Here is a 113,713-nt window from a genome sequence, read left to right on the forward strand (position 1 = left end):
CGGCCCGGACCCCGACCAGGTACTGCCCGCGGACCCCTTCCCGGACTGGCACCTCTTCACGGCCGCACACGGATTCCCCGCCGCTGAACCGGAAGATCCGGTATATCCGGAGGACCTTTACTGGCCAGAGCCCCTCGACGACGCCCACCCCGAATCCGCCCTGCGACACTGCGCCTGAACGCCTCGTTGCACGCCGTCAGCGCGGCGATCCCGCCAAGTCAGTGGCACACTGGGATTAGCTGCCGAAGGCGTTGATTCCCGTCAGCTCGGCGGACAGCGCCCAGAGCCTGGCGGCATCGGCCGGGTCCACGGCGTGGGCGTCCACACCTCGAATCCGGGCCTCCGGAGATCCCACCTCGGTGGGTTCCGCGATGTCGCAGTCCTCACAGTAGACGCCACCCATACCGTCCAGGGCCGGCGAGGTTGCCGCCCACACGGACGTCGCGGCCCCCTGGGCGGGGGTCTTAAACCGCGCGTCGACCTTGCCCGTCTCGTCCATCCAGCCGGCGGCGATCATTTCTTCCCGCGGTAGGTGGCGTTGCAGTTCCGTCATGATCCCGCCCGGGTGCACCGCGAAGGCACGCACTCCGAAGTCCCGGCCGAGCCGGTCAAGCTGTACGGCGAACAAGGAGTTGGCCGTCTTGGCCTGTCCGTAGGCCCGCCACTTGTCGTAGCCAGTGTCGAAGTTGATGTCATCGAAGCGGATCGGCGAGAGCTTGTGCCCGGTGGAGGACAGCGACACCACCCGGGCCCCGGATCCGGCAGCCAGGGCGGGCCACAGCAGGTTGGTGAGGCCAAAATGTCCCAGGTGGTTTGTGGCGAACTGCGACTCCCAGCCGGGCCCCACGCGGCGTTCGGGGCTGGCCATGATCGCGGCGTTGTTGACCAGGATGTCCAGGCTGCGGACGCCGCCGTCAGCGCCGCCGGAATCCGCGGAGCCCAGGAAGTCTTCTGCGAACTCCCTCACGCTGGACTGGTCGGCCAGATCAAGCGCCGCGACGCTCACCTGGCCGGCCGCCGCCCCTGAGGGGACGCCGGCCTCCGCCAGGACTTCGCGGGCATGTTCCGGCCGCCGGGCCGGCACCACCACAACGGCGCCGGCTGATGCGAGCGCCTGAACGGTTTCCAGTCCCAGACCGGAATACCCGCCGGTGACTATGGCGGTCTTCCCGTGCAGGTCAATCCCGGCTATCACCTCGGCGGCTGTTGAGTCCCGTCCGAAGCCCGAATCGATCTTGTGCTGCGGGGTCATGCTCATGTCATCGCTCATGCCGTTGGCCTTTTCGTAGCGGGTTCACTTCAGGCTTACGCGGTCAGTAGACGGGCTTTCCGGGCTCGACGTCACGCACCCAGGCGAGGATTCCGCCGTCGAGGTGGCTGACCCGCTCATAGCCGGCGGCACGGGCGGCGGCAAGGACGGCCGCGGACCGGGTCCCGGCTTTGCAGTGGAACACGATGTCTATGTCCTGCGGCAGCTCCTGCCACGCCTCACCGGCCAGGATCCTGCCCTGCGGGATCAGCACCGCCCCGTCGATCCGGACGATCTCGAACTCCCCGGTTTCCCGCACATCGATGAGGTGGAAGTCCTTGAGCCCGGCCTTGCGGGAGGCAAGCATCGTGGCCAGTTGGGTTGGTGTCACGGTATGTTCGGTGCCCGCCTCCGCGGGGGGCGTGATGCCGCAAAAGGCCTCGTAGTCGGTCAGTGCCGTGATCCGCTCCGCCTCGGGATCACGGGAGACCCGGATTTCGCGCCAGGTCCCGCCAAGGGCGTCGAAGAGCGCCACGCGCCCCAGCAGGGAACGTCCGACGCCGGTGATCAGTTTGACGGCCTCCGTCACCATGAGCGAGCCCACGGCAGCACAGAGCATCCCGAACACTCCGCCTTCCCCGCAGGACGGAACAGAGCCTGCGGGAGGCGCTTCCGGGTAGAGATCCCGGTAGGTGGGGCCGTACTGCTCCCAGAAGACGCTGACCTGGCCATCGAAGCGGAAGATCGAACCCCAGATGTAGGGCTTGCCCAGGATCGCTGCGGCGTCGTTCACGAGATACCGGGTGGCGAAGTTGTCGGCCCCATCGAGGATCAGGTCGTAGCCGGAGAACAGTTCCAGGGCGTTGGAGGCGTCCAGCCGGACGTTGTGCAGCCGGACGTCCACCAGGGGGTTCAGTGCGGCGATGGCGTCCCGGGCGGACTCGATCTTGGGCCGTCCCACATCCGCCACGCCATGGATCACCTGCCGTTGGAGATTGCTCAGGTCCACGGTGTCGTCGTCGATGATTCCGAGGGTGCCGACGCCCGCGGCGGCCAGGTAGAGCAGCGCGGGAGAACCGAGGCCGCCGGCGCCGATCACGAGGACCCTGGCGTTCTTCAGGCGGCGCTGCCCGATTGCCCCGATCTCCGGAATGATCAGGTGCCGGGAGTAACGTTCCACTTCCTCCGGGCTCAAGCCGCCGGCTGGCTCCACCAGCGGCCCGGGCGCCGCGGACGCCTTTTCAGGGGTTGCGGGGGCTGCGTTTTGGGTGAACTTGGAAGCCATACCTCAATCTATGCCCGAAGATGCCGCCAGGTCATATTACCGGCACGTAAAGTGGTCGTAACAGCAAGCGAAAGAAGGCCGACAGTGGTTCATCAGGCACCGGTTGAGCGGGGAAACGCCGGAAAGTCGACGGAGGTACGGGCACGAAGCGGACAGCGATCGGCACGGCTGCCCCGCGATGAACGCCGGGCGCAGCTGCTCGCGGCTGCCCAGGAAGTCTTCGTGGCCAACGGTTACCACGGTGCCGCGATGGACGAAATCGCCGAAACCGCCCATGTCAGCAAGCCCGTGCTGTACCAGCATTTCCCGTCCAAACGCGAGCTGTACATGGCCCTGCTGGACAGCCAGCTCAGCAAACTGATCGCGTTGCTGCTGGGTGCCCTCAACTCCACCACGGACAACGATGAGCGGGTCCAGGCTGTCATGCGTGCCTATTTCCGCTTCATCGCCAGCGACGACCAGGCCCACCGCCTCGTTTTCGAGTCCGACCTCGTCAATGACGCCGATGTCAGTGCCCGGCTGGAAGCCTTCAACAAGACCTTCGCCGACGCCGTCGCCCAGGTCATTGCGGAGGACACGAAACTGCCCGAGCTGGAGTCCCAGCTGCTGGGCCGCGGACTCGCCGGAATGGCCCAGGTCAGCGCCCGGTACTGGCTGGAAACCGACGGCAATCTTGACCTCGATGTCGCCAGTGATCTGATCTACCGTTTAGCTTGGCGCGGAATCTCACGCTTCCCCAAGGAAACCTAGACTACAAATAGACATGACACCCAAGAGAACTTTGATTGGCTGGGAGGCCTTGCAGTGGAAGTAAAGATCGGCATTCAGAACATCGGCCGCGAAATCGTCCTGGAATCAACCCAGGATGCCGACGCCGTGGCGAAGGTCGTCGGCGAGGCCATCGCTAAGGGCACCGAACTGCGCCTGACGGACGAAAAGGGCCGCCAGATCATCATTCCCGCAAACGTCCTGGGCTATGTTGAAATCGGTGCCGAGGAAGTACGCCGCGTCGGTTTCGGCGCCCTCTAGCCACCACCCGGTGCTGCCCCTCCGGGCAGCACCGCAGCTGACCCGGTCCACCGATCCGCGAGGAGTCCGAACATGCTTTCCCTGATTGTGGTTGCCCTGGTGACCGTGGCCGCGGGCTTCGTGGTCTGGGCCAATGACAAGCGGCACGCCAAATACGGCATTGCGGTGCCTGCTGGGGTATCGCTTGCCGTGGGGATGCTGAGCTGGATCATCTTCATGGCCGCCGGCCTCGGCTACCAGCCCGGGCTGACCTGGATTCCGTGGGTGCTGCCCATGGTACTCGGTGCCGCTGCCTCCGTGGCCGTTGTGCTGTACCTGGGCAAGACCCGTACCAGCCGCGACACCGCCCGGCTTACCGCCATCCTTCGCTACTAGGCGGGCCGCGCCGCGGCCGGGCTGCCGGGCTGCGGCCGGACTGTCGGGGCTCAGGTTTCCGGCCCGTGGCCTGTTTCCGTGCAGAGGCACAACCGGTTTCCCTGCGCATCCGTGACCACCACCCAGTTGGGTGCGTGGTCATGGTTCATTAACGCCCCGGTGGCTGCCGTCTTCTCGAGTACGGAACCGGATTCGGCCTGGCTGCGGTGGATGTCGAGGTGGAGCCGGTTGGGGTTCGGGGCGGAGGTCGCCTGGAACCAGAGCGTCGGGCCCCGCCCGAAGGGGTCCACCAGGTCATCAGAGCTGCCCCGGCGGTAGCCGAGTGCCACCCGCCAGACCTCCGAGATGGCGGCCGGGTCCTCGGAGTCGATGGCCACCTCGATGGTCCGGTAAAGTCCTGGCTCCGCGGTGGCGCCGATCCCTGCTGCCGCGTCGCCGGCGGCCGTCGCGGCCGCGACGTCCCGCCGTGTGACTTCGTCCCCGGCGTCGTGGGAGCTGTACCGGAGGAAGACCCGGTTGTACCGCCAGTCAAGATCCGGGTGGTGATTCTCTTCTTCTGCGAGGCGTCCGACGGCGGCGATCAGTTCCAGCGCCGCAGCCGCCGAAGGCGCCTTGTAGACGGTGACGAGACCGCCCAGCCGGTACCTCCAGTCCGGCAGCTCCGTCAGGGCCGCGTCGACCTGTTCCTGGGTGAGGACGTCCTCTGTGGCTGCCATGACAGGCTCCTTCGCTGCGTCGTCCCGGGCCTTCCTCCCCGAGGTCCCCGACCCCCGGGAGGACGGGCTGGAGGCGTTCGGCCTACAGGAATTCGGCCCGGCCATCCATCGCCGAGGATGCCAGCGCGTGTTCCCGGCGCGGGATCCTGCCGGCCCTTTTTGCCAGCCTACCGGCGATCACCGCGTGCTTGAAGGCCTCCCCCATTAGCACCGGATTCTGCGCCCGGGTCACCGCCGTGGCCAGCAGCACGGCGTCGCAGCCAAGCTCCATGGCCAGCGCGGCGTCGGAGGCGGTGCCAATCCCGGCGTCCAGGACCACGGGCACGGAGGCCCGCGAGACGATCAGTTCGATGTTGTGCGGGTTCAGGATGCCCAGGCCGGTGCCGATCGGCGCACCCAGGGGCATCACCGCGGCGGCCCCGAGGTTCTCCAGCCGCAGGGCCAGCACCGGGTCGTCGTTGGTGTAGGCGAAGACCTTGAATCCACGGCCCACGAGTTCCTCGGTGGCCTCGACGAGTTCCACGGCGTCCGGCAGCAGGGTCTGCTCGTCGGCGATGACTTCCAGTTTCACCCAGTCCGTTTCGAGGGCTTCGCGGGCCAGCTCGGCCGTCAGCACGGCGTCCTTGGCAGTGAAGCACCCCGCGGTGTTGGGCAGCACGCGGATGTTGTGGTCCAACAGCAGCTGGAACAGCGAGCCGGCCTCCGCCGGCGAATAGCGGCGCATCGCCACGGTGGTCAGTTCGGTGCCGGACGCCAGAAGCGCGGCACCCAGACCGTCCAGGCTCGGCGCCCCGCCGGTGCCCATGATCAGGCGCGACCCGAGCTCCACGCCGTCGACCGTGAACGGATCTGCCATATCCGGCTTCACTCCCGGCGCTGCTGTTGTGGTGTCCTCCATGCTGCTCATCCTCCCTGTACCGCCGTGACCAGCTCGATGTCGTCGCCGTCGGCGAGCGCGGTGCCGTGCCACTGGCTGCGGGGAACCACCTCGGCGTTGCGGGCCACGGCGACGCCCAGTTTCGTGCCGTCCGCGGACTGGCCGTTCGGCGCCAGCGGCCGCCCGGTGACCTGGCTGACCAGCGTGCTGACCGAGGCGCCGTCGGCGAGGATGTGCTCGCTTCCGTTGAGTTTGATGTTCATACAGTTTCCTTGCTGTGCTCAGGGTTGGGATTGGCGTTACGGGCGGCTGTTTCCTGCGTGCCGGCGGCGGGCAGGGCGGCAACCGACGTCGGGGCTGCGGATTTGGCGTCGGCCGGCGTGGCGGCAGCGAACCGGTCCGGCCGGAAATGGGCCCAGCGGGGGTCCGCGACGCCGTCCAGCAGCTGGCGGCAGATCTCCGCGGCCGCGGGCGTCAGCAGGATTCCGTGCCGGAAAAACCCGGTGGCGATGATCAGACCCGCAACGTCCCCCGGACGGCCCTGCTCCGCCACCCGGCCCAGCAGCGGCGCGTTATCCGGGGTCCCGGGACGGGCTCTCGCGGTGGCCTCAAGCAGTTCCAGTTCGGCGACTGCGGGGACCAGCTGCTGGGCGTCGCGCAGCAGCTGGTAGACACCGCCGGCGGACACGGCGGTGCCGGCCGGGGCCTCGCCCGCAAAGGTGCCACCGGCCGGGGCCGCGCCCGTTGAGGTGCCACCGGCCGGCGCGCTGTTTCCACCGAGATCGTCCTCCCGCTGGGTGGCTCCGATCACGACCGTGCCGTCCTGCCGGGGGACGATGTACACCGGCACGCCGCGGACCAGTCCCCGCACCGTGGAGGTCAGCAGCGGCTGCAGTCTCGCGGGCACCCGGAGCCGGAGGATGTCCCCGTGGACCGGCCGCAGCGGCAACCGGAGTCCGGCGGGCAATCCTTCCAGCGAGGCGGCACCCAGGCCGTTGGCCACAATGGTCTCGCCCGCCCGGATGAAGCCGCCGCCTTCGAGGCTGGCACCGACCACCCGCCCGTCTTCCCAGAGCAGCCCTGCGGCGCGCCGGCTGACGGTGTGGCAGTGGCTGTCCGCGGCCAGGAGCTCCCCCATCCGGGCGAGCAGACGGCGTGGGTCCACCTGATGGTCGGCGGGAATGTCGAAGGCGCAGGAGATCCCCGGGCTCAGCAGCGGCTCGCGCATCCGCGCCGCACGGACGGTCAGCGGCTCCACGGCCAGGCCGTACGCCCGCTGGACGGTGCGGAGGTCCGCGAGCGCCCGGCGGTCAGCGGCGTCGGCACCCACGACGAGGGTCGGCGTCGTGAGGTAGCCCGTGGCAGGGCCGGTCCCGGCGCCGGTGTCGCTGGCGCCCGTTCCGGGGCCGCCGTCTCCGCGCTCGAGTCCGGCAGCGAAAGCCGGCCAGAGGCGGGAGGACTCAAGCATGAGTTCCAGGAGCGCCTCCTCCTGGTAGTGAAGTTCGCTCACCGGGGCAAGCATTCCGGCGGCAGCCCAGCTGGCGCCGCTCCCGGGGGCGCCGTCGATCAGGGCCACGGACCGGCCCGAGCATCTCGCCGCCCAGGCGATCCCGTGGCCGACGACGCCGCCGCCGATTACGGCAACGTCGTAATAATTCCGGGCTCCAGCGTCATCATCGGAGGCTGCAGCTGCCGCTGCTTCAGTAAACGCGGCCGCGCCGCGGGCGGATATGTCGCCCATGAGGATTCCTTCCCTACGCCGGTACTAGCCGGATCAGGTCAAGCGGTCGGCTCTGACGCCCTCTCAGCCTGCCGGCGCCGGACGCCAACGGCGTGGACGGCTGCGGCGGGCTCCCGCGGTATTGGCCCAGTTTAGAGGAACTAGGCTGGACCCATGAGCCAGGATGCCGTCCACACCACCGCCCGCCTTTACCTCTGCACCGATGCCCGCCGGGACCGCGGCGACTTTGCCGCCTTCGTGGACGCGGCATTTGCCGGCGGAGTCGACATCATCCAGCTGCGCGACAAGTCCCTGGAAGCGGCCGAGGAGCTGGAACTCCTGGAAGTCCTGCACCAGGCAGCCCAGCGCCACGGCCGGCTCTGGGCCGTCAACGACCGGGCGGATCTCGCCTCGCTCTCCGGGGCTCCGGTGTTCCACATCGGGCAAAAGGACATCCCTCTCGGCGCAGCACGGGACTTCCTCGGCAAAGGCGCCGTGATCGGGCTGTCCACGCACACCCCGGAGCAGGTCGATGCCGCCATCGCCGCCGCCCCCGGCCGCAACGGCCTGGACTACTTCTGTGTCGGGCCGGTCTGGGCCACCCCGACGAAGCCGGGGCGCGCCGCCGTCGGGCTCGGACTGGTGCGCTACGCGGCCGACGCCATCCGCCGGGCCGAGGCAACAGGCGGGGGCAAAGCAGCGGGCAAAGTCGCGGGTGTCGTGCCGTGGTTCGCGATCGGCGGCATTGACCTCGGAAATGTGGAGCAGGTTGTGGAGGCCGGCGCCAGCAGGATCGTGGTGGTCCGCGCCGTCACGGAGGCCGACGATCCCGCGGCCGCCGCCAAGTCACTGCTCGCCGCACTCGACGCCGCGGAACGCTGAGGCCGGGCTTGTCCGGTAGGCCGCCAGACGGTCCGGTCAGCCGGCCAGGCCGAGTTGCGCCATCCGGCGCGAGTGGTTGGCAGCCAGTTCAGCCATCAGCCCGCGGACGAGTTCCCTGGTCCGGTCCTCGTCGGCGCCGATCAGGGCGCCGAGGAACGCGTGCTCGAAACTCACCCGTTGGGCCTGGGTCAGTGCCTCCCCGAGCAGGCGTCGTGCCCACAGTGCCAGCCGCGACGCCAGCCTCGGGTCATCGGCGAGGGCGGCCTTGAGCCGCTCCCGCAAGACCGCCGTGGCCTCCTCATCGGCCTGGATCTGCTCCACCAGGGCCCGGGTGCCGGCGTCGACATAGCGGGAGATGGCGCGGTAGAAATCGGCGGAAACGGTGTCGATCACATACGCCTTCATCAGGGACTCGTACCAGTCCGCGGGGCGGGTGCGTTCGTGGAAGTGGTCCACGGACGGCTGGAACGGCAGCATGGCGGCCTCGGTATCGATGCCCATGGCCTCGAGCTTGGCGCTGACGAATTCGTAGTGCTGGAACTCGATCACGGCGATCCGCCCCAGCACCGCGCGGTCGTGCAGCGTGGGTGAATAGCGGGCATCGGAGGAGAGCCGTTCGAAGGCGGAAAGCTCGCCGTAGGCCATCACGCCGAGCAGATCCATCAGAAATGTGTTGTAAGGGGCAGGATCGGCCGGGGATGTGCTCATGATTCAAGACTAATGGGGCAAATGAAGCTAATCTGATTTTCGTGTCCCATCATCGCCTGACCCCGAATATCCACCAGCAGAAGAACCAACTTGCCGAGGCGCTCAACGCGCTGCGCACCACGCTGGAACTGCCGGGCCCCTTCCCCGAAGACGCGCTCCGGGAGGCGAAGGAAGCCGTGGCCGGGCACGAGCTTCCGGAGCTGGATTTCACGCATATCGACTTCGTGACCATCGATCCGGCGTCCTCCACCGACCTGGACCAGGCCCTCTTCATCGACCGTTCCGGTGCCGGCTACAAGGTGTTCTACGCGATTGCCGACGTCCCCTCCTTTGTGGCCCCCGGCGGGGCGCTCGACGCCGAGACCCGCCGCCGGGGCCAGACCTTCTACACCCCGGACGGCCGGATTCCGCTGCATCCGGAAGTCATCAGCGAGGAAGCGGGAAGCCTGCTCGCCGGGCAGCTGTGTGCCGCCTTCGTCTGGGAATTCATGCTGGACGACGCCGCCGAGGTCTCCGCAGTGCAGGTCCGCCGCGCGAGGGTGCGCAGCCGCGCCAAGCTGAGCTACCACGGAGTGCAGGCCGAGCTCGACGCCGGCACCGCCGCGCCCGTCCTGCAGCTGCTCAAGGAAGTCGGGATGAAGCGCGTGGAGCTGGAACGGCTCCGCGGAGGCGCCAGCCTGAACATGCCGGAGCAGGAAATCGAACAGCTGCCCGACGGCGGCTACCGGATCGTGGCTGCGCCGCCGCTGCCCGTGGAGGACTGGAACGCCCAGATTTCCCTGATGACGGGTATGGCTGCCGCGGGGATCATGCTGGCGGGCAAGGTCGGCATCCTGCGCACGATGCCGCCGCCGGATGAAGCCTCGCTGGCGCATTTCCACCGCCAGACCCGCGCCCTGGGCAAACCCTGGGACGGCCAGATGAGCTACGGCGAGTACCTGCGCACCCTCGACCCCACCGACCCACGGCAGCTGGCGATCGTGCACTCGGCTGGCATGCTGTTCCGCGGCGCCGGTTACACACCGTTCGACGGTACGGTTCCCGAGGCCGCGATCCAGGCCGCCATCGGCGCCGCCTACGCCCACTCCACGGCCCCGCTGCGCCGCCTGATCGACCGTTTTGTCCTGGTGATCTGCGAGGCCCTCAGCAACGGCACCGCTGTTCCGGACTGGGCCCGCCAGGCCCTGCCGTCCCTTCCCGCCATCATGGCGGCGTCGGACCAGCTGGCTGCAAGGCTGGAACGTCTCTCGCTCGACACTGTCGAGGCGGCGCTGCTGGTCAACCACGTCGGCCAGGAGTTCGACGCCGTCGTCATTTCCGGCTCCAAAGCGTCCCGAAACGGGAAAACAGCGAACGGCAAGAACGGCAACGGCGGCGCCAGCACCAGGGCGGGCAACGGAAGCGGACCCTCCGGGATCGTGCAGATCGCCGAGCCCGCCGTCACCGCCCGATGCCCCGGCGAACTGGAGCCCGGCACCCAGGTCCGGGTCCGGATTGTATCCTCCGACATCGCCACCCGCGAGGTCAGGCTGGAGCTGGTGGGCTAAGCGCCCGGCAGGGTTCCCGGGCGCCGTCGGCAGTCTGCGTCGAGGTTCCGGGCCGCATACAGCTAGACTGGAAGGGTAGATATGGATGCCCGGTCGTTGATTTCCTTGATTTTCGAATTCAACAAGCCCGCCCCTACGCGATCTTGAGATAGACCCGCTGGTCCCCAGTGCCAGCATTTAGATAGCCCGCGATCGGCTTCCACTGGAATTGCCTGCGCGCCTGAGCGTGCTCCGGAACGGCCACCCGGCCGGCCCCGTTGAGCAAGCAGCGCAGCCCAAAATGAATAAGGAAACTCCCCTAGTGAGTGAATTGCACACGCACCAGCTTCTGACCGACGAATCCGGAACGGAAACGATCGAGCCGGAAGAGACCATCATCTCGGACGAGAAGCCGCATGAGATCGCCGAGAAGACGTTCGCGGACTTCAACGTCCGCGCCGACATCGTGGAGTCGCTGGCCGACGCCGGCATCACGCACCCCTTCCCGATCCAGGCCATGACCCTGCCGGTCGCCCTCAGCGGCCACGACATCATCGGCCAGGCCAAGACCGGCACCGGCAAGACCCTAGGCTTCGGCATCCCGGCGCTGCAGCGCGTCGTCGGACCGGACGACGCCGGCTACGACACCCTCCCCGCCCCCGGCGCCCCGCAGGCCCTCGTGATTGTGCCGACCCGCGAACTGGCCGTCCAGGTCGCCGGCGACCTGCAGAACGCCGCCCGCAAGCGCAACGCCCGCATCACAACCATCTACGGCGGCCGCGCCTACGAGCCGCAGGTTGAGTCGCTGCAGAAGGGCGTCGAGATTGTCGTCGGTACCCCCGGGCGCCTCATCGACCTCTACAAGCAGAAGCACCTCGTCCTGAAGAACGTCAAGATGGTCATCCTGGACGAGGCCGACGAAATGCTGGACCTCGGTTTCCTCCCCGATGTCGAGACCCTCATCGCAGGCACCCCCGCCGTCCGCCAGACGCTCCTGTTCTCGGCCACCATGCCCGGCCCGGTCGTCGCCATGGCCCGCCGCTACATGACCAAGCCGACGCACATCCGCGCCGCCGACCCGGACGACGAAGGCCTGACCAAGCGCGACATACGCCAGCTGATCTACCGTGCCCACAGCATGGACAAGATCGAGGTTGTTGCCCGCATCCTGCAGGCCCGCGGCCGCGGCCGGACCATCATCTTCACCAAGACCAAGCGGACCGCCGCCAAGGTAGCCGAGGAGCTCGTGGACCGCGGCTTCGCGGCCGCCGCCATCCACGGCGACCTGGGCCAGGGCGCCCGCGAGCAGGCGCTCCGCGCCTTCCGCAACAACAAGGTGGACGTCCTTGTGGCCACCGACGTCGCCGCCCGCGGCATTGACGTCGACGACGTCACGCACGTCATCAACTACCAGTGCGTTGAGGACGAAAAGATCTACCTGCACCGCGTCGGACGCACCGGCCGCGCCGGCAACAAGGGCACGGCCGTGACCTTCGTTGACTGGGACGACATGCCCCGCTGGGGCCTGATCAACAAGGCCCTGGGCCTGAGCGTCCCGGAGCCGGTGGAAACCTACTCCTCCTCCCCGCACCTCTTCGAGGAACTCGACATCCCCGCAGGCACCAAGGGCCGCCTGCCCCGCGACAAGCGTGTGCTGGCCGGTGTTGACGCCGAGGTCCTGGAGGACCTGGGCGAGACCGGCAAGAAGAACGCCCCCCGCACCGGCCATGCCGGCGGCGGCCGCGACGCCAGCACCCGCACCGGCGGACGTGACAGCGCCCGCAGCGGCGGACGCGACGCCAGCGCCACAGGCGCCACCGCCGGCGGCCGTGACGGCGGCCGCACCACCGGCGGCAGCCGCGACACCCGCCGCAGTGGCGGCGCCACCGCCGCTAAGGACAGCGGACGCTCCGGCGACCGCCGTCGTCGTCCGGCCGAGGCTGAAGCCAGCACCGGTCCCGCCGCCGAGGCACCGACCCGGTCCGGTGCGGCCGCGCCGACCGAAGTCGACCGCGCCACCCGCGCACGCCGCCGCACCCGCACCCGCCGCCACAACGGCGAAGTGGTTGCCGGCGAGGCACAGGTCGGGGCTCCGGCAGGCAGCACCGAGGCCTAAACCCCCTCATGACTGACACCGTCTGGGCGCCGGACGGCAGCAATCTGGTGGTACACGCAGACAACGCGGAGTACCTCCCGACGCTGCCGGACGGCGCCTTCACACTCATTTACGTGGACCCGCCCTTCAACACCGGCCGGGTCCAGAAGCGCCAGGAAACCAAGATGGTGCTCAATGCCGGCGGCGACGGCGACCGGGTCGGGTTCAAGGGCCGCTCCTATGACACGATCAAGGGAGCGCTACACAAGTACGACGACGCGTTCAGCGACTACTGGTCCTTCCTGGAGCCGCGGCTCGTCGAGGCCTGGCGGCTGCTCGCCGACGACGGCACCCTGTACCTGCACCTGGACTACCGCGAGGTGCACTACGCCAAGGTCATGCTGGACGCCATCTTCGGCCGCGAATGCTTTCTCAACGAGATCATCTGGGCCTACGACTACGGCGCCCGCGCCAAGTTCCGCTGGCCCACCAAGCACGACAACATCCTCGTGTACGTCAAGAACCCCGCGAAATACCACTTCGACAGCGCCGAAGTGGACCGGGAACCCTACATGGCCCCCGGACTCGTGACTCCGGCCAAACGCGAGCTCGGCAAGCTGCCCACAGACGTCTGGTGGCACACGATCGTCTCCCCCACCGGCAAGGAGAAGACCGGCTACCCCACGCAGAAGCCCGAAGGGCTGATCCGCCGCGTGGTGGCGGCCTCCAGCCGCCCCGGCGACTGGTGCCTGGACTTCTTCGCCGGCTCCGGCACCCTCGGCGCCGTCGCCGCGAAGCTCGACCGGAAGTTCGTCTGCGTGGACCAGAACCAGCCGGCCATCGATGTCATGGCCAAGCGGCTTGCCCCGCACGCCGCCTTCACGGAGTTCCCGGGCACCTGACGCCCGCCCGCCCCCTGTTGCGATATCACTTTTGGTGGCCATTCCGGCCCCATGGGGACCAAAACTGATAGCGCAACGGGGGGCCGGGGCGGGGACCTGACCCTTCCCTGGTCTGTCAGCGCACCACGGGGGTTCCGGTTCCCAGTTCCTCGATCCGGGCGAATACCTCGGACGAGGTCAGGTTCTCGCCCAGACGGTTCGGCTTCCCTGTCCCGTGGTAGTCGGAGGACCCCGTGACCAGCAGGCCGTGCCGGGCCGCGAGTTTGCGCAAGAACGTCCTGCCCTCCTCGGGGTTGTCCCGGTGGTAGATCTCCAGCCCTGCCAGCCCGGCGTCGATCATTTCCTGGTAGACGCGCTCCCCCACGATCCGGCCGCGGGCGGACGCCACCGGATGGGCGAACACCGGCACGCCGCCGGCCTCACGGACCAGCTCGACGGCGAAGGCCGGGTCGGGCGCGTAGTGCTGCACGAAATAGCGTGAATGCGAGGTCAGGATGGATTCGAAGGCCTCAGTGCGGTCCGCGACCACGCCCGCGGCGACCAGGGCGTCGGCGATGTGCGGCCGGCCCAGAGTGGCGCCCGGCGCCACGTGGTGGATGACATCGTCCCAGGTCAGCGGGTAGTCCTCCGCGAGCAGGCTGACCATCCGCTCGGCCCGGGTGAAACGGGCATCCTTGGCTTTGGTGATTTCCTCCAGCAGCCCCGGGTGCGCCGGGTCGTGCAGGTAGCAGAGGAGATGGACGCTAATGCCCTCCATCGTCCGGCACGAAATCTCCATGCCGGGAACCAGAGCCACGCCGTGCCCCCGGGCGGCAGTGGCAGCCTCGGCCCACCCGGCGGTGGAGTCATGGTCGGTCAGGGCGATGACGTCGAGCCCCGCCTCCGCGGCAGAGGCCATCACCGCCGCGGGCGCTTGGGTGCCGTCGGAAACATTCGAGTGGGCATGCAGGTCAATCCTCACCTCCCCAGCCTAGTAGATCGGCGCCGCGGCGCCCCGGGATCAGCTCCGCCGTCCTGTTGGCCTAAGCCGCTCCGCTGGTGAGACGATGGGACGGTGAACGATGCAGATAACACCCAAGTCTCCGCTTCCCAGCCCCTCGACGAGCGCGTCAACAACCGCTCACAGCGGCCCAGCTCCGATGCCTTCAAGGCGTTTATGGCCAGCAACTGGGCCCCGTCCCCCGTGCAGCGTCCGGAACGCGACGCCGTCGCCGGGCACGCCGCCGCCCGGCGACGCGCCATCTCAGAGCAGTTCAAAGGCGAACGCCTGGTCGTCCCCGCCGGTCCGCTGAAGGTCCGCTCGAACGACTGCGACTACCGCTTCCGCCCGCACTCCGGGTTCGCGCACCTCACCGGCCTGGGCCTGGACCACGAGCCCGACGCCGTGCTCATCCTGGAACCCGCGGGCGAAGGCAAGGGCGACGACGGCGGCCACCACCGCGCGACGCTCTACTTCCGTCCGCTGGCCGGCCGGGACACCGAGCAGTTCTACGCCGACTCCCGCTCCGGCGAATTCTGGATCGGCGCCCGCCCCACCCTGGCCGAGTTCAAGGCCCGCCTCGGCCTGGACACCGCCGACATCAGCGAACTCGAACTGGGGATCACCAAAAACGTTGGCGCCCCGGAAATCGGCGGGATCTCCATCCGGCTGGTGCGGAAGGTGGACGAGAACATCGACGCCCTCGTGGACACCGCCCGCTACAACACCGCCAAGGACCCGGAGAACCTGGACCTAGGCATCCTGGACGCCCTGGACGAGAAGCTCACCGAGGCCCTTTCCGAGCTGCGCCTGCTCAAGGACGAGTGGGAAATCGAGCAGATGAAAACCGCCGTCGCCGCGACGGTGCAGGGCTTCACCGAGGTCGTCAGGGTCCTGCCGCGGGCGCTCACCCACCAGCGCGGCGAGCGTGTCGTCGAAGGCGCGTTCTTCGCCCGGGCCCGGGAGGAAGGCAACGAGCTCGGCTACGACACCATCGCGGCCGCCGGCAACAACGCCACGGTGCTGCACTGGACCCGGAACACCGGCAAGGTCAACGCCGGGGAGCTGCTGCTGCTCGACGCCGGCGTCGAGGCCGATTCGCTCTACACCGCGGACATCACCCGCACCCTGCCGGCCAACGGCACGTTCTCCGCAGTCCAGCGCAAAGTCTACGAGGCCGTGTTGGACGCCGCCGACGCCGGTTTCGCCGCCGCGCAGCCCGGCACCAGGTTCCGCGACATCCACACGGCCGCGACCACCGTGCTGGCGGAGCGGCTGGCCGAATGGGGCCTGCTGCCCGTCTCCGTCCAGGAAGCCATCAGCGCCGAGGGCCAGCAGCACCGCCGCTGGATGCCGCACGGCACCAGCCACCACCTCGGCCTCGACGTGCACGACTGCGCCCAGGCCAAGCGCGAGCTGTACCTCGACGGCGTGCTGACCCCGGGCATGGTGTTCACGATCGAACCCGGACTGTACTTCAAGGACGAGGACCTCGCCATTCCGGCGGAATTCCGCGGAATCGGTGTCCGGATCGAGGATGACATCCTGATGACCGCCGACGGTCCGGTCAACCTCAGCGCGGCCCTGCCCCGCAGGGCCGACGACGTCGAGTCCTGGATGGCGGGCATCTATCTGGAAGCGGACGGCCAGAGCGCATAGGGCACTTCGTCCCGGCCCGCACTGCCGCAGTCACGCAGAACCTGACACGCCGCAGGTGAGACGCAGAAGGCCTCCGACCGGATCATCCGGTCGGAGGCCTTCTGCGCGGCCGCTTAGTGGCGCGGGCTGCCCTGGTCGGGATCCTGCTTCGGCGCGTCGGTGACGCGGACCCCGTACTGCGGGCGGCCGTCCGGCAGGTCCGGGTAGGCGAACCCGGCCGGCTTGGGGACCTCTTCAGTCTCTGCTGCGGTGTGGGCCTGCCCTGCGGGCCGGGCCGGCTCCGCGTGCTGGCCAGGCCCGGCGTGCTGGGCTGCGGCCGGCTGGTTGCCGGGCTGCCCTGCACCGGGCTGCTGTCCGCCGGCATCGGGGGTCCGCTGGCCGTACGGGTCGGTCCAGGCCGCGGGGCGCTGCGGGGCGTTGCCCTGCTGGCCCGGCTGCTGGGCTCCCTGCTCCGGACCCGGCTGGTATGGCTGGTGCTGGTAGTCGCGCTGGGAGTAGCCGGCCGACCCGGCGGACGCCGAGGCGTCATGCTGGGTCATCGGAAGCTGGTGCAGCAGCCGCCGCGCCTCGTTCGCCGCTTCGAAGGAAACAACGACGTCGTAGTTGGTCGCCACCACCTGGCTTGTGGACGTGAAGTCGCGCTTACCCCGCTGCATGGCGTACGTGACAATGCCGAAGAGCATAAAGAACGCCGCACCCATGAGCACCGACGTCATGATCGAGAAGGCGCCGTCGGTCGTGGAGAAGAAGGAGAGCATGATGCCGACGAACAAGCCGAACCACATGCCGCTTAGCGCGCCCGAGAGCGCCACCCGGGGGTAGGTCAGCCTGCCGGTCACCCGCTCGACCATCTTCAGGTCGTTACCGACGATCGAAACCATCTGCACCGGAAATTGCTGGTCGGCGAGGTAGTCCACCGCCTTCTGGGCGTCCAGGTAGGAGGTGTAGGAACCAACGGTGTCGCCCTTGGGGACACTGCGGGCCTCGTCCGGGCCGTTGGGGGCGCCAGCCCTGGGAGCACCAAAAATGTTTGACATACGACCATTCTTACCTATCCGGCTGGGCACCGGCTGTAAATTCAGCTAAAAGAGAGCGGACTCGGTAGCCTGTACTGGTGAGCACAAATCTATCGCGGGTGTTTGTTGCGCGCCTCCTCGGCCTGGACGTCTTCGACCCCCTGGGCGACCGCCTGGGCCGGCTGCGCGACGTCGTCGTGCTCTCCCGCGGGACCCGGAGCGCCCCGCACGTGGTGGGCATCGTCGTGGAGGTCCCCGGGAAGAAGCGGGTCTTTGTCCCGATGACCCGGATCACGTCGATCGACCAGACCCAGATCATCTGCACCGGGCTGGTAAACCTGCGCCGCTTCGAGCAGCGCGGCGCCGAAACCCTCGTGGTGGCCGAAATGTTCGACCGCCGCGTGACGCTCGCCGACGGCAGCGGGGACGCCACCATCGAGGACATCGCGATGGACAAGCACCGCTCCGGCGACTGGTTTGTCAGCAAGCTTTTTGTCCGCCGCGGGCATTCCCTCTCGCCGCTGAGCAGGCTGCGCCGCAACGAGACCATGATCATCGACTGGGCCGACGCCCAGCAGGGCGCCCGCACCGAACCCCAGGCCGCCACCCAGTTCGTCGCGACCCACGAGGACCTCAAACCTGCCGACTTCGCCGAGGCCCTGCAGGAGATGAGCGACAAGCGCCGCTTCGAGGTCGCCAGCGAGCTCCAGGACGAACGCCTGGCCGATGTCCTGCAGGAGATGCCCGAAGGCGACCAGGTGGAGATCCTCTCCGCCCTGGACGTGAACCGTGCAGCGGACGTGCTGGAGGAAATGGACCCGGACGACGCCGCCGACCTCCTTGCCGAACTGCCCACCGCCCAGGCCGAAGAACTGCTCCAGCTGATGGAACCCGAAGGCGCCGACGACGTCCGCCGGCTGCTCGAATACGACGAGGACACCGCCGGCGGCCTAATGACCCCGGTCCCGGTCATCCTGCCGCCGGAAGCCACCGTCGCCGAAGCCCTGGCCCATGTCCGCCGCGAAGAGCTCTCCCCCGCCCTGGCGTCGTCGATCTTCATTGCCCGGCCTCCGCTGGAGACGCCCACGGGCCGTTTCCTCGGCGTCGTGCACATCCAGCAGCTGCTGCGCTACCCGCCGCCCGAACCGCTGGGCAACCTCGTGGACAAGACCCTGGAGCCGGTGTCGGACCAGGCCCACATCAGCGAGGTGGCCCGCACGCTGGCCACGTACAACCTCAACTCGCTCCCCGTCGTCAACAGCGACGGTCGGCTTGTGGGGGCGGTGACTGTTGACGATGTGCTGGATCATCTGCTGCCCGATGACTGGCGCGCCCACGAGGACGATGTCCCGATAAGGAAGCTTGGAGGCCGCATTGGCTGATAACAGCGCACCACGGAACCCCCATGTCCGGCCGGGCAGCAAATCGGACAAAGGCAGCCTCGACACACCCCTGAGCGGCCGCCAGCGCATCCTGCCGAAGTTCTCGCCCAACCCGGACGCCTTCGGCCAGACCACGGAAGGCTTCGCCCGCTTTATGGGCACGCCGCAGTTCCTGGTCTACATGACGGTCTTCGTGGTCATCTGGCTGGGCTGGAACACCTTCGCCCCGGTGGAGTGGCAGTTCGACTCGCGGGCCCTCGGTTACACCCTGCTGACCCTGATGCTCTCGCTGCAGGCGTCCTACGCCGCGCCGCTGCTGCTCCTTGCCCAGAACCGGCAGGACGACCGTGACCGCGTCTCCCTCCAGCAGGACCGCCAGCGCGCGGAACGCAACCTCTCCGACACCGAATACCTGACCAGGGAGCTCGCCTCTCTGCGGATCGCCCTGCGGGAAGTCGCCACCCGCGACTACGTCCGGGCTGAACTGCGCAGCCTGCTCGAGGACATGCTGGAAGCGCAGGATGAACTGCGCACCCATGACCCCTCCGCCGGCGTCCACGAGTCCCCGCGGGAGAAGATCAAGGAAAAGTTCAAGGACCGCCGCGACAAGCAGCGCAGCCCCCGGACCCAGCAGATCGCCCGGGTCAAGTCCGACAGCAAGAACGACCCCAGGCCGAACAAGAAGGCCGACTCCACACCGCCGGACACGCTGCAAGGCGCCGGACCGGACAGCGCCGGCACACCGGCGCTTCCGGCATCCCCCGAGAACTGAGCAGCCACCGCATGAACCCTCCCCACGACAGCACCACAGAGGACAGCACCACTGAGGGCACCTCCGCCGTGGAGCGTGCAGTGCGCGCCGCACTCGCCACCGTGATCGATCCCGAACTCCGCCGTCCCATCACCGAACTCGGCATGGTGGACACGGTGGAGGTTTCCGACGGCGGCCGCGTCCGGGTTGCGGTGCTCCTGACCATTGCCGGCTGCCCGCTGCGCGGCACCATCACCGCCGACTGCGACGCGGCGCTGACCGCGGTCCCCGGGGTCACCGGCGTCGAGGTCGAACTGAAGGTCATGACACAGGAGCAGCGCGACGCCCTCAAGGTCCAGCTCCGCGGCGCGGGCGGCCAGCGCGGGATCCCGTTCAACGAACCCGGCTCGCTGACCAGGGTGTACGCCGTCGCGAGCGGCAAGGGCGGTGTGGGAAAGTCCTCCGTGACGGTGAACCTCGCCTGTGCCCTGGCCGCCCAGGGGCTGCGTGTGGGGATTGTGGACGCGGACGTCTACGGCTTCTCCGTCCCGGCACTGATGGGCATCAGCCAGGCCCCCACCCGGGTGGATGACATGATCCTGCCGCCGGTGGCCTACGGGGTCAAAGTCATTTCCATCGGGATGTTCGTCACCGGCAACCAGCCGGTCGCCTGGCGCGGCCCCATGCTGCACCGGGCCCTGGAGCAGTTCCTCACCGACGTCTACTTCGGCGATCTGGATGCCCTGTTCCTGGACCTGCCGCCCGGTACCGGCGACATCGCCATCTCCGTGGCCCAACTGCTGCCGCAGGCCCGGATCCTCGTGGTGACCACGCCCCAGGCTGCGGCCGCCGACGTCGCCGAGCGCGCCGGGGCGATTGCGACCCAGACCGGCCAGAGCGTCGCCGGCGTCGTGGAGAACATGTCCTACCTGGAAATGCCCGACGGCGGCCGGATGGAACTGTTTGGAAGCGGCGGCGGCGCGGTGCTCGCCGAACGGCTGTCCGCCACAGTGGGCACCGATGTTCCGCTGCTCGGAAAGATCCCGCTGGACATCCTGCTGCGGGAAGGCGGCGACGCCGGGGTCCCCCTGGTGCTGGGCCGTCCCGAAACCCCGGCGGCTGTGGCACTGCTGGAGATCGCAGGGAAGCTCGCCGCCGTGCCGCGCGGGCTGCGGGGAAAGCCCCTGGGCCTGCAGCCCCGCTAGCTAGGTCGCCTCGGAGTCGAAGGGTGCCCGCTCGCCGTCCGGGAGCCGCTCCACTGCCCGGGCCGGCCGGCGTTCCGCAGCCGCGGTGGCGGCCGCAACGGTGGCGACCGCGGCCGGGGCACCCGCGCTGACGGGCTTGGTGTCATCGTCCAGCAGGGCTTCCTTGATGATCCTGCGCGGATCGTACTGCCGGGGATCGTACTTCTTCCAGTCGACGTCATCGATGTCGATGCCGACTTCTTCCTTGATCTGCTCCCGGGCCCCGGACGCCATCCGGCGTACTTCCTTGACGATGTTGGCAAGTTTCTGGGTGTATTCAGGCAGCCTGCTGGGACCAATCACCAGAAGGCCGATGATCAGCAGAAGTACGAATTCCGGTCCATTGATTCCAAGCACTGTAGGAAGATTACCCTCTCAATCAGGGCCGGGACGATTCGGCCGCGACACATGCGCCGCGCCCTCGACGGTTCCGCCGGTCACGGGGCCAGCATCTCCACGATCCTGCCCAGTCCGCGCTCCATCCGCACGGTGACGTTGGGCCCGGCGTCGGACACCGCCCCGCCGGCCGTTCCCGGGCCGCCGGCTGTTCCCGGCATCGCAGCCTCCCCGCCACCGGCTGCCCCCGCTCCCGCGGGCCGGGTCCGGACCAGGGCTGCCACAGCGTCGGCCGCGTGTTCCGCGGACCGATCCGAGACATAGGTAAAGGTGGCATCGCCCGCCTGGTAAATGGCGGTGAAGGGGGTCGAGTGGTTGATCCAGAGGCTCCCGCGGCCGGCCCCCGCTGCCCCGCCCGCCGCGGGGCCGCGCTCCGCCGCCGTCGCCGCGGTGAAGCCGTCCGACGTCGCGGGGTGGCCAGTGAGCACGTTGACCGGGACTGCCTGGGCGGCCTGGGCGGCCTGGGGCCAGGCTCCTGCGGTGCCGGACTGCCGGGGGACGTCAGCGTGCTGTTCGAGGATGGTGGCGGAATCCCGGCCGTCGGTGAGACGCAGCTCGAGAACGTCGCCGCCGGCCAGCACCCCGGCCCTGGCCCAGACCAGGTGGTATCCAAGCTCACGGAGTTCCGGGCAGGTCCAGCCCTGGGCGCGCAGCGTGGCGAGCTGCGCCGCGGTGAGGGCCCCGTCCGGTGTGAAGTCAGGTTTGCCGGTCAGGCTCCAGGCCGAGGGCGTCCCGGCCCCCTCCTCGGCGGCAGCCGCCGCGGACATGGAGAGGTCCCGCTGCAGGAAGACCGGGGCGGGCGCTCCGGCCGCCTGCGGGGCGGCGTCCCCGCCGATCAGGTAGGCCGATCCGCCCAGCAGCACCGCAGCTGCTGCCGCGCAGCCGGTCACGAGCGCGGCTGCCCGGAACGCCGGAGGGAGGCGGCGGGCCGCTGGCCGCGGCGGGGCCGGCGCGTCCCGGCGGGCGAGTTCCTCGGTGCGTGCCAGCAGGCGCGCGGTCAGGTCACTGCTGGCCGTCGGGATTTCAGCGCCGCGCAGCCGTTCCAGGTACTGGCGTTCGCGGCGCTGATGAAGCCGGCATTCCGCGCACGATTGCAGGTGCCGGCCCCGCCGTTCGTGGGGACCGCGCAGCAGGCGTTGCAGCAGACGCATCGCCTGGTTCAGAGCAGGCCGGCGATGCGCGGCAGCTTCAGCCGCGGCTTCAGCGAGGATTTGGCCGGCTGCTGCGGCCGCGGATCGCGGTGCGCCAGCTTCTCCCGGAGCATGGTCCTGCCGCGGTGGATCCGGGAACGGACCGTTCCAAGTTTGATGCCCAGGGCGACGGCCACCTCGTCGTAGGACAGACCTTCGAGGTCGCAGAGGACGACGGCGGCGCGGAAATCCGGGGGGAGCTCTTCGAGGGCGGCCTGCACATCGACGTCAAGGTTGTTGAACTCGAAGCTCTGTTCCGGTCCCGGCTCGCGTCCGGGCAGGCGGGATTCGGCGTCGTCGGCCAGTGCGTCGAAGCGGATCCGGCTCTTGCGCCGCGCCTGGTCCAGGAAGAGGTTGGTGGTGATCCGGTGCAGCCAGCCGTCCAGGGTGCCCGGCTTGAAGTTCTCGAGCGAGCGGAAGACGCGGACGAACACCTCCTGGGTGAGGTCCTCGGCGTCGTACTTGTTCCCGGTGAGCCGGTACGCGAGGCGGTACACCTTCGCGGAGTGGTTGGTCACCACTTCCTCCCAGGTGGGCCGCACCCATTCGGCTTCCGCCGCGGTCTGGGACTCTTCAGTTGCAGGGACAGCTGCCAAAACCGACATTGTCCGCTCCCCTCGTGGATGGTGCTTACGCCGTGGACGGTGCTTGCGGCTGCAAGCTCCTGCATCCTTGATTCGGCGCCGATCACCACGCGGATGAGCGGATATCCATCATTTCAAAATAAGCTGGGAATTTCCTGACGCCGGGGGCCCTTCAGCCCACGGCGCAACCTGCTGCCGGCGCCGTGGCGTCGGGCCCGGGGCAGGGAAGAGCCGGTGCCGTTCCGGCGGGGACCCGGGTGGACGCCATCACGGCCGGAGCGGGGGCGCCTCCCGGCCGCGTACCACCGGACACAGTAGGCTGGAGTGAACAATCCCCTGCCGCCCAGAAAGCGAATTCCATGAGCGCCGATAAGTCCACGAGCTGGTCCTACGCAGAAGATCTGCCTGCCGAGGACGAGGTCCTGTTGCACGCGCGCGAACGGTCGTTCGAACTGGGCGTCACCCCGGTGGGCCCGGGCGTCGGAGCCGTCCTGACGGTCCTGGCCGCCGCGTCCAAGGCCCAGACCGCGGTCGAAATCGGCACCGGTGCGGGCGTCTCCGGCGTCTGCATCCTGCGGGGCCTGGGTCCGCACGCGGTCCTGACCACCATTGACGTTGACGTCGAGCACCTGAAAGCCGCCCGGGAAGCGTTTCAGGAAGCCGGCAGCCCGGCCAACCGCACGCGGACCATTTCCGGCCGGGCCCGCGACGTCCTCCCCCGGCTGACGGACGGCGCTTACGACCTCGTCTTCATTGACGCCGACAAGCCGAACTACCCCGGCTACGTAGAACAGGCCATCCGCCTGCTCAAGACCGGCGGCCTGCTGATCGTCAACGATGCGCTCGATAAGGACAAAGTCGCCAACCCGGCCGCGCGCGAGGCCACCACGGTGATCCTGCGCCAGGTGGGCAAGTCCATCCGCGACGACGAGCGCCTCGCGTCGGCCATGCTGCCCACCGGCGACGGCCTGCTGGTCGCCGTCAAGAAGTAAGCTTCCGCAGGCCGCGGGCACCCCGGCCGACGAAGCACGGGCCGGCGGAGAGCGAAAAGCCGGACGGCAAAAGAGAGCGGGGTCTGCAGCCTTCCGGCTGCGGAGCCCGCCCTCTGTCGAAGAGTTAAGTATTGCTATTCGGTAACGCCGACGAGGCATTCCCTCAAGTTGGTAGCTTCGGCAGAATTGAGTTCGACCACGAGCCGTCCGCCGCCTTCAAGCGGGACGCGCATGATCAAGCTTCGTCCTTCTTTGGTAACTTCCATCGGGCCGTCGCCGGTGCGTGGTTTCATAGCCGCCATAAGGAATATCCCCTTCATTAGTCCAATGACATACCAGCCCGGCCGGGCTGCGTCCGCTTAGTCAATCAAGCTGCCGGCGGCCATTGATGGTAGAGCCATCAGGGCCATATAGTCAGTTTGCTTCTTGTCCTTGCTTACCATCTATTATCGCGTAACAACGCGGCTGTAGCTAATCGTTGGACATTCCGCCGCGCCGTGTCATGCCGGGCCGGGAGCCGCGAAAGGTGAAGCGCGTCACGGCGGATAGTCGCCTCCGCCGGGCAACGGCGCCCAGGCCCACAACCAGACGATCCAGACAATCTGCAGCAGCAGAAACATGAGGACCACCGCGCCCCGGTACGCGCGGGACCGTGAGATCAGGGCCGCGCTGAGAGCAAGCGGGAACAGCGGAAGCAGCATCCGGAAGGTGCTCGTCTGGGGGTGCAGGAACAGCAGGAGGTAGCCCAGATAGCAGGCGCACCACAGCCGCAGTTCGGTGCCCAGCGCCCGCACCGGGCGGGACATCATGTACCAGGCGAACAGCGCAACGAAGACGAAGGGCGCCAGCAGGCCCAGGACCGGGCCGAAGAGCAGTACGCCGGTGTCGAACCAGGGTTTGAACGGCACCAGGTCGTGGCCGCGCCAGACGGTTTCCGTCTTGGTATAGGCCTGGATGTCCCCCGTGACGGCCCAGGCGATGGCCGGCCACATCAGCGCGCAGGCCCCGCTGACCACTGCCAGCGCGGCGAGCGACCAGAGCTGGCTGCCGCCGTGCGACGCGGCGCCGGACTGCCCGGCGGGACCCACCGCCGCGACACCCCGTGACGCCGTGCCGTAGCCCGGGCCGCGGTCGGCGCCGGGAGCCGTGCTGCGGGCCGCCGTGAAGTACTGCCACGCCCGGCGGAGGAACAGCAGCCCGATCATCGCCGCGAACGGCACACCGGTCGGCCGGGACAAACACATCAGCGCGACGACGGGCATGGCCCACAGGTACCGGCGTTCCAGCACCAGCAGCAGGGCAGCTGCCAGCAGGAGCAGGTTCAGGGACTCGGCGTACGGCACCTGGAGCACCGGCGAGACCGGAAAGGTGGAGACGAACACCGTTCCCCACAGCGCGGTGCGGTGCGGGGCCCGGTGCCTGAAGAGTTTGTAGATGACCAGCGCCGCACCCAGACCGCACACCATCGCGATGAGCGTCAGGGTGAACGCCGGGTCCATGCCGGTCAGGCCGGCGACCACGCGGCCCAGGACGGGAAAGAGGGCATAGAACGCCCAGGCATTTTCCTGGACGTTTCCGGCCCCGTCGGTGGGGAGGACCGCCGGGTAGCCATTCCGGAAGACCTCGCCGTACCAGCGTGCATCCCAGATATTGACGAAGGACCAGTAGTCCGGTTTGGCGGGAAACCAGGGGTTGACGCCCTGATGCAGGGCGGCTGCCATGAAGATGCAGGCACTGATCAGCCGCGCGGCCGCGTAGAGTCCGCCTACCTGGACCCACCAGGGCCAGCGGGCCACCCGGGCTCCGGCTGTTGCGACGGCACTACGGGCCGCTCCGGCGCCCCGCGGAATGGGGCCACCGGGGCCGCCCGGGCCGCCTTCCGCGCCCGGCCGGTTCTGCCGCTGCACCGTCTCCGGCGCCCGGGCAGAGGGGTGCTCACTGTTCACGGAGCCTGCTCCGGAACATCGCGCAGCCGTCCCAGTTCCGTCCCAAGGTCCGCGATTTTCCGGTCCTTGGCTGAGAGCTGTTCCCGCAAGTCGTCCAGCACCTGGTCCACCTGGTCCATCCGGTATCCCCGCAGTCCCACAGCAAACCGGAGACGGTCGACGTCGGACGGTTCCGCCTCGGCGGGCAGCAGCACGGGCGGGAGGTTGGCAACCGGCTGGTCGAAGCCGTCATCGAGGGCCTGGGCCACGCCGTCGTCACTTCCGCGTCTGCCGCGGAAGACTTTCGACACCCTGCCGGTGCCGAGGAGGAAAGCGGCGCCGGCCAGCGCAATCGCAAGGAAGACCAGGAAGAAGCTCACTCCCCCATCGTGCCAGACCACGGCGTGCCCGGTTGGCGACGCGGGGCCCCTCAGCCCCGCGCGCCGCCGGCGTCGCCGGTTCCGGACCCGTTGCCGTTCACTGATCCGTTGCCGGTGGTGCTGCCGTTGGGGTTCCGGTGCCGGGCGGCGCCTTCCACCACGAGTTCCACGGCGAGCGCGGGGTCGTCCACGACCTGCAGCAGGTCCAGGTCCTCCTCGGACATCATGCCTTCGGCGACCAGCGTCGTCTGGATCCATTCCACCATCGGGCTCCAGAACGCCGTTCCGACCAGCACAATCGGAAAGGACGTCACCTTCCGGGTCTGGACCAGGACCATCGCTTCGAAGAGCTCGTCCAGCGTCCCGAGGCCGCCGGGCAGCACGATGAACCCTTGGGCGTACTTCACGAACATGGTCTTGCGGGCGAAGAAATAACGGAAGTTAACTCCCAGGTCCACCCATTGGTTCATGCCCTGCTCGAAGGGCAGTTCGATGCCGAGTCCCACCGACACCCCGTTACCCTGCACTGCGCCCTTGTTGGCAGCCTCCATCGAGCCGGGACCGCCGCCGGTGATCACGGCCAGCCCGGCTTCGGCCAGCTGGCGGCCCACCTCGACAGCGAGTTCGTAATTCAAGCTGCCGGGCACGGTCCGGGCCGAGCCGAAAACGCTTACCGCCGGGCCCAGGTCGGCCAGCGCGCCAAACCCTTCCACGAACTCGCTCTGGATCCTCAGGACACGCCACGGGTCGGTGTGGACAAACTGGCCCGGCCCCTTCGTGTCCAGCAGGGTCCGGTCAGACATCGTGACCTTGGCGGCCTTGCGCCGAAGCTCCAAGGGACCCTTGTGCCGGATCCCGCCCGGGGGTGGCGTGTCGCGGGGATCAACTGCTGTCTGCGCGGCGGCCTTTCCGGCGGTTGTGGCGGCGGTCTTTCCGGCGGCTGCGCCGGCTTGGGCCGGGTCTCCGTTGTGCTGCGGATCGGTACTCATGCCCACAGGTTAGCGCGGATATCCGCCTGCGCCGGTCCGGCACGGCACGGGCTTGGGGCCGCCGGGCCCGGATCGGCCGTCCGGTCCCGCAGGGTACCGGAAGCCGCCTCAAGCAGGCTGACCTGCAGGTATCTCTTGAATCACGATCTGCCGGAAGTGTGAGTGATTGGCGTCATATCCCGGCAATGTTCGCTAGATTCTTCTTATGACTACTCAAGTGCCCGGCGACGCGCTCGTCTCCCTGAACGCCGTCAATAAGCATTACGGCCAGTTGCACGTCCTGAAGGACATCAACCTCAATGTCCGCAAGGGCGAGGTCGTTGTTGTCATCGGGCCGTCGGGTTCCGGCAAGTCAACGCTTTGCCGGGCCATCAACCGCCTCGAGACCATCGACGACGGGGTGATCAAGATCGACGGAAAGGTGCTGCCCGAGGAGGGCAAGGAACTCGCCAAGCTGCGCGCCGACGTCGGCATGGTCTTCCAGTCGTTCAACCTCTTTGCCCACAAGACGATCCTTGAGAACGTCACTCTTGGCCCCATCAAGGTCAAGGGACTTTCGAAGACCGAGGCCGACAAGGACGCCATGGCCCTGCTGGAGCGCGTCGGCGTCGGCCACCAGGCGCCCAAGCTTCCGGCCCAGCTGTCCGGTGGACAGCAGCAGCGTGTGGCGATTGCCCGCGCCCTGGCCATGAAGCCGAAGGTCATGCTCTTCGATGAGCCCACCTCCGCCCTGGACCCCGAAATGATCAACGAGGTCCTCGACGTGATGATCCAGCTGGCCAAGGAAGGCATGACCATGATCGTGGTGACACACGAGATGGGCTTCGCCCGCAAGGCCGCGGACCGCGTGGTCTTTATGGCCGACGGCCAGATCGTCGAGGACGCCACACCTGAAGAGTTCTTCACCAACCCCAAGAGCAGCCGCGCCAAAGACTTCCTCTCCAAGCTGCTGACCCACTGAGTTCCCTCCGAGTTCGCACCCTGGCCGCCGCGAGGCGGCCGTCCAATGAAAGGAATGTCATGACGGCATTTATGACCCGAAGGAAATCCCTTCTGGTTGCCGCATCCGCAGCTCTGGCCCTCAGCCTGAGCGCCTGCGGCGGCAGCAGCACCTCCACTTCAAACCCGCCTGTCGCCGAGAAGCCGAGCTTTGCTGCCGACACCACCATGGCCAAGCTTTCATCCGCCGGCAAGATCGTCATCGGCACCAAGTTCGACCAGCCGCTGTTCGGCCAGAAGGGCCTCGACGGCAAGCCTGTCGGGTTCGACGTGGAAATGGGCAAGCTGATTGCCGGCAAGCTGGGCATCCCGGCCGACAAGATCGAATGGAAAGAAACGGTTTCCGCAAACCGTGAGCAGTTCATCAAGAACGGCGACGTCGACATCATCGTGGCGACGTACACGATCAATGACAAGCGCAAGGCCGAAGTTTCCTTCGCCGGCCCGTACTACGAGGCCGGTCAGGCCCTCATGGTGAACAAGGACAACACCTCCATCACCAAGCCCGAAGACGTCAAGGGCAAGAATGTCTGCTCCGTGACCGGGTCCACCCCCGCCGCGACGATCGTGGAGAAGTACGGAGCAGTCCTGGTTCCGGCCGCGACCTACTCGGCCTGCCTCGAGCCGCTTCGCAACAAGCAGGTTGAAGCGATCACCACCGACAACGTGATCCTCGCCGGATTCGTGGCCAAGGAACCGGACGCGTTCAAGCTGGCATCGGACCAGACCTTCACCAAGGAGCCCTACGGCATTGGCCTGAAGAAGGACGACACCGTCTTCCGCAACTGGATCAACGACCAGCTGGAAGCCTTCGACAAGGACGGTTCCTACAAGAAGGCCTGGGAAGCCACCGCCGGAACGGTCATCAAGACCGCTCCCACGCTTCCCGCGATCAACCGCCACTCCCGTCTTTCCGCCCCACTTCCCTTAAGGCAGCCGAAGGAACCTATGGACGTCATCATTGAAAACCTCCCCCAGTATTGGGACGGCTTTCTCAGAACCCTCTTCCTGTCCGTGGTTTCGGGGATCATTGCGCTGATCTTCGGCACCATCCTCGCGGCAGCCCGCGTCTCGCCCATCGCAGCCCTGCGCGGCTTCAGCATGACGTACGTGGAGATTGTCCGGAACACGCCGCTGACCATCGCCTTCTTCTTTGCCGCCGTGGTCCTGCCCCGCCTCGGGGTGACATTCCAGCAGTTCGAAGTCGCCGCCATCATCGCCCTGAGCGCCTACACCTCGGCCTTCATCGCCGAAGCGGTGCGCTCGGGCGTCAACAGCGTCCCCGTCGGCCAGGCCGAGGCCGCCCGCAGCATCGGCATGAAGTTCAGCCAGGTCCTCAGCCTGATCATCCTGCCGCAGGCGCTGCGCACGGTGATCCCGCCCATGATCAACATCCTCATCGCGCTCGTGAAGAACTCCTCAGTGGCCGGCGCGTTCTATGTGCTGGAACTCTTCGGCTACGGCCGGCAGCTCGCCAACGCCAACGGCGACGCCGTGCTGTGGGTCCTCGTCGGCGTCGCCTTCTTCTACCTGCTCATAACCGTCCCGCTTGGCTATGTGGCCACCGTGGTTGAACGAAAGGTGGCGATCGCCCGATGACCTCGGTCCTTTACGACGTCCCCGGGCCCAAGGCCCGCCGCATTTCCCTGATCGGCTCCATCATCGGTGTCATCGTGATCGGCGGCCTCCTGGTCCTGGCCGTCATGACACTTGCCCAGCAGGGAATCTTCGACCCCACACGGTGGGCGGTCTTCCAGATTCCCGATGTCTGGGCGCTCATCGGCAACGGCATCCTCGCCACGCTCAGCGCGGCTGCGGTGGCTGCCGTGATCGCGTTCCCGCTTGGGCTGCTGCTGAGCCTCATGCGGATCTCCGACATCGCCTGGATCCGGATCCCGACACGGATCGTGCTGGAGTTCCTGCGCGGGATGCCCGTGGTCCTGATGATGTTCTTCGTGCTGCTGGTGTTCGCGACGGGCTCGTTCGTCGCCGTTGTGGCCGGCCTGGTGCTCTACAACTCGGCGATCTTCGCCGAGATCATCCGCGCCGGCATCCAGTCCCTCCCGAAGGGCCAGCGCGAAGCCGGCCTCGCGATCGGCCTCACCAGTTTCGCCTCCCGGCGCAGCATCGAGCTGCCGCAGGCGATCCGGCGCATGCTGCCGTCCCTCGTGGCGCAGCTCGTGGTGCTGCTGAAGGACACCTCGCTGGGCTACATCGTGTCCTACGAAGAACTGCTGCGCAAAGTGCAGATCATGGCCGACTTCCTCGGCCCGGCCTACCTGTTCCCGGTGTTCTTCGTGGCCGCGGTCATCTACATCGCCATCAACTTCTCCGTCTCCCGCCTGGCGATCTGGATCGAGAAGCGCGGTTCCAAGAAGGCCGCCGGCGGCGTCATGCACGTGCCGGTCGCAGGGATCCCCACCAAGTAGGCTCCCCGACGCGGCCCGCTCCTGCGCCGCGCAGCCCCACACGCAAAAGGTCCGGAATCCCCCTCGGGGGTTCCGGACCTTTTGCGTTGGTCTCGTGTGCGTGGCCGGGCGCGGTCTACCTTGTGCCCCCCGACTTGTGCCGCCTAACTTGTGCCCCGGCGGGGTTAGGCCGTGAGCCAGCTCCGCAGCGCCCGCAGGCATTCGCGGATCGCGTCGGCCTCGACGTGTTCGTTGTCCTTGTGCGCCAGCAGTGCGTCGCCCGGCCCGAAGTTCACCGCCGGGATGCCCAGCTCGCTGAAGCGGGCGACGTCGGTCCAGCCGTATTTCGGTTTCGGCGCGGCACCGACGGCGGCAACAAAGGACGCTGCCGCCGGGTGGTGGAGTCCCGGCCGCGCGCCGGCGGCGCTGTCGGTCCGGACGACGTCGAACCCGTCCAGCAGGTCCCGGACGTGCTGTTCGGCCTCGTCCGGGGTCTTGTCGGGGGCAAAGCGGTAGTTGATTTCCACGACGCACCGGTCCGGAATGACATTGCCGGCGGTCCCGCCGTTGATCTTCACGGCGTTGAGGCTTTCCCGGTAGTCCAGGCCGTCCACCGTGATGGTGCGCGGCTGGTACGCCGCGAGCCGGGCGAGGATCGGGGCTGCTGCGTGGATCGCGTTGCGTCCCATCCAGGCCCGGGCGGAATGCGCCGCCTCACCCACGGTGGTCGCGTCGAAGCGGATCGTGCCGTTGCAGCCGCCTTCCACCGTCCCGTCCGTGGGTTCCAGCAGGATCGCGAAGTCCCCGCCCAGCAGGCTGCCGTGGTTCCGGACGAGCCGGCCCAGCCCGCTCTTGACGGCCTCGACTTCCTCATGGTCGTAGAACACGAAGGTGATGTCCTTGTCCGGTTCCGCGCCGCCGTCGAACAGCCCTGCGGCCAGCGCCAGCTGCACGGCGACGCCGCCCTTCATGTCGGTGGCCCCGCGGCCGTAGAGGATGCCCTCGCCGGGCGCCCCTGAAGGCCAGTAGGACGGGACGGTCCCGAGGGAGCCCTCCGTGGTCGGCAGGGGCACGGTGTCCAGGTGCCCGGCCAGGATGACCCGTTCGGCGCGGCCGAGGTTGGTGCGGGCGATGATGGAATCCCCGTCCCGGACCAGCTCGAGCTGCGGGATGGCGCGGAGGGCATGCTCCACGGCGTCGGCCAGTTCCCCCTCCGCACCGGAGACGCTGTAGATGTCGATAAGCGCCGCCGTCAGCAGCGCCACGTCCTGGCGCAGGTCCAGGCGGGCGGCGGCGTGCGGGCGGGAGGTCGGGTGCGCGTTCAAGTCCGGGGCAGTCACTGTCCTACTTTATCCGCTGAACTTCCCCGCCGCCCCGGCTGTAACGGGTTTCGGGGAGGGCATGCGCCGTCTATAGACTTGGGGTATGACTGAAACCGCTACTTCCGCTGTGCCCGCAGACGCCCGCTCCGCCTATGGTTACGGCGTCGCCACGATCGCCACCGGCACCGGTGAAGGCACGGTCCTGGACGTCTGGTTCCCGGCTCCGGCCCTCGGAACGGCGACGGAGCGCCTCCGTGACGTCGCCAACGCGGACCAGTCGCTGCTCGACATCGCCGAGACCGGCGCCGACGCCGACCGCGGCACCGAGCAGAAGGTCGTGTTCGTCCAGATCCACCTCGACGAGGCCCCGGCAGACACTGCCGACGCCTACCTGCGCCTGCACCTGCTCTCACACCGGCTGGTGCAGCCGAACACCATCAATCTGGACGGCATCTTCGGCAATCTCCCCAACGTGGTGTGGACCAACTTCGGGCCCGCCGCCGTCGAGGGCTTCGAGCTGACCCGGGCCCGGCTGCGCAAGCGCGGCGCCGTCACCGTCTTCGGCGTGGACAAGTTCCCCCGCATGGTCGACTACGTCATTCCCTCCGGCGTGCGCATCGCCGACGCCGACCGGGTCCGCCTCGGCGCGCACCTGGCCGAGGGCACCACGGTCATGCACGAGGGCTTTGTGAACTTCAACGCCGGCACGCTTGGCACGTCCATGGTGGAAGGGCGCATCTCGGCCGGTGTGGTCGCCGGTGACGGCTCCGACGTCGGCGGCGGCGCGTCGATCATGGGGACTCTCTCCGGTGGCGGTAAGGAAAAGATCTCCCTGGGCAAGCGGGTGCTGCTGGGCGCCAACTCGGGCGTGGGCATCAGCATCGGCGACGATTCCGTCGTCGAGGCCGGGCTTTACGTCACAGCGGGAACCCGTGTGCGCGTGGTCGGCGCCAAGGACGCCGACGGCGAGGACACCAGCCAGGTCGTGAAGGCTGTGGAGCTCTCCGGCGTCCCCAACCTGCTCTTCCGGCGCAACTCCTCCACCGGTGAAGTGGAGGTCCTCCCGCGCCAGGGGCAGACCGTCGAACTCAATGAGGCCCTGCACGCCAACTAAGGTTGGGTGCGGAACGCCAGGCGTTTGCAGAATGTACCGGCCCGGAAAGGGCCCGAGGGAGTAGTTTCGTGGCACGCAGAGGCAGTTTGCGCCGTCGATTTGTGCTGCTGCTGACACTGGCCATGGTCGCGGGCGGAACCTTCACCGCGATGGCCTTCGTGCAGCGGTCCGAAGTCCTCATCACCGAACACTGCACGGCTGCGGGCGCCGGCAGCTCCGACCTCGCCACGGACCAGGCCGCCAACGCCGGCCTGATCACCGCCGTCGCCGTCCGCCGGGGGCTCCCGGCCCGGGCGGCAAGCATCGCACTGGCCACGGCCATGCAGGAATCCAAACTCCGGAATATCGGCCACGGCGACCAGGCCGGGCCGGACTCCCGCGGGCTCTTCCAGCAGCGCCCCTCCCAGGGCTGGGGAACGCTGGAGCAGGTGATGGATCCGTACCACGCGACCAATGCCTTCTACGATGCCCTCGCGAAGGTCCCCGGCTACGAGACGCTGGACATCACTGTGGCCGCGCAGCGGGTCCAGCGGTCCGCATATCCTGACGCTTACGCCCCGCACGAGGTGATGGCCCGCGCCTTCGCCTCGTCGCTGACCGGCCAGACACCCGCGGGACTCGACTGCTCGCTGCGGGACCCGGACGCCGCCGGCGATACAGCTGCCGTGCAGGAGCGTCTGGCCGCGGCCTTCGGCGGCCTTCCGGCCTCCACCGAGGGCCGCACCCTCCTGCTGGACGCCGAGGGAACCCAGGCCTGGGCCGTGGCGCAATGGGCGGTTGCCAACGCCAAAGCCCTCTCCATCACGGAAGTCCAGGCGGAGGGCCGCAGCTGGTCGCGCCAGGCCCGCAACGGCTGGCAGTCCGCCGAGGTACCGGCGGGACAGGTCAGGGTCACGGTCGCCGAGGCACCGAAGCCAAAGCCGTAGCCGTAGCCGTAGCGCTCAGACCAGCAGGTCCACCACGGGCTGCACGTAGCTGCGGAACAGTTCCGGCTGGGACAGCAGCTCGGTGCTCATGATGATCTTGTCGGGTTCCAGGTACCAGGCCCGCGGCTCGGCAAGGGGCAGTTCAACGATGGTCAGGGTGAAATCGTTGGCGGCGCGGCCCACCTCGAGCAGCCGGTCGTCAACCATGTCCTGCAGCAACTGCACCCCGCCGGCGGCTTCGCGCTCAGCCTCAAGGGCAACGTACTCGCCGCGGCGCTCCCGGGCCCAGGACAGCGCCGCACCGAAGTGCGCCTGCAGCACACGCCGGAGGGCCGGGGAATTACTGAAGGCGCGGAAGCCGGGCGGGCCCAGTTCCGGGGACATCTCGGGATGGGCCTTCAGGAGCTGTTCCCACCAGGCTTCCCATTCCGTCTTGAGCGCGCTCAGCCCGCCGACCTCCGCAATGAGATGGGTGTGGTCCGCTGGGCGGATCTTCGGTGCCGCCTGGCAGAGCGCCGGGTGCCCCGCGCTGTCCAGGCCGGCGGCGTCTCGAACATAAAGTGCAATGAGCATGGGACCCGAAGTGTCCATGGTGATTCGCCAGCCCGGCCCGCCTGTGTGGTGCATCCGATTGCCTCCTTGGCAAGACGTACGTTTCCAGTGTATTCCTCAAGTTAACGCACGTTAATGCCCGCCGGCGTGGCCGCCCAGTCCGGTGAGATGGGACTCCAGCACGTCGGTGCACATCTGCGCGGTCATCCATTCGGGCTGCAGCAGGGCGTGCATGGTGAGCCCGTCCAGGGTGGCCAGCAGCCGCTCCGCCTCCGTGACCAGCCGCTGCTGGTCCATGGCCGCGTCTGTGTTTGCCGCTGAGGCCACTTCCATCACGAGCCGCCCGACGATCGCGGCCACGGCGCGGTGGCTCCGGTCGGCTTCCGGGGCCAGGAACGGTTTGGTCCTGGCGGCGTTCTTGAACGCCATCCAGACGCAGGCGTCCACGGCGCGTTCCTCATCCAGCGGAAGAAACTCGCCCAGCAGGGTTAACACGCCCTGGTGGTGTTCCGGGGTGCCGGGCCGCGCCTCCGCGAGGCGCTCATCGGCCGCTGTCAGCCGGCTGACGATCCGGTCCACGACGACGCCGAAGGAATGCGTCAGGAGTTCGTCGCTGCTGGCGAAGTAGTGCCGGACCGATCCGACCGCCAGTTCCGCCTCGTCCGCGACTTCGCGGAGCGAAGCCCGTTCCAGCCCGTCTGCTGCGACGATCCGGAAGACCGCTTCGACCACTTCCTGGCGCCGCAGTGCGGCGTCGACAAATTTGGGCATTAGTCTTTTTTAGCACGGATGTGCCCGGACGGCGGCGGGCCACACCGTCCGGGCTCGTCCCGCCGGGGCCAGCGGCGGCCACAGCCCCGCCCGGGCCCCGCCCTGCCCCTGTCCCGGAACGCAAACGACGCCGGCCGCGCACCCCGAGGGGTGAGCGGCCGGCGTCGCACTTCTGGGTCATACCTGGGCATTACACGGAAGGGTAGTTGCGCTCCGGCTCACCGATGTACAGCTGCCGAGGGCGGCCGATCTTGGTGTTGGGGTCGTTGATCATTTCACGCCACTGGGCGATCCAGCCCGGCAGCCGGCCAATCGCGAAGAGCACGGTGAACATCTTCTCCGGGAAGCCCATGGCCTTGTAGATCAGGCCGGTGTAGAAGTCCACGTTCGGGTAGAGCTTGCGCTGGATGAAGTAGTCATCATTCAGGGCCTTCTCTTCGAGGCGCAGGGCGATCTCCAGGAGTTCGTCGTTTCCGCCGAGCTTCGTGAGGATCTCGTGGGCCGTGGCCTTCACGATCTTGGCGCGCGGGTCGTAGTTCTTGTAGACACGGTGTCCGAAGCCCATGAGGCGGACGCCGTCTTCCTTGTTCTTGACCTTCTCCATGTAGTCCTCGGGCTTGGTGCCGTCGGCCTGGATCTGGCGGAGCATCTTCAGCACGGCCTCATTGGCGCCGCCGTGGGCGGGGCCGAAGAGGGCGTTGATGCCGGCGGAGACGGAGGCGAAGAGGTTGGCGTTGGAGGAGCCGACCAGCCGGACCGTGGAGGTCGAGCAGTTCTGCTCGTGGTCGGCGTGCAGGATCAGGAGCAGGTCCAGCGCCTTGGCGACGACCGGGTCCACTTCGTACTGCTCGGCGGGCAGGCCGAAGCTCAGACGCAGGAAGTTCTCCACGAGGTTGTGGGAGTTGTCCGGGTAGAGCATGGGCTGGCCGATGCTCTTCTTCAGGGCGTAGGCGGCGATGACCGGCATCTTGGCCAGCAGCCGGTAGGTTGAGACCTCGACCTGTTCGGCGTTGAAGGGGTCCAGCGAGTCCTGGTAGAACGTGGAGAGCGCGGACACGGCCGAGGACAGCACCGGCATCGGGTGGGCATCGCGCGGGAAGCCGCTGAAGAAGCCCTTCAGCTCTTCGTGCAGCAGGGTGTGGTGGCGGATCCGCTGGTCAAAAGCTTCCAGTTCGGTGGCGGTCGGCAGGTTGCCGTAGATCAGCAGGTAGGAAACTTCCAGGAAGCTTGAGTGCTTGGCGAGCTGCTCGATCGGGTAGCCGCGGTACCGGAGGACACCGGCGTCGCCGTCGATGTAGGTGATGGCGGAAGTGGTTGCTGCGGTGTTCATGAAGCCGGGGTCGAAAGCAACGGCACCGGTCTGCTTCAGCAGCTTGGAAACGTCATAGCCTTCGTTTCCTTCTACAACCTTGATGCGCGGGAGTTCGAGCTCGCCGCCGGCATGGCGCAGGGTTGCGCTGGTGGTCTCAGTCATGGAGTCTCCTCTGAGGCCTCGGGGGCCTCTGTAGAAAGCTGGTCCAACATCTGGTGAAGCCGCCCACGGAACCTGCTTTAGACACGGATTCCAACGGCTGCGCTGCCTTCTTGTGGAAAGCCACCATTGATAGTCAGTTAAAAACTACCGGCAGTTTCCGGGTGGCACTAATCCAAGGCCATCCGGAAGCCGCCAAAACGCGCCTCTTGTGGCACGTGTCACAGCATTGTTACAGGCTTGCGGCCAGACGCGAGGCGGCGGAGTCGATCCGCTCATCGCTTGCCGTCAGCGCGACGCGGATGAATCCGTTGCCGGCGTCGCCGTAGAAAACGCCCGGGCCGACGACGATTCCGCGGTCCGCGAGCCGTCCGACCGTGTCCCAGGTGGCTTCGCCCGCGGTGGCCCAGAGGTAGAGGCCGGCCCGGGATTCGTGGATGGTCAGTCCAAAGCGCTCCAGCGCCGGCACAATCCGTTCCCGGCGCCCCCGGTAGAGATCCTTCTGCGCCTGGACGTGGGCATCGTCACCGAGGGCGACGCGCATGGCTTCCTGGACCGGGTAGGGAACGATCATGCCCGCGTGCTTGCGGCTGTTGACCAGGTTCGCCATGATGGCGGGGTCACCGGCCACAAAGGCGGCACGGTAGCCGGCCAGGTTCGACTGCTTGCTCAGGGAGTACACGGCCAGCAGGCCTTCATGGGAGCCTTCCGCGACCTGCGGGTCCAGGATGCTGGGCACCGGGGCTCCCCCGCGCTGGACGTCCCATTCGCCCCACCCCAGTTCGGCGTAGCACTCATCCGAAGCCACCACAGCGCCGAGCGCGCGGGCCTGCCGGACGATCCCGCGGAGCGATTCGGCGTCGCGGACGCTGCCGGTGGGGTTGGCCGGGGAGTTGACCCAGACCAGGCGAACCCTGGCGCGGGTGGCGGCGTCGAGCTCATCGAGATTGTCCGCGGCCACATGCTCAGCGCCGGCGAACGTGGCGCCGATGTCATAGGTGGGGTAGGCAACGGTGGGGCGGACGACGACGTCGCCGGCCTTGAGGCCTAGCAGGAACGGGAGCCAGGCCACGAGCTCCTTGGACCCCACGGTGGGCATGATGTCCTGCGGGTCCAGTCCTGGAACGCCGCGGCGGCGTTCAAACCACGCGGCGATTGCTTCCCGGAGCCCGGCCGTGCCGTGGACCGTAGGGTAGCCGGGCGCGTTCGCTGCCGCGCGGAGCGCCTCCTGCACAACTTCGGGAGTGGCGTCCACCGGAGTCCCGATCGACAGGTTGGCCACTCCCCCGGGGTGTTCGGCCGCCCTGGCAATGTAAGGCGCCAGGGCCTCCCACGGGTAGTCGGGCAGGCTGAGGCCGAAGCTGCGCAGCGCAGATGTCACCGATGCCCGCCTTAGCTCTCTTGGTTCTGCGGCGGCAGGGCGGCGATCATCGGGTGGTCCGTGTGGGTGTTGCCGACCTTGGCCGCCCCTCCCGGGGACCCCAGGTCATCGAAGAACTCAACGTTGGCCTTGTAGTAGTCGGCCCATTCCTCGGGAGTGTCATCCTCGTAGTAGATGGCTTCGACGGGGCAGACCGGCTCGCAGGCACCGCAGTCCACGCACTCGTCGGGGTGGATGTACAGGGAACGCTCACCCTCATAGATGCAATCGACGGGGCACTCTTCAATACATGCCTTGTCCTTGACATCTACACACGGCTGCGCGATTACGTACGTCACGTCCCTGGCCTCTCCACGTTGGTTCCGGCGACCGCCGGAAAACTGCTCCCGGCCTGAGCGCCGGACTGCTGACTTCTGAGCCTATTATCTCCCGGGCCGTTCCCGCGAACCTAGCCGGGCGTCACACGGGTCCGCACTATTGAATCTACCGGACCTAGTATGAACGTGTGAGTTCCCCGACGAGTTTGGCCCAGGAGTTCCTCGCCGCTGCTGATCTGGGAACCCGGGTGGTTGTCAGGTACCGGGTGGAGGGCGGCCTGACGGACGCCCTGGGTGAGCTGGTGGCCCGCACCGACGGCGGCTGCACCATCCGCACCCGCCGCTCCGACGTCGTGGTCCCGCTGGCGCTGGTGGTGGCCGCCAAGCAGGTCCCGCCGGCCCCGCCCCGCCGCGCGCACCGCGGCCCCGCGCGGCCCGGGGGACATGCCCTCCCCTGAGGTGCACCACCCGCCCGCCCAGTGGACATGCCCTCCCCTGGCCTGCACCGATGGACATAGAGCCACTATGTCCATCGGCGGCCAGATGCGTGGGGCATGTCCCTGACGTCCAGGCGGCGGACGGTAGGCATGTCCAGCGGGGGCTGTGAACGACGGACATTCCCCGCGGCCGGCAGGCAGTCTCTGGGGGAATGCCCAGTGCTAGGCGGCAGCAGAGAGCTCGTTCAGCGCCTCGCGGACCATGGCGATGAACTCCTCGGGCCGGTTCAGGAGCATGGAATAGCTCACGACAAGGGTCGGGATGCCGCGCCGGGTTGTCACGTTCCACCGCCGCCGGTCCTCCTCAAAGCTCGCCCGGTCCATATGGAAGCCTGCACCGTCCGCCTCAATGCCGAGCCTGCCGTCGACCATGAGATCAAGGTGGCCCATTCCGGGGATGTTGACCTGGGACTCCACATGGAAACCGGCCCTCCGCAGCCAGTACCGCGCCATGCACTCGATGATGGACTGCGATTGCGGCACGATCCTGGCCGCCATCCGGCGCGCCCTCAGATCGTTGCGGCCGGACAGCCGCTGCCGCAGGGCCGAGAGTGACAGGCTCTTGAGGACGACGGCGGATTCGGCAATCACCAGGCCGTCGAGTTCCGGCAGGCATCGCAGACTTTGTACAACGGTGTCCAGCAGGGTGGGCGGGGCCGCGGACCGGTGGCAAATGAAGCCTGGATAGCTGCGGCTGTGAGGGACGGCAATATGAGGTTGCCCGGGCGGTTCCAGTACCCAGAGGCCTTGGAACTGCGCCGCCGTGGCACATGCTGGCTCCGCCGGCAGCGACCGGATGGCAATGAGCCGACCATCGGCGCCGGGGACAGCGTAGACGCCGCGGGCCACCCGGGAAACCGCCCCCGAGGCCAGGGCGGACTTAAGTTGAAAGTCCGAGACGCCCGCGGCAGCGAGGTGTTTGGCGCGGGCGACGCCGTCGTAGTTGGAAAGTACTTCGGTGAGATTGACCATGCGGACATGGTGGCGCCGGAGGCTCAGTCTGGAAAAGGGCCCCGCCCCGCTATGTGCACAAGGACATGCCCGGCGGAACGGCCGATGGGGGGACACGGTCCGTGTCCGGGATTTCTCGGGCCCACTGTCGGCAATGCGCATGTCCCCGGGCGGAGTGCGAAGGATGGACATGTCCCCGGCTGCGGGCGGAACGCGAAGGGGCATGTCCCCCGCATGGTGCAACGGATGGACATAGTGCTGTTATGCCCACCCGCGGCCTCCAAGAATGGGCATGTCCCCCGGGGTGGGAGGCGCGGAGTGGTGTGGGCGGTGCCGGGTCTCCATCGGGCGTACCTGCGGGGGTGGCAACGGGCGTGCCGGGGGCTCAGGTGCGGGCTGGCCGGTAGCGCGGGCACCAGGCCAGCATGCCCACTGTGACCACCGCGATGCCGTAGATCCAGAGGTTTCCGGCCAGGTCGCCCATGATGAGCCGCTTGCCGTTCTCCAGGGTGGACCACCAGCCCGCCAGCGCATAGCAGAGGGCTCCGCAGGCCGCGGTCGGAAGGGCCGAGCGGAACGCGGCGCCGAGCCACAGCTCCACGGCCCCCAGCAGCACCAGCGCGGCGGCGGCACCCCATGGCACGTCGACGCCTGCGACCAGGATGTCCTGCCCGTGCAGCATCGTGCCCGCGAGGGCAGCAAAAAGAGCTGCCGGCACGGCGGCGGCAATACCGCCTGCCGTGCCGGCAGCTCTCTTATTCACAAACGATCCGTTGCTTCAGCGCAGAACGCGGAAACTAGACCTTCGCGCGGGCGCGGTTGGACTTGGCGCGCTGGTTGACGTCCAGGATGAGCTTCCGGATCCGGATGGATTCCGGGGTGACCTCGACACACTCGTCCTCGCGGGCGAATTCGAGCGACTCTTCGAGGGTCAGGTCGCGCGGGGGCGTCAGGTTCTCGAAGGTGTCCGAGGAAGCGGCACGCATGTTGGTGAGCTTCTTTTCCTTGGTGATGTTGACGTCCATGTCATCGGCGCGGGAGTTCTCGCCGACGATCTGGCCCTCGTAGACCTCGGAGGTGGGGCGGACGAAGAAGGATCCGCGTTCCTGCAGGTTGATCATGGCGAACGGCGTCACAACACCGGCGCGGTCGGCGATCATCGAACCGTTGGTGCGGTATTCGATCGGGCCGGCCCAGGGCTCGTAGCCCTCGGAGATGGACGCTGCGATGCCGGCGCCGCGGGTGTCCGTGAGGAACTTGGTGCGGAAACCGATCAGGCCACGGGCCGGAACGATGAACTCCATGCGGCACCAGCCGGTGCCGTGGTTCGCCATGTTGGTCATGCGGCCCTTGCGGGCAGCCATGAGCTGCGTGACGGCGCCGAGGTACTCTTCCGGCACGTCGATGGTCATGTGCTCCATCGGCTCGTGGACCTTGCCGTCGACGAGCTTGGTGACAACCTGCGGCTTGCCGACGGTCAGCTCGAAGCCTTCGCGTCGCATCTGCTCGACCAGGATGGCCAGCGCGAGCTCGCCACGTCCCTGGACTTCCCAGGCATCCGGGCGCTCGGTCGGGAGCACCTTGATGGAGACGTTACCGATCAGTTCCTTGTCCAGGCGGTCCTTGACCTGGCGGGCCGTGACCTTGGCACCCTTGACCCGGCCGGCGAGCGGCGAGGTGTTGATACCGATGGTCATGGAGATGGCCGGATCATCGACAGTGATCAGCGGCAGCGGCTGCGGGTTGTCGACGTCGGTCAGGGTCTCACCGATGGTGATGTCCTCGATGCCGGCGACGGCGACGATCTCGCCGGGGCCGGCGGACTCGGTCGGAACGCGGTCCAGCGCCTTGGTGGCCAGCAGCTCGGTGATCTTGACGTTCTTGAGTTCACCGTTGGCACGGGCCCAGGCAACGGTCTGGCCCTTGCGCAGGGTGCCGTTGTAGATACGCAGCAGCGCCAGGCGGCCGAGGAACGGGGAGGCGTCCAGGTTGGTGACGTGGGCCTGGAGGACACCGTTCGGGTTGTAGGTCGGAGCCGGGATGTGCTCGATGATGGCCTGGAACAGCGGCTCGAGGTCCTCGTTCTCGGGAGCCGAACCGTCGGCGGGCTGCTCGAGGGACGCACGGCCGACCTTGGCGGCGGCGTAGACAACCGGGACGTTGAGGATCTTGTCCAGGTCCAGGTCCGGAACTTCGTCGGCCAGGTCGGAGGCCAGGCCCAGGAGCAGGTCCATGGACTCGTGGACGACTTCGTCGATCCGCGCGTCGGGACGGTCGGTCTTGTTGACCAGGAGGATCACCGGCAGGTGGGCGGCGAGGGCCTTGCGAAGGACGAAGCGGGTCTGGGGCAGCGGGCCCTCAGAGGCGTCAACGAGGAGGACGACGCCGTCGACCATCGAAAGGCCGCGCTCGACCTCGCCACCGAAGTCGGCGTGGCCGGGGGTGTCGATGACGTTAATGGTGATGGTCTCGCCCTTGGAGGACGGTCCGTTGTAGGCCACGGTGGTGTTCTTGGCCAGGATGGTGATGCCCTTTTCGCGCTCGAGGTCGCCGGAGTCCATGACCCGGTCTTCGAGGTGGTTGTGCGCGGCAAAGGAGTTGGTCTGCTTGAGCATGGCGTCGACCAGGGTGGTCTTGCCGTGGTCAACGTGGGCCACGATCGCGACGTTGCGCAGGTCACTGCGCGATGCAGTGGCTACCGCGGTGTTGGTGGTGGTTTCAGACATGCGTTATTGCTCGATTCAGTGGTGAAGTCAGCTGTTGTATCGCGACATTTCCAACCGGAACGCACGACGGTTACGCCCCTTTGGCACAGGGCACCTTCATCCATTCTAAACGCAAGGGCATTTATTGGCCTAAAATCCCTCAATCCCGGCATACCGGCCCGGGCAGTCAGCGCGGGAGATCGAGCCCTGGGCGTGAGTAAAATCACTGGATTTTCCGGCCTTCATGCCCCATCATTGCTGGGACAGCAGCAGCCAACCCGGAGACGTCCATGCGAAACGCCCCGGCTCTGTCCCGTTTGGCCGCACCGATGATCGCCGTAGGCATCCTGGTTGGCGGCTGCGGGCAGGCCCCCTCCACCCCCGCCGGCGGCGCCGGGGAATCCCCCCTGTACGGTCTCTCCGGCCCGGGCGTTCCTGCGCCGGCCGGGGCTTCCGGCGAGCCTCTGGCCGCAGGCTCGAACGGCACCGGGAAACCGGCCCAGGGGACCGCAACGGAAGGCATGCCCGCGGGCACCGTCTACCGGAATCCTGCCAACGGCCGCAACGAGGTGGTCGTGGCGGATATCGCGGGGACGGCTGTGCTGATCGGCGATTCCCAGTCCGAGCCCGCCGGTTCCTGGCCCCGCACAGCACTGGCCAGCCTGGGCTACAAGGTCCACTTCTGCGGCCGGGGCGGCACCGGCTTCGTCGCTTCCAACGGCACCACCGGCAATTATCCCGACGCCCTGCAGCGCGGCGACTGGCTGCTCCCCTACGGTTCGCCGCCCCTGGTTGTGATCGAGGGCGGCGGCAACGACGCCTCCCGCGGCGCAACCGACCAGCAGATCTCAGAGAACGCCGAGCGGCTGATCGCCAGCGTCCGGCAGCGCTATCCCGCGGGGCGGCTGGCCATAGTCGGGACCCTCGCCCGCGGCGCGGCCAATGGCGGCGGGCGCCGCTCCGAGGTCGACGCGCTGCTGGGCACGGTGGCGGCCAGGAATGCCATTGCCTTTGTCAGCGTTGGCGACTGGCTCACGCGCTACGACCTGTCGAAATCCATGGCCGACGGCGTCCACATGAGTCCCGGGGGCCACGCCGCCCTGGCCGGCCTATTGGCCCGGAAGCTGGACGATCTCGGCCTCCGGACTCCGGGTCCCGTGCCGGCGGAGTCCGCTGCAACTCCCTGAGCGCCGCCCGCGTTCCCTGGCCGCCCAGGTTCGCCAAAACGCTAGCCGCCCGTGTTCCTTAAATGACCGGAGCCGGCGCCCGCCCCGAGGGGCGGACACCGGCTCCGGTGTCTTTGTAGTTCAGTCCAGACGGCTCAGGCAACTTCCGGGGGCAGCATCAGGCGCGCACCCGGGATCGCGTTGAGCAGCGCCTTGGTGTACTCCTGCTGCGGCGCGTCGAAGACGTCGTCGGTGGAACCCGTTTCCACCAGTTTGCCCTTCTCCATGACGCACACGTGGTCGGCGATTTGCCGGACCACCGCGAGGTCGTGGGTGATGAACAGGTAGGTCAGGCCCAGCCGGGACTGCAGTTCCGCGAGCAGGTTCAGCACCTGCGCCTGCACCAGGACGTCCAGGGCGGACACGGCCTCATCGCAGATGATCACCTCGGGATCCAGGGCCAGGGCCCGCGCGATCGCGACGCGCTGGCGCTGGCCGCCGGAGAGCTCGTTCGGGTACCGCTGCATGGTGGACTGCGGCAGCGACACCTGGTCCAGCAGTTCGCGGACCTTCTTCTCGCGGCTGGCTTTGTCCCCGATCTTATGGGTCCGCAGCGGCTCCTCGATGGTCCGAAAGATGTTGTACATCGGATCCAGGGAACCGTAGGGGTCCTGGAAGATCGGCTGCACCCGGCGGCGGAAAGCGAAGATTTCCTTGCTGTTCAGCGTGGAGGTGTCAACGCCGTCGAAGACGATCTTGCCGGAGGTGGGCGTCAGGAGGTTGAGGACCATCTGTGCCACCGTGGACTTGCCGGACCCCGACTCCCCCACGATCGCCGTCGTCGTCCCCCGCTTGACGCTGAAGGAGACGTCGTCGACGGCGCTGAAGTCCGTCGACTTGCCGAACCCGGAGCGCAGCTTGAAGACCTTGCTCAGGTTCTGGATCTGCAGCACGTCTTCAGCCACCGCCGGTCCGGCGGCTGTGGCATCACCGGGGGCCAGCAGCTCATCCGATTCGACGCCCAGTTCCTTGGCGACCTGGATGCGTCGGGATGCCAGCGACGGCGCCGAGGCCACCAGGCGCTGGGTGTAGGGGTGCTGCGGGTTCTGCAGCAGCTCCAGGGACGGCCCCGATTCCACCACCTGCCCGCGGTACATGACGACGACCTTGTCCGCGCGCTCGGCGGCCAGGCCGAGGTCGTGGGTGATGAGCAGCACGGCTGTGCCGAGCTCGGTGGTCATCTTGTCCAGGTGGTCGAGGATCTGCCGCTGAACGGTGACGTCCAGGGCCGACGTCGGCTCATCGGCGATCAGCAGGCGCGGCTGGCAGGACAGCCCGATGGCGATCAGCGCACGCTGGCGCATGCCGCCGGAGAACTCATGCGGGTACTGTTTGGCCCGCCGCGCGGCGTCGGGCAGCCCTGCCTGGGACAGGACCGTGGCGACGTCGTCCTGGCCGCTGGGAAGCCCGTTGGCCTTCAGTGTCTCGCGGACCTGCTCGCCAATCTTCCACACCGGGTTCAGGTTGGACATCGGGTCCTGCGGGACCATGCCGATGCTGTTGCCGCGGAGTTCGATCATCCGCTTCTCCCCGGCGTTGGCGATGTCTTCGCCGTCAAACAGGATCTGGCCGGCCGAGACGCGGCCGTTGCCCGGAAGCAGCCCGATGGCGGCCAGCGCCGTCGTCGACTTGCCCGAACCGGACTCGCCCACGATGGCCACCGTCTCGCCCGGCATGATGGTCAGGTGCGCGTTCCGCACGGCCTGGACGTCGCCGTTGCTGGTGGCGAAGGTGATCGCCAGGTCCTTGATTTCAAGCAGCGGGCGCACAGCGGCAAAGCCCGCTTCCTGGACGTCAGCTTCCTGGATTTCAACAGAGGCGTTCAAGGTGTCCCCTTTCATCGCTTGCGCGCTTTGGGATCGAGGGCATCACGCAGGGCGTCGCCCAGCATGATGAAACTCAGGACGGTGATGGACAGCGCGATGGCCGGGTAGAGCAGCGGCATCGGGTTGGACCGGAGCGAGGCCTGCGCTGCCTGGATGTCGTTGCCCCACGACATCACGCTGGGCGGCAGCCCGATGCCGAGGAAGGACAGCGTGGACTCGGCCACGATGAACGTGCCAAGCGAAATCGTGGCGACGACGATGATCGGAGCCAGCGAGTTCGGCATGACGTGGCGCATGAGGGCGCCGAACTTGGAGACACCCAGGGACCGGGCGGCGGTGACGAAGTCGGCATTGCGGACCTCGATCACGGCCCCGCGTGTAATGCGGGCGATCTGCGGCCAGCCGAAGGTCACCAGGATCACCACCAGGGTCCAGACCGTCCGGTTGGCGCGGAACATCGGCAGCTGCATGAGCACAATGGCGCCCAGAATCAGCGGCAGCGCAAAGAAAATGTCGTTGATGCGGGCCAGAACGGCGTCCACCCAGCCGCCGTAATAGCCGGCCACGGCACCCATGACGCCGCCGATGAGCAGTACGCCGAGGGTGGTGAACAGCCCCACCGTCACCGAGGAACGTGTCCCGAAGATAACGCGCGCATAGACGTCGCAGCCCTGCTGGGTGAATCCGAGCGGATGGCCGTCGGCGGGTCCCGCGTCCGAGTTCGCCAGCTGGCAAGCCTCGGAAGTGGGATCGATCCCGGAGAACAGCCCCGGGAACAGCGACACTGCCGCCACTGCGAGGATCAGGACAGCCGATATCAGGAACAGCGGCTGTTTGCGCAGGTTCCGCCAGGCCTCGCCCCAAAGGCTCAGGGGCGCTTTGTCCTCCTTGACGCGGTCGGTCGCCTGGAGGGGCGTCTCGGCGAGGTCTGCAACAAAATGCTCATGGTGGCGCTCCACGAGAGCGGCGGCGCCGTGCTTTGAAGTGTTCTCATCAGGAGTCATAGCGGATCCTCGGGTCGAGCCAGGCGTACAGCAGGTCAACGAGCAGGTTGGAAAGGCAGTAGATCAGCACCAGGACGGTGACGATCGAGACCACCGTCGGACCCTCCCCTGACAGGACGGCCCGGTAGAGCCGGTTGCCGACCCCAGGAATGTTGAAGATGCCTTCGGTGACGATCGCGCCGCCCATCAGGGCACCCAGGTCCGCGCCGAGGAACGTGATGACGGGGATCAGGGAGTTACGCAGAATGTGCACGCGGACGACCTTGAAACGGGACAGGCCCTTGGCCGAGGCGGTGCGCACGTAGTCGGCGCTCATGTTCTCAAGCACGCTGGTCCGGGTCAGCCGGAGGACATAGGCGAAGGAGCCCAGGCCCAGGACGATTGCCGGCAGGATGAGGTCCTGGACGGTCGCGGCCGAGCTGACGGTGGGTTTGGCCCAGCCGAGCTGGACGCCGATGAAGTACTGCAGCAGGAACCCGAGCACGAAGATCGGGATGCCGATGACGATCAGCGATGCCACGAGGACCGTCGCGTCGAACAGCTTGCCCTTGCGCAGACCGGCGATGAGGCCGAAGAGGATGCCGAAGAAGGCTTCAAAGATCAGGGCCATGATCGCGAGCCGGGCCGTGACGGGGAAGACCTCGCCGAGCACGGCGGCGATCGGGCGGCCCGAGAAGTCCTGGCCGAGGTCAAAGGTGAAGATGCTCTTCAGGTAGAGCAGGTACTGGACCCAGAACGGCTGGTCGAGGTGGTACTGGGCCCGGAGCTGGGACGCCACGGCTTCGTTGACGGGCTTGTCGCCGAAGAGCGCCACGATGGGGTCGCCGGGGAGGCTGAAGACCAGAAAGTAGACGAGCAGGGTTGCGCCCAGGAATACGGGAATCAGCTGGAGGAATCGCTTGAGGATATAGGTCGTCATGAGCGGACGACACCCCCGGAAGCGGCCATCCTGTCCAGGGATGCGGTGGAGTTGTTCATCAAAGAACCTTTTCACTATGGATGCAGGCCGGCGCCGGTTCACTCACGGCGGGCGGCCGACGAAAAGTTCGCCCGAAGAGCCGGGCCGTCAAAAAATGCAGGGAAAACACAACGACGGCGGAGGCCCCAGTCTGGGCAGCCCCCGCCGTCGTTATGTGATTACTTGCCGGTGATGTTGTAGTACAGCGGGACGCCGTCCCAGCCGTAGTCAACGTTGGTGACCTTGTCGCTCCAGCCGCCCTGGGCGACCTGGTACCACAGGGGGATGGCCGGCAGGTCCTGGAGCAGGATCTCCTGGGCCTTGTTCATGGCCTTGTTGCCATCAGCCACGGTCGAGGCGTTCAGACCGTCGGAGACGGCCTTGTCGAACTCCGGGTTCGCGTACTTGGCATCGTTGGAGCCGGCACCGGTCTTGTAGATCGGGCCGAGGAAGTTGTACAGCGACGGGTAGTCTGCCTGCCAGCCGGCGCGGATGGAACCGGTCAGCGTCTTGGCGGTGGCGTCGTTGCGGGCTTCCTTGAAGGTTGCGTAGGGCTTGCCTTCAACCTTGATGCCAAGGGTGTTCTTGAGCTGGTTGACGACAGCTTCGACCCATGCCTTGTGTCCGCCCTTGTCGGCGTTGTAGGCAATGGTGAACGTCTCGTTGGAGTCCCACTTCTGGATGGCGTCGGCCTTGGCCCAGGCCTCCTTTGCCTTGGTGGCGTCGAACTTCAGGTTCTCGGATCCGGGGATCGAGTCGCTGTAGCCGTCAAGCACGGGGGCCGTGAAATCCTTGGCCGGCTGGCGGGCGCCGCTGAAAATCACCTTGGTGATCTCGTCGCGGTTGATGGCCATGGAGAGGGCCTGGCGGCGCAGCTTGCCGGCCTCACCGGACCATTCCGGCAGGTATTCCGGGATGGCGATCGTCTGGTTGCCGGCATACGGCTTGTTGATGGTGCGGTCGCCGAGGTCGGACTTGAAGTTCTTCAGGGCGCTGGTGGGGATCGTCTGGAGCACGTCCAGGTTGTTGGACAGCAGATCCTGGTACGCTGCGTCGTCGTTCTGGAAGATCTTGAAGGTCACGCCGGCGTTCTTGGCCTTGCGGGCGCCGTTGTACTCCGGGTTCGGAACGAGCTGGATCTGCACGTTGTGCTGCCAGCCGCCGTCCGCCATCTTGTACGGTCCGTTGCCAACCGGCTTCTCGCCGAAGCCCTTGGGGTCCGCCAGTGCACCGGAGGGAACCGGGACAAATGCGGTGTAGCCGAGGCGCAGCGGCCAGTCGGACTCGGGCTGCTTCAGTTCCACGGTGAACGTCTGGTCGTCAACGACCTTCAGGCCGGACATGGTGTCGACGGTCGAGCCTTCTGCGCTGGCTTCGTCGTAGCCCTTGATGCTTTCGAAGAAGCTGCCGCTGAGCTGGGCATTCTTCGCCGCTGCACCGAAGTTCCAGGAGTCGACGAACGTCTTGGCCGTGATGACCTCGCCGTTGGTGAACTTCTGGTCCTTCTTGATTTTGATCGTGAAGTTCTGGCCGTCCTTGCCTTCAATGGACTCGGCGAGTTCATTGACGGGCTTGCCGTTCGGGTCGTAGCTGACGAGGCCCGAGAACATCATCTGCATGATTTTGCCGCCACCAACTTCGTTGGTGTCTGCCGGCATCAGCGGACGCTGGGGTTCAGAGCCGTCGACCAGGATGACTTTGCTGGTGTCGCCACCGGTGGTGCCGCTTCCGGCGGCAGTGCCACCGGCGCCGCATCCGGACAGGGCGAGAGCGGCGATAGCCGCCAGGCCCAGTGCTTTGGAAGTGCGCGAAAAACGCATTCCGCCTCCTATGAGTTGTGGGAGTTCGTGAGGGAAAGACTTATGCTTCCCCGCAGGCAGGCACAGAGATATCCCCTGTGACGTGGCCTACATATACGAGTAGCCTAACCCGAGAATGTCCAAATGCTGGAACCCTGTTGCCAAACCGTGACCCGACAAAAGCGTGACCGATGGAGTCAAGTGCGATGTATTTCACGTCACACGATACCGGCTGGTAATATTCGCTGCCGTGGCAACCTGGTTAGGGGCGGTTAACTCGTTCCGGCCTCCAGCAATTGGGCGCGCAACTCGCGGCGCTCCCGCTGTTTTTCCGGATCGGGCAGCGGCACAGCGGCCAGGAGGCGCTGGGTATAGGGTTCCTGCGGGTTGCGCAGGATCTGGTCCCGGGTGCCCTGCTCGACGATGCGGCCGCGCTGCATCACGCAGATCCGGTCCGCCAGCACGTCCACGACGGCGAGGTCGTGGGTGACAAACAGGCAGGCAAACCCGAGTTCCTTCTGCAGGTTCTGGAAGAGGTCGAGCACCTTGGCCTGCACGGAGACATCCAGGGCCGAGGTGGGCTCGTCGGCGACCATCAGTTTCGGCTTGAGCGAGAGCGCCCGCGCGATGCCGACGCGCTGCTTCTGCCCGCCGGAGAGTTCGTGCGGGTAGCGGTTGCGGTAATTCCGCGGGAGCTCCACCTGGTCCAGCAGCTCCTCGATCCGCTTCTGCAGCTCCACACCTTTCGCCACCCCGGCGAGGAACATCGGCTCCCCGATGCTCTCGCCGATCGGGAGCCTCGGGTTCAGCGACGACGAGGGGTCCTGGAACACCATGCCCACGTGCCGGCGCATCTCGTGAAGCTGCCGGCCGTTGCGCTTGGCGGCCGAGATGTCCTGGCCGACGACCTTCATGCTGCCGGCCGCGACCGGCAGCAGACCGACGGCGGCACGGCCGATCGTGGTCTTGCCCGAACCTGACTCCCCCACCAGCCCGACGACCTCTCCCGGATAGATGACCAGGTTGGCGCCCTCCACGGCGCGGAACGCGGGAACGCGGCCCTGTTTGGGGTACTCGATCGCCACGTCCGTCAGTTCCAGCACAGGCTCGCCCTGCGGCTTCGCGGCCTCGGCTGCGGCCAGGGCCTCGGCGTTCTCCCGTTCGCGCCGGAGGAGCTGATCTTCCGGGATCGAGGAGAGCTCGGCCTTGGTCGCGGCGGCAAGGGCGGCGGTCACGTCCACTTCCCCGGACGAGTCCGCGCCGCCTTGGCCAAGGTGCGGAACGGCAGCGAGCAGGGCCTTGGTGTACTCATGCTGCGGGTTGTGGAAGATCTCGGCCGCCGTGCCGGTTTCCACGATCACGCCACGGCGCATCACGGCGATCCGGTCAGCCAGGTCAGCCACGACGCCCATGTCGTGGGTGATCAGGACGATGGCGCTGTCCAGCTTGTTCCGCAGGTTGCGCATGAGGTCCAGGATTTCCGCCTGGACCGTCACATCCAGGGCTGTGGTGGGTTCGTCGGCGATCAGCAGCTTGGGGTCGCAAGACAGGGACTGGGCGATCATCGCGCGCTGCCGCTGGCCGCCGGAGAGCTGGTGGGGGTAGGACCGGAAGGCCTTCTCCGGATCCGGCAGCTCCACGAGCTCGAGCATCCGCAGGGCGCGCAGCCGTGCCTCGTCCGGAGAAACCTCGCTGTGCAGCCGGACGGTCTCCACGATCTGGGCGCCCACGGTGTAGACCGGGTTCAGGGCCGTCATAGGCTCCTGGAAGATCACGGCCACTTCCTTGCCACGGACCGCCCGGATGTTGGCCTCGTTCGTTCCGAGCAGCTCCTGGCCGGCGAGTTTGACGCTTCCCGTCACGCGGCTGTTACTGGGCAGCAGTCCGAGCAGGGCCATCGAGCTGGCGCTTTTGCCCGAGCCGGACTCCCCCACGATCGCGAGCACTTCACCGGCGCGCACCTCGTAGTTCAGGCCGATCGCTGCGGGGACCCATTTCTTGTCCACACCGAAGTCAACGCTCAGGTTGCGGACTTCGAGTACGGGTTCCTCCCGCTCAGGCGCCGGGGTAACGGCCGGGTCGAGGGCGATGAAGTCAGTCATGATGGGGTCTTCCTTCCGTCCGGGCCGCAGGTGCACCGGGGATTAGTGCTGTGGCTCGGAATACTGAATTATTGGGGGCATGAGCTCCGCGCCGCACGCCGGTAAAGTTGAAATCTTCCAAGCCAGAACGAACAAATGGTTCGCGTGGCTGTCCTGGGCGGTGGCCGGTGTCGGCATCGTGGCCATGGCGGCCTCCGCCGGCCCCGGTGCCCTGGCCGGCATCGCTCCGCTGGTGCTGATCGCGTTCCTCGGCTGGCAGCTGTTCTGGCTCCCCGCCGTCGTGGTCTCTGACGCCGGGATCAGCCTGGAGAACCCGTTGCGCTCCATCACGGTTCCATGGGCGGCTCTGGTGCACGTCGACACGCGTTTCGCCCTGACCCTGGTCACGGCGGGGAAGAGCTACACGTCGTGGGCCGCCCCGGCGCCCGGGATCTGGGGCGGCCGCAACGCCCGGCCGGAGGACCTCCAGGGGCTTCCGGCCACAACCTACGGCCCGGCCCGGTCCGTGCGGCCTGGGGATCTCAAATCCACGGACTCCGGCCAGGCGGCCCGGCTGGTGCGGGAGCGCTGGGATGAGCTGGCCGAAAGCGGCCAGCTGGCGGCCGGCGACGCCGCCGTCACCCCTGCGAGGGTGACTTACCGCTGGAAGGCAATGATCGCCGACGTGCTGCTTCTGGCGGCCAGCTACTGGGCCGTTGCCGGCCAGTAGCCGGCCGCCCGGCTGCCCGGCTCGAAACCGGACCGTCATCTACTTGCCCTTGAGTTCGTCGAACGCCGTGACCGGAGCCGGATCCACTTCGATTTCCGCGGCCTTCTTGGCGTTGAACTTCTTCTGGCGCGGGTCGAACGCGTCCCGCAGGCCATCGCCGATGAAGTTGATGCTCAGGCAGATCAGCACAATGAACAGACCCGGGAACCAGAAGAGCCACGGCCGGGTCGCAAAGGCCGCCTGGTTCTGCGAGATGAGCAGCCCCAGCGAGGTGTCCGGCGCCTTGACGCCGACGCCGAGGTAACTCAGGGCCGTCTCGGTCAGAATGGCGGCCGACATGGTCAGGGTGACGTTGACGATGAGCACGCCGACGGCATTGGGCAGGATGTGCTTGAAGATGATGCGTGCGTTGCTGGCCCCGGAGATCCTTGCCGCGTCGACGAACTCACGTTCACGCAGCGACAGGAATTCACCGCGCATCAGGCGTGCCAGTCCCACCCAGCTGATCAGGCCCAGGAAGATCCCGATGGCGAGGACGCCGTTGTTACTGGCGAAGGAGGCGAACCAGCTGCCCGAGTCCCGCCGTCCGGCCAGCTGTGCCATCACGGCTGCCAGCAGCAGGGCGGGGATGATGATGATGACGTCGGTGAGGCGCATCAGGACGGCCTCGGTCCAGCCGCGGAAATAGCCGGACAGGGCACCGACGATGACCCCGATCAGGCCGGCAATGAGGCCGATCACGATCATGATGGTGATCGACTGCTGGGCCCCGCGCATGGTCATGGCGAAGAGGTCGCGGCCGATCCGGTCCTGGCCGAACGGGTGTTCCCCCCAGGCCGGCGGGAAGATCGAGGCGGTCGGGGCGCCGTCGTTGATCAGCGGGGAGACGTCCTCATGGCTGTACTTCCACCAGCCGGGGATGCCCGCGTAGCCGACGGAAGTGAAGGCCATGATGAAGATGATGGCGAAAACCACGAGTCCGATGATCGCGCCGGAGTGGCCGAGGAACCGCTTGCGTACGATCTGGCCCTGACTGAGGCCTTTGGCCTCAAGAACGGGTTCGATGCCGACCACGTCCGGGCCGTCCACCCCCGCGCTTTCGGCCATGATTTCGTCCTGCTGGCTTGGCTGGCTCATGCTTTTACCCTTACCCGTGGATCAAGTGCGGAGTACGCGAGGTCCGCGATGAGGTTGAAGACCATGGCCGTAATGGCCACGCAGATGAAAACACCCATGACGGGGTTGGGGTCGATGTGCTGGATGCCGTCCAGGAACAGGAAGCCCATCCCCCGGACGGAGAACACCGATTCGGTGATGACGGCGCCGCCGATCAGGCCGCCGATGTCGAACGCCACAATGGTGGCGATGGGAATCAGCGCATTCCGGAAGGCATGGCGCATGACGACGGTGCGTTCCGAGAGGCCCTTGGCCCGGGCCGTCCGGATGTAGTCCATGTTCATGATTTCCAGCATCGATGCGCGGGTGAACCGCGTGTAGCCGGCGAGTGAAATGAGGATTAGTGCCAGGGTCGGGAGGATCAGGTGCGTAAAGGAGTCCAGGCTCAGGATCCAGAAATCACCTTCGATGTTCGGGGTGCTGGCGCCGATGGTGGCGATGGGGCGTCCGCGGACCCGGCTGTTGTTGAAGTAGCTCGGCCACGCCTGCATGTAGCGGTCCAGCATGATGAGGAATCCCACCAGGAAGGAAGTCAGGGCCGCCGCACGCATGGACTGGCCGCGGTCGTAGCCTCCCATCAGGAATCCGATGGCCAGGCCTACCAGTACGGCCGCCACGGCGAGCAGCACCATCATCAGGAACGTGGCCTCGTCGAGCAGCGGCTGGATCACGAAGTAGACCACCAGTCCGACGCCGACGGCGATCAGCGAGGACTGCAGCGCCTTGCGGTTTTTCAGGCCGGCCGAGAGCAGCGTGACGGCGAACGCGATGCCGACGCCCGCAATGGCGATGACGACGGGGCCGAGACCGGGGTTCTTGAACCATTCAGTGGCGGAGAAGTAGATCAGCACGGCGCTCACGAACAGGAAGGCCACGCCGCCGGTGAGCAGCCTGCGCTTCATGGCGCCGCCGGCGGCCACCGCCGTGATGACGCCGGACAGGGCGCCGATGGCCAGCGCGGTGGCCATCGGCACCTCGGGATTCCTGAGGAAGTCATTGAAGCCGATCGCGCCGAATTCCTTGAGCAGGACGGCGACCCAGAAGATCGGCAGCGAAAAGAACAGGAACGCCATGAACGTCACGCCGTAGTCCAGCGTGCTGTACTGGCGCAGGGCGGTGACGATGCCCAGGGTGATGCCGATCAGGATGGCCAGGATGGTGGCGCCGGTGACCAGTGTCAGGGTCTGGATCAGCGCGTGCCCCAGGGCGTCGGTGATGGGCTGGCCGGCGATATTCTTGCCGAGATCGCAGGAGTTGGCGAAGGGGATGAGGCATTGCGCCGCACCGCCGAGCCATTTGAAATACCGCAGCGGGGCGGGAATGTCCAGCTGCAGGAGTTCGGTCCGCGCGTCGATCAGCTGCTGTTTGTTGGGCGCACTGCTGGCGCGGTACTCCTCGAGCGGATCCCCCGAGGCCGCTGTCAGGAGATACACCAGGAAGGAAGCGCCGAGAAGAATGAGGGCGGCCGTAATCAGCCGCCGGACTATGTAGGTCACCATTGGAATCGAACCTCGGTATTCGGGCCCAGGGATTGCCCGGACCGGTCGCAGACTCTGGCCTTTTCCCGCAGATAGTACGGCGCGGGCCAAGGCATCGGGGGTGTCGCCAAAAAGGCGTCGGGACCCTTCGTGCCCTGGTCCCGACGCCTTTCCGGCAAATGCTACGTGCGGTGGTCGGCTACTTCTGAGCCCACTCCCAGAAGTTCCACCAGACACCGGTCTGGTTCGGCATGTACTTCACGCCGGTGATGCGGTCGCTGTACGCGTCCACACCAACTGCCTGGAACAGCGGAAGGCCGTAGGCGGAGGCCCAGATCTTCTTGTCGATCTGGGTGATGAGTTCATTCTGCTTGGTCTTGTCCGTGGTGACAATCAGTTCGTCCATCAGCTTGTCCGCGTCGGGATCGCTGAACATGTTGAAGTTGGAATCGTTGCCCGTCTTGAAGATCTGCGGGACGCCGGAGACACCGACACCCGAGTTGATCCAGCCGAAGATGGTGGCATCGTAGGAGCCGTCACCGAGGGCCTTGCCCCAGTCGGACTTTCCGAGGCCGCCGTCGACGATCTTGAAACCGGCCTTGGTGGCGGATTCGCGGATCAGCGAGTAGGCGTCAACACGGTTGGGGTTGTCCTTATTGTACATGATGCGGACTTCGGGGGTGGCACCGTTGAGGAGCTTCTTGGCGCCTTCGATGTCAACGTCCTGGTACGCCGAGGATCCGTTGTTCTTGACAGAGTCGGCGTACGAGGCCTGGTCCGGCACGAACAGCTGGGAGTCCAGCGGCGCAGCCTTGGGGTCAAGCTTCTTGACGATCTTGTCGACGATGTCCTTGCGCGGAACGGACTTCATGAACGCCTCACGGACGTTCTTCTCGGCGAAGGGTCCGCTGTAGTTCAGGTCGATGTGGTCGTAGGAGAGCTGGTTGCCCACGTCGACCGTGACGCCCTGGCTTTCCAGGGTCTTGAGCTGCTCCACTGTGTCAGCGGACGCCTGCGGAGCGATGATGTCTGCCTCGCCGTTCTTGAGCGCCTGGACCTGGGCAGCGGAATCGCCGATGTAGCGGACGGTGATTTCGTCGAGCTTTGCTTCCGGACCCCACTTGTAGTCCTTGTTCTTGACCATGGTCAGGGACTGGTCCTGGTTGACACCCTTGACGATGTAGGGACCGTTGGAGAGGTACAGGCTCGGGTCCGCCGGCAGGGTCTTGGTGTCGAAGCCGGTGTTCCACAGCGCGGACATGGCCTGGAGCTGCGCGTTGGCCGGCTTGGGAGCCGCCTTGTCGCCGCGCGGTATGCCCTTGAGGAGGTCAACGAATGCCTTGGCGTCCGTCAGGCCAGCCTTCTTGGCGAGCACGTGGGCCGGGATGTCGATGCCGGGTCCGCCAAGCGCGATTTCCCAGTCGGCAAAAGGCTTGGAGTACTTGATCGTCATGGACTTGCCGTCGTCGCTGAGCTGCGGGAAATCCGTCAGGGCGAGACCGGTGGGGTCCCCGGCGTACGAGAAGTAGGACGTTCCGGTCTTTGCCTTGGCGTCGGCGTCGTTGTAGTAGCCGGAGAAGGCGGCCCACTGCAGCAGGAGGTCGGCGGTGGTGACCGGCGTACCGTCTGACCACTTCACACCGTCATTGATGGTGTACTTGACGGTCAGCGGATCGTCCGAGGACTTCTCCATCTTGCCGAACTTCTCGTTGCGAACGACGTTCAGCTTGTTGTCGATGTAGAAGAAGCCAGAGTGCGTGGCGTAGCTGATCTTCGAGTTGATGTCCGTGTTGCCGTCGGCCGTGTTGGGGTTGAACGTGTTGAAGGCGTTCACCTCGACTACGGTTGCCGATCCGCCTGTTTTGCCAGCTGCCGCAGCAGTCGTCGGGGTTGTCCCGCCGCTGTTGCCGGCGCAAGCGCTGAGGGCGAGAGCAGCTGCTGCTGCCACGCCCACTGCTTTGGAAATACGACCGAATCGCATTCCGCCTCCTTGTTTCTGTGGTGTGGTTGAGACCGGGTCCCGTAGGCACCGGCAGACGTCCACACTCCCCCAGCGGCAGTGTGGCCCGTCTCACATGGGATGTAGCGTAAACCCCAAAATGATCGATGGGCCCGGAAAGTTGACCAGCTGTAAAGTTCGTTACCGAGCTGCAACATTCGACGGATTTTCACCGGCCGAATTCCGCAATGAGTATTGACGCGCCGGTCGCTCCGCGCTAATGTCTCGGGGCACAGAAAAGCCCCGATTCTGGAATCGGGGCTTCTCGAGTTAATCCTTAATTACTTGATGAAATCATCATGCCGTCACACGTTGAAGCGGAACTCCACCACGTCGCCGTCGGCCATGACGTATTCCTTGCCTTCGATGCGGACCTTGCCGCGGGACTTCGCCTCGGCCATGGACCCGGCCTCGATGAGGTCGTCGAAGGAGACGACCTCGGCCTTGATGAAACCGCGCTGGAAATCCGAGTGGATCACGCCGGCGGCCTGCGGGGCCGTGTCGCCCTGGTGGATGGTCCAGGCCCGGGTTTCCTTGGGTCCTGCCGTCAGGTAGGTCTGCAGCCCGAGGGTGTGGAAGCCGACGCGGGCCAGCTGGTCGAGTCCGGATTCGTCCTGCCCGTTCATTTCGAGCATTTCGCGGGCCTCTTCCTCGTCCAGCTCAACGAGGTCTGATTCGAGCTTGGCGTCGAGGAAGATGGCGTCCGCGGGGGCAACGAGGCTCCGAAGTTCTTCCTGCTTCTCGGGGCTGCCCAGGATGCCCTCGTCCGCGTTGAACACGTAGATGAAGGGTTTGGCGGTCAGGAGGCTGAGCTCCCTGAGGTGCTCCATCTCCAGTTTGTCGCTCTTGACCGAGGCGAAGATGGTGTCGCCGCGTTCCAGCACCGTCTGGGCCGCCTTGATGGCGGCCAGTTCGCCGGCTTCCCGCTTCTTGATCTTGACTTCTTTTTCGATCCGGGGAATGGCGTTTTCGATGGTCTGGAGGTCAGCCAGGATCAGCTCGGTGTTGATGGTCTCCATGTCCGACCGGGGGTCCACCTTGCCGTCGACGTGGATGACGTCGGGGTCATCGAACACCCGGACCACCTGGACGATGGCCTCGGCCTCACGGATGTTGGCGAGGAACTTGTTTCCCAGGCCTTCGCCCTCCGACGCGCCCTTGACGATCCCGGCGATGTCCACGAAGGACACCGGTGCGGGCAGGAGCCGCTGGGATCCGAAGACGGCGGCCAGCTTGGCAAGCCGCGGGTCCGGAAGGCTGACGACGCCGACGTTCGGCTCGATCGTAGCGAACGGGTAGTTCGCCGCGAGCACCTGGTTGCGGGTCAGTGCGTTGAAAAGAGTTGATTTGCCGACGTTGGGCAGTCCGACGATGCCAATAGTAAGAGCCACGAGTACTAATTCTACCTGCTGTGGCCAGGGGTCCTCCACGACGGCCCGTCCGGCGCATGGTTCACCGCCAGCAGGGAGTCGGCCGGAAACTGTCACAGGGGCGTGCCAAAGTGAAGGCATGGACGCTTTTGCACTGATTCTTTCCCTTCTGATGCTTCTGGTCGGCGCGGTGGCCGGCGCCGCCGTGGTCTACCTGCTGGTCCGCCGCCGCACCCAGGCGGTGGAGCAGGACTTCGACGCCGTGTCGGGCCGGCTCTCGGAGGTCAGCGCGCAGTTCGCCGCGGCCGACGCCGAGAGGCGGCTGCTGGCTGCCCAGAACCGGGAACTCGGCGAGTCCCGGAACCAGGACGGCAGCGTGCTGCGTGCCCTGGCGCCGGTGGCCGAAAAGCTCACCGCGGTCCAGCAGCAGGTGTCGCTGCTGGAGCGCGACCGCCTGGAGCAGTATGGCCAGCTGGCCCAGCAGCTGCAGGAAGCCCGGCTGTCCGACGAACAGCTGCTGCGTTCAACGCATGCGCTGGAGTCCGCGCTCCGGTCCAACAGCGCCCGCGGCCAGTGGGGCGAGGTCCAGCTGCGGCGCGTGGTCGAGGCGGCCGGGATGCTGCGCCACGTTGATTTCCACGAGCAGGTGCACAGCGGGCAGACGCAGGGCGCCGCGACGGACACCAGTGTCCGGCCCGACCTCGTCGTGCAGCTTCCGGGCCAGAAGCAGCTCGTCGTCGATGCCAAGGTGCCGCTCTCCTCGTACCTGGCGGCGCAGGAGCTGGGCGCATCAGCCAGCGGGCAGCTGCACGCGCAGTCACCGGGCGGCCAGCAGGCCCACCTGCTGGCCCATGCCAAGGCCCTGAAGGCCCACGTGGACGCACTGAGCGGCAAGAAGTACTGGGACATTCCGGGCAACTCCCCGGAACTTGTGGTCTGCTTCCTGCCGGCCGAGTCGATTCTGGCGGCCGCACTGTCCGCGGACCCGGCGCTGCTGGACTACGCCCTGTCCAGGAACGTGGTGCTGGCCAGCCCGTCGACCCTGCTGGCGGTCCTGAAGTCCGTCGCCTTCACCTGGCGCCAGGACGTGCTGACGGACAGCGCACGGGAGCTTTTCGAGCTCGCCCACCAGCTCTATGAGCGGATGGGAACCCTCGGCGAGAACGTCACCAAGCTCGGCGCCTCGCTCAAAACGTCCGTTGACCGCTACAACTCCATGGTGGGAACGCTGGAGGCCCGGGTGCTGCCGACCGCGCGGAAGCTCAACGCCCTGGATGCGGCAGGGCTGACCACACCCGCAGCTGTAGAGGTGACACCGCGGTCCGTGGCTGCCCCGGAACTCCAGCCCGGGAACGGTACGGCGATCGGGTCCGGCAGCCGGCTGGCAGACGGGCCCGCGGGCGACGCCGCCGACGAGGACCGCGAGTCCGCGGCCTAGGAGGTCTGTGCGGGGCGTGAGCCGCGGCCGCCGAGGGCGCGGGTCACGTCGCCGGCCTGCTTCAGCGTGGCGCGGAGTTCCTTCGGCAGCGAGAAGAGCAGGTCCTCCTCCGCCGTGACGACTTCCTCGACCGAGCCGTAGCCGTAGTCGGCGAGCAGGCGCAGGACGTCCTTGACCAGGACCTCCGGGACTGAGGCGCCCGAGGTCACGCCGACGGTGGCCACGCCCTCAAACCAGGATTCGTCCACCTCATTGGCGAAGTCCACGCGGTAGGAGGCCTTGGCGCCGTACTCCAGGGCCACCTCCACGAGCCGGACCGAGTTCGACGAGTTGGCCGATCCGACCACAATCACCAGGTCAGCCTGCGGGGAGATCTTCTTGATGGCGACCTGCCGGTTGGTGGTCGCGTAGCAGATGTCGTCGCTGGGCGGATCCTGCAGGGTCGGAAAGCGTTCCTTGAGGAGCCGGACCGTTTCCATGGTTTCGTCGACGCTGAGGGTGGTCTGGGAAAGCCAGATGACCTTCTCCGGGTCCCGGACCGTGACCTTGTCGACCTCATGCGGGCCGTTGATGATCTGGATGTGTTCGGGGGCTTCGCCGGCGGTTCCCTCGACTTCCTCGTGGCCGTCGTGGCCGATCAGCAGGATGTCGAAGTCGTCCTTCGCGAAGCGCACAGCCTCTTTGTGCACCTTGGTCACGAGGGGGCAGGTGGCATCGATGGTCCGCAGCCCCCGGTCCTCGGCAGACTGCACCACGGCGGGTGAGACACCGTGGGCGGAGAAGATCACCAGGGCGCCCTCGGGGACCTCGTCGGTCTCGTCAACGAAGATCGCGCCCTTTTCCTCGAGCGAGCTGACGACATGCACGTTGTGGACGATCTGCTTGCGAACGTAGACCGGCGGGCCGTAATGCTCCAAGGCTTTTTCCACCGCGATGACCGCACGGTCGACGCCGGCGCAGTAGCCGCGCGGGGCGGCGAGCAGGACCTTCTTCGGGCCGGAGACGGCGGCAGCCGCCAGCACATCCTCCGGCGAACGCCGCCGGCGGGGAACGGTTGGCATCGGAATGGATACAGCGGTGGAGGTCATCCCCCAATGCTACCGGTGTTGGGCCGCCCGCCGACGAAGCGCAGGACGAGCCCGGCGGCAAGCAGGACGCCGCCGGCTACGGCGGTCACCATTGTCCACTGGGCGAAACTTGAGCTGGCGGCCGAGACGAACTCGCTCTTGAAGATCTCCGCGACTTCGTTCCCGCTGCTGGTTCGCGCCACCGCACCGCCGACGGTGCCGGCGGCCAGTGTCCAGGCGCCGGCCAGCACGAGGGCCCCGATCCCGATGCCGGCCAGGACAGTCCAGCGGCGCCGGGCGGCGACGAAGGCGAGGGCGAAGGCGATGAGCGCCCCGACGGCCGCGGCGTAGCCCATCGGTGCGTAGGCGGACATCCGCTCAAGGATCTGCCGGTGCTCGGGCTGACCGATGGTGATCAGCAGCTGGTCGGGGGCCTCCAGCGGCAGGGTGGTCGCGTCCGCCACCTGCTTCGCCACCAGGCCGACGAGGGGCGCAAGGTCCAGGGTCAGCGAGGTGGCAGCGCCGGCCCCGGCGGGGAGTGTCGCGGGGTCGGCGAAATTCAGCCGGTGGCTCCGGCGCAGGGTTTCGGTCCAGGCGTCGGGGTAGCCGGGCATGCTCGTCAGGGACTGGGCCGCACTCTTCAGGATGGGCGTGACCAGCCCGCTCAGCGCTTCGGGGATCCGCTCCGCGCCGAGACTGCCGACGGCGGCCGAAGCAAGCCGCTGCTGAAAAACAGGGTCTTTGCCCAGCGGGGCGGTGAACGCCACGAAGCCGTCCTCCTGGACGATGTTCCGGTCCACCCACATGGCCGGAACGGCGACCGCCGCCAGGACAAGCCCAATGAGTACTGCTACGGCCGAGACAAAAGTGCGCACAAGTATTCCTAGTTGGTTGGTGGGTAGTGCCATCCTACGGGGGCGGCGTGCGGAACGATAAAGTCGGTCCCCGGTGATAGAGCTATGGATAGAGTTGAAACCGACAAGTTCGAGTTGTCTGCCGGTGGCCCCTTCTGACGCGCAATCGCCGGGGGTTTGCCTGCGGACAGCACCGCCCCGGCAAAGGACACCCACCCGTATGTACAAGGCCATCTCCGTCCAGGGGTACCGGCATGTCTGAAGACGTCGCGGCAGCCACGACGGTTCCGGGCACGGCTGCGGAAACCAGCCCCGAAAACCCCTGGCCGCTGCAGCTGCTGTCCCAGAAACTCAAGATGCACATCGACCGTGCCCCGTCCGCGTGGGTCGAGGGACAGGTCATCGAACTGAACCGGCGCGGGACCAACGCCTACCTGACGCTGCGGGACATCGACGCTGAGATTTCCCTCCCCGCCTCCGTCTGGACCAAGGTGCTGGACCGGCAGGACGTCCCGCTGGAGCGCGGCTCCCGGGTCGTGGCCCTGCTCAAGGCGGAGTTTTGGCTCAAGACGGGCCGGCTGAGCATGTCCGTGAAGGACATCCGGCCGGTGGGGCTAGGGGATCTGCTCGCCAGGATCGAACGGCTGCGCCACGCCCTGGCCGCGGAAGGGCTGTTCTCCGACGCCCGCAAAAAACCCCTGCCCCTGCTCCCCCACCGGATCGGCCTGATCACCGGCCGCGACTCGGACGCCAAGAAGGACGTGCTGCGCAACGCCGCCCTGCGCTGGCCCGCCGTCGAATTCGAAGTCCGTGAGGTGGCCGTCCAGGGCAACACGGCCGTCGCGCAGATCATCGCCGCGCTGCGCGAACTCGACGCTCACCCCGAGGTGGACGTGATCGTCATCGCCCGCGGCGGGGGCGCCCTGGAGGATCTGCTGCCCTTCAGCAATGAAGAACTCATTCGGGCGGTGTCCGGGGCGTCCACCCCGGTGGTGAGTGCGATCGGCCACGAGGCGGACCGGCCGATCCTGGACGATGTCGCGGACCTGCGCGCCTCCACGCCCACCGACGCCGCCAAGCGGATCGTCCCTGACGTTGTGGAGGAGCTCGCCCGCGTGCGTCAGGCCCGGGACCAGCTCCGGCGCGGTGCCACCCGGCTGGTGGAACGTGAAACGGACCGGCTGGCCTCGCTGCGCTCCCGCCCGGTGCTGGCCTCCCCCGAGGTTATGGTCAACATCCGGCACGACGATATTGAACGGCTTAAAGGCCGCTCGCAGTCGGCCGTCACCACCGCCGTCGTCCGGGCCGCGGACCAGCTGGTGCACCTCAAGGCCCAGGTCCGCGCCCTCTCGCCGCAGAAGACCCTCGACCGGGGGTACGCCGTGGTGCAGCTCGCCGACGGCGGCCAGGAACCCGGCACCCGCCACGACGTGGTGCGGCACCCTGACCAGGCACCCTCGGGGACGCCGCTGACGGTCCGCGTCGCCGGGGGCCGGTTCACCGCGGAGTCGACCGGCGGCCAGGAACCCGCCGAAGACTGATGGACCAACCCACCCGATCGACCCGTCCTGCGGGACACAGCAAGGAGCAGCACGCCATGGCAGCAGAAACAAAGCCCAACGCCGACATCGAGTCTCTGAGCTACGAGGAGGCCCGCGAGCAGCTCGTCGGCGTCGTCAGCCGGCTCGAAGCCGGCGGGGCAAGCCTCGAGGAGTCCCTCGCGCTCTGGGAACGCGGCGAGGCGCTGGCCAAGCGCTGCGAACAGTGGCTGGAGGGCGCCCGCAAGCGGCTGGCCGCGGCCCGCGACCAGCCCTCACAGGACAGCTAGCCGCAGCCCGCCGGTCAGGAGCGCTCGACCAGTTCCCGTTCCAAGGCGACGTCCAGGTCCGGAACCGGCCACTGCAGCTTCAGCCCTTCCAGTGCGTCGAGCAGCAGCTGCTGGACGGCGATCCGGGCATACCACTTCTTGTTGGCGGGCACGACGTGCCACGGGGCAAGCTCGGTGCCGGTCTTCTCGAACGCCTTCTGGTAGGCGTCCATGTAGTCGCTCCAGAACGCGCGTTCCTTCAGGTCGTTGCTGCTGTATTTCCAGAGCTTTGCCGGCTCATCCAGCCGCGCGAGGAGCCGCTGCTTCTGTTCGTCCCGGCTGATGTGCAGCATGACCTTGACGATCTTGGTGCCGGCGGCCGTCTGCCTGGCCTCGAATTCGTTGATCGCGTTGTAGCGGCGTTCGAGTTCCTTCGGATTCGCCCAGCGGTGGACGCGGTGGATCAGGACGTCCTCGTAGTGGGACCGGTCAAAGACGCCCACCATTCCGGCAGCCGGAACTTCCTTCTCGATCCGCCACAGGAAGTCATAGGACTTCTCCTCCGGGGTGGGGGCCTTGAACGACTTCATCTGGACGCCGTGCGGGTTCATGGCGCCCATAACGTGGGTGACGATCCCGCCTTTGCCGGCCGTGTCCATGGCCTGCAGGATCAGCAGGATGCGTTTGGTGCCGCCGAAGCGGGATTCGGCGAAGAGCTGCTCCTGGAGCATGGCGAGGTTGTCATCCAGGTCGGTGAGCAGCACCTCGCCGTCGTTCTTGTCCCCCGTATAACCAGGGGTGGAGTCCGGGTCCGCGGCTTTCAGGCTGAAGCCCTTGCCCACCTTCAGGGTGTCAGAAGGGTGGTCCTTGAATCTCACGACGTCCGCCATCACAAGCCTCTTTCCGGTTCAGGCAGCCTCCGTTCGGACCGCCGGACAACCGCCCGCGCCGCGCTGCTGAGCCTAGGCTAGTTCCCCTTGTACCGGCTCAGGAAGTCCGCCATGCGGTTGATGGCCTCTTCAAGGTCCTTCACCAGCGGCAGGGTGACCATCCGGAAGTGGTCCGGGCGGACCCAGTTGAAGGCCCGGCCATGGGAGACAAGGATCTTCTGTTCGCGCAGCAGGTCCAGGACGAACTTCTCATCGTCGCGGATGCGGTACACCTCGGGATCGAGCTTCGGGAACAGGTACATGGCGCCGCGGGCCTGCTGCGTGCTGACCCCGGGAATGGCGTTGAGCATGTCATAGGCCTTGTTGCGCTGCTCGAGCAGGCGTCCGCCCGGCAGGATCAGGTCGTTGATGCTCTGGTACCCGCCCAGCGCCGTCTGGATCGCGTGCTGGGCCGGGACGTTCGCGCACAGGCGCATGTTCGCGAGCAGGTTGATGCCCTCAAGGTAGTCCGCGGCGTCCTTCTTCGGCCCGGAAATGGCCATCCACCCGGCGCGGTAGCCGCAGACGCGGTAGGCCTTGGACAGGCCGCTGAACGTCAGGCACAGGACGTCGTCGCCGGTGAGGCTGGCCATGTTCACGTGGACGGCGTCCTCGTAGAGGATCTTTTCGTAAATCTCGTCCGCGAACAGGACCAGGCCGTGCTTCTCGGCCAGCGCGACGATCTTCTTGAGGGTGTCCTCGGGATAGACGGCACCGGTGGGGTTGTTGGGGTTGATCACCACGATCCCCTTGGTGCGCGGGGTGATCTTGGCTTCCAGGTCCGCCAGGTCCGGCTGCCAGCCGGAGTCCTCGTCGCAGAGGTAGTGCACGGGGCGGCCGCTGGCCAGGGCGACGGAGGCGGTCCAGAGCGGGTAGTCCGGGGTGGGGATCAGGACCTCGTCACCGTCGTCGAGCAGCGCCATCAGGGACATCGTGATGAGTTCGCTGACGCCGTTGCCCAGATAGATGTCATCGACGTGGATGTTCTGGATACCGCGGGTCTGGTAGTACTGCGAGACGGCGGTGCGGGCGGAGAAGATGCCGCGGGAATCGCTGTAGCCCTGGGCATGCGGCAGGTGGCGGATCATGTCCACCAGGATCGCGTCCGGCGCTTCGAATCCGAACGGGGCCGGGTTTCCGATGTTCAGTTTGAGGATGCGGTGACCCTCTGCCTCCATCTGCTGGGCGGCCTGAAGGATCGGTCCACGGATGTCGTAAAGGACATTATGAAGCTTGGTGGACTGCTTGAATTCTGCCATTCATCAAATATGCCATATGGCGGATGTACTTCCGGCGAGATCTGTCTCACAGGGGTGTCCGGCCGTCACAGGCACAAAAACGGCGACGGCGGCTGCCGGCTCTCCCCGGTAAACCGGGGTGGGACCGGCAGCCGCCGTCGTTCGTCAAAGAGGTCCGGGAGCGCCTGTTACTTGACCAGTCCCTTGTCCTTGAGCCATGCGGCCGCAGCGTCCTTGGGATTCTGCTTCTGGCTGCCGCTGACTGAGCGGTTGAGGTTGATCAGGTCCTCGGTGGTGAGGACCTTGGACACGGCGTTCAGGGTTTCCTTCGCCTTGTCTGTCATCTTGGCCTTGCTGTAAAGCGGGAGGACCTGCTGGGCGATGAAGTTGTTCTTCGGGTCCTCCAGCACCACAAGGTCGTTGTCAGCGATGGACGGGGTGGTGGTGTAGATGTCGGCCACCTGGACCTGGTCAGAGAGCAGGGCCTTGAGCGTGACCGCCCCGCCGCCGTCGCTGAACGGCTCCAGCTTCTTGGGCACGCAGTTGTAGTTCTTCGCCAAGCCGGGGAGCCCGTAGGCGCGTTCCGCGAAGGTCGCCGGGGCGCCCACCACGATTTCGCTGCAGACCTTGGCGAGGTCCTCGATCGACTTCAACTGGTACTTCTCCGCGGTGGCTTTCGTGACTACCATCGCGTCCTTGTCCTCGGCCTTGGAGGGCTCCAGCACGGCCAGTCCCTCGGGCAGTTTGCCCGGCAGGGCCTTGTAGATGTCCTCGGCCGAGACCTCCGTGGCGTCCTTGCTGACGTGCAGCAGCAGGTTGCCGCTGTAGTCCGGGATGACGTCCACCGATCCGTCCTGGACGGCCTTGAAGTAGACCTCGCGGGAACCGATGTTCGGCTTGGTGCTCGCCGTGACGCCGGCTCCGTTCAGTGCCCCGGCGTAGATCTCCGCGATGATCTGGCTCTCGGGGAAATCGGCGGAACCGATGACGAGTGCCGAGCCCGAACCGGACGCGGCCCCGCCCGTGGCGGGGGCTGAGGACAGCGGATTGGAAGAGCCTGCGCAGGCTGACAGTGCCATGGCCAGGCCGACGCCGGCGGCCAGGCCGCCGAATGCGCGCCTGCCGAGTGCTCGTTGGCGGGTTTCCTTCATGACGTACCTCCTTGAACAACAGTCCCCGCAGTTACAGGGTCTGTGAGATCAACCGCAGCCTGATGGCTCCGGTTTGGCTGGGAAGAGGCCCCCTGGGACAGGAACAGCCTCTGGATGAGTGCGAGGACGAGGTCGACGGCGATGGCCAGTCCGGCGATGAGCAGGGACCCGCCCAGCATCTGGGGGAAGTCGGAGAGCACGAGCCCGTCAAACAGGTACCGTCCCAGGCCGCCGAGATTGATGTAGGCCACCACCGAGACCGTGGCGATGGCCTGCAGCACGCCGGTCCGGAACCCGCCGAATATCACGGGCAGCGCGTTCGGGAACTCGGCACGGAAGAGCACCTGAAGCTCCGTCATGCCCATGGCCCGCGCCGCGTCGACGACGTTCCGGTCCACGCTGGCGATGCCGGCGTAGGTGCCGGCGAGCAGCGGCGGGACGGTCAGGATCACGAGGGCCCAGATCGGCGGCATCAGCCCGATGCCGGCGAGCAGGACGAAGAGTGTGAGCAGGCCGAGGGTCGGCAGGGCACGGAGGGCCCCGGCGACGGCCACAGCGGCAACCCGCCCGCGGCCGGTATGCCCCACGTACAGGCCGATGGGGATGGCGATGGCGGTGGCAATCAGCATGACCAGGCCGGTGTAGAGCAGGTGCTCGGCGAGCCGTGCCGGGATTCCGGCGCTGCCGGCCCAGTTCTCCGGATCGCCGAGCCAGGCGAAAGTGTCCGTGACGACGTTGCTCATGAGGCACCGCCGGCAGTCTGCGCGTCGGAAAGCCGCAGCGCAGCGGCAGCGGGGCCCGTTTTGTCCTGGCCGGCGTCGGCGCCCGTGCCGCCGGTGGCAGCGGCGCGGGTCCAGGGGGTCAGCAGCCGCTCGAGTACGACGAGGACCGCGTCCATCAGCAGGGCCAGAATGAGGATGGCGATGATGCCCACCACCACTTCGGTGACGAAATCGCGCTGCAGGCCGGAGGTGAACAGCATCCCGAGGTTGCCGATGCCAAGGAGGGCCGCGACACTGACCAGCGAGATGTTGCTGACTGAGACGACGCGCAGTCCGGCGAAAAGCACCGGGAGGGACAGCGGCAGATCGATCTGCAGGAAGCGGGCAAACGGCTTGAACCCCATGGCGACGGCGGCCTGGCGGAGGTCCTCGTCCACCGAGTCAAAGGCGTCCAGGGTGGCCCGCACCAGGAGGGCGACGGCGTAGATCGTCAGCGCCACAACGACGTTGACGGGATCCAGGATCCGGGTGCCCAGGATGGTGGGCAGGATGATGAAGAGGGCCAGGGAAGGGATTGTGTAGAGCAGCGAGGAACCGGTCAGGACCACGGACCGGAGTCCGCGGTTCTGCCGGGCGAGCTGGGCCAGCGGGACCGCGATCAGCACCCCGAAGATCATCGGCAGGATGGCGAGGACGAGGTGCTGGCCGGCGAGGCCGAAGACCTGCGCGCTGTTGGCCAGGAACCACTCCATCAGAGCGCGCCCTGGCGGACGTGCCGGTCCGTCTTGATCACGGCGAGGACCTCTTCGGCGGTGATCACGCCGGCGACCCGGCCGTCGGCGTCCACGGCGACGCCGAGACCGGAGGGCGAGGACAGTGCCGCATCGAGGGCGCGGCGGAGCGTGTCGCCCTTCCGGAAGAGGGATCCGCCGGGAACCGTCGCCGGTCCCCTGCCGGGGCCCGACCAGCCGAGCGGGCGCAGGTCATCATCGACCACGAGCTGCCACTCGCCCGAGGCGCTGCCGTCCAGCGTGAGTTCCGCGGTGGTGATCGTCCGGGCGGGGTGCACGGTGACGCCGTCGGACGGGCTGAAGCCCAGGTGCCGGAAGCCGCGGTCCCGGCCCACGAAGGACGCCACAAAGTCACTGGCCGGGGCTCGCAGTATTTCCTCCGGGGTGGCGTACTGCGCCAGTTTGCCGCCGAGGCCGAACACCGCCACCTTGTCCCCGAGGACGGTGGCCTCGTCAATGTCGTGGGTGACGAAGACGATGGTCTTGGCGAGGTCGCGCTGGAGCCGGAGGAGTTCCTGCTGGAGTTCGTCGCGGACCACCGGGTCCACGGCGCTGAAGGGCTCATCCATGAGCAGCACGGGAGGATCTGCGGCGAGCGCCCGCGCCACCCCCACGCGCTGCTGCTGCCCGCCGGACAGCTGTGAGGGGTACCGTTTGCCCAGCGCTGAGGCCAGCCCGACGACGTCGAGCAGCTCCTGCGCGCGCTTCCGCGCGTCGGCCTTGGACACACCGTTGAGCCGCGGCACGGTGGCAATGTTGTCCAGCACGGAACGGTGCGGCATCAGCCCGGAGGACTGCATCACGTAGCCCATGGATCGGCGCAGCTTCGCTGCCGGCACGGAGGTGACCTCCTCACCGCCCACGGTGATGGTTCCGGAGGTCGGCTCGACCATTCGGTTGATCATCCGCAGCGAGGTGGTCTTGCCGCAGCCGGAGGGACCGACGAAAACCGTGATGGCGCCCTTGTCGATGGACATGGTCAGGTCATCCACAGCAGCCTGCCCGCTCTGGTACTGCTTGGTGACGCTCTGGAACTCGATCATGGCTTCAGCCATTTCCGGGCTTACCTAACTGTTGGCGGCAACATCGGACGGTCCAGCCAACTGATCATAGACACGCTGATTTTTGGCTGTAAAGAAGGTAGGACCCAGCCTAGCCAGCGCGACTAACAAAGTCAGGGATATCGTCAAGGGCACTGTGGCTGACGTAGTAGTTCGTAGGCGCGGCGGCTTTGGATGGGTGCCGGACCGGAAAAGATATCGCCGCGGCCCCTCCGGCCTCCCTGCCCCGCCGCCCCCACGCAACGCGGGGTCACTTCGCGCCCATCCGGGGGCCTCGGACGGGCGCGAAGTGACCCCGCGTTGCTTCTGGGGGCTTGGACCGGTCGGCGTGTCCGCCGCGCGCCCCCGGAGTGCCCGCCCCGGCCGTCGCAGGCACCCTTTGAACCCTTCCTTTCATCTCTCTCGTGGCGGTCCTTTTCTGCCGAGCGCTGGCTCTTGCCGGCAGCCGATATCGTCCGCTGCCACTGCCTTGCGTAGGCGCGGCTGGCGGCAGCATCGTGCCGCCGGGCCACGGCTGCGAGTTCGCGCTGGAGTTTCAGGTAGCTCGACCAGCGCCGGCCATCGAGGGATCCGTCCGCGAGCGCGGAGTGCACGGCACAGCCGGGCTCCCGGCCGTGGGCGCAGTCGGAGAACCGGCACTGTCCGAAGAGCTCCTCAAGGTCCCCGAACATCTCCGCCATTCCGCCCCCGGCGTCGAACAGCCCGAAGCCGCGCACCCCGGGTGTATCCATCAGAACGGCGCCGCCACGCAGCGGCACGAGTTCGCGGGAGGTGGTGGTGTGCTTGCCTTTGCCGTCACCAGTGCGGACTGCCCCGGTGGCCTGGACTTCGGCGCCGACGAGGGCGTTGATGAGGGTGGATTTGCCGGCGCCCGAGGGGCCCAGCAGCACGAGGGTTCCGCCGGGCGGCAGGTGGCCCAGCAGTTCGTCGAGGCCGTCGCCGTGTTCCGCGGAGGTGGTGACCACCGCGACGCCGGCAGCCTGGAGGATCACCGAGCCGACGACGTCGTCCGCCAGGTCGGCAAGGTCCGCCTTGGTGATGATGACGAGCGGGGTGGCTCCCGAATCCCAGGCCGCGACGAGGGTGCGTTCGAGCCGGTTGTGGGTGAGCGGCCGGTCCACGGGTACAACGATGCCGACAATGTCCATGTTGGCGCCGAGGACCTGAGACTCCGATGAGGCTTCAAAGGCGCGTTTGCGGCTCAGTTCCGAGTGCCGCGGCAGAATCCCCGTGATGGCGGGCTCTCCCGCGGTGCTGGATCCCAGCCAGACCCAGTCCCCTGTGGCGGGCAGCTCCCCGGTGGCGGGGTAGGGCAGATGGAGGGTCGTGTCGTGCGTGGCGACAAGAACCAGATTGCGGTCCACGCGGATGACCCGGCCCGCGCCGGTGCCGCCCGGCGCAGGGTGGGCCGCGAAGCGCTCGGCCACGGCGGCGGTGAAGCCGTAGTCCGCCGGACCCGCGGGAATGTTGGTGGTGATGGTGTGTGTGGCGCCGGAAGCGCCCGGACGTGCAAAAGAAGCAGTCACTGGAAACCCTTTGATGGGGCCCCGGAGCACGTTCCGCCGCTGCAGGTGGAAGCCGGCAGCTGAAAAGCTAGTGGGTGCGGGTGGCCGGGGCAGGAATTGGGACTTGGCTGATAATCGCGCGCTGTGCGCACAGGAATTCTGCAGTCATCGTCTCCACCTCCCCGTTCTCGTCTGCCCTGCCGGTTGCTGTACCCGCTGATACCGGGGTGCCGGTTCTGCCGGGACGTCCCCGCGGCTCCTTCAGAATAAACCGGACCCCACGGCCCTGGCTAGGAATTCCTCCTCAAAGTTTGCTGCCGGGAAAGGTTGCTGTCGGGAAAGGTTTGCTGTCAGGAGAGTTTGCCGTCCAGCGGGCGTTCGCGGTAAAGCCGGAGCGCCGCGTCGACGAGCGAGACTTTGTTCAGCCCTGTGACGTCCCCGAGCGGAATCCAGGCCGCGTGCGTGGTGCTGCCGTTCACCTCGTGCCGCAGCTCACCGCCGGTGATGGTCGCTTCGTAGATCAGCCGGAGAGACTGGAAATCGCGTTCGCCGCCGTCGATCCGGATCTCCGCGGGCCAGTGCCCGACGTCGATCCCGAGCATGGCGCCGACCTCCGCGTGGTAGCCGGTTTCCTCATGGATCTCCCGGCGGCAGCCGTCGACGGGGTGCTCGCCCAGGTCCAGGCCGCCGCCCGGCAGGGTCCAGCCTTCCTTGCCGCCCTGCTTCCAGTACGCCAGGAGGATGGCGCCGTCGCGGATGATGACCGCGTAGGCAGCGGGGCGGGTGTCGAAGTTCAGGCTCATCCCTCCAGCGTAGTGGCCGGACAGCGTGGTGACCCGGCCGGGCCGGGCCAGTCCTGGCCAGCCCTGTTCAGCCGGGTCAGCCCTGTTTGAACAGGGCCGGGCCAGCCGGGTGGCTCGGCAGCCGGGTCAGCCCTGCTCAGCCACGAGCTGGAGCACACCAAACACTGGGTCCTGCTCCAGGACGCGGACGTCGGTGACCCCTGCGGCGGCCAGTGCGGACCGGAAGGATCCCTGCAGGCGGGGGACGTTCATGCCCAGCCCGCCGCCCAGGATCACCGGGCCGTCGATGCCGAGCTGGCGGACAGTCTGCAGCGCCAGGGCTGCCAGGTCCCGTCCGGCCTGGTCCACGAGTTCCTGGCTGGCGGCGTGACCGGCTGCGGCAGCCTCGACCACGAGCCGGGCCCGCTCGGCCCAGTACCGGCGTCCGGTGTCCGTCGAATGGAAGAGCGCGATCAGTTTGTTGGGGTCGTCGACACCGCACGAGGCCAGCAGGGCCGTGGTCAGTTCGTCCGGTGCCAGGCCCTGGTTCATCCGGCGGAGGCTGTGGCGGACGGCCTCGCGGCCCAGCCAGTACCCGCTGCCCTCGTCGCCCAGCAGGTAACCCCAGCCGCCCGCGCGCGCTTCGCCGCCGCTGCTGTTCCTGCCCCAGGCGGCCGAGCCCGTGCCGCCGATAACGGCTACGCCGGTGCTCGCTCCGCCGGCCGCCAGCAGCAGCCTCGAGTCGTGGACCACGGTGATCCGGGCGCCCGGCACATGCGGGGCGATCAGTGCGGCGAGCGCCGCGGCGTCGGCGACGGTATCGATGCCGCCGGCTCCCGCGTAGACCTGGGCCACGGTTCCCCCGCCGATCAGGGCAAAGAGTTCCGCGAGATGGCGGGCCGCTTCCTCGCGGCTGACGTTCTGCACGTTCGAGCTGCCGACCGAGTGGTCGGCCGCGGCCCGGCCGTCCTCGAAGCGGACTCCGCGGGTCTTGGTCCCGCCGATGTCGAGGCCGATCACAGTCCCTGCCGCGGTGCTGGAAGGAAGGTCGGAGGCCGCCGCCGGCGGGATGTCAGAATGGGTCACCAGACCAGCCTACTGAATCGTCTCCAGGAGTGACTCATGCCGCATACCCTCTTCGGCGCCCGCATCATCGCGGCCCCCATGGCCGGCGGGACGTCGACGCCCGGCTTCGTGACGGCCGTGCATGACGCCGGCGGCCTGGGCTTTCTCGCCGCAGGATACAAAAGCGTCGAGGCCATGCAGGCCGAGATCGGCGGCGCCCGGACCCTGGGGGCGCGGTTCGGTGTGAATGTGTTTGTCCCCGATCCCGCCCAGCTGCCGCCGTCGGAGGCCGTGCAGGCGCAGCTCGAGGAGTACCGCGGCCAGCTGCGGGCGGACGCCCGGCGGTACGGCGTGGAGATCCCGCCGCTGCGGCTCGACGACGACGACCAGTGGCTGGGCAAGGTCGAGGCGCTCCTGGCTGATCCGGTGGAACTGGTCAGTTTCGCTTTCGGGCTGCCGGGCGCCGATGTTGTGCGTGCGCTCCAGCGGGCTGGCTCAGCGGTGCTGGCCACCGTCACCACGGTTGCCGAGGCGCTCGAGGGCGCCGGGCAGGGCGTGGACGCGCTGGTGGTGCAGCATGCGAGCGCCGGCGGCCACAGCGCGGCCTTCCAGCCACGCCCCGTAGGCCAGGGGGCCTCCCTGGATGCCGGGCACGAAGACAGCCTGCAGGGCACGACGGCGGAGCTGCTCGCCCAGGTGCGGTCCGCCGTCGGGCTCCCGCTTGTTGCTGCCGGCGGGGTGATGGACCGGGCGGGACTGGACGACGTGCTGGCCGCGGGGGCACAGGCAGCCCAGCTGGGCACCGCGTTCCTCCGCACGGACGAGAGCGGCGCCCGGCAGCTGCATAAGGACGCCCTCGCCAGCCCGCACTTCACGCAGACCCTGCTGACGAGGGCCTTCACCGGACGGCCGGCCCGGGCGCTGGTCAACGAATTTGTCCGGGACCACCCCGACGCACCGGAGGCCTATCCTGCCGTGCACCACCTCACAGCCCCCCTGCGCGCGGCAGCAGCCGCCGCCGGGGATGCGGAACGGCTGAACCTCTGGGCCGGGACGGGCTGGCAGCAGGCGCGGACCGGTTCCGTGGCGGAGGTGATGGCGGGGCTGCTGGGCTGACGTCCTGCCGGCCTGCTGGACGGACGGCGCGCCCCACCGCGGTCTCCTGCCCACGACCTTCACCTGCTCGTCCCGGACACCCACCCGGTCCTCCGCCGACCCGCCCCTCGAAATCGCCGGAACAGCCCGAAATCGCGGGACTTCCGGCGAATTCGTTCTGCTGCGGCGAATTCGCGCCGGGGGCTGGCTCAGGTGCCGGAACGGCCGCGGACGAAGCCTGCCAGAAGTGCCGGGCCCTCGCTGAGCACCAGTTCCCGGAACAGCCGCACCGGGTCCGGCTCGGCGTCCGGCCCCCCACGCCGTTCCCGCCACGCCAGGCCGATCTCCCGGAAGGCAAGGCCTGAATCCAGGGCGAGCTCCACCCAGCCGAGGTCCCCGGACTGCGCTGGGGTGTGGTGGCCCGGGGCCAGCTCCCCGGGCAGGAGGATGCTCACCCCGAGACCCGCCGAGACGAGTCCCCTGGCCGTGTGCGAGTCCTGGCTTTCGAAAGCGATGCGGGGCCGGAAGCCCGCCTCCCGGAACAGTGCATCCGTCAGCGAGCGCAGGCCGTAGCCTGCACCCATCGCCACGAATGGATCATGCCGGATCTCCGCCAGGCGGGCGCGGCGGCGCTTGGCGAGCGGGTGCCGGTGGTGGACGACGAGCCGCAGCGGTTCCCGGTACAGGGCGGCCGAGGAGATCAGCCGGCTCGGCGCCGCGATCGGGGCGGTCAAGGCCAGGTCCGCGTCGCTGGCGGCAAGTTCCGCCAGGCAGGCGTCCCGCGCGCCCTGGCGGAGGTCAAAGGCCGGCTGGGGATGCCGGCTGCGGAAGGCGCTGATCAGCAGCGGCAGCATCGCCTCGCCGAAGGTGTGCTGGAAGGACACGGCGATCCGGCCGCGCACCACTTCCGATTCGTGCCGGACCAGGTCCAGCCCGGTCTGGAACTCGCCCAGCGCGGCCTCGATGTGGGGCAGGAGCGCCTTGGCCGCGGGAGTCAGCCGCACGCCGCGGCCGTCGCGGATCAGCAGTTCCGTCCCGATGATGCGGCTGGCCCGTGCGATTCCCCGGCTGACCGTCGACTGCGGCAGCCCCAGCACTTCGGCGGTCTCCGTGATGTGCTGCGTGCGCCCGAGCTCGGCCAGCAGGGGCAGCAGCGGGAGCAGTTGCACCAAATGCCTGTGCTCTACGTCCATGACCAGCCCTTCAAATCGTTCCGTATTTGCCATTGATTCTATGTGAATCATGCATTGGAAGCATGCCTTGGCTGGGCCTACTCTGGGGAGATGCCACGACTGCCGCTGCTCCGCCGCCCCGCTCCCGCCGGCCAGGTCCGGCCGGACCCGGTAGAGGGCACCATGACCGGAAGCGCCACCGGCGCGGCCCCGGGCCCGGACGCCGCAGCCGGACCTGCCGTGTGGCCGGGGCATCCGAAGGGATCCCCGGCCTACCGGAAGATCCTCGCGGGGCTGGCTTTCGCCGGCGTCGCCACCTTTGCCCAGCTGTACTCCACCCAGGCGGTGCTGCCGATGATGGCAGCGGAGCTGCAGGTGACGGCGGCCGAGGCGGCACTCACCATCTCGCTGGCCACCGTGGGACTGGCCGTGACGGTGCTTCCCTGGTCCTTCCTGGCCGACCGGATCGGCCGGGTCCGGGCCATGATGTGGGGCATTTCCGCCGCCACAGCCTTGGGCCTGCTGGTCCCGCTCGCCTCCAGCTTCCCGATGCTCCTGGGCCTGCGGATGCTCGAAGGCGCGGCCCTGGGCGGCATCCCCGCCATCGCCATCGCCTACCTCAATGAGGAGGTCAACAAGGCCCATGCCGCGATGGCGGCCGGAACCTACGTCGCCGGCACCACCCTGGGTGGCCTCGCCGGCCGGCTGCTCGCCGGCTTTGTCGGCGAACTGTGGGGATGGCGGGCCGCGGCCCTGGCCGTCTCGGTCCTGGCGGCCGTGGCAGCGGCCCTGTTCGTCGCCCTGGTGCCGCAGGCCCGGGGATTCACGGCCGCGGCTGCCAGCGGCTTCCGCGGGGCGCTCCGGACGCTGGCGGGCCACGGGCGGAATCCGCGGCTCCTGGCGCTCTACGTCCAGGCGTTCCTGCTGATGGGCGGCTTCGTGGCCGTCTACAACTACCTGGGCTTCCGGCTCTCCGGTGAACCGTTCAGCCTGCCGGCCACCGTCATCAGCCTGATCTTCCTGGCCTACCTCTCCGGCACGGTGTCCTCGCGCTGGGCCGGCGGACTGACGGAGCGGTTCGGGCGGCGCACGGTGCTGGTCGCAGGGACGGTGCTGATGGTGGCGGGCCTGGCGCTGACGCTGACGCAACTGCTGGCGCTCATCATGGCGGGCCTGCTGCTGTTCACCGCGGGCTTTTTCGCGGCGCACAGCGTCGGCGCCGGCTGGACCGGAGTGATTGCCACGACCGGCCGGGCCCAGGCGGCCTCGCTCTACAACCTCGCGTATTACCTCGGCTCCAGCGTCATCGGCTGGGCCGGGGGCCTGGTCTTCCAGTCACTGGGCTGGACGGCCCTGGCACTGACCGTGATGGGGCTTGCCTGCACGACGGCGGTGATCACCGCCGTCGTGCATCCCGCACGGCCGGCCGCTAGCGGGTAGCTTCGATGGCCTGCACGAGGTCGGCCACGACGTCGGACGGGTCCTCCAGTCCCACCGAAACCCGCAGCAGGCTGGCATGCGGCTTGGCGTCGGCGGCCACCGGCCGGTGGGTCAGCCCGGCCGGGTGCTGGATCAGGGTGTCGATGCCGCCGAGCGAAACCGCATGCGTGATCATGTTGACGGCGGAGGGAATCCGTTCGGCGTGCTCGGCGGTGGCCACCTCAAAGGCGATCAGCGAACCGGGACCGGCCATTTGCGTCCCGATCAGCCCCTGCGGATCGCACTCCGGCAGCCCCGGATAAAAGACACGGCGAACCAGCCCGTGCCCGGCGAGGGCGGCCGCGACCTTCTGCGCGCTGGCCTGCTGGGCGCGCACCCGGACCGGCAGCGTGGCCAGGCCGCGGTGCAGCAGGTACGCGGGCCAGGGCGTGAGGATGCCCCCGGTGACAGCGCGGATCTGGCGCAGCCTCGTGGTCCACTCGGGTGCCGCGGCCACGACGCCGCCCATGGCATCGCCGTGTCCGCCGAGAAACTTGGTGGCGCTGTGCAGCACCATCGCGGCACCGTGCCGAAAGGGGCGCTGGAGGATCGGGCTGGCGAAGGTGTTGTCGACCAGAAGCGGGACACCGTCGGCTGCCGCAGCCACGCGGGCGATATCGACGAGCTCCAGGCTCGGATTGGCCGGCGTCTCGAGGATCACCAGGCCGGTGTCGGGCCGGAGCGCGGCGTGCACACCCTCCGGGGTGGTGAACGTGACGTCGTTGCCGAGCACCCCCGAGGCAAGCAGGTGGTCACTTCCGCCGTACAACGGCCGCACCGCCACCACGTGCTTCTTTCCGGTGGCGACGACGGCGAGCAGCACGGCGCTGAGCGCCGCCATGCCGGTGGCGAACGCGACAGCCTCCGGGGTGTCCTCGAGGACGGCAACGCCCTCCTCGAACCGCGCCACGGTGGGATTCCAGAGCCGCTGGTAGACGGTGCTCTGGCCCTCCACGTGGGTACCGCCTGTTGCCATGTGCTCGTAGGCCAGGCCGCCGTCGTGCACGGAGGGAAGCGGTGCGGTGGTGGAGAGATCGATCGGTACTGCGTGCACACCCAGTTCAGTGAGGCCATTCCGGCCGGCGTGGACAGCCAGCGAGTCTTGAGAAAGCACCTTGCTCCTTATGAATATTCACCGTTGAATTCCGCAAGTATCTGGCAATAATTCGGGGTTTTGTAGGGCCTGCGAATGGAAATGCCGGAATGCGCCGTTTATGATGAACTGACAACACTTCAAGGAGGACCCGTGAGCAGCAGTGCGAAGAATCTTCGGCCGGGAGCCGGTTCCGGCGAGCCGCTGGACGCCATCGACGAGCGCCTGCTCGCCGCACTCGTCGCCGATGCCCGGATCTCCAACAAGCAGCTGGCCGAGCTGGTCGGCATCGCGCCGTCCACGGCCCTGATGCGCACCCGGGCGCTTTCGGAACGCGGGATCATCCAGGGCTTCGAGGCGAAGCTGAGCCTGTCCGCGATCGGCCGCTCCGTGCAGGCCCTCATCGCCGTCAGACTCCGCGCCCACGACCGCGAGCAGATCGACCGCTTCACGGCGCGCGTCCCCAAGCTCCCCGCGGTGCTTTCGACGTTCCATACCTCGGGCTCAGTGGACTACCTGCTGCACATCGCCGTCGCCACCACCGAGGACCTTCGCGACTGGGTGCTGGACAACTTGGCGACCGATCCGGTCGTGGGCCATACCGAGACAACGCTCGTTTTCGACCACATCCAGGGCAACCAGGGCCCGCTGCCCGACTAGGCACTGGGTCACCGCAGCCCCTCCCAGCCGGGTCCGTCCGGCCCGCAGCCGGGTCCGTCAGGCGCCGCGCAACGCCCCGCGCAGCGTAATGGCGGCGAGGGTGACCGCCGCGATTGAACACAGCACGACGAAGCCGGCAACCGCCGCCTGCAGGCCAACAACACCGGCTGCGAGCCCCAGCCCGATGACGGGCAAGGCGCTGCCGAGGTAGGTGATGACGTAGACGGTGCTGATGATCTGGGCGTGGCGCGATGCCTCGACCTTCCCGGCCACATCGTTGAAGACGGTCCGGAAGGACACCCCCTGCCCGAATCCGGCGGTGATGCTCGCGAGGATCAACAGCCAGGGGCTGCTCCAGGCGGCAGCAGCCGCGATCAGCAGCACCGACACGGCCAGCATGCCAAGCCCGATCGGCACCACGAAGCGCCCCCGTACGGCGGTCAGCTGGCTGAGCGCGGAGGCCCCGAGCGTCAGCCCCGCCAGCAGACCGATCAGCGGCCGTGAATCGGCGTGGACGATCTGGGCGAAATAGCCGGGCGCCAGGGACAGGCAGAACCCGAACACGGTGAAGCTGAGGAACCCCACCGAGGACGCGAGCCAGAAGGCGCCGCGTGCCTCACGGGAAACTGATGGCCGGCGGGGAGCCAGCACACTGAGCGGCTGCGGACCCGAAATCGAAGTGATGGCCGGCCGGGCCTTGAGCAGGTACAGCGGGACCAGCAGCGCGGCCAGGACCAGGGAGTGCAGGTAGTACGGCGTGGACGTGGGCCCCGGCAGCAGCGAGAGCACTCCCCCGATCGCCGGACCGGCCGCCACTCCGCCGGCGGATGCCAGCAGGGTAAACCGCGAGGCCCACTCGGGGCGGCTCGGCAGCAGCTCCCGCAGGGCCGCCGAACTGGCTCCCGTGGCAAGGGCCACCGCAATGCCCTGCAGGGCCCGGCCGGCACACAGCGCGAACAGGCTGTCCGCCATGGCAAAAACGGATCCGCCGGCGAGGCCCACGAGCACCGCGAGGACCAGGGCGGCCCGGCGGCCGATGTGGTCCGACCAGTGGCCGGCCAGGATCAGGGTGGCCACCAGCGCCAGGACGTAGGCGGAAAAGGCCACGGTCACGTCCAGGGCGGTAATGCCAAGTTTGGCCTGCAGCAGCGGGTAGAGCGGCGTGGCGAGATTCGCGCCGACCAGCAGCGTGAAGATCACGACGCCGGCCATCACCAGCCGTGCGGTGGTCGAAGCATCCCAGCCCCAGCGGTCAGCCGTGGCCGGGCGCATGCGGAGTTCGCTGAAGACAGTCATGTCCGTGCCCTTGCGTGGAAGCGGGCCGCGTGTTCCCTGTGGTGGGGGAACCGCCGGCCCGCGAAATATTGGATACCTAAAGAATGCGGCATTACTGACCCCACGGGCTGAACTCCATGCGAAAATTGATCAAAACAGTCAATGAGCTGTTGACTGAATGAACCGGAGTGATGATTTGAACAGCCTGGACCCCACCGACCTGAAGATCCTGCTCGAACTGATCCGGGATCCGCGGATCCAGATCGGCGAACTCAGCGAAACACTGGGCATCGCCCGCAACACCGCGCAGTCCCGTGTGCGCCGCATGCAGCGTTCGGGCCTGCTGCACGACGGAGGCCGCGAGATCGATCTTGAAGCGGTGGGTTATGACGTCGTCGCCTTCGTCACGATCGAGGTCAACCACCGGGAACTCGACGGCGTGGTGGGCGCCTTGCGCCTGATTGCACAGGTCCTGGAAGTCCACGAGATCTCCGGACGCGGCGATGTGTGGTGCCGCGTGGTGGCCACCGACACGCACAACCTGCAGGCCGCCTTGCGTTCGATCCTCCGGATCAAGGGCGTCATCCGGACCGAGACGGTCCTCGCCCTGCACACGCACATCCCGTACCGCACCGAACCGCTGATCAGCCGGCTGGCCCAGGGCAGCTCCCTCGTTCCCGGCCGGGCCGCGTCGCGCCGGTCCGGTTCCGACGAACCCCAGGTAAACACTGGATAATGTCCCGGTGACTATCATCGACAACGCCGTCTACGTTGACGGCATCCGCAGTGCCGAGCCGCGGAACCTCGAGCAGACCTTTGAGACCCTCACCGAGCACGGGGGCATGGCCTGGATTGGCCTGTACCGGCCGACGTCGGACGAGATGGCTGCCGTGGCGGCCGAATTCAACCTGCACGGGCTGGCGGTGGAGGATGCGATTTCCGCGCATCAGCGCCCCAAGCTGGAACGCTACGACGACAACCTGTTCACCGTGCTCCGGCCCGCACGGTACCTGGATGAAACCGAGACGGTGGAGTTCGGCGAACTGCACGTCTTCACCGGCCGGAACTTTGTGGTCACCGTCCGCCACGCCGAGACGGGGGTGGTGCGCCAGGTCCGGCGCCGGCTGGAGCGGCGCCCGGACCTGCTGTGCCACGGCCCCGAAGCCGTCCTGTACGCGCTCATGGACCAGGTGGTGGATGACTACGGTCCCGTAGTGGCCGGGCTGGAAAATGATATTGACGAGATCGAGGACCAGCTCTTCAGCGGCGACCCCCTCGTGTCCCGGCGCATCTACGAACTCGCCCGCGAGGTCATCCATTTCCAGCGCGCCATTCATCCGCTCCCGGCGATGATGCAACAGCTCCGGCGCGGCTTCGAAAAGTACCACGTCGACACCGAACTGCAGCACAGCCTCCGCGACGTCGAGGACCATGTGGAGCGGCTGATCTCCCGCGCTGACTCCTTCCGGGACCTCCTGCAGAACGCCCTGACCCTCGACGGGACGCTGACGGCCAACCGCCAGAACGAGGCCAGCGCCGAGCAGAACGAGCAGGTCAAGAAGATCTCTTCCTGGGCGGCCATTTTCTTCGCGCCGTCATTCGTCGCCGGCATTTACGGGATGAACTTTGAGCGGATGCCCGAACTGCAATGGACCTACGGCTATCCGATGGCAATCGGGCTGATGGCCGCCACCGCCACGCTGATGTACACCATCTTCAAGAAGAAAGGCTGGCTCTAGCGGGCGTCTCCGGCGCCCGGCCCCGCGGCAGGCAGGGCCGCAACACCGCCGTGTAGTCTGGCGTCATGAGCGCGCGGCGGGACCGGTTCCGGGACATCGTGGAGACCCTGACGAGGCATGGGCTGGGCTTCGCGCTGGGAAGTCTTGGGCTGGACCGGCTCCGCCCTGCCGACGCAACCCTGCGGCAGCACCGGCTTCCGCCCCGGGGCGTGAGCATGCCGGTACGGCTCCGGCTCGCCCTGGAGGACCTCGGCGCGGTGTACATCAAGTTCGGCCAGATCGTGTCCACGCGCACCGATGTGCTGCCGCCGGAATACGCCACCGAACTCGCAAGGCTCCAGGACGATTCCCCTCCCATTGCTGCCGCCGAAGTCCGCGCCGTGATCGCCGAAGAGCTCGGTACCGCGGCGGAACTGCTGCTCGAGTCACTGGACGACTCGCCCCTCGCCACCGGATCGATCGGCCAGGTCCACTGCGGCCGGATCATTGTGGAAGCGCAGGACGCCGAACCGGGCCTCTCCGGTGACGCCGCCGGCGGCGGCCAGCCCGTCGACGTCGTGGTCAAAGTCCGGCGCCCCGGCGTCGTGTCCCAGATCAATGAGGATCTGGAGATCATGGCCGAACTGGCGAAACGGGCGGAGCGGGCCTCCGCCAGGGCCGCCGGCCTGCATCTGGCAGCCCTCGTGGACGAGTTCTCCCAGACCCTGCGCGCGGAGCTGGACTACGTGCAGGAAGCCCGGAACGCAGAGCAGTTCGCCGCGAACTTCGCGGGCGACCTCCGCGTCCACATCCCCCGGGTCTTCTGGGCCACGAGCACCTCACGGGTCCTCACGCTGGAACGCATCCGTGGCATCAAAGTCAACGACGCCGCCGCGCTGCGGGACGCCGGGATTGATGCCGGGGAGCTGGCCCGGACGGCCTGCAGCGTCCTGCTCAAGATGGTGTTCGAGGACGGTTTCTTCCACGCCGACCCGCATCCGGGCAACTTCTTCGTGGAGGACGACGGGCGCCTCGGCATCATCGACTTCGGCATGGTCGGCCACGTCAGCGACTCCACGCGCGGCCAGCTCGTCCGGATGCTGCTCGCTGTGGTGGAGCAGGACTCCGCTCGGCTGACCACGGCCTTGGTCCGCCTGTGCGGGGCACAGTCGGACGGCGGATTTGGCGAGCTGCAATCGGCCCTGGGCCGGCTCGTGGACCGCTACGCCGGCCGGCCGCTCGCGGAGGTTCCGATTGTGGCGGTGCTGACGGAACTGGCGGCCCTGCTGCGCGCCCACAAGCTGCGGCTGCCGCGGGACATAGCCCTCATGCTGAAGATGCTGGTGATGGCGGACGGCCTGGGCAAACAGCTGGATCCCGGATTCGAGCTGACCACCCAGCTGGGCCCCTTCACGCAGAAGATCCTGCTCGGCTCGCTCTCGCCCGAGGCACTCGCGGACCGGCTCAAGAAGCTCGGCCGGGAAGCCCTGCGCCTCGGGACGGACGCGCCGGAGATCATCCGCCGGATGGTGGATGTCCTGGAGCGCGGTGGCATCGACATCCATTTCCGGGTCGATGAGCTGGACCGGCTGATGGACAAGGCGGACAAGACCGGGAACCGGATCGTCGCCGGACTCATCACCGCCGCCCTGATCAATGCCGTCGGGGACCTGGTGTCGGTCCAGCCCGACCGCTGGCGGAACTGGCCGAAGACCCTTTTCGCCGCGGGCGTCGGCGGGGTCGGCGCCCTCGGGGCCTACCTTGCCCTGACCTCCCGGAGCCGGAAGTAGCCGTCGGCCACGTCGGGACTGTCTGCACAGGGATCGTCAGCGGCGCTGCCGTGCCTGCGCGAGCAGCCGGCTGAACGCCAGGACGAAGACGGCCTCGATCAGCACCATGAGCCCGAGCAGCAGCCACTGGCTTTGGCCAATGAAGACCACCGCACCGATCACCACCAGGATGGTTCCCAGGGCCAGGGCGTAGACGGCGAAGCCGATGGCCACCTTCGCGCTGCGGACGCCCGTGCGGAAGCCGAAGCCTACGGGTTCACCCCCGGGGTATCCGCCCACGCGGTCGGGCCCGGCCGGCTTGAGGCTGTCGAACTCGTCCCACGGGTCGCGGTCCTGATCCTTTTTGGTCATGCTCCCATTATCCCGCGGCGACGGCGGTCCGCAGGGTTCCGGTTGCCCGCAGTCCGCGGGCTGATCGCCCCTACGCGGCGCGGACGTCGATCTCGCCCGGTGCCGCACCGTCAGCGCCGAACACCAGGTGGCGGTTGGCGATTTTCTCGCTGAAGAACCGGTCGTGGCTGACCACCACGACGGCCCCGGGGAAATGCACCAGTGCCCGTTCCATGACCTGGGTGCTGGACATGTCCAGGTGGTTGGTCGGTTCGTCCAGCAGCAGCACCGAGGCGCCGGAGAGCAGGCACTGTGCCATGGCCACCCGGGCCTTTTGCCCGCCGGAGAGGTTCCCGATTTTCTGTTTGAGGTCCGCCTCGGAGAACTGGAACATCGCGAGGAACCGGTTGACGGACTTCTTCGTGGCGCTGAACGCCAGGCTGTCCGGGAGCGCGTTGACCGCGTGGGACACCGTGTCGGCGTCGTCGAGGTCCTCCAGCATCTGGTTGTAGGAAACGAAGCCGGGCCCCTTGGCCCAGGCCACCTCACCGGCGTCGGCTTGCTCTTCGCCGGTCAGGACCTTCAGGAGAGTGGACTTGCCGCTGCCGTTGGAGCCAAGGACCACAATCCGGTTGCCCCGGCGGATCTCGAAGGACAAGTCGTCGAAGAGCAGCTTCTCGCCGTAGGACTTGCCCAGTCCCTCCACCCGGCAGAGGACATCCTTGACGTGCAGGCCGCCATAGATCTCGGTGACGATCTGGTCGACGGGCCGCGGTGTGCGGGACTTCTTGATCTTGGCCAGCTGGTTCCCCAGCCCGCCGCCGGCCGCCTTGGCTGCCTCGCGGCGGTCGGCGATCCCTTCGGCTTCAAAGGCCAGGAGCTCCGATTCGTGCACGAACTGCTGCTCCAGGGTCTTGAGCCGGAACTGTTTCTGCACGACGTATTCGCCGAAGCTGCCCGGGTATTCGTGCAGGTGGTAATTTTCCACCTCGATGATCCGGGTGACGACGGCGTCGAGGAATTTCCGGTCGTGCGAGACGATGATCGCGGCGCCCTTGAAGTCCCGGAACCAGCTTTCGAGCCATTCGACGCCGGCCACGTCCAGAAAGTTGGTGGGCTCATCCAGCAGCAGCACATCGGGGCCTTCGAGCAGGATCTTGGCCAGGGCCGCACGGTTGCGCCAGCCGCCGGACAGCTCGTCGATCGCGCAGTTGCGGTGGGCCTCGTCGAAGCCCAGTGTGGTGAGGACGGTGTCGATGCGGCGCGGGTAGTCCCAGCCGTCGAGCCGGTCCACTTCCTCGAACAATTCGGCCTGGCGGCCGATCAGGCGGTCGAGTTCGGCTGCCGCCGGGTCAGCGGCGATGGCAGTGTCAATGTCAGCCAGTTCGGCCTCAATCGCCTTGATCCCGGTGAACAGGGCGTCGAGCACGTCAAGAATTGTGGCTTCCCCGTTGAGTTCTGAGAACTGGGAGAAGTAGCCCACCTTCGTGCCCAGTTCCAGGGTGACGGTGCCGGTGTCGGGGGTCACCTGGTCTAGGACCAGTTTGAGGATGGTCGTCTTGCCGGAGCCGTTCTTGCCGATCAGGCCCACCCGGTCGCCGGTCTCGAGGCGGAAGAATGCCTCCCGGAGAATCTGGGTGTTGTCGAAGCGCACGCTGACGTCTTGCAGCCGGATCAGGCTCATGGGTATTTCTCTTTCGATGTGGGGTCAGAACGGCATGGGCGGCGGAGCGTGGGACTAGCGGGTCGCGAGCCGCCACAGCGAGGTGACCTCGGCCGCCCGGGCCGCGAACAGAGGATCGTTGCGGTCGGATGCCTTGGGGTGGGTTGGCTTGGTGTCTAACCGGTCCAGCACCTTCAGCCCGGCCGCCTCGATGGCGCCAACCAGCTGGTCGCGGGAGCGCAGGCCCAGGTGTTCGGCCAGGTCCGAGAGGATGAGCCAGCCCTCACCGCCAGGCTCCAGATGGTCGGAAAGCTCGTTCAGGAAACGGAACAGCATCCGGCTGCCGGGGTCGTAGACGGCATTGTCCAAGGAAGAATGCGGGGTGGCCGGGATCCACGGCGGGTTGCACACGATGAGCGGCGCACGGCCGGCCGGGAACATGTCGGTCAGGACTGCCTCCGCACGGTCCTGGACCCCTAGATTAAGGAAGTTCTCGACGGCGCAGGCAACCGCGCGGGGTTCATTGTCCGTCGCCACCACGCGGTGCACGCCGCGGCGGGCGAGGACGGCAGCGAGCACCCCGGTGCCGGTGCCGACGTCGAACGCCAGCACGTCAGACGGCAGCGGAGCGGCGGCCAGCAGACCGACATACTCGCTGCGGGTCGGGAAGAACGTGCCGTAGTGCGGATGGATGCGTTCCTGCAGGGCATCGACGTAGACGCCGTTGCGCCGCCACTCGTGTGCGCCGATTGCCCCGACCAGTTCGTGGAGGGACACCACCGAGGGCTCGCTGATGTCGCCGTACGCTTCCCCGGCGGCCTCCTGGATATCCGGGGAGCGCCGCAGCGGCACCACCGGGCCGGGGTCAAGCGGGATCAGCAGCAGGCCGAGAATGCGTGCGCGGTGCGAGCGGGACTGCCGGTGCCGGTAGAACTCGTCGGCCGGGGTGTCGGCGGCTTTTTTCTTCCCGGTGCCCACCCGCCGGTCCAAGGCGTTGAGGATCTGCCGGGCGTTGTGGAAGTCGCCCTGCCAGAGCATTGCGATGCCCTGGGACGCCATCCGGTTCGCCTCATCGGCGGTGAGGGAGTCGGTGACAACTTCAACGCGGGCGGGTGCGGGCCTTCCGTTCGCGGACCGCCATTGGGCCGTCCGGCTGTGGCCGGCCTCGGCCCATGTCACGACGGCAGGCTCATCCGTTGCGGCGGCGTGCGGGGACGCGGGGGCGGGCGTCGGGACTGCCAGGGGGCTGTCCGGTACTGCGGTTGCGATAAGGGTTCCAATCCCAGAGTCCGAGGGCGGATCGGAGACTGACGTTTGCGGCGGGATTCCGCGACGCCGGGGGAAACGGTCCGGGGTTTCGGACAGCCGTCCGGTCACGAACCGCGCTTGATAATGGCGGATACTGCCATTCGACGCACCTTCTCAGGATACAGGCGACTGCCGGCAGGAATCAGCCGTCCTGCCCGGGCTGCGGATTCCCGGGCGGGACAGGCTGTGTCACTGCGGGATGCGGCTGCGCACGATCTCGCTGACGGCCTTGCCGTCGAAGCGTCCGGCGACCTTCGCGGTCACCGGCTTCATCACCGCGCCCAGCTGGCGCATGGTCAGCTCGGTGCCATCGGCCGTGAGGCCACCGATCACCTCGTCGACGATCGCCTCCACCTCGGCGGCGGTGAGTGCCTTCGGCAGGTACGCTTCGATGATTTCGGCTTCGGCGATTTCCGCCGCGGCCCGCTCGGACTCCCCCGCCTCGGTGTAGATGCGGGCGGTGTCGCGGCGTTTGGCGGCTTCCTTCTGCAGCAGCGACGTCACCTGGGCGTCGTCCAGCACGATCGGGGTCTTGCCGGACTTCTCGCGGGTCTCGATTTCGCCCAGGACGTTGCGAACCGTAGTGAGTGCAACCTTGTTGCGGTCCTTCATGTGGCCGACGACGTCGGCGTGCAGGCGTTCTTTCAGGGTGGTCATGATTCTCCTCGTCTCACTGGACAGGATATCGGGCTGCGCTAGGTTGCATGGCGGCGAGGGGAACTCGCCCACAGGAGGATGTGGCCCGGGTGCGATCTCGCGCGTGCTCAGAAACGGATGCGGCGCACCCGGACCGTAACGCCGGCGATGGTCCCGGCCAGTCCCAGTGGGACGGCGGACAGCGCCCCGAAGTGCGGCAGCAAGCTTCCGCCGGCTACAAGATTGAGCCCGCCGATGACCACGCCCGGAGCCGCGACCATAACGGTGACCCACAACGGATCGCCCCGGTACCGCGACCAGCCGGCGGCACCCAGGCCAAGAATGGCTCCGGCCAGGATGAGTGTGCTGCCCAGCCGGTCCCGTTCAATGGCGTTGGTGACTGTCCCGAAGTAGAGCGTTTGGCCCAGCCCCAGGCAGAGCAGGACGATTCCCGCGGCTGCGGCGCCGGCCCACGCCGTCCGGGCCACGACGGACGATCCTTTAATGGGGCTCCTGCGTCTTTTTGGTGAACTGGAACGTAGCGGTCTGTGCCCTCGTTGGGCGTTAAGGGTCACGGGCCGCCACGGCCTCGTCCGATTCGTAACTGTATGTGTCCAACATAGTGGGCGATCGGAACGAGGGGGTCCGGTGGATACGGACGGCCCGGCCCTGAACGTGACTGGACAGAACCTATGCGCTCAGAGGCCGCTGCGGCCCGCCCACAGCCCATGCAGCAGGGGAACCACCGACGCGATCATCAGCACACTGCCGAGAACCAAGTCGTCGGCCCGGACCACAGAACCTGCGATGAGCAGGGCGCCGAAAACCAGCGCCGATGCCGATCGCTGTGCCGTGCGGTCGAGCCGTGCCACCTGCCGCTCGAGGCGCGGACTGGCAACGGACAATGAACCGTCCTCGATGCGGGTGAGGAGCCCTTCCAGACGTTTCGGCAGGCCCAGGGCCAGCCCTGCGGCATCGAACGCCTGTTGAGCCAGGTCCTGCACGATGTTGCCACGCTCGTCGCGCAGCAGCTGCGCCGCATAGGGTTCGACCGAGTCCCACAGATTGAACCGGGCGTCCAGCGAGCTGCTGACACCCGATGTCAGTGACATCGCCCGGATGATGAGCAGGAAGTTCTCCGGCAACTGGAACGGCAACGAGCGAACCACGTCACCGAATTCCACCGCAAAATCACGGAACTCCCGCGGGTCCACCTCGCGCAGATCCGCGAAGCCCATTCCGCCGAACCGGGCGAAGAGGTGCGTCATTGCCCGCTCAAGCTCGACCGTGTCGGCCGAGGGCACCAGCACACCCACGTCGCTGATCGCGGTCATCAGCCCCTTGCCGTCCCGCGCGGCGGCGGCAATGAGCAGTTTCCGCAGGCCGCTGCGCGTGCTCGCCGGGACCTCGCCCATCATGCCGAAGTCGATGAACGTCAGCTTCCAGGGGCGCTCTGTGGACGCGACAGCAGCCGGAGTGACAAAGATATTGCCCGGGTGCGGGTCGGCGTGAAAAAAGCCGTTCGTGAACATCTGGTCGAACATGACCGACGCGAAAACCGGGGCAACCTGGGCCGGATCGATGCCCGCCGCGCGAAGCGCCTCCGCGTCCGTGATCTTGATCGCCGTGACGTCTTCGAGGGTAAGCACGCGCCGGGTGGTCCGCTCCCAGACGACGTCGGGCACACCCACCCGGTCGTCGTCGGCGAAATCATCAGCGAACCGCACCGAATTCTCCGCCTCATGCAGGTAGTCGATCTCCTCAAGACTGGTCTGCGCAAACTCCTCGACCAGTGCGGGCATGTCGGCGCGGTCGGAGACCAGGCGCACGTGGCTGAGCCAGCCGCCCACTTTGCGCAGGGCCGCCAGGTCGACGTCGACAATGGCGTCGATGCCCGGTCGCTGGACCTTCAGCACCACATTGTCGAGGCCGGTGTCGGCGGCATCGCCCGGGAGAAGCCTCGCCCGGTGCGCCTGCCCGAGGGACGCTGCTGCGATCGGCGTCTCCTCGACCGAGGCGAACAACTTCTCCAGCGGCGCACCCAGCTCCGCCTCGGCAAGGCTGCGGATCGCGGAGAACGGCACCGGGGGCACCTCGTCCTGCAGTCCCTCAAGTTCCTTGGTGATCTCGGGCGGAAGCACGTCGAGCCTGGAGGACAGGAACTGACCGACTTTGATCATCAGGCCGCCAAGGTCCACTGCGAGCGCATGAAAGCGCTGCGCGAAGCGAAGCATCCTCTTCGCCCGGGTGCGCTCCGCGACCCTGACCAGCCCGATCCGGGGCAGGAACAGCTCAAACCACCAGGTCACTGCGAGATGCCAGGCGGCGAAGCGCAGGATGCGGCGGTAACGGGCACGGGTGTTCCCGGCGCCGGGTACCGGGTCTGCCCGGTCCCGACGAACCGACGCCACCCCCGTCAGTCCTGGGCGAGGATCGAGTACAGCCGACGACGTGCGTCGTTGAGCACCGTCACGGCCTCCTGCACCTGCTCCCGCGAGCCGGTGCGACCCACCTGGGATGCGGCCTGCGCGAGCTCGACGCCCGCTTTGGGCAGCGCCGCGAACCCGGTGCCCGACGCCGGGCCCGTTGACTGCCATGGCGCAGACTCATCGGTACCGGCTACATCCTCCCGGCCCGCTTCAGTCAGTGAGTAGATCTTGCGGCCGTTGGATTCCTCGGCGCTGATGAACCCCTCATCGGCCAGGAGCTGCAGCGTTGGGTAGACAGAGCCGGCGCTGGGCTTCCAGCTGCCACCGCTGCGCTCCTCGATTTCACGGATGATCTGATAGCCGTGCATCGGCCGCTCCGCGAGCAGGGCCAGCACCGCCGATCGCACCTCGCCTCGACCGGCCCTGGTGCCCGAGCGCTTCTCAAACCTTGAACGCAGCTCCTCAACGGCCTGCCACATGCCGTCGACATTGTTGCCGCGAAAGCCGCCTGCCGGGTGTGAATTACGCATCATGCTCTCCTCTGTGGACCGCGAACGATATACAACGATAGTCAACGATACATCCCGACTCCCGGTCGCCGTCACGGACCCCAGCAATCCCCATTCCCTAGCTGTACTTCAGACTGAGCAGCAGAGCCTTCAGCCGGGCGTACTGTTCGGTGCCCATCCAGGCCTTCGCTGCGCCGGGCGAAGTGAAAGCCTGCCGGGTGGGTGAATCGCCGAAGATGACACTGGCGGTCAGGATCCCGTTGGGGAGCCACACCTGATTGGACCCCGAGGAATCGACCGGGGCCAGGAACTCGGAGGCCCGCCGGACGTCCATGAAGTAGTGGGCGGGGCCCGTGGTCCCGGGGTACTCGTCATAGGCAAAGCCGAATTCCGTAGCCTCCCCCCGCTTGTCGTTGATTGCGGGCACCGGTGCGTGATCCAAGACCGTCCGCTTCGCCGGTCCGGCAGCGCCATCACCGTACGTGCCACTGAGGACGCTGGCCACCTCCTGGCCGGACTGATCCGTGATGACCGCGTCGAAGGAGTTCCTCTGCGCCTCCTGACTAAGTGCCGGGCCCGGCTTGGTCTTGATGCTCCACCCGGCCGGGTAGGAAAAGGAGATGTGGCCGTCCGGGAACGTGTAGATCCGCATCGCCGGGGGCGCCGCAGCAGGAGCCGTGGGCGCGGGCGCCGGCACGGGCACGGTGGTCGCCGGTACTGCGGAACCGGATGCGGAACCGGTTGCAGATGGCAAGGCACCCGACTGCGTGCCCGGTCCTGCCTGGCCACTTGATGGCGCCGGAGTGCCGCACGCCGTGGCGGCCATGAGCCCGGCCAGGGCGGCAGCACTCAAAGTGGTTCGAACAGCGGCAGGCAGAGTCTTCACGGTGTCCCCCATGGATGAATCAGCAACGCGGCGGCAGTCTGCTGACCGTCACCATGCGCAGATCATAGCTGGGACAGTTTCCGGGCCAAAGTGTTATCAATGTGCCTAGCCATGCAGCCAGCGGTTCAAAATCCCCTGCAAATGGTGGAGCTAAGGAGATTCGAACTCCGGACCTCTTCGAGGCGAACCGAGATTGACGCTGGTGCACTCCATCTCATGCAAAAAGTGACACCCGTCGGGGAAAACGGCGAATAGAGGAATGCATGAATACTGAACGCAATATCAAAACGATCCACAGGATGCCGGCGGAATTCTTGACGCGGGTTGAAGCCGCGCTCTACCTGCGTCGGTCCCCCGGGACGCTTGCCAACTGGGCCACCAAACGTCAGGGGCCCATCTTCCATCGCTTGCTCGGCGGCGCCGTGGTTTACGGCGCGGAAGACCTCGCCGACTGGCTTGAGGTACAACGCGTTTTGCCGAGCGCAGCATAATGGCCAACCACAAGATAAGCCCCGGCTCGTGGGACGGGATGTCAGAGCCAGCGAAACTGGCAAAGAACCTCTACAGGACGACAGGGCGTTACAGGACGTTGGACGGACTCCGTCGCCCGCAACGTTTTGCGACCGGCAGCACGCCACGCAAAGCCAAAATTGCCCTGCAGGCTGTCTTCGAGAGACTGGCTGCCGACGACCGGGCCAAGAAGAAAGCCGCCGACGAGAATGCAAAGACGAGACGCCAACAGGGGGTGAGACGCAGTTTGAGCCGCCCGGCCTGGACGCGTACTCGTGCCGCCGAACAGGGCCCGGAACTCAAGGCCGGCGAAGGCACCGCCTCCTTGGTGACCTCCGAGGTGTTCCTGGACGGTGGGCTCACCCGTCACGGGATCGCTCAAGCCCGATCGCGCACCTGGCCGCCGCGGCCTGAGCGTCCCGTCCTGCTCCTATGAATCGGATGCCAAACGCCACCCGGCGGTTAGCCCGGTGGCGTTTTGTGGTGATGCAGCGCTGACGATCAGGTCCGGAGTCCCTGGGTTTTAATTCCCGAAGTCCTTGCCGTCCTGATTGTCGGATTTGTCGTCTTTGCCTTTGGTGATGGATTCGACGGCGCCGGTTTGTTCATTGAGCAGGACCTTGTCGGTGCGCAACTTGTCGAAGTTGAACATCCCGTTCACTGAGCCGGCGGTGGCGTCTGCGGAGGCGTCTCCGATCTGGCCGGTGTGCCAGTTGTCCTCGATGAACCGCAGGATCGATGCCTGGTCCGTTTGGGTGTGGTCCACGGAATTTTTCTTCGCGTAGGGGGAGATGACCACCAGCGGCTGGCGCGGGCCGGGTCCGCAGCGGTCAGCGTAACCGCCGGCCATCGGCACTCCGCCGGCTGCGGCGTTTTGGCACCACGCGGCGTCGTCGGTGGTGTTGGAGGAGTTCTTCACCTTGGCGGCGGCGTGGTCGTACCAGCCGTCCGAATCATCGTAGGCGAGGACCACAGCGGTGTTTTCCCAGTTCTTGGACTTCTGGATCTCGTTCACGGTGTTGGTGATGAACTTCTGCTCATCGACCGGATCAGAGTAGCCTGCGTGTCCGTCCTGGGACATGCCCGCCTTCAGGAAGGACACCGCCGGCATGTTGTCCGTGTTGACGACCTTGTTGAACGAGCTGAGGTCGTACTGGTGGTTCGCCTGGCCGTTGTGGCCGATTTCCGCGTCGGACGCCGGAGCCGCGTGATGCGGGTTGGCGGTGGAGGCGTAATACTGGAACGGCTGGTGGTGCGGGGAGTAGTCCACGACGCTCCCGCCGGCCGCATTCGTGTGGCTGGACAGGCACGAAGCCGGGGTGGTCTCAGTCGCGGCGCTCGTGGGGGTGAAGCCGCCCTGGAACCAGCCCCAGGAGGTGCCTTTGGCGTTGAGCAGGTCGCCGATGTTCTTCCCGGCCATGCCGGCCAGGTTGTTTGTCTTGGCGTGGCTGTTGTTCGAGCAGTCGTCGTGGACCGGGTCCGGGTCGTTGATGACGGTCCCGACGCCGTTGGCATCGGGCTGGCGGACAACGCTGCTTCCTGCTGCCGGAGTGGCCACGGGCTGCCCGGCGGCGGTGTATTCGGTGGCGCCGTGGGTCTGGCCCGAGACGAGATTCAGGGCGCCGGGGGTGGAGGGGCCGAAGGCGGTGCTGAAGTGGTTATCGCTCATCGAGTAGTTCTGGGCGTAGTTCCAGATCCCGGTAACGGTGTTGCCGTCGTAGTAGTCCATGGTCAGCCCGGCGCGCCCGTACTGGTTCGTGCCGCAGGAATCGCGGCTGGTGAACTGGACAAACTTGTCCATCGCCCCGCCGTTGTAGGCCTTCTGCTCGGCGGTGTAGTTGTGGTCCTGATCGCAGGTGACAGCCTGCATCGGTGAGAGCCGGGCCGGCTGGGCGGCGTTGGGGTTGTTCGGTGCCAGCAGTCCGGCGGTGGCCAGGGTGTTGATGTCCTTGGGCGTGTTTTTCGCGGCGGTGAAGGCTGCCGCCGGGGTGCCGGTGCCCTGCTGGGTTTCCCCGGGGGTGTTGGCGGCCTTGGGGTAGGTGGCGAAGTAGTGGTCGAAGGAGACGTTCTCCTGGAAGATCACGACCACGTGTTGGATCGGGGTCGCGGTGCCACCGTGGTTTTCGCCTGCGGTGGCGGGGCCTGCGCCCACGCCAACCAGGCCAGCGGTGAGCGCCGAGGCCCCCAATGCTACTGCGCCGGTAGCGGCGGCGATCCGCTGCCGGGTGAATCGTTGTGCTGAGTGAATCATGGAATGTCCAATCGTTCCTGTTCAGGGGTGGCTATAGCGGGCGGCCAGCGTCCCTGGGCTGCGCTTGTGGCCCGTCAGCCACCGCAGTCCGAGACCCGGCGCGGGTTACTTGGCGGCGGTGACGGCGGCTTCGTAGGTGAGGATTTCGGTGCCGTTGCCTTCGTCGCCGTTGTCCGGGGCGACCTTCATGGTCAGGTGGTTCCCGTCGGCGGTCATCTTGAACGGGTTGCGGGTGGCGACGTGCCCGGCGGTGGACCACTGCTGGAAGGGAACGTCGCGGATGACGCCGTGGGTCTTGAGGTCGATCATCGCCATACCGCCGAGTTCGTAGGTGGCAGCGGTGCCTCCGGCTGCCGGGGTCTGCGGGAGGTTGGTGATCCCGTCGCAGAGCATCTTGGAGTTGGGCACGTACTGGCAGTCCTGGTAGTCGATGAAGTAGTTCGGGTTCTCCCAGGTTGATAGCTGTTTGCCCTGCAGGTCCCATTCGGCGAAGCGGCGCGAACCCCAGGTGTTGCCGACCAGGTGGCCGGTCTGCTTGTCCATCACGATGCCGCCGAAGTGGTCTTTGACCTCGAACTGCTTGTGCACATCCAGGGAGTTCGCGTCGACGCGGTAGATGATGGCGCTGCTGTCGGGTCGGTACTGGGCCACGGGCACCCAGACGTTGGTGCCGTCGAAGTCAATCCCGCCCGGGTGATACATGTCGCCTTCGCCCAGGATGATGTCCTTCTGCAGGTTCCCGGCCTTGTCCATGACGAAGAGGTGGCCGACGCCCTTGCCCGGGGTGCGGTCGAAGCCGCCCTGCGGGGTCGGGAACTTCACGGTCGGCTCGGTGATCTGCACGGCCGAGAGGAAGATGTGGTCCTGGCTGTAGGCGATGCCCTCGGTGTGGTACGTCGGGAAGTTCAGCTTCAGCTTCGAGGTCTGCTGCCACTTCGTGTTCCGGTCAACACTGTTGAACGCGTCGGCCAGGGCAGTGTCCGTTTCGGCGTGGGCGCCGGACCCGGCGCCGCCCTGCTGGTCGTTGTTGCCGGCGGCCTGGGCGGCCACTGTGCCGCCGATAGCGGACGCGGCCAGGACGATGGCTGCGGCGGCCGTGAGGATGCCTCGGGTGCGGGTGGCGCTCATGGTGGAGCCTCTCAAAAGGGGTCGGTTCGCATCAACAGGTCGTTACGGTACTTCCCGGTCATGAACCACCGGGGCGGGCTGATGAACAGCAGGTTGCCGAGGGCGGCCCTGGCTAGTTCGGCGTCCTGCCGGCTGGGATATTTCGCCTGGTCCGCATGTTCAGCCGAGCCGGCGGCGTTTGCGTGGGAATCCGAATTCGCGTTCTGGATCAGCGTGGGCATGCACCTCGACGAACAAATAGCCCTCAACGGATACCCATCCTGACCACAAAATGCCCCGGACCATTGCTGGCGCCGGGGCATTTTGTGATCATTCTCAGGCGTCGAGTGACGTCTGCGGGCTCCCTGACTTCAGCGCGGCGAGGCGGGCCTCCACTTCGGTCTGCTCACCGAGGTCTTCCAGGGACGCGAACTGGGACTCCAGCGAGGAGGAGCCCAGTTCCTGCTCGCCGCGGACGGTGGCCTCCTGGCGGCGGATCTTCTCCTCGAACCAGCTGATAGAGGAGGTAGGGTCCCCGGCGGTGACGGCGGCCATCGCGTCGTGGATCTGGGACTGGGCCTTGGCGAGGTTGTCGAACTTGTCGGCGTCCGCGGCGTTCCCGGCGGAGCGGTACTCGTCGGCCCTGTGGGATGCGGCGATGGTCTTGCATCCCCACTCGGTGGCGTCGGCGACGGCGGTCCTGTGCTCATCCTCGGCCAGGCGCAGGCTGCCGATGGTCTGGGCGACGGCGGACTCGGCTACGGCTTCGGCTTCGGCTTCGGCTTCGGCTTCGGCTTCGGAGATGTTCCAGTAGGCGGGCGATTCGAATCGTATGTGTCCGGCGCTCAGGATTTCCACCAACCTCAAGACCCACGACAGGGCCTGTATGGTTCCAGGCCCTGTCGTGAGACTCTGCCGGTTGTCGCCGGCACGCTTGCTCTACTTGGTTGCGTCCCGCAGCAGATCGTCTTTGCGGGAGGGGAGCACGAGGAGGGCGTCCCCGACGGCCCGTTCCGCACCACCGGAGGGGCTGTTGAGGACGGTTCCGCGGGCAACGGCTGTTGTTGAGCCACCGCCGTCAAGGTTCATGGCCTGGACCATGCCCAGGGACGAAGCGACGTCGGCTTCTTCCTTGAGGCTCAGCCCGAGCGAGGCAGTTGAGCGTCCGTCGGCGGTGACCAGCAGGGTGTTCCCCTGGGCATCGGTCCCGGCGAAGGTGCGGGGGTTCCGCTTGTGGACCCAGCCATAGTAGAAGCTGTTCCCGTCGTTGGGGTGGACCATGCCGTCATGCTTTACGGTGACGTCTTCCTTCCCGTTCTTGATGAGCACTGGGCCGCCATTGACGATGCTGGTGGCCGTGTCCGTGTGGACGGTTTTCCCGTCCTGGCCGGCGAGGCCGGTGCCGATTTTGAGCTTGGCGCCCACCGGGGCGAGTGCACGGAGTTTGGCGACATCGTTGCCGATGGCCTGGACGGTGTGGCCGCCGGCGGGAACGGACTCGCCGCGGGTTTCGGAGACGGCGGCGACGGTGTCGTGGCTGTCCACCGCGACTTCAAGACCGGGGCCGGCGGGAGTGGTCGGTCCGAAGTCCGGGGTGAAGGTGACAATCTCATTGGCGTTCGTGCAGGTGACGTCATGAAGCGCGAGCGGGGTGGGCAGGTCGTGTGCACCGCCGCAGTTGCGGATCAGGCCAGGGACCCGGTCAATGCCGTCCAGGGCCGTCTCACCGGAGGTGGAGGAAAGGGACCCGGCCCAGGTGAGGCGCTCGATGCTGGTCGCGTTCTTCTTCCCGTCGATGACGAGGGCGGGGCGGTCCGCGACAGGCTCGCTGAGGGTCTTGCCGCCGTAGACACCGACACCTGCAGGGTCGCCTTCGGCGCCGGCCTTCGGGTCAAAGACGAAGTAGCCGGCGTTGACCCCGGCGATGGCGTGCGCATCGGCCGCCAGCTGGCTGGTTGTTTCCCGTTTCTCCAGGTCCGGGCCGAACGAGGCGGCGAGCTCACCCTTGTACGACTTGGGGTCGATCGTGATGACTTCAAGGTTCCACGGTCCGCGGGTCTTCGTGCTGGTGTCCGTGTCGCCGTCCCAGCCGGTATAGATCACCGAGGAGGCAAACCCTGCCGCCTTGATCTTGGCGACGGTGGCGTCCCCGGCGGCCTTCGCGGTGAAGTCGCCGGCCCGGACCCGGTAGCCCAGATCGCCGCCGGCATCAGCCAGCTGTGGGGACTGGACGTGTTCGACGCGGGCGTCGACGCCGGCGGCTTTGAGCTTGTCGGCGGTGGCCTGGGCCTTGGCTTGGCTGGAGAGCGCCGAGGCTGGCGCATCTGGATCCGGCGAATCGGAGGGAATGGCCACTTCCGCGGTCCAGAAGAGTGCGGAGTCCGCCCCGCCGCGGCTGATCTTTGTCAGTGTGACGCCCGGGGCCAGTGTTGTCACCGTCCGGTTTTCGGGCAGATCGGTAGCTCCGAGGTTGAGGTGGACGGGCTGGCCCGGGCCGTTGTCGCTCCTCTGTCCGTCGTCGGCCTGGGTGGGGCCGGGGCTGAGGAACGCCGAACAGACGGCGAGGATCAGCCCGCCGGTCAGGGCGCTGCGGTGCGTGAGGGGGGATTTCATGCATCCAACGTATAGAGGCCTGACTGCCGGACTCGACCAATAGTCGGACATGGAGGGTCTATTGCCCGAATCTTCACCGCGCGTTCACGCGAGGCCGGCGAGTGAGCGGATTTCTGCGGGCCGCACATATGGGGGGTACCCACTACCCGAGGAGTTCCCATGGCCGTTGGCCGCAAGTACACCGTTGTTGAAGCTGATTTCTACGACGAGCAGGAAGGCCTGACCGTCGGCGCCGTCGTCGAGGCAGTGCCGGCCGAGAACGCCCGGCAGCTCCTCGTCACCCAGATCGTCGGTGTGGATTTCCCGCTCGAAGAGCCCACGCTGAACCATCCGGGCCTGATGACCCTTTTCGACGCCGGAGCGGAGACCCGGACCCTCGGCGAATCCCAGCCCATCCTCACGATGGAACTGGCGGACGGCAAGGACCTGAAGGACCGGCTGCAGCACGGGCCGGTGACCGGGAACGATCTGGCCGTTTGCACGTACGGACACGGCAGGCATCTGGACCGTCCCTCCCGGCATCCACCAGGCTGCGAAGGTCGCCGAATGGCGCGGAAAAATGTGGTGACCACGTGGTTGGTTCCTGTGTGGGTCCCGATTTTCTCCGATTCGGCCGGTTTTGGGCGGGAGAGGCACCGCGAGGCTCCGCACACATGAGACCCATGACCATCGACAAGATCCTGAACTCCGTTGACGCCTACCGTCCGGAACCTCGCCGCCGTGCCAGGGAGTTGGACGCGCTAGGGAAAGCATCGCCGTAGTTTCCGGTCCTGAGCTGGTCAAGAACATCGGGCAGGGGCTCAAGGACTTATTGCAAGGCGCAGTCCTCACCACCGAGGAGGTCCGGGCCGACATGCGGACAGATTCGCCATGAACGACTTCTGGGACGAGAACGCCGGCATTACGACCACCCAACAGGAAACAGCCCGAGCGATTGCAGCGAATGCCGCGGCGCGGTCCCTGATGGACGCCTCCTCGCTGACCGCCGCCGCGGTGGCGGAACGCCTGCACCTGCCACTTCTGACAATCCAGAGCGTCGCAGCCAGTGGGCTGCTGCACTCCTACCCGGCCAATGGGCAGACGGTGTTCCCTGCCTGGCAGTTCAACACTGAGGGGACCGCTCTGATCCCTTCGCTCGGGGACGTCCTCTTTGCCCTGCCACATGACCTGCCCCCGCAGTCAGTGGCTGGATTCTTCCTAACGGCGACCCTCGGCCTTTGAGATCAGTTCGGCATCGCGCATCCAACGGTGCCCGGATCACCGCCCGGGCGGACTACAACCAGTGGAGCGTCGGCCGCTGCCCTCGCTACGCCGGGCGCATGACACAGAAATTTTCGGCCCACAATGGATCGAGCTAAAAGCCAAAGTGTTATCAAAGTGTTTATTCCAACGATGCAAAGGTTCAAAAACCCCTGCAAATGGTGGAGCTAAGGAGATTCGAACTCCTGACCTCTTCGATGCGAACGAAGCGCTCTACCAACTGAGCTATAGCCCCGAAGCAACGCCGGTCCAGAAGGAACGGCGTTGCCGGTGTCCCTAGGCTACAAACTATCCGCGTTCATTGCCAGCCAGCCGCGAAAAGTCTCACCGGCGTGGCGTCCCTCCGGCACCAAATTCAGCCCCGCGCGCAGGTATTTGCCCATCGCGCCGGGCAGCGGGAACCGGACAATCCGTCCGCGGGAGCCGGTGGCGGCCTTCCATTGCCGGGCGAACTCCCCCATCTCCTCGATCTCCGGGCCGCCGATGGTCCGGACGCCGTGCCGCGGGCCGGCCGGTTCAAGCGCCGCCTCCAGCAGGGCCGCCGCGACGTCGGCGGGTGCAATCGGCTGGAACCGGGCACCCTTGATCACCGGGATGATCCGCAGCTTCGAGCCGGCAGCGAAGATCGCCGCGAGGAGGGAGTGGAACTGCGTTGCCCGCAGCGCGACGGTCTCCAGTCCGGACCGCTCGTAGATCTGTTCCTTTGCCGCCTTGGAGGCGTAGTAGCCGAAGCTGCTGCGGTCGCAATTGACGATGGACAGGACTGCGGCCCTCTCCACGCCGGCATCCTGCGCGGCGGCAAGCAGCCGGGCGCCGCCGTCGGCGAATTCTTTCAGGGCCTTTCCGGACCTCCCCTCCAGGCAGTCAATCACGACGTCGGCCCCGACGAGTGCCGCTGCCAGCCCCTCGCCGGTGCTGACGTCCGCGGCGAAGTATTCCGCGCCGTCGGTCCGGACCGGTGAGCCGGCGGGAGGCGGGTTCCGGCTGATCACGGCGACCCCGTGGCCGGCCGCGATGGCCCGACGCACGACTTCCCGGCCCACCTGGCCGGTTCCTCCGGCAACGCAAATCCGTGTCATGTCCTGAGGCTACCGGCCCGCGCCTGATTCCCCGCCGTTTGGACCCGCCGGATATTTGGCCGGGAGGGCGCAAAAAAGCCCCGGGCTGCCATGGCTGGCTGCCCGGGGCTCTGAAATGCTTGGTTTTTCAGGCCCGGCGCCGCTGCAGGACGTCGTCCAGGTTGCTCAGGGCACTCTGCGCCTTGCCCAGGGGCTTCGATTCGGAGTCCAGGCCGGAGTTGCCGGCCGGCGTCTGCGGAAGGCCCTGCTTGAGCGACGGCTTGCCGACGGCCTTCGGGGCTTCCGGCAGGTCAAGCGGCTCGGGTGCGGCCCGCTCGGCCTTCGGTGCCTCCACATAGGTGGGTTTGGGGACGTCCACCGGCTCCCAGCTGGATTCTTCAGCGCTCCGGAAGGCCTGGGGGCCGCCGCGGAAGGAGGTGTCGCCGGAGGCAGCGGCTTCCGCCAGGGCCGCCTGGCGGAGTTCCTGGGCGGTCAGCGGCTTGGGTGCGGGCTTGCGTTCGGCGGTGTGGGCCTGGGCGTCAAAGAGCGGGCTCTCGGGCCGTTCGCGCGGCTCCTCCGCCGGATAACGCTGCGGGGCGCGCTCCGGGGCGGGACGGACCGGATGTGTGGGCGCTCCCATGGCCTCGCGGAACACGGCGTTCATTTTGCGGCGTCGGTCCCGGACCGCGAGCCAGCGAAGCGTAAAGACGGCAGCCACAGCGCCGAGCAACGCGACAACGGGCAACCAGACTGACCCGAGGCCGAAGAGCCGCAAGGCTGACGACACAACACCCGTGAGCAGCGAGAGCAAGCCCGTCAGGGCGAGAGCCAACCGGCCATAACGGATCTTGAAAGCCGGGCCGGGGCCCCCAGGCTGGGGGCCGCCGTCGAGCACGCTGGTTCCCGGGACGGACTCGGGGCGCTGGGTACTGGTCATGGGTTTCTCCTGCTGGGCCGCCATCTTCATGACGGTCCCGGCTTGCGGGGCTGCTGTTTCTCGATCGATGACGTCCGCCACGAGCTCGCCCGCGGGCTGCAGGTGGTGCTGTCCGTTCCGGAGGATGTAGGGGGCAACCCACACAATCCAGAGCGCAACAGCAATGACAAGGATCACAGAGCTGCTTAGAGGGATGTCCACATCAAAACCGTATGAGCAATCCGCGGCACGGGGCCGCATTGTCCCCGGTGTGTCGCGGGGGAACTGGCAATTGACTGGATTTACGGCGAAAGGGCTGGTCGGGAAGGTGCTGGCCGGCTACGCGGGGCGGCTTTGTTGCCAGCGTGCCAGCAGCCCTTCCGGAACTTCCTCCGAGGTCAGGGCAAAGCTCCGGTGATCGGCCCATTCCCCGTTGATGTGCAGGAACCGCGGCCTGTAGCCCTCGTCACGGAAGCCCAGTTTCTCGACCACCCGGAGGCTCGGCGCATTTTCGGGACGGATGTTGATCTCCATCCGGTGCAGCCCCAGGACCTCGAAGCAATAGTCCGTCGCCAACGCCACGGCAGTCGGGGCAATTCCCCGGCCCGCACGGTCCTTGTCCACCCAGTAACCCAGAGTGGCCATCATCGCTGATCCCCACACGATCGAGGACACCGTCAGTTGTCCCACAATCACAGGTTCCCGAGAGCCGGGCGTCCGCTCGGTGATCACGAACGGGAGGGCCGTGGCCAGGGCGGCCTGTGATTTGAGGGAACGCACCATCTGGCGGTAGTCGGGAAGGCCGCCCCCGGGGATGGGGTTGGACGCTTCCCAGGGGGCAAGCCACTCCCGGTTGCGGGAGCGGACCCCGGACCATTCCTTGCGGTCCCGGTACCGGATCGGGCGCAGCACGACGTCGCCGCTTTCCAGCGTAACCGGCCAGGTGTAGCTGCCCCCCACCGGAACTACTTGGTCGGGCTGGGAGCGAGGGTCGAGGCGAAGCCCGGCAGCCATTCGCGCAGGCCGGGGCCGAGATCGTCACTGTCGCAGGCGAGCTGAACACAGGCCTTCAGGTAGCTGAGCTTGTCGCCGGTATCGTAGCGGCGGCCGCGGAAGACCACGCCGTACACGCCGAAGCCTTCACCGTCACCGGAGGCGAGCTCCTGCAGCGCGTCCGTGAGCTGGATTTCGCCGCCCCGGCCGGGATCGGTGCGTTCCAGCACCTCGAAGACCGCCGGGTGCAGGACGTAACGGCCAATGATGGCGAGGTTGGACGGGGCATCTTTGACGTCCGGCTTCTCGACCAGGTGCTTGATGCGGACGTATTCTTCGCCGCCGATCGCTTCGATGTCGGCGCAGCCGTAGGCACTGATCTCGGAGGGTTCGACCTCAATCAGGGCGATCACCGATCCTCCGGTCTTTGCCTGGACCTCGATCATGGTGCTCAGCAGTTCGTCGCGGGCGTCGATCAGGTCATCGCCTAGCAGCACTGCAAACGGCTCGTAGCCGACGTGCTGCTTGGCGCGGAGGACTGCGTGGCCCAGGCCCATCGGGTCGCCCTGGCGCACATAGTGGATGTCACCGAGATTGCTGGCGTCCTGGATGGACTTGAGTTTGTCAGTGTCGCCTTTGGCCGCAAGGGTGGCTTCCAGCGTGGGGACGCGGTCGAAGTGGTCCTCGAGCGCGCGCTTGCTGCGGCCGGTGATCATCAGGATGTCGTTCAGCCCTACTTTGACGGCTTCCTCCACGACGTACTGGATGGCCGGTTTGTCAACGACTGGCAGCATTTCCTTGGGCATGGCCTTCGTGGCCGGAAGGAACCTGGTTCCGAGGCCGGCTGCGGGAATGACGGCCTTACGGACGGGAGCGTTGGGTGTAGTCACTCGACTAATCTAACGGAGGGACCAAACATTGGGTAATCATTCGGGCTGCCAGGAGCCGCTGCTTCCCGGGACCGCATGACACAAGGGACGGGGCATCATGGCGTCGAAGGAAGAGATCCGGGCCAGCCATCGGGCGCGGCGTGCCCTAGTGACGCCGGCCGCGCTGCAGATCGCCGGGGCGGGCATCGCACGGCACGGACTCGCCTGGGCAACAGAGCTGACCCGCGGCACCCCAGGCATGTTCGCCGCCTATCTTGGCGTGGGTTCCGAGCCGCCCACCCTGGACCTGCTGACGGCGCTGCACGGGGCCGGGCACCGGATCCTGCTGCCGGTCTGCGAACCCGGGCTGGCGCTGAGCTGGGTGTACTGGACGCCGGCCTCCGAGTTCGTCCGGAGCCGCTACGCGCCGATCCTGGAGCCCGCCGGGGAACGCCACGACACAGCCGTTATGCGGCACGCCGACGGCATCATCCTGCCGGCCACCGCCGTCGACTTTTCCGGCAACCGGATCGGCCAGGGCGGCGGCTATTACGACAAGTTCCTGGCTGCCCTGGCTTCCGTCATCCCTGCCGGGACTCCAGCGTCCGACGGCGGGCCGCTGCCGTCGCTGCCGAGCGCCGCCGTCGTGTACGACACCGAGGTGCTGCCGGCCGGCAGCATCCCGGCAGAGTCCTTCGACCGGAAGGTGGCGGCAGCATTGACGCCGGCCGGTCTGCTCCGACTGCAGCGATAGGGCTCAAGGTGGGCGCCCGGCGGGGGTGATAGAATTAGCACTCAGGCCCTGCGACTGCTAAGGGACGGATTCCGCTATCACCAAATCGGCGGAGATCCTGACCGCACAGCACGGGACCTGCTCGTTTGTCCCAGAGGAGGATTTCCAGTGCCCACGTATGCATACGCCTGCAAGGACTGCAGCCACGCCTTCGAGATCGTGCAGTCGTTCACCGACAGCTCCCTCACGTCCTGCCCGGAGTGCCAGGGGACCCTGCGCAAGAAGTTCAACAGCGTCGGCGTCGTCTTCAAGGGTTCCGGCTTCTACCGGACTGACTCCCGCGCCGCTAAGGGCAGCACCGTCTCCCCGGCCCCGGCTCCCGCGCCGGCAGCAACTCCGGCCCCCGCCGCCGCTTCCGCAAGCTAGGAACCGCCTGCGCGGCCTGCCGCCGACCCGTGCTCTGTCGCCTGCCGCAAGATGCTGCCTGCTGCCTGCGCAGGCTGCTGCATCTCCGGGCAGATTTTCCCACATAGCCGCAACGACACCTGCACTGTCTCCGCGCCGATGCGTAGCGTCGGGCTATGGCCACTCTTGCACCGTTCGCCCCGCCCGTCGGCACCATCCCCGCGGCATCCCAGTGCGTCTTTTTTCGCGGTGCCTTGCGCCATTCTACTGTTCGTAGGATCGGCCGTTCCGCCAGGCGCCGCGCACGGGGGCCGACCTCCGGAAGCCCTCCGCACGGACCAGGATGCGCCGGCCGGCCGTCCCGTCAACTGGTCCGTTGGCTGAACCGGCACCGGCGGCTGGCGGTGGCGCTGCTGCTGTGCGTCGCTGCCGGTCTCACGGTGCAGCAGCTGACTCCGGCCCCGGCCGACACGGTGCCGGCGTTCGCCGCGGCACGGGACCTTCCAGCCGGGAAAACACTCGTCCCGGATGATCTGACGGTTCTGAGCGTGCCCCGCGACCTCGTACCCGCGGGCAGCTATGGCGGCACCGATTCCCTGCGGGGCCAGCAGTTGGCTGTGGCACTCCGCAAGGGCCAGCTGCTTTCCGACTCCCAGCTCCTGGGGCCCGGGCTGCTGGCGGGAAGTCCGCCGGGATCGGCCGCCGTGCCGCTGCGGATGTCAGATCCCGCCTCAATCCAGCTGCTATCCCCCGGACAGCTCGTCAATGTGGTGATGACCAACGGCAACGGTTTTGACCAACCAGCGGTATCCCAGGTGCTCGCCGCGGCGGTGCCGGTGCTGTGGACGTCCGGGCACGGCGGCGGGGCCGGCCCATGGCTGGCCACCGGGGAAACCGAGGGCCTCCTGGTCGTGGCTGCCGATGCCGAGCAGGCGCACCGTCTCGCCGGTGCCTCCACCCAGGGAAAGCTGTTCTTCGTTCTGGTTGGGGCCGCCCCTGGCTAGGCTGCTACCCGGCGGAGACCGCCGGAAAGCCCGCTCCGAAGCGGTGCAGTATCACCCTGGCGCGCGGCAGGGCCCGGGCGGTGCAGTATCACCCGGCCCTGGGCAGGGCCGGAACGACTAGCCCCAGTGCGGGGGTTTCTGTTCTTCAAGCCAGGAGTCGTGGTCGTAGCCGCCCGGCTCATCGCCCCAGCGCCGCGGGTCGTCTTCAGCGGCCTTGTTCGGCAGCACGCCGGCCGGGACCGGGGAAGGCACGGCGGGTGTGCCGTCCCTGGCGTCCTCCCGGGAGCCGTCGTTCTGGGCCTCGGCACTGTTCTGAACCCCGCCGTCGTTCCGGACCCCGTCGTCGTTTTGGACCCCGGCGCCATTCTGCACGTCGTCGTTGTCCCGGGTGTCACCGTCAGCATTCATGCCGCCGGCCTCCTTACTGCCCTGATCTGTTCTGTCCTGATGCGCGCTGTCCGGCTGTCCCGAAGCGGTCCGACCGTCAAAGGCCTGCGCTTCGTTGACGGCCAGGTTCTCAACGTCGTCGTCGAAGAATCCCGGCGAAGCCGGCTGGCGGTGCGTCACGGCCGGCTTTTCCAGCCCCAGGTATCCGCCGATGCGGTCGGCGCAGGCCGAAGGATCGGTGAAGACCTCTATGGTCCATAGTGGCATGTAGCGCCAGCCCAGTCGCTCCAGGAGCTGCGGACGGAGCCTGCTGCGTTCACGGACGGTCAGCCGGCGGTACTGTTCGGTGCCGTCGGACTCAATCGCCACCGGCCGGGGAATCTCGGCGTCGTCCTGCCCGAGGGTGCTCAGCGGATCGGCCGCGGCCACCATGTTCAGGGCGCCGTCGTACTGGTGCCAGACCCGGGCACCCCTTGCCCGCAGCCGGTCGCCGAGATCCGCCACGAGGGGGTCAGCTCCCAGCGCCTGCTCGCTGGCAGCCGCCCGCGAAGCCGGGCTGCCGAGATTGGAGTTGCCCGCGATTTCCCGGTCCAGCAGCTCATAGAAGTCCACCGCGCCGTGGCTCAGCCGGGTCACGTCGAGGTCCTCGGGACGGAAGCAGCTCAGCACGTACAGCGACCGGCGCGCCCTCGTCATAGCGAGGGCAAACTTGGCCCGTCCGCCATCCGCGGACAGCGGACCCAGATTGTGCAGCGCGCGCCCGTGCGGGGTGCGGCCGTAGCCCGGTGAAAAGATCACATGATCGCGGACCAAACCCTGGGCTCGTTCCAGGTCCACCACCCGGAAAGATTCGTCCCCGGCGGTGAAGAAGCTGGCCAGCAGCGGATAGTTGGGCAGCTGCAGCCGGATGGACTCGCCGATCCGGGCTGCGTGCCGGAGGCTCCCGGTCACCACGGCCAGGGATGTGCGGGGCCGGAGCCGTGCGTGTTCGAAGACAAGCTCCACCGCCCGGTTCACCTCGGCGACCACGGATTCGACGCCGTCCTGGTCCGCGCTGGGGAGTCCGGTGCCGTCGGGCAGGTACTCCACCGTCAAGGCACGGTCCAGCCCGGTAGCGGACTGGCCCTCCGGCAGCCGGCGCAGTCCGCCGTCGTAGAAGCTCCTGCTCAGCTGCCGCACGAGGTCTTCGTCAACGGCGCGGTAGATGGTCTTCAGGCTCCAGACGGGCAGCACCGAGGCCAGCGCCTTGTACGCGCTCTCCACGCCCTGGTGGGAGCTCTCGCCGGCGGCAAGCCGCTCCACACTGACCGTGAAGGTCCGCGGGCTGGCGATCCGGTCGTCACCGAAGGCAATGACCTGCCGGGCCCGGGCGATGGCCGGCAGGACAGCCTGCAGCGAAGTCGCCTCGGCGTCGAGGATGACAACGGCGTCGAACCGCTGCTCCACCGGCAAGACCGCGGTCAGGAGATAGGGGCTGACCGACCACACCGGAACCAGCATCGGCAGCAGTTCCGCGGCCTGACCGGTCAGCGCCGCCAGCGTGACCCGACCGTCCTTGAGCAGGCTGCGCAGCAGTTCGGTCTGGCGCGGGTGCTCCGCGAGAGCCGCCCGCCAGCGTTCGGCAAGATTCCAGCGCAGCCGGGCGGCACCGCTGGCGATGTGGGCGTTGTCCGCGAGGCGGTACTCGGCTTCGAGCTGGCGCAGGGCGTCGCCGTCGGACATGGCCAGGTAATCGTCGCCGCTGATCATGGCTTCCAGCGCCGACTGCCACCAGGCGAGCTCAAGCTCCGTAGCCACGGAGTCCGCCGGCACCTCGCGCTCGGCGAGATCGGCGAGGAGTTCACCGAGGCCATGCTCGCGCATGTTCTCCACCAGGAGCGTGCGCTCCGGCAGGGTCTCAAGCGTGCCGGTGTCGGCAACCAGCCGTTCCAGCCGCTCCATGAGTTCTTCGTAGGGTGTGCCGTGCAGGTCTCCGCCTGCCGCGGTGTGCCTGACGGCCTGGCCCAGCTCGGCAAGTTCCGCTTCCAGCTCGCGGTACAGGGAAATGATTTCCCCGAGGCCGGACGGGACGGCCGGATGGCGCTGCGTCGTGGCGTAGTCGGCCCACGCGGCCCGCTGCTCCTGGACGAGGACCAGGGAGCTGTGCAGGTCGGCGATGTGGACGCCCGGGCGGACGTATTCCTTCGCCACCCGGCGCAGGCGGGAGCGCTGCATGGACGGCATCTCGATGCTCCGTTCCCGGCGCCAGGAGGAGGCCGCGGTGGCGGAGATGAGGTCGTGGACCGGACGGTCAAAAATGTCCGGGGTGAATTTGTCGAGGCTTTCGCGCACTGCGACCAGCAGTTCAACCTGGTCGCCCCACTCAGCGAAGGTGCGGCCCAGGCGGATCTCGGCATGTTCGGCGACGCCGTTCATCCGGTTGCGCAGTTCAGGCAGCTTGCCGGCTACGGAGCGGGCGACCTGCTGGGCCTCCTGGGTCTCCTTGCGGGTCAGCAGGCGGGCGCCGTGCCAGGGGCTCATCGTCGAGGCCCGGCTGAAGCTTCCCAGCTCGGCTGCCCGGCGGAGCCGGTCGGCCAGTTCCTCGCGGTCCCGGATGCTGTCCAGCACGCTGCGCTTGAGCCGCACGGTGGTGGCCGGTGCAGGCTGGAGGGAGGTCAGCCCGGCCAGCGACTGCATGGCCTCGTACGGCGAGCAGCCCCAGCGTTGGCGGACGTTGTGCAGTGAGGCGACGTGGTCCCGAAGGGCGTGGCGGTGCTCGATCAGTGTGGTGTGCAGGTTGCTGAGCTGCGGCTCGAGGGATTTCTCGTTGCGCACGATGGCCCGGACCAGCTGGCCCTTGAGCTGCAGTGGAGTGGCGTTGCCGGCGAGCTGGAACAGGGTGGAGTCCAACCCGAGGGTGTCCAGCTGCGCGGAGATCTCACCCAGGCTGGCACGCCGGTCCCCCACGACCAGGACGGTTTTGCCCTGGTCGACGAGGGCGCCGATGGTGTTGATGGCGGTCTGGGTCTGGCCGGTGCCCGGCGGGCTGCTGACCACGAGGGAGTCCCCGGCGCGGACGGCGTCGACGACGTACTGCTGGTCGGTGTCGGCGTCGAGCAGCAGCAGTTCGTCGGCGGGATCCCGCGCGTCGGTGCTGGGGAAGCGCCCGGGCTTGAGCTCAGCAACCTCCACCGCACCGCCGTCGGCGGCACGCGCCAGCGCGGCCACGAGGGGATGGTTCCCGTTGATCCACGGATCCTCAAGGCTCCCGGACAGGTCGGCGAAGGTGGAGACCAGGAGGTTGTGCTCGACCTCGGCGCCATGGATCGGCTGGATGAGCGTGCCGAGGCGGTCAAGGACCGGCTGCGGATCGAACCGGGCGGTGCTGTACGCCATGCGGGTGACGGCGTTGACGTCGAAGACGATCCCGTGGACGGTCTTCAGGTGCCGGACCAGGGCAGGGTTGATCTTGGCCTGTTCGGTCAGCTGCAGTTCGTAGTCGTCCTCGCCGGGGCGGACCGTGAGCGAGATGGCCGTCAGCATGACGGGGGCCGAGACGCGCTGGGGTTTGCCTCCGACGGCGGAGGTCCAGACGACGGTGCCCGCCGAGAAGTATCCGGCATCGATGCCGCGGTCGTTGGTGAGCTCGAAGATCTTGGACCGCAGGTTGCGGGAGGCACGGGCGGCGACGACGTACTGCTGGTGATCACGGATCAGGGTGGAGAGCCGGGTGCGCCGGCCGGCCATCAACTGCGCCAGGCCCGAGGGATGGGCATGCGTCAGATCGATGGAGCCCTCAGGCGTTTTGGTAAAGCGCAGCATGGTGTCTGCTCCGGTGACGGGCTTGAGCCCCGACAGCCATTTCCTGAGCTCCTCGGAGCCCTCGGGGTGGCCTTGACCAACTGACACTGCTGCCTTCTTTTCTGTGCTCGCGTTTACTTTGCTCACGTTATCCGTGCCCGCGCGGGACGTCCTGGACCATACCGGCATGCTTTCGAGGGTAGCCCGAATCCGGTCCCGGTGAGGCGCCGCAACACTGGCGGGACCCAAATTCAACGGGAATTAACAGGATCGCCGTCCCTGGCCAATGCCCTGTCCGAATCCCTTCCGGGAAGACCCGGGCAGACGCAAAATGGCCGTCCCCCACAGGAGGCCGGCCATTTCCCTGCCTGTTACCAGGCTACTCCCACTCGATGGTTCCCGGCGGTTTGCTGGTCACGTCGAGCACCACGCGGTTCACACCGTCCACCTCGTTGGTGATGCGGTTGGAGATCCTGGCCAACAGATCGTAGGGCAGCCGCGACCAGTCCGCGGTCATGGCGTCTTCGGACGATACGGGACGCAGCACGATCGGGTGGCCGTAGGTGCGGCCGTCGCCCTGGACGCCGACGCTGCGGACATCGGCCAGCAGGACAACCGGCATCTGCCAGACCTCGTTGTCCAGTCCGGCAGCGGTCAGTTCCGCCCGCGCAATGGCATCTGCCTTGCGCAGCAGGTCCAGCCGCTCCTTCGTGACTTCGCCGACGATCCGGATGCCGAGGCCCGGTCCGGGGAACGGCTGGCGTCCGACAATTTCCTGCGGCAGGCCAAGCTGGGCGCCGACGGCGCGTACCTCGTCCTTGAACAGGGCGCGCAGCGGTTCGACGAGTTCGAACTGCAGGTCCTCCGGCAGGCCCCCCACGTTGTGGTGGCTCTTGATGTTCGCGGCACCTTCGCCGCCCCCGGATTCCACGACGTCCGGGTACAGGGTCCCCTGCACCAGGAACTTGATCTTTTCGCCGTGCGCGGCTGCCTCGGCGATGATCGCCAGTTCGGCTTCCTCGAAGGCGCGGATGAATTCGCGGCCGATGATCTTGCGTTTGGTCTCCGGGTCGCTGACGCCGGCCAGTGCCGACTGGAAGCGCTCCTGCTCGTTGGCGACGTAGAGCTTGACGCCGGTGGCGGCCACGAAGTCGCGTTCGACCTGTTCGGCTTCGCCCTCGCGCAGCAGTCCGTGGTCCACGAAGACACAGGTCAGCTGGTCGCCGACGGCGCGCTGGACCAGGGCGGCGGCCACAGCGGAGTCAACGCCGCCGGACAGGCCGCAAATGACCCGGGCATCGCCGATCTGTGCACGGATCCGGTCGACCTGCTCCTCGAGGATGTTCCCCGCGGTCCAGTTCGCTTCCAGCCCGGCGCCCTTGAACAGGAAGTTCTCCAGCACCTGCTGGCCATAGGCCGAGTGCTTCACCTCCGGGTGCCACTGCACACCGTAGAGGCGCTTCTCCTCGTTGGCGAAGGCGGCGACCTCGGCTCCTGCGGTCGTCGCGAGGACCTCGAAGCCTTCCGGGGCCTCGTGCACCGAGTCGCCGTGGCTCATCCAGGTGCTCTGGTGCTGGGGCATGCCGTCCAGGATGGAGCGGCCTTCGCCGAGGGTGGTGGTCTCGGTGGCTCCATACTCGCGGAGACCGGTCTGGGCCACCTTGCCGCCGAGTGCGTTGGCCATCGCCTGGAAGCCGTAGCAGATGCCGAAGACCGGCACACCGGCGTCGAACAGCTCCGCGCCGACGCTGGGGGCACCTTCGGCGTAGACGCTCGCGGGGCCGCCGGAGAGGATGATCGCGGCGGGGTTCTTGGCCAGCAGTTGTTCGGTGCTGTAGGTATGCGGAACCACTTCCGAATACACGTTCGCTTCCCGGACGCGGCGGGCGATCAGCTGCGCGTACTGGGCACCGTAGTCAACAACCAGCACGGGCTTGTGGGACGTCTGGGATGCAGAGGGAGTAGTCACAGTCCTAGCCTACTTTGCGGCGCCGTCCGCCCGCACATTGAGAAGGCCGCCCGGGGCCTGAAACGGCCGCCGGGTAAGCGAACTCACATGGGAGGGCGCGACGTCGGCCAGCGGCACGCCGCGGGGGCAGATCAGGGCGGATCAGGCGTCCGCATGCGCCCTGATCTGCCCCCGCGGCGGCTCGAGGCCGCCCCGGGGCGGCCGGGCGCTGTCCGGGGCAGGCTCAGTAGCGCTGCGGGGCCTGCGGGTTGGCGGCCAGCTCGGCCTCCACCTCGGCATGGAACTTCTTTTCCACGAAGAAGGACAGGAACGGCACCACGCCGCCGAGCGCCAGGACGATCATCTTCGAGAACGGCCAGCGCATCAGCGACCACAGGCGGAAGTTGGACATGAGGTACACGACGTACATCCAGCCGTGCACGATCAGCACCGCGATGGAGACGTTCACGCCGCCGATGACCCCCGGCGGCTCGGCGTCGGCGAATCCGAAGCCGAACGGCTCGCCGGTGACGGCGTTGGTTCCGCCGGCGAAGAGGTACTGGCCGAAGGCGTACCGGGCGATCAGTTCGGCGCAGAGCAAGAGCAGCATGGAACCGGTCAGGTACGCAAGGACCTTGTAGAACTTCAACGCCGACCGGATCTGCGCCTCGGTTCCGCCGAAACGGCGCTTCTTGCCGCGCGCGCTTCCCGTGGCGTTGGACTGCTGCGGCTGGACGGCCGGCTGGGGCTCGATCATGATTGCACTTTCGGTTCGGAGGGGTGCGGTTCGTTGGGGTCAGGTTCCGGGAGGTGCCGGGCCGCGGCTTCCTCCTCCTCGTCGAGGGCGTCCTCGAGACCGCGGCGGTAGTCGTCCTTGACCAGGCGCCACCAGATGAACAGGGCGAAGCCGGCGAACACGACCCACTCCGCGGCGTAGAAGAGGTTCAGCCAGTTGACCTTCCCGGCAGACGGCTGCGGCCCGACGTTCAGCGGTTTGAGCGCTCCGCCGGACGCGGCGGCACTGACATCGCTGCCGCCGGAGGTCTCGGAGCCCGCGGCAACGAAGCCGGGGTAGCTGCTGACTTCCCAGATGTTGATGAGTTCCGCGACGGAGACGGCGCTGGCCCGGCCGGGGCCGGCGTCGGTCCCGGGCAGCGGGGCCTCGGACGGCAGCAGCCGCCCGGTCAGTTCAATGGTTCCCGACGGCGGCGCGTCGGCATCCGCGGGGTCCGCAACCCAGCCGCGGGCGACCGGGATCCAGGTCTGCGGCGAGGCACCGGCCCCGGTCAGGACGGGGGCATCCTTCACAGCCAATGCCGAAACGACCCAGAATCCCTTGGCACCGTCGTTCAGGCGCCCCGGCACCAGGACCTGCTTCTGCGGGTCGTAGCTGCCGGTGGCGGTGATGATCTGGTCAGCAACCGATCCGGGGAAGAAATCTCCGGGCCGGAGCACGGCGGTGAGCGGTTTGGGCTCCTCGGTGATGGTGGAGACCGTCACTTCGGGCTGGGTCGAGCGGCCGAACTGCCACTGGCTGAGCAGCACAAACACCCCGGAAATGACGATCGCGAACACCAGTCCGGCGATCCAGCGGGGTTTGAGGGCAGTCTTCAGCACCCCTTAACCGTACTTCGTCGGCGCGTAGAACAACGAAACGGAGAGTGGGACCAGGGCCTGCCCCCAAAGTGGGCAGCAGGGTCGCCTCGTGGCGACGGGGCCAAGGCGCAAGAGCCTGCCCCCACTTTTTCAGTGGTCGAAGAAGACCAGGCTGGAGTTGATGAGTTCGGCGATCACTTCGGGGTCGTAGGCACGGCGGAGCGATTCGCGGAAGGCTTCCTTCGACAGCGACCGGGCGATGGTCGCCAGCACTTCGAGGTGCTCGGAGAAGGAGCTCGCCGGGGTTGCGATCAGGAGGACCACGGTGGCGGGCCCGTCGGCGGCGCCGAAGTCCAGGGCCTTGCCGTATTTCGTGATGCCGACGGCGATAGAGGTCCGGGACACGAACTCGCTGCGGGCATGGGGCAGGCCGATGCCGCCGGGCAGGCCGGTGGCCATCTGGTGTTCCCGGGCGTTGACGTGTTTGAGGAAGCCTTCAAGGTCGGAGATGCGCCCGGCGGCATGCATCCGTTCCGCCAGTTGGCTGGCAGCGTCGAACTTGTCGGTGGCGTCCATCTCGAGGATCACCATTTCGGGGGTGGTGAGCTCGGCGTCATACCGGTCCAATGGTTCCGCCAAGAGTAATCCCTTCAAAATGGCGTCAGTCCGCCGGCAGGCTCGGGTCGAGGCTGCCGGCGGACTCTGCCGGTCAACGCAGCGGAACGATGTCCTCGACGCCCAGTCGTGCTGCGTCAGCGGATTCGTCGTCCGGCTGCTCCTGGCTGAGCCGTTCGGCGTCGACCCTGGCCAGGTAATGCTTGATCTCGCCCTCACGCTGCGCATCGCTCCAGCCGAGGACATCTCCCATCAGTTTAGCTACTACCGGCGCGGCGGACACACCGCGGTCCCAGGCCTCGATGGAAATCCGGGTCCGGCGGGTCAGCACGTCCTGCACGTGGCGCGCGCCCTCGTGGGTGGCGGCGTAGACGGCTTCGGCGGCAAGGTAGTCGTCTGCGCCGGGCAGCGGCTCGGCCAGTTCCGGGTTCCCCGCGATGAGAGCCAGCACCTCCGGGGCCATCGAACCGTACCTGTTGAGCAGGTGTTCGATCCGGGCGACGTGGACGCCGGTCTCCTCGGCCATCCGGTTCCGTTTGTTCCAGGCGGCCTTGAATCCGCTGGCACCCAGCAGCGGGATGGATTCCGTGCAGCTCGGCGGGACGCGTTCGTCCATGCTGCGGGTCGCCTCGTCCACCGCGTCCTTGGCCATGACCCGGTAGGTGGTCCATTTGCCGCCGGCCACCACGACGAGTCCGGGGACGGGGTGGGCCACCACGTGCTCGCGGGAGAGTTTGGCGGTGGAGTCGTTTTCCCCGGCCAGCAGCGGGCGCAGCCCGGCGTAGACGCCTTCGACGTCCTCACGGGTCAGCGGGCGTTTCAGGACCTTGTTCACATGCTCCAGGATGTAGTCGATGTCCTTGCTCGACGCGGCGGGGTGGGCCTTGTCGAGGTGCCAGTCGGTGTCGGTGGTGCCGATGATCCAGTGCCGGCCCCAGGGGATGACAAAAAGGACGGACTTTTCGGTCCGCAGGATCAGCCCCACGGTCGACTGGAACCGGTCCCGGGGCACCACGAGGTGGATGCCCTTGGAGGCACGGACCTTCAGCTGGCCCCGGTCGGTGACCATCGCCTGGGTCTCGTCGGTCCAGACCCCGGTGGCGTTGATGACCTGCTTCGCCTTGATGTTGAACCTGGAACCGTCCTCGTGGTTGACCACCTTGGCACCCACCACGCGTTCGCCCTCCCGCAGGAAATCGACCACGGACATCTGGTTCACCGCGTGCGCCCCGTAGTAGGCCGCAGTGCGGATCAGGTTGGCGCAGTACTTGGCGTCGTCGACCTGGCCGTCGTAGTACCGGAT

At 67.3% G+C, this 113,713-nt stretch carries 105 protein-coding genes, 1 tRNA gene and 2 pseudogenes (1 of these 108 cut by a window edge); 36 read left to right on the forward strand and 72 right to left on the reverse strand.

Features of this window, described 5'->3' with window-relative positions:
• Nucleotides 1–235: 235 nt before the first annotated feature.
• Together QCD75_RS00915 and moeB are read right to left on the reverse strand one after the other, a co-directional pair.
• Nucleotides 236–1,270, reverse strand: a complete 1,035-nt coding sequence (locus QCD75_RS00915) for an SDR family NAD(P)-dependent oxidoreductase (RefSeq protein WP_301224783.1) — start codon at nt 1,268–1,270, stop codon at nt 236–238.
• A gap of 43 nt (nt 1,271–1,313) precedes the next feature.
• Nucleotides 1,314–2,534, reverse strand: a complete 1,221-nt coding sequence (gene moeB / locus QCD75_RS00920; RefSeq protein WP_301224785.1) for a molybdopterin-synthase adenylyltransferase MoeB — start codon at nt 2,532–2,534, stop codon at nt 1,314–1,316.
• Between the two features lie 168 nt (nt 2,535–2,702).
• On the opposite strand from moeB, the gene QCD75_RS00925 reads away from it, so the two are divergent.
• The 3 genes from QCD75_RS00925 (at nt 2,703) to QCD75_RS00935 (ending at nt 3,938) form a co-directional block, all read left to right on the forward strand.
• On the forward strand, nt 2,703–3,284 hold the full coding sequence (locus tag QCD75_RS00925; protein WP_301225092.1) for a TetR/AcrR family transcriptional regulator: 582 nt from the start codon (nt 2,703–2,705) through the stop codon (nt 3,282–3,284).
• A 54-nt stretch (nt 3,285–3,338) separates the two neighbouring features.
• Nucleotides 3,339–3,563 (forward strand): DUF3107 domain-containing protein, encoded by a 225-nt coding sequence (locus QCD75_RS00930; protein WP_301224787.1) that lies wholly within the window; start codon nt 3,339–3,341, stop codon nt 3,561–3,563.
• 72 nt (nt 3,564–3,635) lie between these two features.
• Nucleotides 3,636–3,938, forward strand: coding sequence for a hypothetical protein (locus QCD75_RS00935; RefSeq protein ID WP_301224789.1), 303 nt, complete (start codon nt 3,636–3,638; stop codon nt 3,936–3,938).
• Between the two features lie 50 nt (nt 3,939–3,988).
• On the opposite strand, the gene QCD75_RS00940 is transcribed toward QCD75_RS00935, so the two are convergent.
• The 4 genes from QCD75_RS00940 to QCD75_RS00955 form a co-directional block, all read right to left on the reverse strand.
• Complete coding sequence (locus QCD75_RS00940) at nt 3,989–4,654, reverse strand: 4a-hydroxytetrahydrobiopterin dehydratase (RefSeq protein ID WP_301224791.1); 666 nt, start codon at nt 4,652–4,654, stop codon at nt 3,989–3,991.
• Nucleotides 4,655–4,736: 82 nt separating this feature from the next.
• Nucleotides 4,737–5,552 carry a thiazole synthase gene (locus QCD75_RS00945; RefSeq protein ID WP_301224793.1) on the reverse strand — a complete coding sequence of 272 codons (816 nt, stop codon included), beginning with the start codon at nt 5,550–5,552 and terminating at the stop codon, nt 4,737–4,739.
• Nucleotides 5,553–5,557: 5 nt separating this feature from the next.
• The gene (gene thiS, locus QCD75_RS00950; protein ID WP_301224795.1) at nt 5,558–5,794 is read right to left on the reverse strand and encodes a sulfur carrier protein ThiS; all 237 of its coding nucleotides are present in this window, start codon (nt 5,792–5,794) and stop codon (nt 5,558–5,560) included.
• Entirely contained in the window at nt 5,791–7,272 is a 1,482-nt protein-coding gene (locus QCD75_RS00955) for an FAD-dependent oxidoreductase (protein WP_301224797.1), read from the reverse strand. The genes thiS and QCD75_RS00955 overlap by 4 nt, the downstream gene beginning before the upstream one ends.
• A gap of 153 nt (nt 7,273–7,425) precedes the next feature.
• Here QCD75_RS00955 and thiE point away from each other — a divergent pair, with 153 nt between their 5' ends.
• Nucleotides 7,426–8,133 (forward strand): thiamine phosphate synthase, encoded by a 708-nt coding sequence (gene thiE / locus QCD75_RS00960; protein WP_301224799.1) that lies wholly within the window; start codon nt 7,426–7,428, stop codon nt 8,131–8,133.
• Nucleotides 8,134–8,169: 36 nt separating this feature from the next.
• On the opposite strand, the gene QCD75_RS00965 is transcribed toward thiE, so the two are convergent.
• Nucleotides 8,170–8,841, reverse strand: coding sequence for a ferritin-like fold-containing protein (locus QCD75_RS00965; protein WP_301224801.1), 672 nt, complete (start codon nt 8,839–8,841; stop codon nt 8,170–8,172).
• 41 nt (nt 8,842–8,882) lie between these two features.
• Between QCD75_RS00965 and QCD75_RS00970 the strand changes: the two genes are divergently transcribed.
• From QCD75_RS00970 to QCD75_RS00980, 3 genes are all read left to right on the forward strand, one after another.
• The gene (locus QCD75_RS00970) at nt 8,883–10,388 is read left to right on the forward strand and encodes an RNB domain-containing ribonuclease (RefSeq protein ID WP_301224803.1); all 1,506 of its coding nucleotides are present in this window, start codon (nt 8,883–8,885) and stop codon (nt 10,386–10,388) included.
• 301 nt (nt 10,389–10,689) lie between these two features.
• Complete coding sequence (locus tag QCD75_RS00975) at nt 10,690–12,483, forward strand: DEAD/DEAH box helicase (protein ID WP_301224805.1); 1,794 nt, start codon at nt 10,690–10,692, stop codon at nt 12,481–12,483.
• A gap of 8 nt (nt 12,484–12,491) precedes the next feature.
• Nucleotides 12,492–13,364 carry a DNA-methyltransferase gene (locus QCD75_RS00980; RefSeq protein ID WP_301224807.1) on the forward strand — a complete coding sequence of 291 codons (873 nt, stop codon included), beginning with the start codon at nt 12,492–12,494 and terminating at the stop codon, nt 13,362–13,364.
• 115 nt (nt 13,365–13,479) lie between these two features.
• Here QCD75_RS00980 and QCD75_RS00985 read toward each other — a convergent pair whose 3' ends face one another.
• Nucleotides 13,480–14,325: a PHP domain-containing protein gene (locus tag QCD75_RS00985; protein ID WP_301224809.1), complete on the reverse strand. Its 846-nt coding sequence runs from the start codon at nt 14,323–14,325 to the stop codon at nt 13,480–13,482.
• Nucleotides 14,326–14,418: 93 nt separating this feature from the next.
• Here QCD75_RS00985 and QCD75_RS00990 point away from each other — a divergent pair, with 93 nt between their 5' ends.
• Nucleotides 14,419–16,002, forward strand: a complete 1,584-nt coding sequence (locus tag QCD75_RS00990; protein WP_301224810.1) for an aminopeptidase P family protein — start codon at nt 14,419–14,421, stop codon at nt 16,000–16,002.
• A 113-nt stretch (nt 16,003–16,115) separates the two neighbouring features.
• Here QCD75_RS00990 and QCD75_RS00995 read toward each other — a convergent pair whose 3' ends face one another.
• Entirely contained in the window at nt 16,116–17,039 is a 924-nt protein-coding gene (locus QCD75_RS00995; protein ID WP_301224812.1) for a general stress protein, read from the reverse strand.
• 77 nt (nt 17,040–17,116) lie between these two features.
• Here QCD75_RS00995 and QCD75_RS01000 point away from each other — a divergent pair, with 77 nt between their 5' ends.
• From QCD75_RS01000 to QCD75_RS01010, 3 genes are read left to right on the forward strand one after another with little or no spacing between them, the layout of a single operon-like run.
• Nucleotides 17,117–18,400 carry a magnesium transporter MgtE N-terminal domain-containing protein gene (locus QCD75_RS01000; protein WP_301224814.1) on the forward strand — a complete coding sequence of 428 codons (1,284 nt, stop codon included), beginning with the start codon at nt 17,117–17,119 and terminating at the stop codon, nt 18,398–18,400.
• Nucleotides 18,381–19,172 (forward strand): DUF1003 domain-containing protein, encoded by a 792-nt coding sequence (locus QCD75_RS01005; RefSeq protein ID WP_301224816.1) that lies wholly within the window; start codon nt 18,381–18,383, stop codon nt 19,170–19,172. Before QCD75_RS01000 ends, QCD75_RS01005 begins: the two co-directional genes overlap by 20 nt.
• Nucleotides 19,173–19,183: 11 nt before the next feature.
• Nucleotides 19,184–20,356 (forward strand): Mrp/NBP35 family ATP-binding protein, encoded by a 1,173-nt coding sequence (locus QCD75_RS01010; RefSeq protein ID WP_301224818.1) that lies wholly within the window; start codon nt 19,184–19,186, stop codon nt 20,354–20,356.
• Here QCD75_RS01010 and QCD75_RS01015 read toward each other — a convergent pair whose 3' ends face one another.
• The 3 genes from QCD75_RS01015 to sigE all read right to left on the reverse strand — a co-directional run bounded on the left by QCD75_RS01015 (nt 20,357) and on the right by sigE (nt 22,586).
• Nucleotides 20,357–20,752 carry a Sec-independent protein translocase TatB gene (locus QCD75_RS01015; protein WP_301224820.1) on the reverse strand — a complete coding sequence of 132 codons (396 nt, stop codon included), beginning with the start codon at nt 20,750–20,752 and terminating at the stop codon, nt 20,357–20,359. It lies immediately after the preceding gene.
• Nucleotides 20,753–20,832: 80 nt separating this feature from the next.
• Complete coding sequence (locus tag QCD75_RS01020; protein WP_301224822.1) at nt 20,833–21,942, reverse strand: hypothetical protein; 1,110 nt, start codon at nt 21,940–21,942, stop codon at nt 20,833–20,835.
• A gap of 8 nt (nt 21,943–21,950) precedes the next feature.
• Complete coding sequence (gene sigE, locus QCD75_RS01025) at nt 21,951–22,586, reverse strand: RNA polymerase sigma factor SigE (RefSeq protein ID WP_301224824.1); 636 nt, start codon at nt 22,584–22,586, stop codon at nt 21,951–21,953.
• 338 nt (nt 22,587–22,924) lie between these two features.
• Between sigE and QCD75_RS01030 the strand changes: the two genes are divergently transcribed.
• A complete protein-coding gene (locus QCD75_RS01030; RefSeq protein WP_301224826.1) occupies nt 22,925–23,557 on the forward strand; it encodes an O-methyltransferase in 633 nt (210 codons plus the stop codon).
• Between the two features lie 134 nt (nt 23,558–23,691).
• On the opposite strand, the gene QCD75_RS01035 is transcribed toward QCD75_RS01030, so the two are convergent.
• The 4 genes from QCD75_RS01035 to QCD75_RS01050 all read right to left on the reverse strand — a co-directional run bounded on the left by QCD75_RS01035 (nt 23,692) and on the right by QCD75_RS01050 (nt 26,857).
• A complete protein-coding gene (locus QCD75_RS01035) occupies nt 23,692–23,859 on the reverse strand; it encodes a DUF3117 domain-containing protein (protein WP_301224828.1) in 168 nt (55 codons plus the stop codon).
• A 234-nt stretch (nt 23,860–24,093) separates the two neighbouring features.
• Nucleotides 24,094–25,407, reverse strand: coding sequence for a hypothetical protein (locus tag QCD75_RS01040; RefSeq protein ID WP_441005423.1), 1,314 nt, complete (start codon nt 25,405–25,407; stop codon nt 24,094–24,096).
• A 92-nt stretch (nt 25,408–25,499) separates the two neighbouring features.
• Nucleotides 25,500–25,862 (reverse strand): DivIVA domain-containing protein, encoded by a 363-nt coding sequence (locus tag QCD75_RS01045; protein WP_301224830.1) that lies wholly within the window; start codon nt 25,860–25,862, stop codon nt 25,500–25,502.
• A gap of 50 nt (nt 25,863–25,912) precedes the next feature.
• On the reverse strand, nt 25,913–26,857 hold the full coding sequence (locus QCD75_RS01050) for a TIGR00730 family Rossman fold protein (protein ID WP_441005421.1): 945 nt from the start codon (nt 26,855–26,857) through the stop codon (nt 25,913–25,915).
• 199 nt (nt 26,858–27,056) lie between these two features.
• Between QCD75_RS01050 and QCD75_RS01055 the strand changes: the two genes are divergently transcribed.
• The 4 genes and pseudogenes from QCD75_RS01055 (at nt 27,057) to QCD75_RS01070 (ending at nt 30,279) form a co-directional block, all read left to right on the forward strand.
• Complete coding sequence (locus QCD75_RS01055) at nt 27,057–27,812, forward strand: amino acid ABC transporter ATP-binding protein (protein WP_226762288.1); 756 nt, start codon at nt 27,057–27,059, stop codon at nt 27,810–27,812.
• Nucleotides 27,813–27,871: 59 nt separating this feature from the next.
• A pseudogene (locus QCD75_RS01060) lies at nt 27,872–28,753 on the forward strand (glutamate ABC transporter substrate-binding protein); the annotation flags it as partial.
• A gap of 45 nt (nt 28,754–28,798) precedes the next feature.
• Entirely contained in the window at nt 28,799–29,449 is a 651-nt protein-coding gene (locus QCD75_RS01065; RefSeq protein ID WP_301225096.1) for an amino acid ABC transporter permease, read from the forward strand.
• On the forward strand, nt 29,446–30,279 hold the full coding sequence (locus QCD75_RS01070) for an amino acid ABC transporter permease (RefSeq protein ID WP_301224836.1): 834 nt from the start codon (nt 29,446–29,448) through the stop codon (nt 30,277–30,279). The genes QCD75_RS01065 and QCD75_RS01070 overlap by 4 nt, the downstream gene beginning before the upstream one ends.
• 164 nt (nt 30,280–30,443) lie before the next feature.
• Here the strand turns inward: QCD75_RS01070 and dapE are convergent, their stop codons facing one another.
• Nucleotides 30,444–31,598, reverse strand: coding sequence for a succinyl-diaminopimelate desuccinylase (dapE, locus tag QCD75_RS01075; RefSeq protein ID WP_301224838.1), 1,155 nt, complete (start codon nt 31,596–31,598; stop codon nt 30,444–30,446).
• Nucleotides 31,599–31,683: 85 nt separating this feature from the next.
• Here dapE and dapD point away from each other — a divergent pair, with 85 nt between their 5' ends.
• The gene (gene dapD, locus QCD75_RS01080) at nt 31,684–32,694 is read left to right on the forward strand and encodes a 2,3,4,5-tetrahydropyridine-2,6-dicarboxylate N-succinyltransferase (RefSeq protein WP_301224840.1); all 1,011 of its coding nucleotides are present in this window, start codon (nt 31,684–31,686) and stop codon (nt 32,692–32,694) included.
• A 68-nt stretch (nt 32,695–32,762) separates the two neighbouring features.
• Complete coding sequence (locus QCD75_RS01085) at nt 32,763–33,620, forward strand: hypothetical protein (protein ID WP_441005422.1); 858 nt, start codon at nt 32,763–32,765, stop codon at nt 33,618–33,620.
• A gap of 15 nt (nt 33,621–33,635) precedes the next feature.
• Here QCD75_RS01085 and QCD75_RS01090 read toward each other — a convergent pair whose 3' ends face one another.
• The 5 genes from QCD75_RS01090 to fdxA form a co-directional block, all read right to left on the reverse strand.
• Nucleotides 33,636–34,247 carry a hypothetical protein gene (locus QCD75_RS01090; RefSeq protein ID WP_301224842.1) on the reverse strand — a complete coding sequence of 204 codons (612 nt, stop codon included), beginning with the start codon at nt 34,245–34,247 and terminating at the stop codon, nt 33,636–33,638.
• Nucleotides 34,248–34,304: 57 nt separating this feature from the next.
• Nucleotides 34,305–34,943 (reverse strand): TetR/AcrR family transcriptional regulator, encoded by a 639-nt coding sequence (locus QCD75_RS01095; protein ID WP_301224844.1) that lies wholly within the window; start codon nt 34,941–34,943, stop codon nt 34,305–34,307.
• Between the two features lie 190 nt (nt 34,944–35,133).
• Nucleotides 35,134–36,417 (reverse strand): citrate synthase, encoded by a 1,284-nt coding sequence (locus tag QCD75_RS01100; RefSeq protein WP_301224846.1) that lies wholly within the window; start codon nt 36,415–36,417, stop codon nt 35,134–35,136.
• Nucleotides 36,418–36,646: 229 nt separating this feature from the next.
• The gene (gene dapC / locus QCD75_RS01105; protein ID WP_301224848.1) at nt 36,647–37,795 is read right to left on the reverse strand and encodes a succinyldiaminopimelate transaminase; all 1,149 of its coding nucleotides are present in this window, start codon (nt 37,793–37,795) and stop codon (nt 36,647–36,649) included.
• 11 nt (nt 37,796–37,806) lie between these two features.
• Nucleotides 37,807–38,133 carry a ferredoxin gene (gene fdxA, locus QCD75_RS01110; protein WP_226762298.1) on the reverse strand — a complete coding sequence of 109 codons (327 nt, stop codon included), beginning with the start codon at nt 38,131–38,133 and terminating at the stop codon, nt 37,807–37,809.
• A 167-nt stretch (nt 38,134–38,300) separates the two neighbouring features.
• Here fdxA and QCD75_RS01115 point away from each other — a divergent pair, with 167 nt between their 5' ends.
• Nucleotides 38,301–38,570 carry a putative acetyltransferase gene (locus QCD75_RS01115; RefSeq protein ID WP_301224852.1) on the forward strand — a complete coding sequence of 90 codons (270 nt, stop codon included), beginning with the start codon at nt 38,301–38,303 and terminating at the stop codon, nt 38,568–38,570.
• 201 nt (nt 38,571–38,771) lie between these two features.
• On the opposite strand, the gene QCD75_RS01120 is transcribed toward QCD75_RS01115, so the two are convergent.
• The 3 genes from QCD75_RS01120 to typA all read right to left on the reverse strand — a co-directional run bounded on the left by QCD75_RS01120 (nt 38,772) and on the right by typA (nt 42,286).
• Nucleotides 38,772–39,581 carry a type IV toxin-antitoxin system AbiEi family antitoxin domain-containing protein gene (locus QCD75_RS01120; protein WP_301224854.1) on the reverse strand — a complete coding sequence of 270 codons (810 nt, stop codon included), beginning with the start codon at nt 39,579–39,581 and terminating at the stop codon, nt 38,772–38,774.
• Nucleotides 39,582–39,945: 364 nt separating this feature from the next.
• Nucleotides 39,946–40,323 (reverse strand): hypothetical protein, encoded by a 378-nt coding sequence (locus QCD75_RS01125; protein WP_301224856.1) that lies wholly within the window; start codon nt 40,321–40,323, stop codon nt 39,946–39,948.
• A gap of 34 nt (nt 40,324–40,357) precedes the next feature.
• Nucleotides 40,358–42,286, reverse strand: coding sequence for a translational GTPase TypA (gene typA / locus QCD75_RS01130; protein WP_301224858.1), 1,929 nt, complete (start codon nt 42,284–42,286; stop codon nt 40,358–40,360).
• Between the two features lie 269 nt (nt 42,287–42,555).
• On the opposite strand from typA, the gene QCD75_RS01135 reads away from it, so the two are divergent.
• Nucleotides 42,556–43,452: an SGNH/GDSL hydrolase family protein gene (locus tag QCD75_RS01135; protein WP_301224860.1), complete on the forward strand. Its 897-nt coding sequence runs from the start codon at nt 42,556–42,558 to the stop codon at nt 43,450–43,452.
• 134 nt (nt 43,453–43,586) lie between these two features.
• Here QCD75_RS01135 and QCD75_RS01140 read toward each other — a convergent pair whose 3' ends face one another.
• The 5 genes from QCD75_RS01140 to QCD75_RS01160 all read right to left on the reverse strand — a co-directional run bounded on the left by QCD75_RS01140 (nt 43,587) and on the right by QCD75_RS01160 (nt 51,180).
• Complete coding sequence (locus QCD75_RS01140; protein ID WP_301224862.1) at nt 43,587–45,332, reverse strand: ABC transporter ATP-binding protein; 1,746 nt, start codon at nt 45,330–45,332, stop codon at nt 43,587–43,589.
• Complete coding sequence (locus QCD75_RS01145) at nt 45,329–46,321, reverse strand: ABC transporter permease (RefSeq protein ID WP_301224864.1); 993 nt, start codon at nt 46,319–46,321, stop codon at nt 45,329–45,331. Before QCD75_RS01145 ends, QCD75_RS01140 begins: the two co-directional genes overlap by 4 nt.
• A complete protein-coding gene (locus QCD75_RS01150) occupies nt 46,311–47,240 on the reverse strand; it encodes an ABC transporter permease (protein ID WP_226762017.1) in 930 nt (309 codons plus the stop codon). The genes QCD75_RS01145 and QCD75_RS01150 overlap by 11 nt, the downstream gene beginning before the upstream one ends.
• 218 nt (nt 47,241–47,458) lie before the next feature.
• Entirely contained in the window at nt 47,459–49,099 is a 1,641-nt protein-coding gene (locus tag QCD75_RS01155) for a peptide ABC transporter substrate-binding protein (RefSeq protein ID WP_226762018.1), read from the reverse strand.
• Between the two features lie 251 nt (nt 49,100–49,350).
• Nucleotides 49,351–51,180: an ABC transporter ATP-binding protein gene (locus tag QCD75_RS01160; protein ID WP_301224871.1), complete on the reverse strand. Its 1,830-nt coding sequence runs from the start codon at nt 51,178–51,180 to the stop codon at nt 49,351–49,353.
• 79 nt (nt 51,181–51,259) lie between these two features.
• On the opposite strand from QCD75_RS01160, the gene QCD75_RS01165 reads away from it, so the two are divergent.
• Nucleotides 51,260–51,889 carry a PH domain-containing protein gene (locus QCD75_RS01165; RefSeq protein WP_301224873.1) on the forward strand — a complete coding sequence of 210 codons (630 nt, stop codon included), beginning with the start codon at nt 51,260–51,262 and terminating at the stop codon, nt 51,887–51,889.
• 39 nt (nt 51,890–51,928) lie between these two features.
• Here the strand turns inward: QCD75_RS01165 and QCD75_RS01170 are convergent, their stop codons facing one another.
• The 4 genes from QCD75_RS01170 to ychF form a co-directional block, all read right to left on the reverse strand.
• Nucleotides 51,929–52,996, reverse strand: a complete 1,068-nt coding sequence (locus QCD75_RS01170; protein ID WP_441005424.1) for an ABC transporter permease — start codon at nt 52,994–52,996, stop codon at nt 51,929–51,931.
• A gap of 26 nt (nt 52,997–53,022) precedes the next feature.
• Nucleotides 53,023–54,564: an ABC transporter permease gene (locus QCD75_RS01175; RefSeq protein ID WP_301224877.1), complete on the reverse strand. Its 1,542-nt coding sequence runs from the start codon at nt 54,562–54,564 to the stop codon at nt 53,023–53,025.
• A gap of 178 nt (nt 54,565–54,742) precedes the next feature.
• A complete protein-coding gene (locus QCD75_RS01180) occupies nt 54,743–56,524 on the reverse strand; it encodes an ABC transporter family substrate-binding protein (protein ID WP_301224879.1) in 1,782 nt (593 codons plus the stop codon).
• Between the two features lie 323 nt (nt 56,525–56,847).
• Nucleotides 56,848–57,933: a redox-regulated ATPase YchF gene (gene ychF / locus QCD75_RS01185; RefSeq protein WP_301224881.1), complete on the reverse strand. Its 1,086-nt coding sequence runs from the start codon at nt 57,931–57,933 to the stop codon at nt 56,848–56,850.
• A 118-nt stretch (nt 57,934–58,051) separates the two neighbouring features.
• Here ychF and QCD75_RS01190 point away from each other — a divergent pair, with 118 nt between their 5' ends.
• Entirely contained in the window at nt 58,052–59,350 is a 1,299-nt protein-coding gene (locus QCD75_RS01190) for a DNA recombination protein RmuC (protein ID WP_301224883.1), read from the forward strand.
• Here the strand turns inward: QCD75_RS01190 and QCD75_RS01195 are convergent.
• Together QCD75_RS01195 and QCD75_RS01200 are read right to left on the reverse strand one after the other, a co-directional pair.
• Nucleotides 59,347–60,438 (reverse strand): 4-hydroxy-3-methylbut-2-enyl diphosphate reductase, encoded by a 1,092-nt coding sequence (locus QCD75_RS01195; protein ID WP_301224885.1) that lies wholly within the window; start codon nt 60,436–60,438, stop codon nt 59,347–59,349. The two genes, QCD75_RS01190 and QCD75_RS01195, sit on opposite strands and share 4 nt — an antisense overlap.
• The gene (locus QCD75_RS01200) at nt 60,435–61,292 is read right to left on the reverse strand and encodes a hypothetical protein (RefSeq protein ID WP_301224887.1); all 858 of its coding nucleotides are present in this window, start codon (nt 61,290–61,292) and stop codon (nt 60,435–60,437) included. The genes QCD75_RS01195 and QCD75_RS01200 overlap by 4 nt, the downstream gene beginning before the upstream one ends.
• 233 nt (nt 61,293–61,525) lie before the next feature.
• Between QCD75_RS01200 and xseA the strand changes: the two genes are divergently transcribed.
• Nucleotides 61,526–62,812, forward strand: a complete 1,287-nt coding sequence (xseA, locus tag QCD75_RS01205; protein WP_301224889.1) for an exodeoxyribonuclease VII large subunit — start codon at nt 61,526–61,528, stop codon at nt 62,810–62,812.
• Between the two features lie 56 nt (nt 62,813–62,868).
• Nucleotides 62,869–63,099 carry an exodeoxyribonuclease VII small subunit gene (locus QCD75_RS01210; protein ID WP_301224891.1) on the forward strand — a complete coding sequence of 77 codons (231 nt, stop codon included), beginning with the start codon at nt 62,869–62,871 and terminating at the stop codon, nt 63,097–63,099.
• A gap of 14 nt (nt 63,100–63,113) precedes the next feature.
• Here QCD75_RS01210 and QCD75_RS01215 read toward each other — a convergent pair whose 3' ends face one another.
• The 9 genes and pseudogenes from QCD75_RS01215 to QCD75_RS01255 all read right to left on the reverse strand — a co-directional run bounded on the left by QCD75_RS01215 (nt 63,114) and on the right by QCD75_RS01255 (nt 72,343).
• Nucleotides 63,114–63,968 (reverse strand): polyphosphate kinase 2 family protein, encoded by an 855-nt coding sequence (locus QCD75_RS01215; RefSeq protein WP_301224893.1) that lies wholly within the window; start codon nt 63,966–63,968, stop codon nt 63,114–63,116.
• Nucleotides 63,969–64,045: 77 nt separating this feature from the next.
• Nucleotides 64,046–65,266: a pyridoxal phosphate-dependent aminotransferase gene (locus QCD75_RS01220; protein ID WP_301224895.1), complete on the reverse strand. Its 1,221-nt coding sequence runs from the start codon at nt 65,264–65,266 to the stop codon at nt 64,046–64,048.
• A 167-nt stretch (nt 65,267–65,433) separates the two neighbouring features.
• Nucleotides 65,434–66,396, reverse strand: coding sequence for an ABC transporter substrate-binding protein (locus tag QCD75_RS01225; protein ID WP_301224897.1), 963 nt, complete (start codon nt 66,394–66,396; stop codon nt 65,434–65,436).
• The gene (locus tag QCD75_RS01230) at nt 66,393–67,139 is read right to left on the reverse strand and encodes an ABC transporter permease (RefSeq protein WP_301224898.1); all 747 of its coding nucleotides are present in this window, start codon (nt 67,137–67,139) and stop codon (nt 66,393–66,395) included. The genes QCD75_RS01225 and QCD75_RS01230 overlap by 4 nt, the downstream gene beginning before the upstream one ends.
• The gene (locus tag QCD75_RS01235; RefSeq protein WP_301224900.1) at nt 67,136–67,870 is read right to left on the reverse strand and encodes an ABC transporter permease; all 735 of its coding nucleotides are present in this window, start codon (nt 67,868–67,870) and stop codon (nt 67,136–67,138) included. Before QCD75_RS01235 ends, QCD75_RS01230 begins: the two co-directional genes overlap by 4 nt.
• Nucleotides 67,870–68,964: an ABC transporter ATP-binding protein gene (locus QCD75_RS01240; protein WP_301224902.1), complete on the reverse strand. Its 1,095-nt coding sequence runs from the start codon at nt 68,962–68,964 to the stop codon at nt 67,870–67,872. The genes QCD75_RS01235 and QCD75_RS01240 overlap by 1 nt, the downstream gene beginning before the upstream one ends.
• 380 nt (nt 68,965–69,344) lie before the next feature.
• Nucleotides 69,345–70,448: pseudogene (gene rsgA, locus QCD75_RS01245) on the reverse strand (ribosome small subunit-dependent GTPase A); the annotation flags it as partial.
• A gap of 377 nt (nt 70,449–70,825) precedes the next feature.
• A complete protein-coding gene (locus QCD75_RS01250; RefSeq protein ID WP_301224904.1) occupies nt 70,826–71,278 on the reverse strand; it encodes an NUDIX hydrolase in 453 nt (150 codons plus the stop codon).
• Nucleotides 71,279–71,404: 126 nt separating this feature from the next.
• Nucleotides 71,405–72,343, reverse strand: coding sequence for an N-acetylglucosamine kinase (locus tag QCD75_RS01255; protein WP_301224905.1), 939 nt, complete (start codon nt 72,341–72,343; stop codon nt 71,405–71,407).
• Nucleotides 72,344–72,379: 36 nt separating this feature from the next.
• Between QCD75_RS01255 and QCD75_RS01260 the strand changes: the two genes are divergently transcribed.
• Nucleotides 72,380–73,438 carry a nitronate monooxygenase gene (locus QCD75_RS01260; protein ID WP_301224907.1) on the forward strand — a complete coding sequence of 353 codons (1,059 nt, stop codon included), beginning with the start codon at nt 72,380–72,382 and terminating at the stop codon, nt 73,436–73,438.
• A gap of 188 nt (nt 73,439–73,626) precedes the next feature.
• On the opposite strand, the gene QCD75_RS01265 is transcribed toward QCD75_RS01260, so the two are convergent.
• Nucleotides 73,627–74,610 (reverse strand): LysR family transcriptional regulator, encoded by a 984-nt coding sequence (locus QCD75_RS01265; protein WP_301224909.1) that lies wholly within the window; start codon nt 74,608–74,610, stop codon nt 73,627–73,629.
• A 162-nt stretch (nt 74,611–74,772) separates the two neighbouring features.
• Between QCD75_RS01265 and QCD75_RS01270 the strand changes: the two genes are divergently transcribed.
• Nucleotides 74,773–76,029 carry an MFS transporter gene (locus tag QCD75_RS01270; RefSeq protein ID WP_301225101.1) on the forward strand — a complete coding sequence of 419 codons (1,257 nt, stop codon included), beginning with the start codon at nt 74,773–74,775 and terminating at the stop codon, nt 76,027–76,029.
• On the opposite strand, the gene QCD75_RS01275 is transcribed toward QCD75_RS01270, so the two are convergent.
• The gene (locus QCD75_RS01275) at nt 76,019–77,182 is read right to left on the reverse strand and encodes a trans-sulfuration enzyme family protein (RefSeq protein WP_301224911.1); all 1,164 of its coding nucleotides are present in this window, start codon (nt 77,180–77,182) and stop codon (nt 76,019–76,021) included. The genes QCD75_RS01270 and QCD75_RS01275 overlap by 11 nt on opposite strands.
• A gap of 132 nt (nt 77,183–77,314) precedes the next feature.
• On the opposite strand from QCD75_RS01275, the gene QCD75_RS01280 reads away from it, so the two are divergent.
• Nucleotides 77,315–77,821 (forward strand): Lrp/AsnC family transcriptional regulator, encoded by a 507-nt coding sequence (locus QCD75_RS01280; protein WP_301224913.1) that lies wholly within the window; start codon nt 77,315–77,317, stop codon nt 77,819–77,821.
• 57 nt (nt 77,822–77,878) lie between these two features.
• Here the strand turns inward: QCD75_RS01280 and QCD75_RS01285 are convergent, their stop codons facing one another.
• On the reverse strand, nt 77,879–79,117 hold the full coding sequence (locus QCD75_RS01285) for an MFS transporter (protein ID WP_301224915.1): 1,239 nt from the start codon (nt 79,115–79,117) through the stop codon (nt 77,879–77,881).
• 157 nt (nt 79,118–79,274) lie between these two features.
• On the opposite strand from QCD75_RS01285, the gene QCD75_RS01290 reads away from it, so the two are divergent.
• The 3 genes from QCD75_RS01290 to QCD75_RS01300 all read left to right on the forward strand — a co-directional run bounded on the left by QCD75_RS01290 (nt 79,275) and on the right by QCD75_RS01300 (nt 82,604).
• Entirely contained in the window at nt 79,275–79,832 is a 558-nt protein-coding gene (locus tag QCD75_RS01290) for an Lrp/AsnC family transcriptional regulator (RefSeq protein WP_301224917.1), read from the forward strand.
• Nucleotides 79,833–79,839: 7 nt separating this feature from the next.
• Complete coding sequence (gene corA / locus QCD75_RS01295; protein WP_226762043.1) at nt 79,840–80,835, forward strand: magnesium/cobalt transporter CorA; 996 nt, start codon at nt 79,840–79,842, stop codon at nt 80,833–80,835.
• Between the two features lie 65 nt (nt 80,836–80,900).
• A complete protein-coding gene (locus QCD75_RS01300) occupies nt 80,901–82,604 on the forward strand; it encodes an ABC1 kinase family protein (protein ID WP_301224920.1) in 1,704 nt (567 codons plus the stop codon).
• 36 nt (nt 82,605–82,640) lie between these two features.
• Here the strand turns inward: QCD75_RS01300 and QCD75_RS01305 are convergent, their stop codons facing one another.
• From QCD75_RS01305 to QCD75_RS01340, 8 genes are all read right to left on the reverse strand, one after another.
• Entirely contained in the window at nt 82,641–82,955 is a 315-nt protein-coding gene (locus tag QCD75_RS01305) for a hypothetical protein (RefSeq protein WP_301224922.1), read from the reverse strand.
• A gap of 70 nt (nt 82,956–83,025) precedes the next feature.
• Nucleotides 83,026–84,618 carry an ABC-F family ATP-binding cassette domain-containing protein gene (locus tag QCD75_RS01310; protein ID WP_301224924.1) on the reverse strand — a complete coding sequence of 531 codons (1,593 nt, stop codon included), beginning with the start codon at nt 84,616–84,618 and terminating at the stop codon, nt 83,026–83,028.
• Nucleotides 84,619–84,672: 54 nt separating this feature from the next.
• Nucleotides 84,673–85,776 (reverse strand): N5-glutamine methyltransferase family protein, encoded by a 1,104-nt coding sequence (locus QCD75_RS01315; RefSeq protein WP_301224926.1) that lies wholly within the window; start codon nt 85,774–85,776, stop codon nt 84,673–84,675.
• 318 nt (nt 85,777–86,094) lie between these two features.
• Nucleotides 86,095–86,562, reverse strand: a complete 468-nt coding sequence (locus QCD75_RS01320) for a GatB/YqeY domain-containing protein (protein WP_301224928.1) — start codon at nt 86,560–86,562, stop codon at nt 86,095–86,097.
• A gap of 107 nt (nt 86,563–86,669) precedes the next feature.
• Entirely contained in the window at nt 86,670–87,029 is a 360-nt protein-coding gene (locus tag QCD75_RS01325; protein ID WP_301224930.1) for a hypothetical protein, read from the reverse strand.
• A 210-nt stretch (nt 87,030–87,239) separates the two neighbouring features.
• Nucleotides 87,240–88,952, reverse strand: coding sequence for an ABC1 kinase family protein (locus QCD75_RS01330; protein WP_301224932.1), 1,713 nt, complete (start codon nt 88,950–88,952; stop codon nt 87,240–87,242).
• 5 nt (nt 88,953–88,957) lie between these two features.
• On the reverse strand, nt 88,958–89,500 hold the full coding sequence (locus QCD75_RS01335; RefSeq protein ID WP_301225103.1) for a PadR family transcriptional regulator: 543 nt from the start codon (nt 89,498–89,500) through the stop codon (nt 88,958–88,960).
• A 97-nt stretch (nt 89,501–89,597) separates the two neighbouring features.
• Nucleotides 89,598–90,233 carry a hypothetical protein gene (locus QCD75_RS01340; RefSeq protein WP_301224934.1) on the reverse strand — a complete coding sequence of 212 codons (636 nt, stop codon included), beginning with the start codon at nt 90,231–90,233 and terminating at the stop codon, nt 89,598–89,600.
• 395 nt (nt 90,234–90,628) lie between these two features.
• On the opposite strand from QCD75_RS01340, the gene QCD75_RS01345 reads away from it, so the two are divergent.
• Nucleotides 90,629–90,856 carry a helix-turn-helix domain-containing protein gene (locus QCD75_RS01345; RefSeq protein WP_301224936.1) on the forward strand — a complete coding sequence of 76 codons (228 nt, stop codon included), beginning with the start codon at nt 90,629–90,631 and terminating at the stop codon, nt 90,854–90,856.
• Between the two features lie 542 nt (nt 90,857–91,398).
• Here the strand turns inward: QCD75_RS01345 and QCD75_RS01350 are convergent.
• The 5 genes from QCD75_RS01350 to QCD75_RS01370 form a co-directional block, all read right to left on the reverse strand.
• Nucleotides 91,399–93,126 (reverse strand): phospholipase C, encoded by a 1,728-nt coding sequence (locus tag QCD75_RS01350; RefSeq protein ID WP_301224938.1) that lies wholly within the window; start codon nt 93,124–93,126, stop codon nt 91,399–91,401.
• A gap of 105 nt (nt 93,127–93,231) precedes the next feature.
• Nucleotides 93,232–94,254, reverse strand: a complete 1,023-nt coding sequence (locus QCD75_RS01355; RefSeq protein WP_301224940.1) for a DUF6454 family protein — start codon at nt 94,252–94,254, stop codon at nt 93,232–93,234.
• A gap of 11 nt (nt 94,255–94,265) precedes the next feature.
• Nucleotides 94,266–94,475, reverse strand: a complete 210-nt coding sequence (locus tag QCD75_RS01360) for a hypothetical protein (RefSeq protein WP_301224942.1) — start codon at nt 94,473–94,475, stop codon at nt 94,266–94,268.
• A 94-nt stretch (nt 94,476–94,569) separates the two neighbouring features.
• Nucleotides 94,570–95,037 carry a PspA/IM30 family protein gene (locus tag QCD75_RS01365; protein WP_301225105.1) on the reverse strand — a complete coding sequence of 156 codons (468 nt, stop codon included), beginning with the start codon at nt 95,035–95,037 and terminating at the stop codon, nt 94,570–94,572.
• A 135-nt stretch (nt 95,038–95,172) separates the two neighbouring features.
• The gene (locus tag QCD75_RS01370; RefSeq protein WP_301224943.1) at nt 95,173–96,846 is read right to left on the reverse strand and encodes a phosphodiester glycosidase family protein; all 1,674 of its coding nucleotides are present in this window, start codon (nt 96,844–96,846) and stop codon (nt 95,173–95,175) included.
• 159 nt (nt 96,847–97,005) lie between these two features.
• On the opposite strand from QCD75_RS01370, the gene QCD75_RS01375 reads away from it, so the two are divergent.
• Nucleotides 97,006–97,503 carry a hypothetical protein gene (locus QCD75_RS01375; protein ID WP_301224944.1) on the forward strand — a complete coding sequence of 166 codons (498 nt, stop codon included), beginning with the start codon at nt 97,006–97,008 and terminating at the stop codon, nt 97,501–97,503.
• 213 nt (nt 97,504–97,716) lie between these two features.
• Entirely contained in the window at nt 97,717–98,067 is a 351-nt protein-coding gene (locus QCD75_RS01380) for a hypothetical protein (protein WP_301224945.1), read from the forward strand.
• A 198-nt stretch (nt 98,068–98,265) separates the two neighbouring features.
• On the opposite strand, the gene QCD75_RS01385 is transcribed toward QCD75_RS01380, so the two are convergent.
• The 5 genes from QCD75_RS01385 to galU form a co-directional block, all read right to left on the reverse strand.
• Nucleotides 98,266–98,341, reverse strand: a tRNA-Ala gene (locus QCD75_RS01385).
• 46 nt (nt 98,342–98,387) lie between these two features.
• Nucleotides 98,388–99,185, reverse strand: coding sequence for an SDR family oxidoreductase (locus QCD75_RS01390; RefSeq protein WP_301224947.1), 798 nt, complete (start codon nt 99,183–99,185; stop codon nt 98,388–98,390).
• A gap of 127 nt (nt 99,186–99,312) precedes the next feature.
• A complete protein-coding gene (locus QCD75_RS01395) occupies nt 99,313–100,302 on the reverse strand; it encodes a hypothetical protein (protein ID WP_301224949.1) in 990 nt (329 codons plus the stop codon).
• 117 nt (nt 100,303–100,419) lie between these two features.
• Nucleotides 100,420–101,040 carry a GNAT family N-acetyltransferase gene (locus QCD75_RS01400; RefSeq protein ID WP_301224951.1) on the reverse strand — a complete coding sequence of 207 codons (621 nt, stop codon included), beginning with the start codon at nt 101,038–101,040 and terminating at the stop codon, nt 100,420–100,422.
• A 5-nt stretch (nt 101,041–101,045) separates the two neighbouring features.
• Nucleotides 101,046–101,963 carry a UTP--glucose-1-phosphate uridylyltransferase GalU gene (galU, locus tag QCD75_RS01405; RefSeq protein ID WP_301224953.1) on the reverse strand — a complete coding sequence of 306 codons (918 nt, stop codon included), beginning with the start codon at nt 101,961–101,963 and terminating at the stop codon, nt 101,046–101,048.
• A gap of 97 nt (nt 101,964–102,060) precedes the next feature.
• On the opposite strand from galU, the gene QCD75_RS01410 reads away from it, so the two are divergent.
• The 3 genes from QCD75_RS01410 (at nt 102,061) to QCD75_RS01420 (ending at nt 104,084) form a co-directional block, all read left to right on the forward strand.
• A complete protein-coding gene (locus QCD75_RS01410) occupies nt 102,061–102,696 on the forward strand; it encodes a 5-formyltetrahydrofolate cyclo-ligase (RefSeq protein WP_301224954.1) in 636 nt (211 codons plus the stop codon).
• Nucleotides 102,697–102,843: 147 nt separating this feature from the next.
• Nucleotides 102,844–103,101 (forward strand): FmdB family zinc ribbon protein, encoded by a 258-nt coding sequence (locus tag QCD75_RS01415; protein WP_301224956.1) that lies wholly within the window; start codon nt 102,844–102,846, stop codon nt 103,099–103,101.
• Nucleotides 103,102–103,493: 392 nt separating this feature from the next.
• Complete coding sequence (locus QCD75_RS01420) at nt 103,494–104,084, forward strand: RcpC/CpaB family pilus assembly protein (protein WP_441005425.1); 591 nt, start codon at nt 103,494–103,496, stop codon at nt 104,082–104,084.
• Nucleotides 104,085–104,201: 117 nt separating this feature from the next.
• Here the strand turns inward: QCD75_RS01420 and QCD75_RS01425 are convergent, their stop codons facing one another.
• From QCD75_RS01425 to QCD75_RS01450, 6 genes are all read right to left on the reverse strand, one after another.
• Nucleotides 104,202–108,359: an AAA family ATPase gene (locus QCD75_RS01425; RefSeq protein WP_301224958.1), complete on the reverse strand. Its 4,158-nt coding sequence runs from the start codon at nt 108,357–108,359 to the stop codon at nt 104,202–104,204.
• Nucleotides 108,360–108,630: 271 nt separating this feature from the next.
• Nucleotides 108,631–110,220: a glutamine-hydrolyzing GMP synthase gene (gene guaA / locus QCD75_RS01430; RefSeq protein WP_301224960.1), complete on the reverse strand. Its 1,590-nt coding sequence runs from the start codon at nt 110,218–110,220 to the stop codon at nt 108,631–108,633.
• A gap of 223 nt (nt 110,221–110,443) precedes the next feature.
• Entirely contained in the window at nt 110,444–110,956 is a 513-nt protein-coding gene (locus tag QCD75_RS01435) for a DUF3817 domain-containing protein (RefSeq protein WP_301224962.1), read from the reverse strand.
• On the reverse strand, nt 110,953–111,816 hold the full coding sequence (locus tag QCD75_RS01440) for an SURF1 family protein (protein ID WP_301224964.1): 864 nt from the start codon (nt 111,814–111,816) through the stop codon (nt 110,953–110,955). The genes QCD75_RS01435 and QCD75_RS01440 overlap by 4 nt, the downstream gene beginning before the upstream one ends.
• A gap of 129 nt (nt 111,817–111,945) precedes the next feature.
• Nucleotides 111,946–112,434, reverse strand: coding sequence for a PTS sugar transporter subunit IIA (locus tag QCD75_RS01445; RefSeq protein WP_301224966.1), 489 nt, complete (start codon nt 112,432–112,434; stop codon nt 111,946–111,948).
• Nucleotides 112,435–112,504: 70 nt separating this feature from the next.
• Nucleotides 112,505–113,713, reverse strand: the 3' portion of a protein-coding gene (locus tag QCD75_RS01450) for a glycerol-3-phosphate dehydrogenase/oxidase (protein ID WP_301224968.1). Its footprint extends 543 nt past the window's final position; 1,209 of the gene's 1,752 nt are visible here — the last part of the coding sequence; the start codon falls outside the window, past its right edge; the stop codon is at nt 112,505–112,507.

Origin of the sequence: Arthrobacter sp. PsM3 (genome assembly GCF_030433895.1) — a bacterium.
Classification (GTDB): Bacteria; Actinomycetota; Actinomycetes; order Actinomycetales; family Micrococcaceae; genus Arthrobacter.

Bases quoted from the DNA above. Each gene is read 5' to 3' on its own strand.
- QCD75_RS00915 (WP_301224783.1), bottom strand. From the start codon at position 1,270: ATGAGCGATGACATGAGCATGACCCCGCAGCACAAGATCGATTCGGGC.
- moeB (WP_301224785.1), bottom strand. From the start codon at position 2,534: ATGGCTTCCAAGTTCACCCAAAACGCAGCCCCCGCAACCCCTGAAAAG.
- QCD75_RS00935 (WP_301224789.1), top strand. From the start codon at position 3,636: ATGCTTTCCCTGATTGTGGTTGCCCTGGTGACCGTGGCCGCGGGCTTC.
- QCD75_RS00940 (WP_301224791.1), bottom strand. From the start codon at position 4,654: ATGGCAGCCACAGAGGACGTCCTCACCCAGGAACAGGTCGACGCGGCC.
- QCD75_RS00945 (WP_301224793.1), bottom strand. From the start codon at position 5,552: ATGGAGGACACCACAACAGCAGCGCCGGGAGTGAAGCCGGATATGGCA.
- thiS (WP_301224795.1), bottom strand. From the start codon at position 5,794: ATGAACATCAAACTCAACGGAAGCGAGCACATCCTCGCCGACGGCGCC.
- QCD75_RS00955 (WP_301224797.1), bottom strand. From the start codon at position 7,272: ATGGGCGACATATCCGCCCGCGGCGCGGCCGCGTTTACTGAAGCAGCG.
- thiE (WP_301224799.1), top strand. From the start codon at position 7,426: ATGAGCCAGGATGCCGTCCACACCACCGCCCGCCTTTACCTCTGCACC.
- QCD75_RS00965 (WP_301224801.1), bottom strand. From the start codon at position 8,841: ATGAGCACATCCCCGGCCGATCCTGCCCCTTACAACACATTTCTGATG.
- QCD75_RS00980 (WP_301224807.1), top strand. From the start codon at position 12,492: ATGACTGACACCGTCTGGGCGCCGGACGGCAGCAATCTGGTGGTACAC.
- QCD75_RS00995 (WP_301224812.1), bottom strand. From the start codon at position 17,039: ATGTCAAACATTTTTGGTGCTCCCAGGGCTGGCGCCCCCAACGGCCCG.
- QCD75_RS01010 (WP_301224818.1), top strand. From the start codon at position 19,184: ATGAACCCTCCCCACGACAGCACCACAGAGGACAGCACCACTGAGGGC.
- QCD75_RS01020 (WP_301224822.1), bottom strand. From the start codon at position 21,942: ATGCGTCTGCTGCAACGCCTGCTGCGCGGTCCCCACGAACGGCGGGGC.
- sigE (WP_301224824.1), bottom strand. From the start codon at position 22,586: ATGTCGGTTTTGGCAGCTGTCCCTGCAACTGAAGAGTCCCAGACCGCG.
- QCD75_RS01030 (WP_301224826.1), top strand. From the start codon at position 22,925: ATGAGCGCCGATAAGTCCACGAGCTGGTCCTACGCAGAAGATCTGCCT.
- QCD75_RS01035 (WP_301224828.1), bottom strand. From the start codon at position 23,859: ATGGCGGCTATGAAACCACGCACCGGCGACGGCCCGATGGAAGTTACC.
- QCD75_RS01055 (WP_226762288.1), top strand. From the start codon at position 27,057: ATGACTACTCAAGTGCCCGGCGACGCGCTCGTCTCCCTGAACGCCGTC.
- QCD75_RS01065 (WP_301225096.1), top strand. From the start codon at position 28,799: ATGGACGTCATCATTGAAAACCTCCCCCAGTATTGGGACGGCTTTCTC.
- QCD75_RS01070 (WP_301224836.1), top strand. From the start codon at position 29,446: ATGACCTCGGTCCTTTACGACGTCCCCGGGCCCAAGGCCCGCCGCATT.
- dapD (WP_301224840.1), top strand. From the start codon at position 31,684: ATGACTGAAACCGCTACTTCCGCTGTGCCCGCAGACGCCCGCTCCGCC.
- QCD75_RS01090 (WP_301224842.1), bottom strand. From the start codon at position 34,247: ATGCACCACACAGGCGGGCCGGGCTGGCGAATCACCATGGACACTTCG.
- QCD75_RS01095 (WP_301224844.1), bottom strand. From the start codon at position 34,943: ATGCCCAAATTTGTCGACGCCGCACTGCGGCGCCAGGAAGTGGTCGAA.
- QCD75_RS01100 (WP_301224846.1), bottom strand. From the start codon at position 36,417: ATGACTGAGACCACCAGCGCAACCCTGCGCCATGCCGGCGGCGAGCTC.
- QCD75_RS01120 (WP_301224854.1), bottom strand. From the start codon at position 39,581: ATGGTCAATCTCACCGAAGTACTTTCCAACTACGACGGCGTCGCCCGC.
- typA (WP_301224858.1), bottom strand. From the start codon at position 42,286: ATGTCTGAAACCACCACCAACACCGCGGTAGCCACTGCATCGCGCAGT.
- QCD75_RS01135 (WP_301224860.1), top strand. From the start codon at position 42,556: ATGCGAAACGCCCCGGCTCTGTCCCGTTTGGCCGCACCGATGATCGCC.
- QCD75_RS01140 (WP_301224862.1), bottom strand. From the start codon at position 45,332: ATGAAAGGGGACACCTTGAACGCCTCTGTTGAAATCCAGGAAGCTGAC.
- QCD75_RS01145 (WP_301224864.1), bottom strand. From the start codon at position 46,321: ATGACTCCTGATGAGAACACTTCAAAGCACGGCGCCGCCGCTCTCGTG.
- QCD75_RS01150 (WP_226762017.1), bottom strand. From the start codon at position 47,240: ATGACGACCTATATCCTCAAGCGATTCCTCCAGCTGATTCCCGTATTC.
- QCD75_RS01155 (WP_226762018.1), bottom strand. From the start codon at position 49,099: ATGCGTTTTTCGCGCACTTCCAAAGCACTGGGCCTGGCGGCTATCGCC.
- QCD75_RS01160 (WP_301224871.1), bottom strand. From the start codon at position 51,180: ATGACTGACTTCATCGCCCTCGACCCGGCCGTTACCCCGGCGCCTGAG.
- QCD75_RS01165 (WP_301224873.1), top strand. From the start codon at position 51,260: ATGAGCTCCGCGCCGCACGCCGGTAAAGTTGAAATCTTCCAAGCCAGA.
- QCD75_RS01170 (WP_441005424.1), bottom strand. From the start codon at position 52,996: ATGGCCGAAAGCGCGGGGGTGGACGGCCCGGACGTGGTCGGCATCGAA.
- QCD75_RS01175 (WP_301224877.1), bottom strand. From the start codon at position 54,564: ATGGTGACCTACATAGTCCGGCGGCTGATTACGGCCGCCCTCATTCTT.
- QCD75_RS01180 (WP_301224879.1), bottom strand. From the start codon at position 56,524: ATGCGATTCGGTCGTATTTCCAAAGCAGTGGGCGTGGCAGCAGCAGCT.
- QCD75_RS01190 (WP_301224883.1), top strand. From the start codon at position 58,052: ATGGACGCTTTTGCACTGATTCTTTCCCTTCTGATGCTTCTGGTCGGC.
- QCD75_RS01195 (WP_301224885.1), bottom strand. From the start codon at position 60,438: ATGACCTCCACCGCTGTATCCATTCCGATGCCAACCGTTCCCCGCCGG.
- xseA (WP_301224889.1), top strand. From the start codon at position 61,526: ATGTCTGAAGACGTCGCGGCAGCCACGACGGTTCCGGGCACGGCTGCG.
- QCD75_RS01210 (WP_301224891.1), top strand. From the start codon at position 62,869: ATGGCAGCAGAAACAAAGCCCAACGCCGACATCGAGTCTCTGAGCTAC.
- QCD75_RS01215 (WP_301224893.1), bottom strand. From the start codon at position 63,968: ATGGCGGACGTCGTGAGATTCAAGGACCACCCTTCTGACACCCTGAAG.
- QCD75_RS01220 (WP_301224895.1), bottom strand. From the start codon at position 65,266: ATGGCAGAATTCAAGCAGTCCACCAAGCTTCATAATGTCCTTTACGAC.
- QCD75_RS01225 (WP_301224897.1), bottom strand. From the start codon at position 66,396: ATGAAGGAAACCCGCCAACGAGCACTCGGCAGGCGCGCATTCGGCGGC.
- QCD75_RS01230 (WP_301224898.1), bottom strand. From the start codon at position 67,139: ATGAGCAACGTCGTCACGGACACTTTCGCCTGGCTCGGCGATCCGGAG.
- QCD75_RS01235 (WP_301224900.1), bottom strand. From the start codon at position 67,870: ATGGAGTGGTTCCTGGCCAACAGCGCGCAGGTCTTCGGCCTCGCCGGC.
- QCD75_RS01240 (WP_301224902.1), bottom strand. From the start codon at position 68,964: ATGGCTGAAGCCATGATCGAGTTCCAGAGCGTCACCAAGCAGTACCAG.
- QCD75_RS01250 (WP_301224904.1), bottom strand. From the start codon at position 71,278: ATGAGCCTGAACTTCGACACCCGCCCCGCTGCCTACGCGGTCATCATC.
- QCD75_RS01260 (WP_301224907.1), top strand. From the start codon at position 72,380: ATGCCGCATACCCTCTTCGGCGCCCGCATCATCGCGGCCCCCATGGCC.
- QCD75_RS01265 (WP_301224909.1), bottom strand. From the start codon at position 74,610: ATGGACGTAGAGCACAGGCATTTGGTGCAACTGCTCCCGCTGCTGCCC.
- QCD75_RS01270 (WP_301225101.1), top strand. From the start codon at position 74,773: ATGACCGGAAGCGCCACCGGCGCGGCCCCGGGCCCGGACGCCGCAGCC.
- QCD75_RS01285 (WP_301224915.1), bottom strand. From the start codon at position 79,117: ATGACTGTCTTCAGCGAACTCCGCATGCGCCCGGCCACGGCTGACCGC.
- QCD75_RS01290 (WP_301224917.1), top strand. From the start codon at position 79,275: ATGAACCGGAGTGATGATTTGAACAGCCTGGACCCCACCGACCTGAAG.
- QCD75_RS01300 (WP_301224920.1), top strand. From the start codon at position 80,901: ATGAGCGCGCGGCGGGACCGGTTCCGGGACATCGTGGAGACCCTGACG.
- QCD75_RS01305 (WP_301224922.1), bottom strand. From the start codon at position 82,955: ATGACCAAAAAGGATCAGGACCGCGACCCGTGGGACGAGTTCGACAGC.
- QCD75_RS01310 (WP_301224924.1), bottom strand. From the start codon at position 84,618: ATGAGCCTGATCCGGCTGCAAGACGTCAGCGTGCGCTTCGACAACACC.
- QCD75_RS01320 (WP_301224928.1), bottom strand. From the start codon at position 86,562: ATGACCACCCTGAAAGAACGCCTGCACGCCGACGTCGTCGGCCACATG.
- QCD75_RS01335 (WP_301225103.1), bottom strand. From the start codon at position 89,500: ATGCGTAATTCACACCCGGCAGGCGGCTTTCGCGGCAACAATGTCGAC.
- QCD75_RS01345 (WP_301224936.1), top strand. From the start codon at position 90,629: ATGAATACTGAACGCAATATCAAAACGATCCACAGGATGCCGGCGGAA.
- QCD75_RS01350 (WP_301224938.1), bottom strand. From the start codon at position 93,126: ATGATTCACTCAGCACAACGATTCACCCGGCAGCGGATCGCCGCCGCT.
- QCD75_RS01355 (WP_301224940.1), bottom strand. From the start codon at position 94,254: ATGAGCGCCACCCGCACCCGAGGCATCCTCACGGCCGCCGCAGCCATC.
- QCD75_RS01360 (WP_301224942.1), bottom strand. From the start codon at position 94,475: ATGCCCACGCTGATCCAGAACGCGAATTCGGATTCCCACGCAAACGCC.
- QCD75_RS01370 (WP_301224943.1), bottom strand. From the start codon at position 96,846: ATGAAATCCCCCCTCACGCACCGCAGCGCCCTGACCGGCGGGCTGATC.
- QCD75_RS01375 (WP_301224944.1), top strand. From the start codon at position 97,006: ATGGCCGTTGGCCGCAAGTACACCGTTGTTGAAGCTGATTTCTACGAC.
- QCD75_RS01380 (WP_301224945.1), top strand. From the start codon at position 97,717: ATGAACGACTTCTGGGACGAGAACGCCGGCATTACGACCACCCAACAG.
- QCD75_RS01390 (WP_301224947.1), bottom strand. From the start codon at position 99,185: ATGACACGGATTTGCGTTGCCGGAGGAACCGGCCAGGTGGGCCGGGAA.
- QCD75_RS01410 (WP_301224954.1), top strand. From the start codon at position 102,061: ATGGCGTCGAAGGAAGAGATCCGGGCCAGCCATCGGGCGCGGCGTGCC.
- QCD75_RS01435 (WP_301224962.1), bottom strand. From the start codon at position 110,956: ATGATCGAGCCCCAGCCGGCCGTCCAGCCGCAGCAGTCCAACGCCACG.